Annotated in this window: 101 protein-coding genes and 1 tRNA gene (1 of these 102 only partly in view); 38 read left to right on the plus strand and 64 right to left on the minus strand. The window is 71.9% G+C overall.

Annotation, left to right across the window (positions count from 1 at the left end; all coding sequences use genetic code 11):
• Positions 1 to 57: 57 nt before the first annotated feature.
• From rpsD to ABD220_RS06975, 4 genes are all read right to left on the minus strand, one after another.
• Positions 58 to 690, minus strand: coding sequence for a 30S ribosomal protein S4 (gene rpsD, locus ABD220_RS06960; RefSeq protein WP_344121044.1), 633 nt, complete (start codon positions 688 to 690; stop codon positions 58 to 60).
• 334 nt (positions 691 to 1024) lie between these two features.
• A complete protein-coding gene (glpK, locus tag ABD220_RS06965) occupies positions 1025 to 2548 on the minus strand; it encodes a glycerol kinase GlpK (RefSeq protein ID WP_344121046.1) in 1524 nt (507 codons plus the stop codon).
• 59 nt (positions 2549 to 2607) lie between these two features.
• The gene (locus tag ABD220_RS06970; RefSeq protein ID WP_344121048.1) at positions 2608 to 3390 is read right to left on the minus strand and encodes an MIP/aquaporin family protein; all 783 of its coding nucleotides are present in this window, start codon (positions 3388 to 3390) and stop codon (positions 2608 to 2610) included.
• Positions 3391 to 3548: 158 nt separating this feature from the next.
• Positions 3549 to 5297, minus strand: coding sequence for a glycerol-3-phosphate dehydrogenase/oxidase (locus tag ABD220_RS06975; RefSeq protein WP_344121049.1), 1749 nt, complete (start codon positions 5295 to 5297; stop codon positions 3549 to 3551).
• 119 nt (positions 5298 to 5416) lie between these two features.
• On the opposite strand from ABD220_RS06975, the gene ABD220_RS06980 reads away from it, so the two are divergent.
• On the plus strand, positions 5417 to 6373 hold the full coding sequence (locus ABD220_RS06980) for a sugar-binding transcriptional regulator (RefSeq protein ID WP_344121051.1): 957 nt from the start codon (positions 5417 to 5419) through the stop codon (positions 6371 to 6373).
• Between the two features lie 9 nt (positions 6374 to 6382).
• Here the strand turns inward: ABD220_RS06980 and ABD220_RS06985 are convergent, their stop codons facing one another.
• Complete coding sequence (locus tag ABD220_RS06985) at positions 6383 to 7864, minus strand: replication-associated recombination protein A (protein ID WP_425552522.1); 1482 nt, start codon at positions 7862 to 7864, stop codon at positions 6383 to 6385.
• 183 nt (positions 7865 to 8047) lie between these two features.
• Here ABD220_RS06985 and ABD220_RS06990 point away from each other — a divergent pair, with 183 nt between their 5' ends.
• Positions 8048 to 9352 (plus strand): cation:proton antiporter, encoded by a 1305-nt coding sequence (locus ABD220_RS06990; RefSeq protein WP_344121052.1) that lies wholly within the window; start codon positions 8048 to 8050, stop codon positions 9350 to 9352.
• 23 nt (positions 9353 to 9375) lie between these two features.
• Here the strand turns inward: ABD220_RS06990 and dtd are convergent, their stop codons facing one another.
• Positions 9376 to 9828, minus strand: coding sequence for a D-aminoacyl-tRNA deacylase (dtd, locus tag ABD220_RS06995; RefSeq protein WP_344121053.1), 453 nt, complete (start codon positions 9826 to 9828; stop codon positions 9376 to 9378).
• 56 nt (positions 9829 to 9884) lie between these two features.
• Between dtd and ABD220_RS07000 the strand changes: the two genes are divergently transcribed.
• Complete coding sequence (locus ABD220_RS07000; RefSeq protein WP_344121055.1) at positions 9885 to 10484, plus strand: hypothetical protein; 600 nt, start codon at positions 9885 to 9887, stop codon at positions 10482 to 10484.
• A 126-nt stretch (positions 10485 to 10610) separates the two neighbouring features.
• Here ABD220_RS07000 and ABD220_RS07005 read toward each other — a convergent pair whose 3' ends face one another.
• Positions 10611 to 11237: a maleylpyruvate isomerase N-terminal domain-containing protein gene (locus tag ABD220_RS07005; RefSeq protein WP_344121057.1), complete on the minus strand. Its 627-nt coding sequence runs from the start codon at positions 11235 to 11237 to the stop codon at positions 10611 to 10613.
• A 342-nt stretch (positions 11238 to 11579) separates the two neighbouring features.
• Between ABD220_RS07005 and ABD220_RS07010 the strand changes: the two genes are divergently transcribed.
• The 3 genes from ABD220_RS07010 to ABD220_RS07020 are packed head-to-tail and all read left to right on the plus strand — an operon-like array spanning position 11580 to position 14538.
• Positions 11580 to 12008 (plus strand): hypothetical protein, encoded by a 429-nt coding sequence (locus ABD220_RS07010; RefSeq protein ID WP_344121059.1) that lies wholly within the window; start codon positions 11580 to 11582, stop codon positions 12006 to 12008.
• A complete protein-coding gene (locus tag ABD220_RS07015; RefSeq protein WP_344121061.1) occupies positions 12008 to 13246 on the plus strand; it encodes a glutathionylspermidine synthase family protein in 1239 nt (412 codons plus the stop codon). The genes ABD220_RS07010 and ABD220_RS07015 overlap by 1 nt, the downstream gene beginning before the upstream one ends.
• A complete protein-coding gene (locus ABD220_RS07020; protein ID WP_344121063.1) occupies positions 13243 to 14538 on the plus strand; it encodes an APC family permease in 1296 nt (431 codons plus the stop codon). The genes ABD220_RS07015 and ABD220_RS07020 overlap by 4 nt, the downstream gene beginning before the upstream one ends.
• Positions 14539 to 14806: 268 nt before the next feature.
• On the opposite strand, the gene aspS is transcribed toward ABD220_RS07020, so the two are convergent.
• On the minus strand, positions 14807 to 16627 hold the full coding sequence (aspS, locus tag ABD220_RS07025; RefSeq protein WP_344121065.1) for an aspartate--tRNA ligase: 1821 nt from the start codon (positions 16625 to 16627) through the stop codon (positions 14807 to 14809).
• 145 nt (positions 16628 to 16772) lie between these two features.
• On the opposite strand from aspS, the gene ABD220_RS07030 reads away from it, so the two are divergent.
• Complete coding sequence (locus ABD220_RS07030; RefSeq protein ID WP_344121067.1) at positions 16773 to 18086, plus strand: APC family permease; 1314 nt, start codon at positions 16773 to 16775, stop codon at positions 18084 to 18086.
• 384 nt (positions 18087 to 18470) lie between these two features.
• Here the strand turns inward: ABD220_RS07030 and hisS are convergent, their stop codons facing one another.
• Entirely contained in the window at positions 18471 to 19829 is a 1359-nt protein-coding gene (gene hisS / locus ABD220_RS07035) for a histidine--tRNA ligase (protein WP_344121068.1), read from the minus strand.
• Between the two features lie 314 nt (positions 19830 to 20143).
• On the opposite strand from hisS, the gene ABD220_RS07040 reads away from it, so the two are divergent.
• Together ABD220_RS07040 and ABD220_RS07045 are read left to right on the plus strand one after the other, a co-directional pair.
• Positions 20144 to 21625, plus strand: coding sequence for a DUF349 domain-containing protein (locus ABD220_RS07040; RefSeq protein ID WP_425552523.1), 1482 nt, complete (start codon positions 20144 to 20146; stop codon positions 21623 to 21625).
• Positions 21626 to 21715: 90 nt separating this feature from the next.
• The gene (locus ABD220_RS07045) at positions 21716 to 22312 is read left to right on the plus strand and encodes a type IV toxin-antitoxin system AbiEi family antitoxin (protein WP_344121070.1); all 597 of its coding nucleotides are present in this window, start codon (positions 21716 to 21718) and stop codon (positions 22310 to 22312) included.
• Positions 22313 to 22515: 203 nt separating this feature from the next.
• Here ABD220_RS07045 and ABD220_RS07050 read toward each other — a convergent pair whose 3' ends face one another.
• From ABD220_RS07050 to ABD220_RS07105, 12 genes are all read right to left on the minus strand, one after another.
• Positions 22516 to 24912, minus strand: coding sequence for a RelA/SpoT family protein (locus tag ABD220_RS07050; protein ID WP_425552524.1), 2397 nt, complete (start codon positions 24910 to 24912; stop codon positions 22516 to 22518).
• Between the two features lie 140 nt (positions 24913 to 25052).
• Positions 25053 to 26072: a protein translocase subunit SecF gene (gene secF / locus ABD220_RS07055; protein ID WP_344121071.1), complete on the minus strand. Its 1020-nt coding sequence runs from the start codon at positions 26070 to 26072 to the stop codon at positions 25053 to 25055.
• Positions 26072 to 27916, minus strand: a complete 1845-nt coding sequence (gene secD, locus ABD220_RS07060; protein WP_344121073.1) for a protein translocase subunit SecD — start codon at positions 27914 to 27916, stop codon at positions 26072 to 26074. Before secD ends, secF begins: the two co-directional genes overlap by 1 nt.
• An 89-nt stretch (positions 27917 to 28005) precedes the next feature.
• Entirely contained in the window at positions 28006 to 28464 is a 459-nt protein-coding gene (locus ABD220_RS07065; protein WP_344121075.1) for a preprotein translocase subunit YajC, read from the minus strand.
• Between the two features lie 104 nt (positions 28465 to 28568).
• Positions 28569 to 29693, minus strand: a complete 1125-nt coding sequence (gene ruvB / locus ABD220_RS07070; protein ID WP_344121077.1) for a Holliday junction branch migration DNA helicase RuvB — start codon at positions 29691 to 29693, stop codon at positions 28569 to 28571.
• A gap of 2 nt (positions 29694 to 29695) precedes the next feature.
• Positions 29696 to 30337 carry a Holliday junction branch migration protein RuvA gene (gene ruvA / locus ABD220_RS07075; protein WP_344121079.1) on the minus strand — a complete coding sequence of 214 codons (642 nt, stop codon included), beginning with the start codon at positions 30335 to 30337 and terminating at the stop codon, positions 29696 to 29698.
• 99 nt (positions 30338 to 30436) lie between these two features.
• Entirely contained in the window at positions 30437 to 31033 is a 597-nt protein-coding gene (gene ruvC / locus ABD220_RS07080) for a crossover junction endodeoxyribonuclease RuvC (protein ID WP_344121081.1), read from the minus strand.
• Between the two features lie 26 nt (positions 31034 to 31059).
• Complete coding sequence (locus tag ABD220_RS07085; protein ID WP_344121083.1) at positions 31060 to 31821, minus strand: YebC/PmpR family DNA-binding transcriptional regulator; 762 nt, start codon at positions 31819 to 31821, stop codon at positions 31060 to 31062.
• Between the two features lie 141 nt (positions 31822 to 31962).
• The gene (locus tag ABD220_RS07090; protein ID WP_344121085.1) at positions 31963 to 32685 is read right to left on the minus strand and encodes a type 1 glutamine amidotransferase; all 723 of its coding nucleotides are present in this window, start codon (positions 32683 to 32685) and stop codon (positions 31963 to 31965) included.
• An 11-nt stretch (positions 32686 to 32696) separates the two neighbouring features.
• The gene (locus tag ABD220_RS07095; protein WP_344121087.1) at positions 32697 to 34004 is read right to left on the minus strand and encodes a MurT ligase domain-containing protein; all 1308 of its coding nucleotides are present in this window, start codon (positions 34002 to 34004) and stop codon (positions 32697 to 32699) included.
• Positions 34005 to 34064: 60 nt separating this feature from the next.
• On the minus strand, positions 34065 to 34952 hold the full coding sequence (locus ABD220_RS07100) for an SDR family oxidoreductase (protein WP_344121089.1): 888 nt from the start codon (positions 34950 to 34952) through the stop codon (positions 34065 to 34067).
• A gap of 59 nt (positions 34953 to 35011) precedes the next feature.
• Entirely contained in the window at positions 35012 to 35797 is a 786-nt protein-coding gene (locus ABD220_RS07105; RefSeq protein ID WP_344121091.1) for a hypothetical protein, read from the minus strand.
• An 80-nt stretch (positions 35798 to 35877) separates the two neighbouring features.
• Here ABD220_RS07105 and ABD220_RS07110 point away from each other — a divergent pair, with 80 nt between their 5' ends.
• Both ABD220_RS07110 and ABD220_RS07115 read left to right on the plus strand, forming a co-directional pair.
• Entirely contained in the window at positions 35878 to 36306 is a 429-nt protein-coding gene (locus tag ABD220_RS07110; protein ID WP_344121092.1) for a bleomycin resistance protein, read from the plus strand.
• Positions 36307 to 36392: 86 nt separating this feature from the next.
• Positions 36393 to 37121: a hypothetical protein gene (locus tag ABD220_RS07115; protein WP_344121094.1), complete on the plus strand. Its 729-nt coding sequence runs from the start codon at positions 36393 to 36395 to the stop codon at positions 37119 to 37121.
• 211 nt (positions 37122 to 37332) lie between these two features.
• Here the strand turns inward: ABD220_RS07115 and ABD220_RS07120 are convergent, their stop codons facing one another.
• A complete protein-coding gene (locus ABD220_RS07120) occupies positions 37333 to 37875 on the minus strand; it encodes a dihydrofolate reductase family protein (RefSeq protein ID WP_344121096.1) in 543 nt (180 codons plus the stop codon).
• A gap of 227 nt (positions 37876 to 38102) precedes the next feature.
• Here ABD220_RS07120 and ABD220_RS07125 point away from each other — a divergent pair, with 227 nt between their 5' ends.
• From ABD220_RS07125 to ABD220_RS07145, 5 genes are all read left to right on the plus strand, one after another.
• On the plus strand, positions 38103 to 38873 hold the full coding sequence (locus ABD220_RS07125) for a VldE C-terminal domain-containing protein (RefSeq protein ID WP_344121098.1): 771 nt from the start codon (positions 38103 to 38105) through the stop codon (positions 38871 to 38873).
• 176 nt (positions 38874 to 39049) lie between these two features.
• Complete coding sequence (locus tag ABD220_RS07130) at positions 39050 to 39175, plus strand: hypothetical protein (protein WP_344121100.1); 126 nt, start codon at positions 39050 to 39052, stop codon at positions 39173 to 39175.
• 26 nt (positions 39176 to 39201) lie between these two features.
• The gene (locus ABD220_RS07135; protein WP_344121102.1) at positions 39202 to 40326 is read left to right on the plus strand and encodes an MFS transporter; all 1125 of its coding nucleotides are present in this window, start codon (positions 39202 to 39204) and stop codon (positions 40324 to 40326) included.
• Between the two features lie 650 nt (positions 40327 to 40976).
• Positions 40977 to 41837, plus strand: coding sequence for a hypothetical protein (locus ABD220_RS07140; RefSeq protein WP_344121104.1), 861 nt, complete (start codon positions 40977 to 40979; stop codon positions 41835 to 41837).
• 344 nt (positions 41838 to 42181) lie between these two features.
• Complete coding sequence (locus ABD220_RS07145; protein ID WP_344121105.1) at positions 42182 to 44269, plus strand: M3 family metallopeptidase; 2088 nt, start codon at positions 42182 to 42184, stop codon at positions 44267 to 44269.
• Positions 44270 to 44381: 112 nt separating this feature from the next.
• Here the strand turns inward: ABD220_RS07145 and ABD220_RS07150 are convergent, their stop codons facing one another.
• Both ABD220_RS07150 and thrS read right to left on the minus strand, forming a co-directional pair.
• Positions 44382 to 44960: an HIT family protein gene (locus ABD220_RS07150; RefSeq protein ID WP_344121107.1), complete on the minus strand. Its 579-nt coding sequence runs from the start codon at positions 44958 to 44960 to the stop codon at positions 44382 to 44384.
• Positions 44957 to 47074, minus strand: coding sequence for a threonine--tRNA ligase (thrS, locus tag ABD220_RS07155; RefSeq protein WP_344121110.1), 2118 nt, complete (start codon positions 47072 to 47074; stop codon positions 44957 to 44959). The genes ABD220_RS07150 and thrS overlap by 4 nt, the downstream gene beginning before the upstream one ends.
• A gap of 154 nt (positions 47075 to 47228) precedes the next feature.
• Here thrS and ABD220_RS07160 point away from each other — a divergent pair, with 154 nt between their 5' ends.
• Positions 47229 to 48479, plus strand: coding sequence for an MFS transporter (locus tag ABD220_RS07160; protein WP_344121112.1), 1251 nt, complete (start codon positions 47229 to 47231; stop codon positions 48477 to 48479).
• A gap of 72 nt (positions 48480 to 48551) precedes the next feature.
• Here the strand turns inward: ABD220_RS07160 and ABD220_RS07165 are convergent, their stop codons facing one another.
• The 3 genes from ABD220_RS07165 to ABD220_RS07175 form a co-directional block, all read right to left on the minus strand.
• The gene (locus tag ABD220_RS07165; protein WP_344121113.1) at positions 48552 to 49616 is read right to left on the minus strand and encodes a DUF2382 domain-containing protein; all 1065 of its coding nucleotides are present in this window, start codon (positions 49614 to 49616) and stop codon (positions 48552 to 48554) included.
• Positions 49617 to 49801: 185 nt separating this feature from the next.
• Positions 49802 to 53188 carry a DNA polymerase III subunit alpha gene (locus tag ABD220_RS07170; RefSeq protein ID WP_344121115.1) on the minus strand — a complete coding sequence of 1129 codons (3387 nt, stop codon included), beginning with the start codon at positions 53186 to 53188 and terminating at the stop codon, positions 49802 to 49804.
• 106 nt (positions 53189 to 53294) lie between these two features.
• Positions 53295 to 54923 (minus strand): SLC13 family permease, encoded by a 1629-nt coding sequence (locus tag ABD220_RS07175; RefSeq protein WP_344121117.1) that lies wholly within the window; start codon positions 54921 to 54923, stop codon positions 53295 to 53297.
• 199 nt (positions 54924 to 55122) lie between these two features.
• Between ABD220_RS07175 and ABD220_RS07180 the strand changes: the two genes are divergently transcribed.
• Complete coding sequence (locus ABD220_RS07180; protein WP_344121119.1) at positions 55123 to 56037, plus strand: LysR family transcriptional regulator; 915 nt, start codon at positions 55123 to 55125, stop codon at positions 56035 to 56037.
• A 129-nt stretch (positions 56038 to 56166) separates the two neighbouring features.
• Complete coding sequence (locus ABD220_RS07185) at positions 56167 to 57264, plus strand: tartrate dehydrogenase (protein ID WP_344121121.1); 1098 nt, start codon at positions 56167 to 56169, stop codon at positions 57262 to 57264.
• A 26-nt stretch (positions 57265 to 57290) separates the two neighbouring features.
• Here the strand turns inward: ABD220_RS07185 and ABD220_RS07190 are convergent, their stop codons facing one another.
• The gene (locus tag ABD220_RS07190; RefSeq protein ID WP_344121123.1) at positions 57291 to 57866 is read right to left on the minus strand and encodes a hypothetical protein; all 576 of its coding nucleotides are present in this window, start codon (positions 57864 to 57866) and stop codon (positions 57291 to 57293) included.
• A gap of 266 nt (positions 57867 to 58132) precedes the next feature.
• Here ABD220_RS07190 and ABD220_RS07195 point away from each other — a divergent pair, with 266 nt between their 5' ends.
• Positions 58133 to 58705 carry an MOSC domain-containing protein gene (locus ABD220_RS07195; RefSeq protein WP_344121125.1) on the plus strand — a complete coding sequence of 191 codons (573 nt, stop codon included), beginning with the start codon at positions 58133 to 58135 and terminating at the stop codon, positions 58703 to 58705.
• A gap of 231 nt (positions 58706 to 58936) precedes the next feature.
• On the opposite strand, the gene ABD220_RS07200 is transcribed toward ABD220_RS07195, so the two are convergent.
• From ABD220_RS07200 to ABD220_RS07210, 3 genes are all read right to left on the minus strand, one after another.
• A complete protein-coding gene (locus tag ABD220_RS07200; RefSeq protein ID WP_344121127.1) occupies positions 58937 to 59905 on the minus strand; it encodes a TIGR03885 family FMN-dependent LLM class oxidoreductase in 969 nt (322 codons plus the stop codon).
• Between the two features lie 186 nt (positions 59906 to 60091).
• The gene (locus tag ABD220_RS07205; RefSeq protein WP_344121129.1) at positions 60092 to 60928 is read right to left on the minus strand and encodes a fumarylacetoacetate hydrolase family protein; all 837 of its coding nucleotides are present in this window, start codon (positions 60926 to 60928) and stop codon (positions 60092 to 60094) included.
• A 62-nt stretch (positions 60929 to 60990) separates the two neighbouring features.
• Positions 60991 to 61314 (minus strand): DUF6504 family protein, encoded by a 324-nt coding sequence (locus ABD220_RS07210; RefSeq protein WP_344121131.1) that lies wholly within the window; start codon positions 61312 to 61314, stop codon positions 60991 to 60993.
• Between the two features lie 300 nt (positions 61315 to 61614).
• Between ABD220_RS07210 and ABD220_RS07215 the strand changes: the two genes are divergently transcribed.
• Complete coding sequence (locus ABD220_RS07215; RefSeq protein WP_344121133.1) at positions 61615 to 62118, plus strand: GNAT family N-acetyltransferase; 504 nt, start codon at positions 61615 to 61617, stop codon at positions 62116 to 62118.
• A gap of 131 nt (positions 62119 to 62249) precedes the next feature.
• On the opposite strand, the gene ABD220_RS07220 is transcribed toward ABD220_RS07215, so the two are convergent.
• The 9 genes from ABD220_RS07220 to ABD220_RS07260 all read right to left on the minus strand — a co-directional run bounded on the left by ABD220_RS07220 (position 62250) and on the right by ABD220_RS07260 (position 69236).
• A complete protein-coding gene (locus tag ABD220_RS07220; protein WP_344121292.1) occupies positions 62250 to 62669 on the minus strand; it encodes a pyridoxamine 5'-phosphate oxidase family protein in 420 nt (139 codons plus the stop codon).
• On the minus strand, positions 62666 to 63505 hold the full coding sequence (locus tag ABD220_RS07225; RefSeq protein ID WP_344121135.1) for an SOS response-associated peptidase: 840 nt from the start codon (positions 63503 to 63505) through the stop codon (positions 62666 to 62668). Before ABD220_RS07225 ends, ABD220_RS07220 begins: the two co-directional genes overlap by 4 nt.
• 38 nt (positions 63506 to 63543) lie before the next feature.
• Entirely contained in the window at positions 63544 to 64260 is a 717-nt protein-coding gene (locus tag ABD220_RS07230; protein WP_344121136.1) for a lipoate--protein ligase family protein, read from the minus strand.
• Between the two features lie 44 nt (positions 64261 to 64304).
• Positions 64305 to 64874 carry a nucleosidase gene (locus ABD220_RS07235; RefSeq protein ID WP_344121137.1) on the minus strand — a complete coding sequence of 190 codons (570 nt, stop codon included), beginning with the start codon at positions 64872 to 64874 and terminating at the stop codon, positions 64305 to 64307.
• Between the two features lie 37 nt (positions 64875 to 64911).
• Positions 64912 to 65919, minus strand: a complete 1008-nt coding sequence (locus ABD220_RS07240) for an MsnO8 family LLM class oxidoreductase (protein ID WP_344121139.1) — start codon at positions 65917 to 65919, stop codon at positions 64912 to 64914.
• 198 nt (positions 65920 to 66117) lie between these two features.
• A complete protein-coding gene (locus ABD220_RS07245) occupies positions 66118 to 66969 on the minus strand; it encodes a Rieske (2Fe-2S) protein (protein ID WP_344121140.1) in 852 nt (283 codons plus the stop codon).
• 96 nt (positions 66970 to 67065) lie between these two features.
• The gene (sufU, locus tag ABD220_RS07250; protein WP_344121142.1) at positions 67066 to 67530 is read right to left on the minus strand and encodes a Fe-S cluster assembly sulfur transfer protein SufU; all 465 of its coding nucleotides are present in this window, start codon (positions 67528 to 67530) and stop codon (positions 67066 to 67068) included.
• Between the two features lie 128 nt (positions 67531 to 67658).
• Positions 67659 to 68927: an aminotransferase class V-fold PLP-dependent enzyme gene (locus ABD220_RS07255; RefSeq protein WP_425552525.1), complete on the minus strand. Its 1269-nt coding sequence runs from the start codon at positions 68925 to 68927 to the stop codon at positions 67659 to 67661.
• An 81-nt stretch (positions 68928 to 69008) separates the two neighbouring features.
• Entirely contained in the window at positions 69009 to 69236 is a 228-nt protein-coding gene (locus ABD220_RS07260; protein WP_344121146.1) for a hypothetical protein, read from the minus strand.
• Between the two features lie 309 nt (positions 69237 to 69545).
• On the opposite strand from ABD220_RS07260, the gene ABD220_RS07265 reads away from it, so the two are divergent.
• Both ABD220_RS07265 and ABD220_RS07270 read left to right on the plus strand, forming a co-directional pair.
• Positions 69546 to 69998 carry an ArsI/CadI family heavy metal resistance metalloenzyme gene (locus ABD220_RS07265; RefSeq protein WP_344121148.1) on the plus strand — a complete coding sequence of 151 codons (453 nt, stop codon included), beginning with the start codon at positions 69546 to 69548 and terminating at the stop codon, positions 69996 to 69998.
• Between the two features lie 265 nt (positions 69999 to 70263).
• The gene (locus tag ABD220_RS07270; RefSeq protein WP_344121149.1) at positions 70264 to 71502 is read left to right on the plus strand and encodes an FG-GAP repeat domain-containing protein; all 1239 of its coding nucleotides are present in this window, start codon (positions 70264 to 70266) and stop codon (positions 71500 to 71502) included.
• Positions 71503 to 71575: 73 nt separating this feature from the next.
• Here ABD220_RS07270 and ABD220_RS07275 read toward each other — a convergent pair whose 3' ends face one another.
• Positions 71576 to 72022, minus strand: a complete 447-nt coding sequence (locus tag ABD220_RS07275) for a hypothetical protein (protein WP_344121151.1) — start codon at positions 72020 to 72022, stop codon at positions 71576 to 71578.
• A gap of 360 nt (positions 72023 to 72382) precedes the next feature.
• Between ABD220_RS07275 and ABD220_RS07280 the strand changes: the two genes are divergently transcribed.
• A complete protein-coding gene (locus tag ABD220_RS07280) occupies positions 72383 to 73498 on the plus strand; it encodes an excalibur calcium-binding domain-containing protein (RefSeq protein WP_344121153.1) in 1116 nt (371 codons plus the stop codon).
• A gap of 26 nt (positions 73499 to 73524) precedes the next feature.
• On the plus strand, positions 73525 to 73779 hold the full coding sequence (locus ABD220_RS07285) for a TM2 domain-containing protein (protein ID WP_344121155.1): 255 nt from the start codon (positions 73525 to 73527) through the stop codon (positions 73777 to 73779).
• A 16-nt stretch (positions 73780 to 73795) separates the two neighbouring features.
• Here ABD220_RS07285 and ABD220_RS07290 read toward each other — a convergent pair whose 3' ends face one another.
• On the minus strand, positions 73796 to 74008 hold the full coding sequence (locus ABD220_RS07290; protein ID WP_344121157.1) for a hypothetical protein: 213 nt from the start codon (positions 74006 to 74008) through the stop codon (positions 73796 to 73798).
• A 249-nt stretch (positions 74009 to 74257) separates the two neighbouring features.
• Here ABD220_RS07290 and ABD220_RS07295 point away from each other — a divergent pair, with 249 nt between their 5' ends.
• The 3 genes from ABD220_RS07295 (at position 74258) to ABD220_RS07305 (ending at position 76987) form a co-directional block, all read left to right on the plus strand.
• On the plus strand, positions 74258 to 74986 hold the full coding sequence (locus tag ABD220_RS07295) for a hypothetical protein (RefSeq protein WP_344121159.1): 729 nt from the start codon (positions 74258 to 74260) through the stop codon (positions 74984 to 74986).
• Between the two features lie 73 nt (positions 74987 to 75059).
• Positions 75060 to 76004, plus strand: coding sequence for a helix-turn-helix domain-containing protein (locus tag ABD220_RS07300; protein WP_344121161.1), 945 nt, complete (start codon positions 75060 to 75062; stop codon positions 76002 to 76004).
• Positions 76005 to 76036: 32 nt separating this feature from the next.
• On the plus strand, positions 76037 to 76987 hold the full coding sequence (locus tag ABD220_RS07305) for a helix-turn-helix transcriptional regulator (protein WP_344121163.1): 951 nt from the start codon (positions 76037 to 76039) through the stop codon (positions 76985 to 76987).
• Positions 76988 to 77027: 40 nt separating this feature from the next.
• Here the strand turns inward: ABD220_RS07305 and ABD220_RS07310 are convergent, their stop codons facing one another.
• From ABD220_RS07310 to ABD220_RS07325, 4 genes are all read right to left on the minus strand, one after another.
• Entirely contained in the window at positions 77028 to 77525 is a 498-nt protein-coding gene (locus tag ABD220_RS07310) for a hypothetical protein (protein ID WP_344121165.1), read from the minus strand.
• 145 nt (positions 77526 to 77670) lie between these two features.
• A complete protein-coding gene (locus ABD220_RS07315; protein WP_344121167.1) occupies positions 77671 to 79134 on the minus strand; it encodes a protein adenylyltransferase SelO in 1464 nt (487 codons plus the stop codon).
• A gap of 49 nt (positions 79135 to 79183) precedes the next feature.
• The gene (locus tag ABD220_RS07320) at positions 79184 to 79777 is read right to left on the minus strand and encodes a class I SAM-dependent methyltransferase (RefSeq protein ID WP_344121169.1); all 594 of its coding nucleotides are present in this window, start codon (positions 79775 to 79777) and stop codon (positions 79184 to 79186) included.
• A gap of 123 nt (positions 79778 to 79900) precedes the next feature.
• The gene (locus tag ABD220_RS07325; protein ID WP_344121171.1) at positions 79901 to 80542 is read right to left on the minus strand and encodes a cation efflux transmembrane domain-containing protein; all 642 of its coding nucleotides are present in this window, start codon (positions 80540 to 80542) and stop codon (positions 79901 to 79903) included.
• A 283-nt stretch (positions 80543 to 80825) separates the two neighbouring features.
• Here ABD220_RS07325 and ABD220_RS07330 point away from each other — a divergent pair, with 283 nt between their 5' ends.
• Positions 80826 to 82328, plus strand: a complete 1503-nt coding sequence (locus tag ABD220_RS07330) for an FAD-dependent monooxygenase (protein ID WP_344121172.1) — start codon at positions 80826 to 80828, stop codon at positions 82326 to 82328.
• Here ABD220_RS07330 and katG read toward each other — a convergent pair.
• The gene (gene katG, locus ABD220_RS07335) at positions 82297 to 84504 is read right to left on the minus strand and encodes a catalase/peroxidase HPI (protein WP_344121174.1); all 2208 of its coding nucleotides are present in this window, start codon (positions 84502 to 84504) and stop codon (positions 82297 to 82299) included. The genes ABD220_RS07330 and katG overlap by 32 nt on opposite strands.
• Before the next feature lie 476 nt (positions 84505 to 84980).
• Positions 84981 to 86495 (minus strand): MFS transporter, encoded by a 1515-nt coding sequence (locus ABD220_RS07340; RefSeq protein ID WP_344121176.1) that lies wholly within the window; start codon positions 86493 to 86495, stop codon positions 84981 to 84983.
• A 235-nt stretch (positions 86496 to 86730) separates the two neighbouring features.
• On the opposite strand from ABD220_RS07340, the gene ABD220_RS07345 reads away from it, so the two are divergent.
• Together ABD220_RS07345 and ABD220_RS07350 are read left to right on the plus strand one after the other, a co-directional pair.
• Complete coding sequence (locus ABD220_RS07345; protein WP_344121178.1) at positions 86731 to 88824, plus strand: HNH endonuclease signature motif containing protein; 2094 nt, start codon at positions 86731 to 86733, stop codon at positions 88822 to 88824.
• Complete coding sequence (locus ABD220_RS07350; protein WP_344121180.1) at positions 88787 to 89407, plus strand: dihydrofolate reductase family protein; 621 nt, start codon at positions 88787 to 88789, stop codon at positions 89405 to 89407. The genes ABD220_RS07345 and ABD220_RS07350 overlap by 38 nt, the downstream gene beginning before the upstream one ends.
• Positions 89408 to 90089: 682 nt before the next feature.
• Here the strand turns inward: ABD220_RS07350 and ABD220_RS07355 are convergent.
• Complete coding sequence (locus ABD220_RS07355) at positions 90090 to 91139, minus strand: homocysteine S-methyltransferase family protein (RefSeq protein ID WP_344121182.1); 1050 nt, start codon at positions 91137 to 91139, stop codon at positions 90090 to 90092.
• A gap of 386 nt (positions 91140 to 91525) precedes the next feature.
• On the opposite strand from ABD220_RS07355, the gene ABD220_RS07360 reads away from it, so the two are divergent.
• From ABD220_RS07360 to ABD220_RS07370, 3 genes are all read left to right on the plus strand, one after another.
• The gene (locus tag ABD220_RS07360) at positions 91526 to 92320 is read left to right on the plus strand and encodes a type I restriction-modification enzyme R subunit C-terminal domain-containing protein (RefSeq protein WP_344121294.1); all 795 of its coding nucleotides are present in this window, start codon (positions 91526 to 91528) and stop codon (positions 92318 to 92320) included.
• Between the two features lie 385 nt (positions 92321 to 92705).
• Complete coding sequence (locus tag ABD220_RS07365; protein WP_344121184.1) at positions 92706 to 93224, plus strand: hypothetical protein; 519 nt, start codon at positions 92706 to 92708, stop codon at positions 93222 to 93224.
• Positions 93225 to 93603: 379 nt separating this feature from the next.
• Positions 93604 to 94329: a YwaF family protein gene (locus ABD220_RS07370; RefSeq protein WP_344121186.1), complete on the plus strand. Its 726-nt coding sequence runs from the start codon at positions 93604 to 93606 to the stop codon at positions 94327 to 94329.
• Between the two features lie 861 nt (positions 94330 to 95190).
• Here the strand turns inward: ABD220_RS07370 and ABD220_RS07375 are convergent.
• On the minus strand, positions 95191 to 95952 hold the full coding sequence (locus tag ABD220_RS07375; protein WP_344121188.1) for a ThuA domain-containing protein: 762 nt from the start codon (positions 95950 to 95952) through the stop codon (positions 95191 to 95193).
• Between the two features lie 773 nt (positions 95953 to 96725).
• The gene (locus tag ABD220_RS07380; RefSeq protein ID WP_344121190.1) at positions 96726 to 98048 is read right to left on the minus strand and encodes an NYN domain-containing protein; all 1323 of its coding nucleotides are present in this window, start codon (positions 98046 to 98048) and stop codon (positions 96726 to 96728) included.
• A 92-nt stretch (positions 98049 to 98140) separates the two neighbouring features.
• Between ABD220_RS07380 and ABD220_RS07385 the strand changes: the two genes are divergently transcribed.
• The 4 genes from ABD220_RS07385 to ABD220_RS07400 all read left to right on the plus strand — a co-directional run bounded on the left by ABD220_RS07385 (position 98141) and on the right by ABD220_RS07400 (position 101231).
• Complete coding sequence (locus ABD220_RS07385; protein ID WP_344121192.1) at positions 98141 to 98596, plus strand: vWA domain-containing protein; 456 nt, start codon at positions 98141 to 98143, stop codon at positions 98594 to 98596.
• A 377-nt stretch (positions 98597 to 98973) separates the two neighbouring features.
• On the plus strand, positions 98974 to 99642 hold the full coding sequence (locus ABD220_RS07390) for a hypothetical protein (RefSeq protein ID WP_344121194.1): 669 nt from the start codon (positions 98974 to 98976) through the stop codon (positions 99640 to 99642).
• Between the two features lie 424 nt (positions 99643 to 100066).
• Positions 100067 to 100378, plus strand: coding sequence for a 4a-hydroxytetrahydrobiopterin dehydratase (locus ABD220_RS07395; RefSeq protein ID WP_344121196.1), 312 nt, complete (start codon positions 100067 to 100069; stop codon positions 100376 to 100378).
• Between the two features lie 79 nt (positions 100379 to 100457).
• Positions 100458 to 101231, plus strand: a complete 774-nt coding sequence (locus ABD220_RS07400; protein WP_344121197.1) for a hypothetical protein — start codon at positions 100458 to 100460, stop codon at positions 101229 to 101231.
• Positions 101232 to 101610: 379 nt separating this feature from the next.
• Here the strand turns inward: ABD220_RS07400 and nrdF are convergent, their stop codons facing one another.
• The 13 genes from nrdF to ABD220_RS07465 all read right to left on the minus strand — a co-directional run.
• Positions 101611 to 102609, minus strand: a complete 999-nt coding sequence (nrdF, locus tag ABD220_RS07405; protein WP_344121198.1) for a class 1b ribonucleoside-diphosphate reductase subunit beta — start codon at positions 102607 to 102609, stop codon at positions 101611 to 101613.
• A gap of 92 nt (positions 102610 to 102701) precedes the next feature.
• On the minus strand, positions 102702 to 104861 hold the full coding sequence (gene nrdE / locus ABD220_RS07410; RefSeq protein WP_344121200.1) for a class 1b ribonucleoside-diphosphate reductase subunit alpha: 2160 nt from the start codon (positions 104859 to 104861) through the stop codon (positions 102702 to 102704).
• On the minus strand, positions 104858 to 105352 hold the full coding sequence (gene nrdI / locus ABD220_RS07415) for a class Ib ribonucleoside-diphosphate reductase assembly flavoprotein NrdI (RefSeq protein ID WP_344121202.1): 495 nt from the start codon (positions 105350 to 105352) through the stop codon (positions 104858 to 104860). The genes nrdE and nrdI overlap by 4 nt, the downstream gene beginning before the upstream one ends.
• 74 nt (positions 105353 to 105426) lie before the next feature.
• Positions 105427 to 105663: a glutaredoxin-like protein NrdH gene (gene nrdH / locus ABD220_RS07420; protein ID WP_017834611.1), complete on the minus strand. Its 237-nt coding sequence runs from the start codon at positions 105661 to 105663 to the stop codon at positions 105427 to 105429.
• A 297-nt stretch (positions 105664 to 105960) separates the two neighbouring features.
• Entirely contained in the window at positions 105961 to 107442 is a 1482-nt protein-coding gene (locus tag ABD220_RS07425; protein WP_344121208.1) for an aldehyde dehydrogenase family protein, read from the minus strand.
• A 259-nt stretch (positions 107443 to 107701) separates the two neighbouring features.
• Positions 107702 to 108772 carry an App1 family protein phosphatidate phosphatase gene (locus tag ABD220_RS07430; RefSeq protein ID WP_344121209.1) on the minus strand — a complete coding sequence of 357 codons (1071 nt, stop codon included), beginning with the start codon at positions 108770 to 108772 and terminating at the stop codon, positions 107702 to 107704.
• A gap of 229 nt (positions 108773 to 109001) precedes the next feature.
• Positions 109002 to 110219 carry a formaldehyde dehydrogenase, glutathione-independent gene (gene fdhA / locus ABD220_RS07435; RefSeq protein WP_344121211.1) on the minus strand — a complete coding sequence of 406 codons (1218 nt, stop codon included), beginning with the start codon at positions 110217 to 110219 and terminating at the stop codon, positions 109002 to 109004.
• Between the two features lie 246 nt (positions 110220 to 110465).
• Positions 110466 to 110541, minus strand: a tRNA-Ala gene (locus tag ABD220_RS07440).
• A gap of 110 nt (positions 110542 to 110651) precedes the next feature.
• On the minus strand, positions 110652 to 111062 hold the full coding sequence (gene rsfS / locus ABD220_RS07445; protein ID WP_344121213.1) for a ribosome silencing factor: 411 nt from the start codon (positions 111060 to 111062) through the stop codon (positions 110652 to 110654).
• Between the two features lie 115 nt (positions 111063 to 111177).
• Positions 111178 to 112008, minus strand: coding sequence for a hypothetical protein (locus ABD220_RS07450; protein ID WP_344121215.1), 831 nt, complete (start codon positions 112006 to 112008; stop codon positions 111178 to 111180).
• Positions 112008 to 112634 (minus strand): nicotinate-nucleotide adenylyltransferase, encoded by a 627-nt coding sequence (nadD, locus tag ABD220_RS07455; RefSeq protein WP_425552530.1) that lies wholly within the window; start codon positions 112632 to 112634, stop codon positions 112008 to 112010. The genes ABD220_RS07450 and nadD overlap by 1 nt, the downstream gene beginning before the upstream one ends.
• A gap of 121 nt (positions 112635 to 112755) precedes the next feature.
• Positions 112756 to 113004: a hypothetical protein gene (locus ABD220_RS07460; RefSeq protein ID WP_344121217.1), complete on the minus strand. Its 249-nt coding sequence runs from the start codon at positions 113002 to 113004 to the stop codon at positions 112756 to 112758.
• A 123-nt stretch (positions 113005 to 113127) separates the two neighbouring features.
• On the minus strand, positions 113128 to 113620 hold the final stretch of the coding sequence (locus ABD220_RS07465) for a glutamate-5-semialdehyde dehydrogenase (RefSeq protein ID WP_425552526.1). 866 nt of this gene lie beyond the right edge of the window; 493 of the gene's 1359 nt are visible here — the last part of the coding sequence; its start codon lies beyond the right edge, outside the window; its stop codon occupies positions 113128 to 113130.

The raw sequence follows: 113620 nt of genomic DNA on the forward strand, positions 1-113620 counted from the left end.
CCTCTCCGCAGTAAAGGCCCTGCCCCCGGGGTGTCCCGGCGGCAGGAGCCCGCAGGATCAGGCCATGCGGGCGTAGTACTCCACCACGAGCTGCTCCTCGCAGGTCACGGGGACCTCGGCGCGCTTGGGCTTGCGCACCAGCTTGGCCTGCAGCTTCTCGATCTGCACGTCGAGGTAGCCGGGGGTGTCCGGCAGCACGGCCTGGTGCGCGCCGGCGGCGGCGACCTGGAAGGGCACCATCTTCTCCGACTTGGCGTGCACGTGGATCAGCTGGCCCTCCTTGACCTGGTAGGAGGGGCGGTCCACCCGCTGGCCGTCCACCAGGATGTGGCGGTGCACGACCATCTGGCGGGCCTGGGCCATGGTCCGGGCGAAGCCGGAGCGCAGGACCAGGGCGTCCAGGCGGGACTCCAGCAGGGCGACCAGGTTCTCACCGGTCTGGCCCTCCTGGCGCTTGGCCTCGACGTAGGCGATGTGCATCTGCTTCTCGCGGATGTTGTACTGCGCCCGGAGACGCTGCTTCTCGCGCAGACGGACGGCGTAGTCCGAGTCGGCCTTCCGGCGGGCACGGCCGTGCTCACCGGGGCCGTAGGGACGGCGCTCGAAGTACTTCTCGGCCTTCGGGGTCAGGGCGATCCCGAGGGCGCGGGACTTGCGCACCTGGCGGCGCGCACGCGTGTTGTTAGCCACGTTTACCTTTCACAATGCGGTGCTCTCCCCCGGCCGGCGTCCGGTTCGGGCGGAGCGTGTTCTGTTCGGTCCGGCCTCCGTGGACGGGATCGGTCCCGCCGGAGAGGTGAGGATCAGCCGCAATCCTCCTGTCCTGCAAGCGCCGTGGCCGCGCGCCGTGCACCGTGGTTGAGGCGGTGCGCCGGGCGTGCGGGAGCACGGGCCTTGCCGGCCGACGTTCCACTATAGCGTGTGCGGGGCCGTTGCGCGCCCCGCCCCCGCACGGGCCCCCCGCACGCCGGAGCGCCGCCCGTGTACCACGGGCGGCGCTCCGGTCCGGCGGAGCGGGCCGGTGTCAGTCGACGTCCTCGTCGACCCAGCCGAAGGACTTGGTCACGGCCTTCTGCCAGTTGCGGTAGAGCCTGCCGCGCCGGTCCTCGTCCATCGCCGGCTCCCACCGGGTGTCCTCGGCCCAGTTCGCGGTCACCTCGTCGGTGCCGGACCAGAAGCCCACCGCGATGCCGGCCGCGTAGGCCGCGCCGAGGGCCGTGGTCTCGGTGACCGCCGGGCGCACGACCGGCACGCCGAGCTGATCGGCCTGGAACTGCATCAGGAGCTCGTTGGCGGTCATGCCGCCGTCCACCTTGAGCTCCGTGATGTCCACCCCGGCGTCGGCGTTCATCGCCTCGACCACCTCGCGGGACTGGTAGGCCGTCGCCTCCAGGGCCGCCCGGGCGATGTGGCCCTTGTTGACGTAGCGGGTCAGGCCCACGAGGGCGCCGCGGGCGTCCGGGCGCCAGTACGGGGCGAACAGGCCGCTGAAGGCCGGCACGAAGTAAGCCCCGCCGTTGTCCTCCACCGAGGCGGCCAGCGGCTCGACCTCCGGGGCGGAGGCGATGATCCCGAGATTGTCCCGCAGCCACTGCACCAGGGACCCGGTCACGGCGATGGAGCCCTCCAGGGCGTAGACGGCGTCCTGGTCGCCGATCTTGTAGCACACGGTGCTCAGCAGACCGTTCTCCGAGTGCACCACCTCGGTCCCGACGTTCATCAGCACGAAGCTGCCGGTGCCGTAGGTGTTCTTGCCCATGCCCTTCTCGAAGCACGCCTGCCCGAACATCGCGGCCTGCTGGTCGCCCAGGATGCCCGCGATCGGCACGTCCTTGAGGAAGCCGCGGGTGCGGCCCTTGCCGTAGACCTCGGAGGAGGAGCGGATCTCCGGGAGCATCGACAGGGGGATGCGCATGTCGGCGCAGATCTCCGGGTTCCAGTCCAGTGTCTCGAGGTTCATCAGCATCGTGCGGGAGGCATTGGTGACGTCGGTGACGTGCACGCCCCCGTCCACGCCGCCGGTCATGTTCCACACCAGCCAGGAGTCGGTGTTGCCCATGAGCAGGTCCCCGCGCTCGGCCCGTTCCCGGGCGCCGTCGACGTTGTCCAGGATCCACGTGACCTTCGGGCCCGAGAAGTAGCTGGCCAGGGGAAGGCCCACCCGGTCCTTGTACCGGTCCGGGCCGGCGTCCCCGCCGAGCTCCTCCACGATCTTCTGCGTCCGGGTGTCCTGCCAGACGATGGCGTTGTAGACGGGCTCTCCGGTGGTGCGGTCCCAGACCACGGTGGTCTCGCGCTGGTTGGTGATGCCCACGGCGGCCAGGTCCCGGGCGCCGATCTCGGCGGAGGCCTCGGCGTCCGCGACGACCTTGCGGACGTTGCGCCAGATCTCCATCGCATCGTGCTCCACCCAGCCGGCGCGCGGGAAGATCTGCTCGTGCTCGAGCTGGCCGGTGCTGACGATCGAGCCCCCGTGGTCGAAGATGATCGCCCGGGTGCTGGTGGTGCCCTGGTCGATGGCCATGACGTACTTCTGGTCCGTGCTCATGGGTGGTACCTCATTTCGTGGTGGTGTCGTGTGGGTCGGACGGTTGTGGTCGGCCGGGCTCAGGCCGGCGTGTTGGCGTACAGCTGGTAGAAGCCGCCGGCGAGCACGGCGCCGATGATCGGGCCCACGACCGGGACCCAGGCGTAGGCCCAGTCGCTGGAGCCCTTCCCGCGGATGGGCAGGACGGCGTGGGCGATGCGCGGACCGAGGTCACGGGCGGGGTTGATGGCGTAGCCCGTGGGCCCGCCGAGGCTCGCGCCGATGCCGACCACGAGCAGCGCCACGGCCAGCGGCCCGATCTCCGAGGGCGTGTTGCCGAAGAGCAGGATCACGATCACGAGGACGAACGTGCCGATCACCTCGGTGAGCACGTTCCAGCCGTAGGAGCGCACGGCGGGGCCGGTGGAGAAAACGGCGAGCTTGACCTCCGCGTCGATGTCCTCGTCGAAGTGCTTCTTGTAGGCGAGGAAGGCCAGGACGGCGCCCAGGAACGCGCCGGTCAGCTCACCGGCGAAGTAGACGAGCGTGCTGACGAGGCCGACGGCCACGCCGGGGGCGTACTCCCCGGCGCCGCTGGCCCACAGGCCCACGGTCACGGCGGGGTTGATGTGCGCCCCGGACTGCCAGGCGACGTAGACACCGGCGAACACCGCCAGGCCCCACCCGAAGTTGATCATCAGGAACCCGCCGCCGAGGCCCTTCGTCCTGGGCAGCACGGCGTTGGCGACCACGCCGGCGCCGAGCAGGATCAGCATCGCGGTGCCCGCGACCTCGGACCAGAAGACGGTGGACAGGGAGATGGGCACGGCAGGCGCTACGGCCTGGACCACAACGTTCGACATCGACAGCACTGCGACTCCTCGGGTGGTGCGGACTGGACGGACCGGCCGCCCGTCGGGGACGGCCGGGGGGGCTTGGTGAAACGGGGAACAGCGCGGCGGCGGCCGGCGGACGCCCGGCCGGCGAACGCTCGGCCGGCGAACGCTCGGCCGGCGAACGCTCAGGCGCCGGAGGGGCGCACGAGCTCCAGGACGTCGGGGGCGGCGGCCCGTGCGGCGGCCGCCGCGGTGTCGTCGGGAGCCCCGGCGGCCGCGTCCTCCGCGGCGCAGCGCAGCCGGTAGGCCTCGACCTCGGCCCCGCGCCGCCGCCCGTCCCAGCCGAGGGCCTCGGCGGCGAGGTCCGCGACCTCCTCGACCGCGTCGAGGCCGTGGCGGGGCTGCTCCCACGTGAGCCGGGTACGCGTGTCGAAGAGGTCCTCGAGGTGCAGCGCGCCCTCGTGCGTGCAGGCGTGCACGATCTCCGCCCGCAGGTAGGCCGGGGCGCCCTCGAGGGGACGGCCGAGGTCGGGACGGTCCTCGACGAGCTCGGTGATCTCGGTGATCGCCGAGCCGTAGCGGCCGAGCAGGTGCTGCACCCGTTCCTCGTCCCAGTCGTGCCGGGCGCCCAGGGTGCCGGCCTGGCGGCTCAGCGCGAGGTAGCCCTCGGCACCCAGCAGCGGCGTGCGGTCGGTCACCGACGGCACGGCCTCGGCCCGTTCCTCGCCGAGGGCGAGGTCCACGGCGTCCTCCGCCATCACCCGGTAGGTGGTGAGCTTGCCGCCGGCGATCGTGATGAGACCGGGGGCGACCTCGGTCACGGTGTGCTCGCGGGAGATCTTCGTGGACTGCGCCTCCTCGTCGCCCTTCTTCGTGCCGGGCTGCAGCAGCGGTCGCAGCCCGGCGTAGGTGCCGATGACGTCCTCGCGGGTGAGCGGCCGGTCGAGGACCACGTTGGCGTGGTCGATGACGTAGTCGATGTCCTCCGCGGTGGCCACCGGGTTCACGAGGTCCTGGTGGTAGGGGGTGTCGGTGGTGCCGATGAGCCAGTACCGCGCCCACGGGATGATGAACAGCACGGACTTCTCGGTCTGCAGGATGAGCCCCTTCTCGCCGCGGATCCGCTCGCGGGGCACGATGATGTGGATGCCCTTGGAGGCGAGCACCTTCAGCCCGCCCTCGGCGTGGGCGAGGTCCTGGGTCTGCTCGGTCCACACCCCGGTGGCGGCGATCACCGTCTTGGCCCGCACCGTGTGTTCCCGGCCCGTCTCGAGGTCGCGGACGGTGGCCCCCACGACGCGGCCGCTGTCGTCCTTCGGGAAGGCGACCGCCTGCGTGCGGTTGGCGGCGAGCGCGCCGTAGCGCACGGCGGTGCGCACGATCGTCAGGACGAGGCGGGCGTCGTCGACCTGACCGTCCCAGTACTGGACGGCGCCGACCATGGACCCGGGCTTCACGTCGGGGAAGACCCGCTGCACGCCCTTGAGGCCGTAGTGGCGCTGGTAGGGCAGGGTCGCGACCTTGGCCCCGAGGTGGGCCAGGGCGTCGTAGAGGCCGATCCCGGCGGTGACGTAGGGGCGTTCCCAGAGGCGGTGGGTCAGCGGGTAGAGGAACGGCACGGGCTTGACGAGGTGCGGGGCGAGGAAGTCGAGGAGCAGCTCGCGCTCCCGCAGGGCCTCGGAGACGAGCTTGAAGTCGAGCTGCTGGAGGTAGCGCAGGCCGCCGTGGACCAGCTTGGAGGACCACTGCGAGGTGCCGCCGGCCCAGTCCTGGGCCTCGACGATGCCGGTGCGCAGACCCCGGGTCACGGCGTCCAGGGCGATGCCGGCGCCGGTGATCCCGCCTCCGACCACGAGGACGTCGAGCTCCGGGCCGTCGGAGAACTCGGCGAGCGCGCGGTCGCGTTCGCTGCTGGAGAGTGTGGGGTGGGCCATGGTGGGGAACTCCTCGAGGCGGTCGGTTGCGGATGGAAAGGTGCTCTGCATCACACTCTGTCGCGGGTTGCACCTATGCTCAAACCAAATGAACGGACGTGCAGGAGAGGGAGGGCCGCATGCACGGTGATGCCGAGCTCCACCACGCGGCGGAGCTGTACTACGTGCAGGGCATGACGATGGAGGCGGTGGCGGACCGGTTCGGCGTCTCCCGGCCCACGGTCTCGCGGATGCTGCAGGCCGCCCGGGAGCGGGGCATCGTGCGGATCAGCCTCGCCGCTCCCCCGGACGCGGGACACGACCTGTCCCACCGGCTGCGGGAGGCCTTCGGCGTCACGGTGCACGTGGCGGGCACGCCGCGCACGGCCACGGAGCCGCAGCGGCTGGAGTCGGTGGCCCGGGCCGCGGCGGGGATGCTCGGCGACTGGTTCGGGGACGGGATGACCCTGGCGGTCGCCTGGGGAATCACGACCTCGGCGATCGGGAACCATCTGCAGCCGAAGACCACGCGGGACGCGGTCGTGGTGCAGATGAACGGCGCGGTCAGTGCCCGCTCCACGGGCGCGGCGCAGTCCTCGGCACTGCTCGGGCAGATGTCGGCGGCCTTCGGGGCCGCCCTGCTGCCCTTCCCCGCCCCGGCGTTCTTCGACCAGGAGGAGACGCGGCGGCTGATGTGGCAGGAGTCCTCGGTGCGCCGGGTGCTGGCGGTGCGCAACGCGGCGGACCTGGCGGTGTTCAGCGTGGGGGCCTTCCGCGGGCCGATGATCTCCCAGGTGTACAGCAGCGGCTACCTCCCGGAGGACGCACTGCGGGAGCTGTCCGCGCACCGCGTGGTCGGCGACGTCTGCACGGTCTTCCTGCGGGAGGACGGCACCTACGCCGACATCGACTACAACCGGCGGGCGAGCGGGCCGACGCCCATGGAGCTGCGGCGGATTCCCCGCCGGCTGTGCGTGGTGGCGGGGGACCACAAGGTGCCGGGCGTGGTGGGCGCGCTGCGGGCGGGCGTGGTCACGGACCTGCTCATCGACGAGCGCACGGCCGCGTCGGTGGTGCGCCACCTGTTCGGCCGCTGAGCACGGGGGTCACCGGCCCCGGACGATGCCCCGCAGGATCTCGAGGCGGTGGGCGATCTCGCGCTCGCGGCCGTGCTCGGTGGGCCGGTAGTAGTCGGTGCCGACGAGCTCGTCGGGCGGGTACTGCTGGGCGGCCACGCCGTTGGGCTGGTCGTGGGAGTAGACGTAGCCGCGGCCGTGGCCGAGCTGGCCCGCGCCGGGGTAGTGGGCGTCGCGCAGGTGGAGCGGGACGGGTCCGGCCCGGCCGGCGCGGACGTCGGCGATCGCCTCGTTGATCGCGGTGTAGGCGGCGTTGGACTTCGGTGCGGTCGCCAGGTGGGCCACGGCCTGGGCCAGCGGGATCCGCCCCTCGGGCATGCCGATGAGCTGGACGGCGTCGGCGGCGGCGACCGCGGTCTGCAGGGCGGTCGGGTCGGCGGTGCCGATGTCCTCGGAGGCGGAGATGATGAGCCGGCGGGCGATGAACCGCGGGTCCTCCCCGGCCTCGATCATCCGGGCCAGGTAGTGCATCGCGGCGTCGACGTCCGAGCCGCGGATCGACTTGATGAATGCGCTGACCACGTCGTAGTGCTGGTCGCCGTTCTTGTCGTAGCGCACCGCCGCCCGGTCGAGGGCCTCCTCGGCGTGCTCCCGGGTGATCACCGGGACGGCCGGTGCGCGGACCCCGTCGTCCTGGTTCTCGTCCTGGTCCTCGTCCTGGTCCTCGCCGTGGCCGCCGGGCTCCGGCTGCTCCGAGAACGCGACCCCGGCGGCGGCCTCGAGGGAGGTCAGGGCCTTGCGCGCGTCTCCGCCGCACAGGTCCAGGAGGTGCTCGCGGGCCTCCGCGGAGAGCTCCACCTCCCCGCCCAGGCCACGGGGGTCGACGACGGCGCGGTCCAGCAGCGCCGCGATGTCGGCGCGCTCCAGCGGCTGCAGGGTGAGCAGCAGCGAGCGCGAGAGCAGGGGGGAGATCACGGAGAAGGACGGGTTCTCCGTCGTGGCCGCCACCAGCACCACCCACTGGTTCTCCACCCCCGGCAGCAGCGCGTCCTGCTGGGCCTTGGTGAAGCGGTGGATCTCGTCGAGGAACAGCACCGTGGTGCGCCCGTGCAGGTCCCGGTCCGTGAGCGCCTCGTCCATCACCTTCCGCACGTCCTTGACGCCTGCGGTGATGGCGGAGAGCTCCACGAACTTCCGGGACACTCCCCGGGCGATCACGTGGGCCAGGGTGGTCTTGCCCGTGCCCGGAGGCCCCCACAGGATGATCGACGACGGTCCCGCCGGTCCGCGGTCCTCCCCTGCCAGCACCTGCAGCGGGGAACCGGGCTTGAGCAGGTGCTGCTGGCCCACGATCTCGTCGAGGCGGCGGGGGCGCATCCGCACCGCCAGCGGCGCCCGGGAGCGGGTCCGCCGCGACCGGGCGGCGGGGCGGGCGGCACCGTCCCGCTCGTCCCCGGGAGCGCGGGATCCGGGATCGGAGGCGTCGAGGTCGTCGAAGAGGGAGCCGGTCACCCCCTCAGGCTAGCGGCTGGGTCCCCCGCAGCCTGTCCCAGGAGGCGTCGATGGGCGTATGATCAGCGTGCTGATCACGTCGGCGCCACCGGCGGGCGCCCCCGCGCGGCGACGGCCACGGCCGCCACGGCGCGGGAACCACGGCGCGGGATCCCGCCCGGCCGTTCCAGGAACGAGGTACTGGTGTTCGAGGCCCCCAGTGTGCTCTTCACCGCCGCAGGGCTGGCCGTGTTCGCGGCCGCCCTGCTGCCCCGCCTGCTCGTGCGGGCCCCCGTCTCGATGCCCATGGTGTTCCTGGGCGCCGGGGCGGTGGCCTTCTCACTGGCCGACACCCTGCCCGATCCGGACCCGGTGGCCCACAGCGGCGTCACCGTGCACCTGAGCGAGATCTGCGTGATCGTCTCGCTGATGGGCGCCGGGCTGGCGCTGGACCGCCCGCTGGGACTCCGGCGGTGGGCCACGACCTGGCGGCTGCTGGGGATCGCCATGCCCCTGAGCCTGCTCGGAGCCGCTCTGCTGGGGTGGTCGGTGCTGGGGCTGAGCGCGGCCGGCGCCGTGCTCGTGGCCGCGGCGCTGGCCCCCACCGACCCGGTCCTGGCCTCCGAGGTCCAGGTCGGCGAGCCCTCGGAGTCCCAGGAGGACCTCGACGGCGAGGACGAGGTGCGCTTCGGGCTCACCTCCGAGGCGGGGCTCAACGACGGCCTCGCCTTCCCCTTCGTCTACCTGGCGATCGCCCTGAGCGTCGTGGGCACCGCTCCGGGCGCGTGGCTGCCGCACTTCGTCTCCGTGGACGTGGCCTGGCGGATCGCCGTCGGCTGCCTGTTCGGCGTCCTGGTGGGGCTGCTCCTGCGACGGCTCTTCTTCCGCTCCCGGCTCGGCACCGTCCGCGGGGCTGCGCAGACCGAGGGGTTCGTGGCCCTGGCGGCCACGTTCCTCACCTACGGTGTGGCCGAGATGGTCGAGGGCTACGGCTTTGTGGCCGTGTTCGTGTGCGCGGTGACCATCCGGGCGGGCGAACGGGTGCACGGCGCGCACCGCGTGCTGCACAGCTACATCGAGCAGCTCGAGCGGCTGCTCACCGTGGTGGTGCTCGTGCTCCTGGGCGGCGCGGTGGCACGGGGGCTGCTCGCCGGGCTCACCTGGCGCGAGGTCCTCGTCGCGGCGGCCTTCCTGCTGCTGGTGCGCCCCCTCGCCGGGTGGATCAGCCTGCTCGGCGGCCGGACGGGCCCGTGGGAGCGCAGCGTGCTCGCCTTCTTCGGCGTGCGCGGCATCGGCTCGGTCTACTACCTCGCCTACGCCCTGTCCGAGGGCGAGTTCGCCGCGGAGGACCAGGCCCTGTGGCGCATCGTGGGGCTGGTGATCGTCGCCTCGGTCGTGCTGCACGGGGTCACCGCGGGGCCCGTCATCGCGGCCCTCGACCGCGCCCGGCGGCGCCGGGCGCGGAAGGAGACGGGCACGGAGGCGGCCGCCCCCCGCACGGCGATCTGACCGGCCCGCACCCGGGCCCGGGCTCAGGCCCGGCGGGGCCGTTCCAGCTCGGCGCTGTCCAGGACCAGGGTGAACGGGCCGTCGTTGACGAGCTCCACCTGCATCGCCGCCCCGAAGCGGCCGGTCTGCACCCGCGCGCCGAGATCCCGCAGCGCCTGGACGTAGGCCTCGAACACCGGCTCCGAGACGGGGCCCGGAGCGGCGGCCGACCACGAGGGGCGCCGGCCCCGGCGGGCGTCGCCGTAGAGCGTGAACTGGCTGACGGCGAGCACCGGGGCCCCGAGGTCGGCGCAGGAGCGGTCGCCCGCCAGCAGCCGCAGCGTCCAGGTCTTCTCGGCGAGCTTCGCGGCCGTTCCGGCGTCGTCGTCGTGGGTCACGCCCACCAGGGCCACGAGGCCCGGCTCCTCGATCGACCCCACGACGTCTCCCCCGACGGTCACGGCGGCCCGGGCCGCCCTCTGCAGAACGATGCGCATGCCCCCCAGTCCACCACAGTCCGGGACGGGTCCGGACCCCCCGGTAGCCTCGTGCCATGGCCACCGCGCGCAGCACGTCCCCAGGCAGCACCCTGGTGGCCGAGGTGTTCGCCCCCGCCCCGCTGGTGCTGTCCCTGCTGGTGCTCGCCGGCTGGTCGGGGGCCGGGTGGCCCGGGGCCCTCTGGGGCCTGGGGACCGCCGTGGTCGTGGCGTCGCTGCCCATGCTCGTGCTGCGGGCGCTCGCCCGCCGCGGGCGGGTGGACGGGCACTTCGTCCGGGTCCGGGCCCAGCGGCTGGCGGTCTACGCCGCCACCGGGGTGCTCACGGGCCTCGTGGTGGCCGCCGAGCTGGCGCTGGGCGCCCCGGCGGTCGTGCCGGTGACCACCGCCTTCGTGCTGCTGGGCCTGCTGGTGCTGCTGGTCGTGACCCTGTGGTGGAAGATCTCCGCCCACGTGGCGATGGCGTCGTGCTGGGCCGTGGGGCTCGGTGTCCTCCTCGTCCCCTGGGCAGCGGCGGCTGCCGCGGCGGTGCCGGTCGCGGTCGCCGTCTCGCGGGTGCGCACCGGCGACCACACCCCGGCGCAGACGGTCGTCGGGTCGCTCGTGGGAGTGCTCATCGGGCTGGGCTACGGGGCCGCCGTCGGCACGGTGCTCTGAGCCGGGGCCCGGTTCCGCAGGCTCCGGCAGGTCAGGGACCGGAAGCCCGCGGGGATCCGGTCCGCGGGCCCCGGTGCTCCCGGATCTCCGGATCCCCGTCCCCCGGACCCCGGGGGACGGGCCGGCTCAGTCCAGGACGGAGAAGCCCGGCGGCAGCGGTCGCCGGCCCGTGAGCGACAGCAGGACCCCGGGCAGGTGCCCGCCGCGGGCGGCGATCTCCAGCACCGTCTGCCCGGCGTCGGCCAGGACGTGCTCCGGAGGTCTCCGGTCGAGTCCGCAGGCCTGGGCGACGTCCAGGCCGTGGACGGCCAGCTCGAAGGTGCGGGTGGGGACGTAGGCGCGCAGCCGGGTGCCGCCCACCACGGTGCGGATCAGGGGGTCCTCGCCGAGCGGCACCCGGGCCAGGGCGTCCCGGGCCCGGCCCAGCGACGCCCGGACGGTGACGGCCGGGTGCCGGCCGAGCTCGCGGCCGGCGGCCACGCCCCGGGCCGCGACCTCCGCGGGGTCCGTGGCCGCGGCGGAGAGCGCGTAGTACTGGGCCACGTCGGTGCAGGTCTCGTCCTCGGCGGGGACGGTGAGATAGGTCCCGAGCGTGACGAGCGCGCGGTGGGCGTGGCCCACCAGCGCCCGCACGTCCCAGGTGCCCAGCCCCGGACGCGTCCAGTGGTGCGGGCGGAGCTCCTCGACGAGGTCGGCGAACCAGGCCCCGGCGTCGAGCAGGGCGGTGCGGGCGGCGGCGGGATCACGGCTCATGGTCTCCCCTGGGTGCTGCGGGCGGGGACGGGTCCGACCGGTCGGGCGGGACACGGCCCCGGAGGTGACCGAAGCATACTGCGGGGCGCCGGCGGCGCGGCCGATGTTGCTCCCGGTTGCGCCCGCACATCCCCCGGTCGGCGTGGGACGGGCCGACGGACCGGGACACGGGCCGGGCCCGGGGGACCCCGTGGCGGCCCGGACGCCGTACGCTCGGAGGAGACGGCACGGGCTCGCCGCCGCGTCCGCGCCGACTCGTCCCGCCCCGTTGCGTGCGGCTCTGTCCCGGGCAGCCTCTGTCCCGCGCAGGCCCCGTCCCGCTCCCGTCCCGGAAGGCCCAGCATGCCGCCCCGCCCCTCCTCACGGACCATGGCCGCCGCCTCGATCGGCGCCCTGACGATCGCCCTGACCGGTTGCGGCCAGGACGCCCAGGACGTGCAGGAGGTGGACTCCGACTACGCCCAGATCTGCGTCCAGGACCCGGACGGGGAGGGCGGCGCCGAGCCCGTGCGGGTCGACGACGACGAGTGCGACGACGACCGCGGGCCGCGGGTGGGCGGCTTCTTCCCCATGTGGGTGCTCATGAGCTCCGCCCGCGCCGCGGCCGTCCCCGCCGTGGGCTCGCCCGTGCGGGCCTCGGCGGGCTGGACCACCGGCCGCCCGCCGGCCTCGGCCACCGTGGCCCGCGGTCTGCCCCGGGACGGGACCGCCGTGGGCAAGAGCGGCGTCTCCCGCGGCTTCGGCGGGTCGAAGAGCGGCTGGGGCTCCTGATGCGGCGGATCGACGGCCTGGCGCCGCGCCCCGGCTGGGAGCGCACCATCCGCGACGAGGGGCTCACCTATGCCCTCACCGAGCGGCCCGACGGCAGGCGCTTCTCGTACTGGAACGAGACCGCCGCCTACGTCTTCTCACCCGACGAGGTGGACGAGCTGGAGTCCGTCACGGACGAGCTGCACCGGATGTGCGCCGAGGCCGCCCGGTACCTGGCCACCGGCGCGCTGGGCACCCTGGGGCTGTCGGAGGCGGCCTTCGAGCTGGCCCAGCACTCCCTGCGGCTGCGCGAGCCCTCGATCTACGGCCGCTTCGACCTCGCCTGGGACGGGACGGGCCCGCCGAAGATGCTCGAGCTCAACGGTGACACCCCCACCGGCCTGGTCGAGGGGGCGATCTGCCAGTGGAGCCGCATGGAGGCGCTGTTCCCGGGCCTGGGCGAGGACCACCCGGAGTTCGACCAGCTCAACGGCCTGTGGCCCATGCTCGTGGAGCGGTGGCGGCAGCGGCTGCCGTACTCGGCCACGAAGACCCTGCACGTGGCGTACACCCGCGAGGAGGAGTCCGGGGAGGACGCGGCCAACGCCGCCGTGCTGGCGAACACCGCGGTCGAGGCGGGCTACCGGGCCGTCCTGCTGCCCGTCGAGGACGTCCGCTTCGACACCCGGTCCCGCGGCTGGGTGCACGCGACCGGGGACGTGGACGAGCCCGTGGTGGTGGGCCCGATCGAGGAGGTCTTCGCCCTGCACCCGTGGGAGCACATGGTCGGCGACGGACCCGGCGCGTTCGTGCTCGACGACCCCACCCTGATGCACCACTGGTACGAGCCGGCGTGGAAGATGTTCCAGTCGAACAAGCTGCTGCTCGTGGCCCTGTGGCGGTGCTTCCCCGGGCACGAGAACCTGCTGGCCGCCCACCCGGACGGGCCCGGTGAGCTGCGGGAGTGGGTGCGCAAGCCGGTGTTCGGCCGCGAGGGCGACGGCATCGAGATGCACGCCCGTGACGTGCGGATCCGCTCCGAGCACCCCCATGACTCCCCGCTGGACGTGTGGCAGGCCTACACGCCCATCCGGAACTTCCCCGGCTCCGACGGGGCCCCCAACCACCCGGTCATCGGCTCCTGGGTGGTGGGCGAGGCCGGCGCGGCCGGCATCGGCATCCGCGAGTCCGACGGCCCGCTGACCGACTACTACTGCCGGTTCGTGCCCAACGTCATCGACAAGAAGGGTCTGCTGTGACCGCCCACCTGCTCCCCCGGTCGATCTCCACCACCACCTCGGCGGTCATCGGGTCCACCTCGATCGCCCCGTTGTACTCGGCGGTGGTCACCGTGGGGCTGATCCACGCCCTGGTCGGTGCCTGGACCCCAGTGGTGCTGGTCGGCGCCGTGCTCCCCATGGTGGTCGTCTCGATCTGCTTCGCCCGCCTGGACGCGCTCTACGAGGACCAGGGCACCGTCTACCGGTGGGCCCGTGAGGCCTACGGGGCGTTCACCGGGTTCCTGGGCGGCTGGGGGCTGTGGCTCTCGGCGACGCTCGTGCTCGCGTCCCTGGCGTGGGTCACGGCCGACTCCGCCCTGTTCGCCCTCGGGATCGGCGCGGGGCCCTGGGCCACCACCGCCGTGGCCGCCCTGCTCATGGCGGCCTTCGCGGCGGTGTCCTCGACCGGCATCAGGATCTCGGCCGCCGTGCAGTGGGTCCTGGCCGTCCTGCAGCTCATCGGGGTGGGCGTACTGGTGTGGGCAGTGCGCACCGCACCGGCCCTCCCGCCCGGCACAGGTCCCGAGGACGGGGAGTGGACCGGCTTCTACGGCGCCGCGGAGCTCGCCACCGGCACCGGCGTCTCGGCGGGGGACGTGGCAGCGGCCCTGCTGCTGGCCCTGTTCCTGTACTGGGGATGGGACTCCACGTTCTCGCTCACCGAGGAGTCCACCACCCAGCGGGCCCCGCGGGTCTCGGCGTGGATCGCGCTGGGCGTGGTCGCGGCCGCCTACGCCGCCATCGGCTGGGCCTACGCCCCGGGGTCCTCGGTGGCCTCCCCGCTGCTGGCCGCGCTCGTGGCGATCTCCGCGGGGGCGTCCATCGGCACCACCATGATCCCCACCTCCCGCGGCCTGATGTCCATGGCCCGCGGCGGGCACCTGCCGCGCCGCTTCCTGTCCCTGTCCTTCGCCACGTGGTCCACCGCCGCCGTCGCCGCTGCCTGGATGGCGTTCTCCGGTCCGCTGTTCGACGACTCGATCGGGATCATCTCGGTGCTCGTCGCCCTGTACTACGGCCTGGCCTGCGCGGCGGTCGCGAAGCTCGGACGGACGGCCGGGGCACGGGCCCTCGGCGCGGTGGGCGCCGCGCTCATGGCGGTCGCCCTCGTGCTGACGGGCGCGGAGTACACGCTGACCGCCTCGTGGGTGTGGGTGGGCCTGGGGCTGGCGCTGCTCGTGGTCCCGCTGTGGTTCCTGCTGGGCCGCGGCCGCGAGCCGCTGCCGGGCGCCCACGAGCGCACCCCGCACCTGGAGAGCCTGCTCGACTGATCCGCTCCGGTCGCACCCGACCGGCCGCACCGCCCCGGCGCGCCTGCGCGGCTGCGCCTGCCCGGGCGGAGCTCGTCCGGCGGGGCCTGCCCGCCTCGATCAGCCCAGTGGGACCTGCCCATCGGCCCGGCCGGATCGGCCCCACCGGCCCGGCCCACCCGGCCCTACCAGCTCGGCCTGCCGGACGGCGCCGGTACGCGCAGGGGCCGGTCCCCGTCGTCGTCGTGCACGACAGGGACCGGCCCCTGCGGGGAGAAGCGCTGACGGATCAGGCGTCGACCGGCTTCTTCGCCCGGTCCCCGGACGGCGCCTGGGACGCGGCGCCGGCCTTGGCCTCGGGCTTGGCGTCCACCCCGGCCTCCTTGCGCTGCTGCGGGGTGATCGGCGCCGGGGCGGCGGTCAGCGGGTCGAAGCCGTTGCCGGTCTTCGGGAACGCGATGACCTCGCGGATGGAGTCCGTGCCCGCCAGGAGGGCGACCACGCGGTCCCAGCCGAAGGCGATGCCGCCGTGCGGGGGCGCGCCGTACTTGAAGCCCTCGAGCAGGAAGCCGAACTTCTCGTCGGCCTCCTCCCGGCCGATGCCCATGACCTCGAAGACGCGGCGCTGCACGTCCTGCTGGTGGATGCGGATGGAGCCGCCGCCGATCTCGTTGCCGTTGCACACGATGTCGTAGGCGTAGGCCAGCGCGTGCTCGGGGTCCTGGTCGAAGCTGTCCAGGAACTCGGGCTTGGGCGCGGTGAACGCGTGGTGCACGGCGGTCCACTGGCCGGCGCCCACGGCGACGTCCCCGGACTCGACGGCCTCGGCCGCGGACTCGAACAGGGGCGCGTCCACGATCCACACGAACGCCCAGGCGTCCTCGTCGATCAGCCCGGTGCGGTGGCCGATCTCCACGCGGGCGGCGCCCAGCAGGGCGCGGGAGGACTTCTTCTCGCCGGCGGCGAAGAAGATGCAGTCCCCGGGCTGCGCGCCGGTCGCGGCGGCGAGGCCCTCGCGCTCGGCCTCGGTGATGTTCTTGGCCACCGGCCCGCTCAGGGTGCCGTCCTCGCCGACGAGCACGTAGGCCAGGCCCTTGGCCCCGCGCTGCTTGGCCCACTCCTGCCAGGCGTCCAGGGTGCGGCGCGGCTGGGACGCCCCACCCGGCATGACCACGGCGCCCACGTAGGGGGCCTTGAACACGCGGAAGGTGGTGTCCTGAAAGTACTCGGTCAGCTCGGTGAGCTCCAGGCCGAAGCGCAGGTCCGGCTTGTCGGAGCCGTACTTGGCCATCGCCTCGGCGTAGGTCATCCGGCGGATGGGGGTGGGGATCTCCACGTCGATGAGCTGCCACAGGGCGGCCACGATGCGCTCGCCGAGGGCGATGACGTCGTCCTGCTCGACGAAGGAGGCCTCGATGTCGAGCTGGGTGAACTCTGGCTGCCGGTCGGCGCGGAAGTCCTCGTCCCGGTAGCAGCGTGCGATCTGGTAGTACTTCTCGATCCCGCCGACCTGCAGCAGCTGCTTGAACAGCTGCGGGGACTGGGGCAGGGCGTACCAGGAGCCCGGGGCCAGGCGGGCCGGGACCAGGAAGTCGCGGGCGCCCTCGGGGGTGGAGCGGGTCAGCGTGGGGGTCTCGACCTCGGTGAACCCGTCCTCGTGGAGCATCTCGCGGGCCACCCGGTTGGCGTCCGAGCGCAGCCGCATGATCCGGGCCGGCTCGGGCCGGCGCAGGTCCAGATAGCGGTGCCGCAGCCGGGCGTCCTCCCCGACCTCCACGTGCTCGTCGATCTGGAAGGGCAGCGCGGCGGCGGTGTTGAGCACGGTCACGGTCTCGGCCATGACCTCGACCTCGCCGGTGGCCAGAGCCGGGTTCTCGTTGCCCTCGGGGCGGCGCTCCACGGTGCCGGTGATCTGCAGGACGAATTCGTTGCGCAGGTGGTGGAAGTCCGCCTCGTCGCGCACCACGATCTGGGCGACCCCGGAGGCGTCGCGCAGGTCCAGGAAGGCCACCCCTCCGTGGTCGCGGCGCCGGCCAACCCAGCCGGCCAGCGTGACGGTCTCTCCGATGTGCTCGGCGCGCAGGGCGCCGAGGTTGTGGGTGCGCAGCACTGAAAAACCCTTCGTTGTTCGGGAGGTGCGGACGGGGCCGCGCTCATCGCGCGTTGGCCCGGTGTTTCCCCGGTGCCCCTACTCTCGTTCCGAAAGACGAGTTTACAGCCCGGCACTCCGGGACCAGGACGACGACAGGACGACCATGAGCACCTCCCCCGGCCACCCGGCCCTGGCCCGCCGCCTGGGCGCGCTCGACGCGACCGTCATCGGGGTGGGCTCGATGGTCGGGGCCGGGGTGTTCGTGGCCTTCGCCCCCGCCGCCGCGTTCGCCGGGCCGTGGCTGCCCGCGGCCCTGCTGCTGGCCGCGGTGGTCGCGTGGTGCAACGCCACCTCCACCGCCCAGCTGGCCGCCGTCCACCCCGCCTCCGGCGGCACGTACCTCTATGCGAACCGGCAGCTGGGCCCGTGGCCGGGGTTCGTGGCCGGCTGGGGCTTCGTGACCGGCAAGACCGCGTCCGCGGCGGCGATGGCACTGACCTTCGGCCTCTACGCCGCGGAGCTCGCGGGGACCGACGACGCCGGGGCGCGGCTGCTCGCCGTGGCCGCCGTCCTCGGTCTCACCGCGGTGAACCTCGGGGGGGTCACGCGCACCGCCCGGCTGACGAAGCTGCTGGTGGCCCCGGTGGTGGTGGTCCTGCTGGCGGTGGCCGTCCTGCTGCTCTCGGGTACGGGTCCCGCCGCGGGCGGGTCCGGTCCGGGAGATGACCCCGGGACCGGAGCCGCCGCGTGGGACGGGTCCGGGTGGGGTGTACTCCCCGCGGCGGGCATCCTCTTCTTCGCCTTCGCCGGCTACGCCCGGGTGGCCACGCTGGGCGAGGAGGTCCGGGACCCGGCCCGCACCATCCCCCGGGCCGTGCTGGGGGCGCTGGCGTTCACGCTGCTGCTCTACGGACTGCTCGGTCTCGGGCTGCTGCGCTTCCTCGGCGTCGACCGGCTGGCGGCGTCGACCGCCCCGCTGCTGACCGCGGTGCGGGAGTCCGGCTGGGCGGCCGGGCCGGCGGCCGCGGGCGCCGTCGTCGTCACCGCGGCCGCCGCCCTGGCCACGCTGGGGGCGCTGCTGGCCCTCGTCGCCGGGATCTCGCGCACGGCCCTGGCCATGGCCCGCGAGCGCGACCTCCCCGGCCCGCTGGGCGCGGTGTCGCAGCGGCACCGGGTGCCGTGGGCGGCGGAGCTGGCCGTGGCCGGGATCGTGGTGGTGCTCGTGCTGGCCGGCGACGTGCGCACGGTCATCGGGTTCTCGAGCTTCGGGGTGCTCGTCTACTACGCGCTGGCCAACCTCTCGGCGCTCACGCTCGAGCAGCGCCCGGGATGGGCGCCGCGGGCGGTCAACGCGCTCGGGCTGGCCGGCTGCCTGGTGCTGGCCGTCACGCTCCCGTGGCAGTCGGTGCTCACCATGCTCGGGGTCTTCGCCGTGGGCCTGGCCGGACGAGCCCTGGCACTGGCGCGGCGGCGCTGAGTCCCCGCACGGGGTCCCGTCACCACGGGCCGAGTCCCGCCCTCCGGCCACTGCCCGCGCCGAGCCCCCACATGCTTGACGCCACCGGGGCCCAGTCCCCACCCTCCGGCCACTGCCCGCGCCGAGCCCCCACATGCTTGACGCCACCGGCGCCCACAGTCCCCACCCCCCGGTCACCATCTCGCGCCCAGTCCCCAACCTCTCGACGCCATCGGCGCCGAGTCCCCACTTCAGCCGCAATTCCCCAGAAAAAACCTGGGGAAACGGAACGGAACTGGGGGCTCGGAGCGGGACCGGGGACTCGGCGGAACGGGCGGGCAGAGGGTGCGGACGCGGCGCAGCCGGCGGGGCGGCGGAGCGGGAGGGCGGGCGGTCAGCACCGGGTCAGGACCCCGCGGCGCGCACGACCGGGCGCAGGTCCGCGGCCGGCGGGGCCCAGGAGGCCGGGTCGGCGGAGACCTGCTCGCCCGAGCGGATGTCCTTGACCTCGTGGGCGAGCATGCCGTCCTCGCCGCGGACCGTGAACCACACGTAGGGGATGTCTCGGCGCTCGGCGTAGCGGATCTGCTTGCCGAACTTGGCCGCGCTCGCGGAGACCTCGCACGCGATGCCGCGCTCGCGCAGCTGCTGGGCCACGTCCTGGGCCGGGGACCAGGACTCCTCGTCCGCCAGCGAGACCAGCACGGCGGTGGGGACCTTGCGGGAGGGCGCGGCCATCCCCTGGGACAGGATGCGGGAAACGAGCCGGGTGACGCCCACGGACAGGCCCACGCCAGGGTAGGTCTTCTTGCCGGTGGACGCGAGGGACTCGTACCGGCCGCCGGAGCACACGGAGCCCAGCTGCTCGTGGCCCACGAGCACGGTCTCGTAGACGGTGCCGGTGTAGTAGTCGAGCCCGCGGGCGATCGAGAGGTCGGCGACCACCGTGCCGGGGGCGCGGCGGGAGGCCTCCCCCACCACCTCGGCGAGCTCGCGCAGCCCCTCCTCGAGCAGCTGGGTGTTGACCCCGAGCGCACGGACCTGGTCCACGAAGGAGGTGTCCTCGGTGCGGATCGCCGCCAGCTGCAGCGCGGCCTGCGCCTGCTCGGGGGTGGCACCGACCTCGTCGCACAGGGCCTGGGCGACCCGCTCGGGGCCGATCTTCTCGAGCTTGTCGATGTTGCGCAGCACCCCTGCGGTGTCCTGCAGGCCGATGCCCTGGTAGAACCCCTCGGCCAGCTTGCGGTTGTTGACGCGCAGCACGAACGGCGGGATGGGCAGCCTCGACAGCGCGTCGATCATCACGAGCGCGAGCTCGACGTCGTAGCGGAACGGCAGCGTGCCGTCGCCCACCACGTCGATGTCCGCCTGGGTGAACTCGCGGGCCCGTCCCTCCTGGGGGCGCTCGCCGCGCCACACCTTCTGGATCTGGTAGCGGCGGAACGGGAAGGCGAGGTGCCCGCCGTTCTCCACCACGTACCGGGCGAAGGGCACGGTGAGATCGAAGTGCAGCGCGAGCTGGTCGTCACCGCGCTCGGCGGGGGCGGCGTCCTCGTCCTCCTGCAAGCGGGAGACGACGTAGACCTCCTTGTCGATCTCGCCCTTGCGCAGCAGCTGCCCGACCGTCTCGACGGCGCGGGTCTCGATCGAGGAGAACCCGTGCAGCTCGAAGCTCTCCCGCAGGACGTCGAGGACGTGCAGCTCGACCAGACGCTCCTCCGGAAGCCATTCGGGGAAACCGGACAGGGAGGTCTTGCGGGCCATGGGGACGTGCTCCTCGGGTGGGCGGCGGCGGGACGGGTGGACAGCCGGCCCGGACGGGCCCGACGGTTCCGCACTCATCCTAGGGACCCCCCGGGGCCCGGCCCAAAGCCCCGGCCGGACCCGGCCCCGCGCCGTGGCCTCCGGCCCCGGGCCGACGGCGGCGCGCGGGGCTGCACCTGGGGCGGCCCCGGTGGGCACCCGACAGCCGGAGGTGGTCGCCTCGGTAGTATGGGTCTGACGACAGTCCGAAGCCGGACGACGACGCCGGGCACGCTCCCGGGGCCGCCGCCGGCGAGAGCGAAAGAGTTTCAGCGGTGACAGAACGTCTCGAATCCGACGACCGGCCCACGCCCCGCCCCGCCCCCGCCCCGGGACCCGTGCCGAAGCCGGGGGCCCCCCGGCCCGGCGCCCCCGCGGCACCGGCGCAGGCCTCCCCCGGCCCGGCCCCCACGCCCGCGGAGGTCCCGCCGGCCGCGGCCCCGGCGTCGGCCCCGGCCTCGGCGGCGACCTCGTCGGCGGCGCCGGCACTCGCCTCACCCGAGTCCGTCGCCCGTGCCCGGGCCTTCGGCCGGGTCACGGAGGACGGCCACGTCTACGTGGTCGTCGACGGCGAGGAGGTCCTCTGCGGGCAGTTCCCGGACGCCACCGAGGACGAGGCGCTGGGCTACTTCGCCCGGAAGTTCGACGACGTCGAGGCGCAGGTCGCGCTGCTCGAGCAGCGGGTGGCCGCGGGCGCGCCCTCGGCCGACATGCAGAGCACGGTGGAGCACCTCGCCGAGCAGGTCGGTCAGCGCACGATGCTCGGGGACGTCAAGGCCCTCGAGTCCCGCCTGGAGGCCCTGCGCCCGGCGATCCGGGAGCTGGAGGCCGCCGAGCGGGCCGCCCACGAGGCGCAGCGCGCCCAGAACGTCGCGGCGCGGGAGGCGATCGTCGCGGAGGCGGAGCAGATCGCCGCCCAGGACCCGCAGCGCACGCAGTGGAAGCAGTCGTCGGCGCGGATGGCCGAGCTCTTCGACCAGTGGAAGACCCACCAGAAGTCGGGCATCCGCCTGGGCCGGGCCGCGGAGGACGCCCTGTGGAAGCGGTTCCGCACCGCGCGCACCACGTTCGACCGGAACCGCCGTGCGTTCTTCTCGCAGCTGGACGCCGACAACGCCGAGGCCAAGAAGGCCAAGGAGGCCCTCATCGCCGAGGCCGAGGCCCTGTCCAGCTCCACCGACTGGGGTGCCACGGCCGCGGAGTACCGCCGTCTGATGGACCGGTGGAAGGAGTCCAAGCGCGCGTCCAAGAAGGACGACGACGCCCTCTGGGCGCGGTTCCGCGCCGCCCAGGACACCTTCTTCGCGGCGCGCAAGGCCGACAACGACCGGATCGACGAGGAGTTCGAGGGCAACCTCGCCGTGAAGGAGCAGTTGCTCGCCGAGGCGAAGGCGCTGCTGCCGGTCACGGACCTCAAGGCCGCCAGGCGGGCCCTGGGCGACATCCTGGACCGGTGGGAGCAGGCGGGGAAGGTCCCGCGGGCCCACATGCGCCGGGTCGAGGCCGAGCTGCGCGCCGTGGAGGACGCCGTGCGCCAGGTCGAGGACGAGAAGTGGCAGCGCTCCAACCCGGAGACCAAGGCGCGGTCCAACTCGATGCTCACCCAGCTCGAGTCGAAGATCGAGGACCAGGAGGATGCGCTGGCCCGGGCGCAGGCCACGGGGGACACCAAGCGCGCGGCCAAGCTGGAGGGCGAGCTCGCCACGAGCCGCGAGTGGCTCGAGACGCTGCGCCGTTCGGCGGCGGACCTGCGCTGACCGAGGACGCGCCGGAGGGCCCCGGGGCGCGCTGTCCACAGCGCGCCCCGGGGCCTTTCCCGTGCCGCGGCGGTGGGCGAGAGTGGGCCCATGGACGCCCCGCCCTGGCACCCCGACACCCTGTTCCTGCCCGCGCGGCCCTTCTCGCGCGCCGAGCTCTCGGCCCTCGTCACGGACGGGGTGCTCGTGCCCGTGGTGCTGGAGGCGCACGTGCTGCGCGGCCGCCCGGTGACCCGGGCGGTGAAGGTCGCGGCGCTGGAGGCGCAGCTGCCCCCGCACCTGCTCCGGCGCGGGGTGCTCGGGCGGCTGTCCGCCGCGTGGTTCTACGACTGCGCCGGGCGCCCCAGCGTCCTGCCGGTGCTGCTGGACAAGCTGCGCCGCACCACCATGTCCCCGGTCCCCGAGGGGCTGGCGCTGCACCAGGTCACACTGGGGGACTACGACGTCCACGACGCCGGGCCCGTGCACGTCACCACGCCGCTGCGCACCGCGGTGGACCTGGCCCTGCACGTGCCGGGGCGGGAGGGGGCCGCTGCCCTGGAGAAGCTCATGCACGCCCCGCACCTGCACTGCCCACCCCCGCTGGTGCAGGCCGCCCTCGATAGCTTCGAGCGGATGCCCGGCCGGCAGGCGGCGCTGCTCCGGGTCCGCCGCGCCGCTCGGGCCGTCGGCCGCCCGCTCCGTTGACGAGGGCGGCCCAGAGGACCGGGCATGGACCGGACTGTCCGTGGTCCGGTCCGCGGGAGGACGGTACGGGCACGATGCGGGGACGGCGCGGCACGGGCACCGGTGGGCTCAGCGGCGGTTCCGCGCTCAGCCCGGTCACCCCGGCGACCGATGGGCTCAGCGGCGGTTCCGCGCTCAGCCCGGCCGCCCGGCGGCCGGCGGGCTCAGCGGCCGGTCGGCTCCGAGATGGGCCGGTTGCCCGAGGTGCGGTAGACGTCGTACACCCCGTCGATGCGGCGGACCTGGTTGAGCACGTGGTCCAGGTAGCGCGGGTCCCCCATCTCGAACGCGAAGCGGGAGATCGCCAGCCGCGCCTTCGAGGTGTGCACCGAGGCGGAGAGGATGTTGACGTGGTTCTCGGAGAGCACCCGGGTGACGTCCGAGAGCAGGGACTTGCGGTCGAGGGCCTCCACCTGGATCTCGACCAGGAACACGCTGGACTGCGTGGGCGCCCACTCGACCTCCACCACCCGCTCGGTGGACGTCAGGGCGAGCATGTTGGCGCAGTCCTTCCGGTGCACGGAGATGCCGGCACCACGGGTCACGAAGCCCGTGATCTGGTCCGGCGGCACCGGGGTGCAGCAGCGGGCGAGCTTGACGTAGACGTCCGAGGCGCCCTGGACCGTCACCCCGGAGTCGGACACCCGCGGACGCACCGGCTGGGTGGCGATGGTCGTCTCTGCGAAGTCCTCCTCGGCGCCGTCGGCCCCGCCGAGGTCGCCCACGATCTTCGCGACCACGTCGTGGGCGCTGACCACGTCGGAGCCGATCGCCTCGTAGAGGGAGCTGATGTCGGTGCGGTGGAAGTCCTGGGCCACCGCGAGCAGGGACTCCTGGGTCAGCGTGCGCTGCAGGGGCAGGTGGTGCTTGCGCAGGGCACGGGTGAGCGCGTCCTTGCCCTTCTCGATGGCCTCCTCGCGGCGCTCCTTGGAGAACCACTGGCGGATCTTGTTGCGGGCCCGCGGGGACTGCACGAACTTCAGCCAGTCCTGCGAGGGCCCGGCGTGCTCGGACTTGGAGGTCAGCACCTCCACCCAGTCCCCGTGCTGGAGCTCCGAGGACAGGGGCACGAGCTTGCCGTTGACCCGGGCTCCGATGGTCTTGTGCCCCACCTCGGTGTGCACGGCGTAGGCGAAGTCCACGGGCGTGGAGCCGGCGGGCAGGGCCATGACCTCGCCCTTGGGGGTGAACACGTACACCTCGGACGTGTTGATCTGGTAGCGCAGGGAGTCGAGGAACTCGGAGGAGTCCTGGGTCTCCTCCTGCCAGGACACGAGCGAGCTGAGCCAGGCGAGGTCGCCCTCCATGGCCTTCGGGGTCGCGGAGTTGGCCTGGTTGGCCTGGTCCTTGTACTTCCAGTGCGCGGCCACGCCGTACTCGGCGCGGCGGTGCATCTCGTGGGTGCGGATCTGGATCTCCACGGGCCGGCCGTCCGGGCCGATCACCGTGGTGTGCAAGGACTGGTACATGTTGAACTTGGGCATGGCGATGTAGTCCTTGAACCGCCCCGGCAGCGGCCGCCACCGCGCGTGCAGGGCGCCCAGCGCCGCGTAGCACTCGCGCACCGTGTTCACCAGGACCCGCACCGCCTGCAGGTCCTGGATCTCGTCGAAGTCCTTCCCGCGCACGATCATCTTCTGGTAGATCGAGTAGTAGTGCTTGGGCCGGCCGGTGATGGTCGCCTCGATGCCGGCCTCGGACAGGTCCAGGGCGATCCGCTCCCGGATCTTGGCGAGCGAGCGTTCGCGCTGGGGCTGGCGCTCCCCCACCATCCGCACGATCTCCTCGTAGACCTTGGGATAGAGCGCCGCGAAGGCGAGGTCCTCGAGCTCCCACTTGATCGTGTTCATGCCGAGCCGGTGGGCCAGCGGGGCGAAGATCTCGAGCGTCTCGCGGGCCTTCTTCGAGGAGGAGGTCTGGGAGACGAACCGCCAGGTGCGGGCGTTGTGCAGGCGGTCGGCGAGCTTGATGACGAGCACCCGGATGTCCTTGGCCATCGCCACGATCATCTTGCGGACGGTCTCGGCCTGCGCGGCGTCCCCGTACTGCACCTTGTCCAGCTTCGTCACGCCGTCCACGAGCGAGGCGACCTCTTCGCCGAACTCGGCGCGGAGCTGGTCGAGGGTGTAGTCGGTGTCCTCCACGGTGTCGTGGAGGAGTGCGGCCACCAGGGTGGCGCCCGTCATGCCGAGCTCGGCGAGGATCGTGGTCACGGCCACGGGGTGGGTGATGTAGGGGTCGCCGCTCTTGCGCTTCTGCCCCTCGTGGCACTTCTCCGCGACCTTGAAGGCGCGCTGCAGGACCTCGAGGTCCTCCTCGGGGTGGGTGGCGCGCACGGTGTGCAGCAGGGGCTCCAGGATCGGCGAGTGGTCCATCGGCCGGCCGGAGAGATAGGACAGGCTCGACCGGGTGCGGTCGCTGCGGCCCGGGAACACGGCCCGGCGGAGCAGCGGCCGGGACGCGGGCACCACGTAGTGCGTGCCGGCCATGTCCGAGCGGCGCGGCGGGGTCGGTGCGGCGCCCTGGTCCGTGGGGACGGCCCCGTCGTCGGACGAGCTCATGACCGAATCTTCCTTCCCATGCTATGCACGCGGGGCGGCGGCCGTGCGGCCGCCGCCCCGGTCGTCGAGTCCGGATCGGGTTCGACAGGTGCTGCTGTGGCGGGCCGCTCCTGCACGGCCCGTCCTACGGTGGCTACAGTCTAGTGCGCCACGGGCTCCGCGGCGGCACGCTCCGCCGACGCCGTCGCACGCGCCTCCTGCTCCTGGACGGCGGGCTCCCCGCGGCGCAGCAGCGCGTAGAGCGGCGCGGCCACGAACAGGGTGGCCGCGGTGCCCACGATGATGCCGACGAACAGGGACAGGGAGAGGTCCTTGAGGGTGCCCGCACCCAGGACGAGCCAGCCGATGAACAGGATCGAGCCGACCGGCAGGATGCCGACCACGGAGGTGTTGATCGAGCGCACCAAGGTCTGGTTGACGGCGAGGTTCACCTGGTCGGAGAACGTCCGTCCGGACCGCTCCGGCGGGGCCGTGCCGTCGAGCAGGCCCTCGGTGTTCTCCCGGACCTTGTCGAAGACCACCACGGAGTCGTAGAGCGAGTAGCTGAGCACCGTGAGGAAGCCGATCACCGCGGACGGGGTGACCTCGAAGCCCACGAGCGAGTAGATCCCGGCGGTGATCGCCACCGAGGCGAGCATGCCGGCGACCGCCGAGACCGACATCTTCCAGGTGCGGAAGTACAGGGCCATCAGGGCGGTGGCCAGGACCACGAAGATCACCAGGCCGCGCAGGGCCTGGCTGGTCACGCCGGCCCCCCACGTGGGACCCACGAAGTTGGAGGTGACCTCCTCCTCGCTCACACCGTAGGCGTCGACCAGGGCGTCCTTGACCGCGAGCGTCTGGTCGTCGCCGAGCTGCTCGGTGCGCACCCGGACGGTCTCCGGGGCGATGTTCGTGACCTCGACCTCCGCGGCGTCCGAGGAGCCGGCGACGGCGCCCCGGCCGGTGTCGATGTCCGGGTCGGCCACCGAGGAGACCGTGAACTCGGACCCGCCGGTGAAGTCGATGCCGAGGTTGAACCCGCCCTTGACGACGGGCACGAGCAGGGAGAGCAGCACGAGGACCCCCACGATCGCGAGCCATCGCTTGGCCCGGGCCACGAAGGGGTAGGAGGTCCGCCCGCTGTGCAGGGCGTTGCCGAAATCTGCGAACCGGGACATCAGGCGTTCTCCTCGGGGGTGCGGGCGGCGGACGACGACGCGCCGACCGGCGCTCCGTCCGGTGCCGCCGCGGACGGGGGGTCCTGCGGCACGGCCCGTTCCGCGCGCCGGCGCCGCTCGGCGATGGTCAGGCCGTCGTGCTCCGCGGCGCGGGGTTCGCGCAGCCGCCCGGCGCCCCGGTACAGGGGCACCGCGTCGAGGGCCTCGGGGCTGAGCCCGGAGTGCTTCCCGCCGCCGCCGAAGTAGCGGGTGCGGGCGAGCATGACCATCACCGGGTGCGTGAAGAGGAACACCACGAGGAGGTCGGCGATCGCGGTGAGCCCGAGGGTGAAGGCGAAGCCGCGCACGTTGCCGACGGCCACGAAGTACAGGACCGCGGCGGCCAGCAGGTTCACGGCCTTGGACGCGAGCACGGTCTGGCGGGCGCGCTGCCACCCGTGGTCGACCGCCGCGGGGATGGAGCGGCCGCTGCGGATCTCGTCGCGGATGCGCTCGAAGTAGACGATGAACGAGTCGGCGGTCTGGCCGATCGCCACGATCAGGCCCGCCACGCCGGCCAGGGACAGCCGGTAGTTCGCGGACCAGCCCAGCAGGGTGATCGCCAGCCAGGTGAGCACGCCCGCGACCACGAGCGAGCTGATGGTCACGAGGCCGAGCCACCGGTACTGGAAGAGCGAGTACACGCACACGAGCACGAGGCCGATGATCCCGGCGATGATGCCCATCCGCAGCTGGTCGGCGCCGAGGGTCGCGGAGATCTGCTGCTCCGACTGAATCTCGAAGCTCATCGGCAGCGCACCGTACTTGAGCTGCTCGGCCAGGAACTTGGCCTGCTCCTCGGTGAACCGGCCCGTGATCTGGGCCTGGCCGTCGGTGATCACGGCGTTCATCTGCGGGGCGGAGACCACCTGGCCGTCGAGCAGGATCGCGAACTGGCTGCGGGGGTCGCCGGGCGTGGCGTTGCCGATGCCGTAGAGCCGCTCGGAGAGCTGCCGGAAGGTGTCCGTGGCCTCGGGGCCGAACTGCAGGTTCACGGCGAACTGGTTCAGGGACACGCCCTGGGAGTTCTGGGCCGTGCCGTAGGAGGCGTCGTCGATCTCGGTGCCCTGGATCTCGACCGGTCCGAGCAGGTACTTGGTGGCGGTCTCGGGCTCGCAGGCGACGACGGGTGCGCCGGGGTCCTGGGCCTCCCGCTCCTCGGGGGACTGCGGCACGGTGCAGTCGGTCTCCTCGAACTCCCGGAACAGCTCGGGGGTGATCCAGTTGGGGTCGGAGGCGTCGGTGGGCTCGGCGGTGGGCTCGGGCACCTCGTCGTCGGCGACGCGCTGGTCCTCCGGCACCGGCTCCGCCGCGGCGGTGGTGAGCACGGGCCGGAAGTTCATCTGCGCCGAGGTCTGGATGAGCTCGCGGGTCTGGGCGGAGGGCACGCCGGGCATGGAGACCACGATGTTGCTGCCGGACTGGGTGGCGATCTCCGCCTCCGCCACGCCGGAGCCGTCGACGCGCTGGCGGATGATCTCCACGGCCTGGTCCAGCTGCTCGGCGGTGATCTCCTGGCCGGCGTCCTCGCCCTGCAGGGACGGGGAGAGGATCATCTGCGTCCCGCCCTCGAGGTCGAGGGCCAGCTTGGGTCCCCATCCGGTGCGGTCGGTGCCCGTGCCCCAGGCCAGCAGCCCGGCCAGCAGGGCGAGCAGCACGACCAGCCCGATCAGGGACCGCCGGGCGGTCGAGAGGGCCGCCCGCACCCCCGAGCGCGCCGGCGCGGTGGAGCCGTCGCGCCCGGACGGCCCGTCCGGTGCCGCGGGTCCCGGGTCACCGGGGGTCTTGCGTGTGGTCAGTGCCATGGTCTTCCTTCGGAACGACGGCCCGGTGGGGCCGGGCCTGTGCATGGGAACGGGCCGACCATCGGTCGGCCCGTCGTCCCGTGGGGGGGTCAGTCGTTGCGCTGCCCGGGCTCGCGCCGGGTGTCGTCGTCCACGGGCTCGACCGGGGTCGAGCCCGCGCCGGGTGCGTCGGGTTCGACCACGGACGGCTCGGCCTGGGTCTCGGGGGCCGCGGCGGGGGCCGCCTCGTCCTCGACGACCGTGGTGACGGTCTGCAGGTGCACGGTCACGGCGGTGCCGGGGGCGATCTCCAGGACGACCTTGTTGGCGTCCCGGTCGATCGAGCGCACCGTTCCGTAGAGGCCGTAGTTCGTCATGACCTCGGTGCCGGGGCCCATGGCCGCCTGCTTCTCCTTGACCTGGGCCAAGGCCTTCTTCTGCCGGCGCATGGGCAGCCAGAGCAGGAGCACCATGGCCACGAGCATCAGGGGCAGCAACCAGGCGGTGCCGCCTCCCGTGGGCTGGGCGGCCTGGGCGGGGAGGGACTGGGCGAGGAGGAGCGGGCTCACGGACTTCCGTTCGATCGGTGGCGGTGTCCTCACCATGGTAGGGGATCCGGCCCGGAGCGTCCTGGACCGCACCCGGAGAGCCGGTCCGCAGGTTGCGGCCGCGCTCAGTCCTCGAACAGCGGCGGGGCGTCCTCGTCGGCGGCCGGAGCCCCGGCCGTCCCGCCGAAGGCGGCCCGCAGCCCGGGGTCCTGGAACGCGGCGTGCTCGGGCGGGCGCAGGCCCAGGTGGTCCCAGGCCGCCGCCATCGCGATCCGGCCCCGGGGCGTCCGGCCGAGCAGGCCCTCGCGGACCAGGTAGGGCTCGGCCACGGTCTCGACCGTCTCGGTCTCCTCCCCCACCGCGATCGCGAGGGTGGACAGGCCCACCGGGCCGCCGCCGAACTTCGTCACGAGCGCCTCGAGCACCGAGCGGTCCAGCCGGTCTAGGCCGCGGGCGTCCACCTCGTACATGTCGAGGGCCGCGGAGGAGGTGCGGGCGTCGATCCGATCGATGCCGTGCACCAGCGCCCAGTCCCGCACCCGGCGCAGCAGCCGGTTGGCGATGCGCGGGGTGCCGCGGGACCGGGAGGCGACCTCGGTGAAGCCCTCGGCGGTCATCGCGAGGTCCATGAGCCCGGCGGAGCGGCGCAGCACGAGCTCGAGCTCCTCCACGGAGTAGAACTCGAGGTGGCCGGTGAAGCCGAACCGGTCGCGCAGCGGGCCGGGCAGCAGGCCTGCGCGCGTGGTGGCGCCCACCAGGGTGAAGGGCGGCAGGTCCAGCGGGATGGACGTGGCCCCGGCGCCCTTGCCGACCACGATGTCCACCCGGAAGTCCTCCATCGCCATGTAGAGCATCTCCTCGGCGGGCCGGGACATCCGGTGGATCTCGTCGAGGAACAGCACCTCCCCCTCGGTCAGGGAGGACAGGATCGCGGCGAGGTCGCCGGCGTGCTGGATGGCCGGACCGGAGGAGATCCGCAGGGGCGCGCCCATCTCCTCGGCGATGATCATGGCCAGGGTCGTCTTGCCCAGGCCGGGCGGCCCCGAGAGCAGGACGTGGTCGGCGGAACGGCCCCGCAGCCGGGAGGCCTCCAGCACCAGAGAGAGCTGCTGGCGCACCCGCTTCTGCCCCACGAACTCGTCCAGGTTCGCGGGCCGCAGCGCCGACTCGAGCTGCTTCTCGTCCGGCTCGTCCTCGGCCGAGACCAGCCGGTCCCGTGAGTTCACGGCGGCGCCGTCCTCGCGGGCCATGCTCAGGCTCCCCGCCCGGCGGTGGCGCGGGGCCCGGACTTGGCCGCGCCGAGCCACCCGAGCACGGTCCGCAGGATCGTGGGGACGTCCCCGGAGGCGGCGAGCTCCTCGCGGCCGTCGAGGGCGTCGGCGATGCCGCGGGCGGCGTCCTTCTCGTTCCAGCCCAGGCCCACGAGGGCCTCGAGCACCTGCGCCCGCCACGGCTCCATCGGGGCGGCGGCGGGCTGGGCGGGACGGTCCGGGACGATGAGCTTGTCGGCCAGCTCCAGCACGATCCGGCGGGCGCCCTTGGGGCCGATGCCGGGGACGGTGGTGAAGGCCTTGGCGTCCCCCTGCGCGATGGCGCGGTGGACGTCGTCGGGACCGAGCACGGACAGCACCGCCAGGGCGGTGCGGGGGCCCACGCCGCTGACGCCGAGCATGATCTCGAAGACCTCGCGCTCGGCGGGGCTGCGGAAGCCGAAGAGCAGCGGAGCCTCGTCCTTGCGCGCCACGTACGCCGTGTCGAGCCGGACCTCTCCCCCGATCCGCAGCCGGGCCAGGGTCTCCGGCGTCGCCTGGACCTGGACGCCGAAGCCGCCCACGGCCACGACGGCGGTGGTGAGGCCGACGTGCTCGACCTGTCCCGTGATGGACGCGATCACCGCGCGACTCCTTCCCGTGCCCCGGCGGGGGCCGAGCACGGTTGCTCGAACAGATCTACGAATATGGGCTCGCGGGCCACTCTAGCAGTGGGCACCGACTCAGCGCCGCCCACCCCGCCTGGCCCGGTGCTCCGCCTCCGCCCAGGCCCGCTGGGCGGCGGTCATGCCCGTGCGGGCGGCCGCCAGCGGGCGGGCACCCTGGTGCGTCTCGGTCCGGGCCGTCGCGTCCATGCCCGTGCCGCCGCCGCGCCAGCCGTGGCAGATGGCGATGGCCAGGGCGTCGGCGGCGTCGGCGGGCCGGGGCGCCTCGTCGAGCCGGAGGATGCGCACGACCATGCGGGCCACCGACGCCTTGTCGGCCCGCCCCTCCCCCGTCACCGCGGCCTTCACCTCGGAGGGGGTGTGCCAGGCCACCGGCACCCCGTGGTGGGCCGCCGAGGCGATCACCGCGCCGGAGGCGTGGGCCGTGCCGATGACCGTGTTCACGTTGGTCTGGGCGAATACGCGCTCCAGGGCGAGGGCGTCGGGGCGGTACCGCTCGATCCACCGCTCGGTGGCCTCCCAGATCCGCAGCACGCGCGCGTCGAGCGGGTCGGCGGCATCCGTGCCGGCCACCCCGACGTCCACGAAGGACGCGGTGCGGTTGCCGGCCATGTCGATCAGCCCGAACCCGCACCGCGTCAGTCCGGGATCCACCCCGAGGATCCGCTGCGTGACCGTGGTCAGTCCTCGGAGTCGAGCTGGGCCATGACCTCGGCGGGGATGTCCGCGTTGGCGTACACGTTCTGCACGTCGTCGAGCTCCTCGACGGCGTCGACCAGCCGCAGGAACTTCCGCGCGCCCTCGGCGTCCAGCTCCACGAGCATGCTCGGGCGGAACTGCGGGTCGTCGTTGTTGTACTCGAGCCCGGCCTCGTCGAGGGCCGCGCGGATCGCGGGCAGGTCGGTGGCCTCGGAGACGACCTCGAAGACGTCCTCCTGTTCCACGACCTCGTCGGCGCCGGCGTCCAGGACGGCCATGAGCACGTCGTCCTCGGTCAGCCCGTCGGTGCGGGTGACCTCCACGACGCCCTTGCGCTCGAAGAGGAACGCCACGGAGCCGGAGTCGGCCATCGTGCCGCCGTTGCGGGTCACGGCCACGCGCACCTCGGAGGCCGCGCGGTTCTTGTTGTCGGTGAGGCACTCGATGTACAGCGCCGTGCCCTGGGGGCCGCGGGCCTCGTAGAGGATCTCGGTGTAGTCGACGACCTCACCGGTCAGGCCCGCTCCGCGCTTGATCGCGCGGTCGATGTTCGCGACCGGCACCGAGTTCTTCTTGGCCTTGGACACGGCCAGGTCCAGCGCCGGGTTGCCGGCGGTGTCGGGCCCGCCCATCCGCGCGGCCACCTCGATGCCCTTGATGTACTTGGCGAAGGCCTTCGCGCGCTTGGCGTCGATGGCCGCCTTCTTGTGCTTGGTCGTGGCCCATTTGGAGTGCCCTGACATGCGTCCCTCCTCGGGAAGTCGTTCACGGTCGGCCGGGACGCGTCGGTCGTCGTCCCGGCACGGCCCGCCCCGGCGGTGGCCGGGACGGGCCGGAGAAGTCCTGGTCCATTCTACCGGGTGCGCCCGTCCCCGGCCGGGGGTCTAGCGGGGCCGGGCCTGCGCGACCTCCCGGGCCCGCTCGGCCAGGGTGTCGTCCAGCGGTGCGGCGTCGAAGGCCCCGAGCCGGCGTTCCACGGCGGCCCGGATGAGGTGGTCGGCCACGGCGGGGTTCTTGGGCAGCATCGAACCGTGCAGGTAGGAGCCCACCACGTGGTGCACGCGCGCGCCCTCGGTGCCGTCCTCCCCGTTGTTGCCCGCGCCCTTGAGCACCGTCCCCAGCGGCGTCTGACCGGGGCCGAGACGAGTGACCCCGGAGTGGTTCTCGTAGCCGACGACGGTCCCGAACTCCGGGGACTCCAGCACGATGTTGCCGATCAGGCGCGTCGGTCCGCCCACCGTGGTCAGGTCGAGGATGCCGATGCCGGGCAGGGTCTCGCCGGCACCGGTGCGGAACTCGTGGCCGAAGAGCTGGTAGAGCCCGCAGATCGCGAGCATCGGCACGCCGTCCGCGGCCATCGCCCGCAGCTCCGGGGCGATCCGCTGCAGGTCCTCCTGGACCCGGAACTGCCCGGAGTCCTGGCCGCCGCCGCCCACCAGCAGGTCGGCGTCCGGCGGGAACGGGTCCCCGGGATTGTGGTCGCTCAGCCGCACGGCGTAGCCGTACTTCTCGAGCCGGCGCTTGAGGGTGAGGGTGTTGCCCCAGTCCCCGTAGATGTTCATGTCCCGCGGGTAGAGCTGGACGAGGTGGACGGTGCGGTCGGTCATCGGGGCTCCGCTCAGATCTCGGCGACCTCGGCCACGCGGGACAGCTCCCGGCGCAGCTCGAGCATGGACGTGTAGGTGCAGAAGACGCGCATGGGCCGATCCCCGGCCCCTGCGACGAAGCGGTGCAGGGCGTCGCCGAGATCCGGGACCACCTCGCGCACCGCCACCTCGTCGTAGTCCAGGCGCAGGGCCATGTCCCACGCCCGGGTGCCGGCCACCACGTCCACGCCGCCCGAGCGCAGGGAGTGGAAGTCCACGTCCCACAGCCACGAGACGTCGCGGCCGTCGGCGTACTCGTCGTTGATGGCGACCATCGTGGCGTAGTCGCCCGGCCGGGCCGAGGCCAGCGAGAGCCGGAACCCGGCGGGGTTCTTCACGAGCAGCAGCTGCAGCGGGTGGCCGCCCACGGTGATGGTCTCGCCGCGCCCGAAGGCGGGGGTCACGCGGGAGAGCTCGTCCACCAGCGCGGCGCGGTCCGCGTCGGGGCCGGCCACGGCGAGCGCCACGGCCAGGGCGGCCGCCGCGTTGTACATGTTGTAGACGCCGTAGAGCTCCACGGTGGTCTCGACGGGCTCCCCGCCCACCGTCAGGCGGACCCGGTTCGCCTCGAAGGACGTCAGCTCCACGTCGGCGGCCGGGCGGGGCGCCAGCTCCGCCTCGTGGTCGGCCTCGGCGTCGGGCCCGCCGGCCGAGCGCATGTCGTCGTCGGAGGGGAACATGGGCCGCAGCGGCGCGGACAGCCCGAACCAGCGGGTCTGCGTGCCCTCGGGCACGTGCTCCGCGAGGGAGACGATCCTGGGGTCCTCGCGGTTGAGCACCACGGTGCCCGTGGTGGCCGCGGCGATCTGGGCGAGCATCCGCCGGGTCGTGTCGATCTCGCCGAAGCGGTCGAGCTGGTCGCGCATGACGTTGAGCAGCAGCGCGTGGCGGGGCTTGACCTGCTTGACGAAGTGCACGGCGTGCGCCTCGTCGAGCTCGAGCACGGCGACGTCCGCGTCGAGGCGGCCGGTGAGGCTCATCTCCCCGAGCAGGGCGGCGGCCACGCCGCGCACGAAGTTGGAGCCCGTGCGGTTGGTGAAGACCTTGTACCCCTGCGAGCGCAGCAGCTGGACGGCCATCTTGGTGGTGGTGGTCTTCCCGTTGGTGCCGCTGATGAGCACCACGCCGTGCGGCAGCTTCGCGAGCTCCTCGGCCACGAACCCGGGGTGCAGCCGCTCCATCACGAGGCCGGGGAAGGCGGAGCCTCCGCCGCGCAGGGTGGTCAGGTACCGGATGCCTTGGCCGAGCAGGCGCACATGGGGTCTGGACATGCGCTCCATCCTATGGTCTGTGACCTGACGGAGCCGGGCACCCGGGCGGGCGGACGGCCGGCGGTGTGCTCAGGCCAGGCCCAGGCCTCCGTCGGTGGTGAGCACCTGGCCGACGACCCACACGCCCTGGTCGGTGGCCAGCCAGCCGATCAGCCGCGCCGGGTCCGCAGGGCGTCCCCAGCGGCCGAACGGGGTGGTCTGCCGCCATGCCTCGAGCTCCGCCAGGGACCGGTCGGTGGTGCCCGGGTCGAGGTAGCCGGTGTCGACCGGTCCGGGGTTGATCGTGTTCAGAACGATGCCGAGCTCGAGCAGCTCCGCGGCCACCGTGGGAGTCACCCCGGCCAGGGCGGCCTTGCTCGTGGCGTAGGCGACCTCACCGCGCATCGGCCCCTCCCCCTGGCCCGAGGTCATCCAGAACACCCGGCCCGCCGTCCGCTCGTCGACCGGCCCGGTCCGCCCGATCCAGTCCCCGGGCCGGGCGGGCACGGTCCGCTCCGTCGTCGCGGCGTGCCGGTGGGCGAAGTGCCGGGTGAGCAGCAGGGTGGAGCGGGTGTTGGTGGCCCAGAACGCGTCCAGGGTCTCGGCGGTCAGGTCCAGGACGGACCCGTCGCCCCCGCTGCGGGCGTGGTTGCAGACCAGGATGTCCAGCTGCCCGGTCAGGGCCCAGGCCCGGTCCACGAGGTCCTCGACGGCGGCCGCGTCCCGCAGGTCCGCGGAGACGTCGCCGGTGACCGCCCCGTCCCGCAGCGCGGCCCGGACCCCGGCGCGAACCGCGTCCAGGTCGTCGCCGCCCCACGGCTGGTCCGCGTCGTGGGGGCTGTAGTGGTGGAGGAACACGCTTGCGCCCAGGGCGGCGAGCTCGAGCGCCACCGCGTACCCGATGCCGCAGCGGCGGGAGACCCCGGTGACGAGGGCAGTCCGGCCCTGCAGGGGGTGCCCGGCGGAGGAATGGGACACGGTGGTGCTCCTGACGTGCTGGATCGGCGGAAGGCCGCTGGGCCGGTGGGGGCGGACCGTCACCGGGGCGGGTCGAGGGGTGGGCTGAGCGGTGGGTCGAGGGGTTCGTCGACGGCGTGGAGCTCGGTGGTGAGACTGCTCCCGTCGATGCCGTCCAGCGGGGTGATGTCCACGACGATGCCCGTCTGCACGTCGAGGTGCACGCGGTACACCGTCGGGAGGTCGCCGCCGGCGAGGGTCGGGTCCTCGGGGCCGTACTCGCGGAGCCGGCTGGCGCGACTGTCCAGGAGCGGGCAGCACCCGCACCGCGGGGTGTAGCCGTTCGCCCACTCCTCGCCGACACCGGCCAGCGGCCGGCAGCTGGCCGACCAGGTCGGGCGGCCCCGCAGCGTCGTGGCCATGACGTCGCTGACGTCCACTCCCTGGCCCAGCTCGGCCGGGTCGAGCATGGCCGTCCACCGGTAGTCCTGCCACATCGGATCACCGTGGTGGTCGTGCCAGTCCTCCGGGCGCCGGCCGACCAGACCGTCCGGGCGCAGCACCACCTCCGGCTCCGGGGACGACGGTGGCCGTCCGCCGCGCACTGCGTCCTCGTGGAGCACCAGCTCCACGGCCTCGCCGCAGGACGGCCCTCCGGCGACCTCGGTCTCCCCGGCGGAGCGGACGACGAGACGGCCGCGGCGCCGGTCGAGCCAGGCCTCGACCGGCGCACCGCTCGCGGTGCTCCCGCCGTCCCGCTGCCGCCGATGCGTGAGGTGCACGGTGCTGAACCGCCACGGCGAGCTGCGCGCCAGCGCGCGGAAATCCTCGGCCGTGGGGTTCTCTGGCAGGGCGTGGCCGGTCATGGGACCGAGTAGAGCACATTCCGGGGCCGGCCCAGCACGGTGTCGTGCGCCCGGGGGTGCTGCCTCGGTACTGTCGGACCATGACCGGGCACGAGCTGTTCCCCCTCATCGACTGTGCGGATCTGCTGGACGCCCGCGCCCTCTCCGAGCGCGTCTCCCACGCCGTGCGGGTCTGCCGGTTCCCCGAGGAGGAAGAACCGGTCGGCCTCGTGCTGGGCGTGGGAGACGGTCGGCTCCGCCCGGGCGTCGGCGCCTCGGCGGCGCTGCACGGCAACGCACCGCTGCCCGAGGGCGCACCGCTGCCCGCCACCGGTCACGCGGTGGGCCCGTGCGTCGGCGTCGAGGACCTTCCCGCCGTCGTCGAAGCGGCCAGCCGGCCCGGCTCGGCGGTGCCGGTCCGTGCCCGGGCCATGCCGTGGCGCGAGACCGTGGCCTGCGCGCGCGACCCCGAGGGCGCCATGCTGCTGGTCGCCCGGTCCGGCCGGGCGTGCGAGGGCCCGGCGTCGTGATCACCGGCCGGGACCCCGGGGCCGAGGGCCGTCCGTCGCCGCCGAGGACCGCTGAAGAGGCTCTCGAGGAGCCGGAGGAGGAGTCGATGCCGGTGGATGCCGAGGTCGGCGCGGTCCCCACGGAGAGGTCGGTTCCTCCCCCGCCCGCCCGCGGCAGGACTTCTCCGGCGGAGCCGGCCGCAGGGAGGACCGCCCGGGCCGACGCCCAGCGGCGTGAGGTCCGGGCCGCCCTGGCCCGGCGGACCGCTCCACTGTGGCCGGCTCACGCGCCGGTGCGGCCGCCGGCGGCCGGGGCGACCCGCCAGGACTGGCAGCAGGTCCATCGCCGGGCCGGGCTGGAGATCCAGCACCACGCACTGGTGCTGCGCCGGATCACCACCGCCTACGTCGTCGCCGTCGCCGAGCCGCACTTCGAGGCCGGCTGGAGCGTCGCCGACGTCCTGCATGCCCTGGACTGGACGCCGCAGGGCGTTCGCTACACCCACGACTCGGTGACCGGGATCGAGAACCCCGGGGCCTGGTTCGCCGCACGCCTCCGGGCCTGGACCCACCAGGACGGCGCCCCGATGCGCTCGCGCGGCCAGCGCGCCGCTGCCGAGGCCGAGCAGCGCCGGACCGAGGCCGTCGCGGCCGCCCAGCGCCACACCGCCCGCCGGGTCCAGCAGCAGGTCCCCGGGGCGGAGAGCGGGGCGGCAGGTGCGGACGTCGGGTCGCAGGGCGCGACGGAGCAGGAGCGACAGCCGTTCCGGGTGCGCTGGGCCGCCCAGATCGCCGCCGGCCGCGCGGAGGCGAGCCGGGACCCGGGAAACCAGTGAGCCGGGGCGCGAGAAGACCTCGACACCGGAGGCGCCTGCGCGGCTTCCCGGGTACGGACCGACCGCAGGACCGGTGTGCAGCCGGCCCTCCGGTCGGGGCGGGTTGCCCGGCTCATGTGGCTCCCAGCGAGAGCACGGCGAGGATGACCGCCGACCACGGCGGCTGCGGCCGCCCGCAGGACCCACAGGAAGATGCGGAGCCGCATCACGGCTACCGGCTCGGCTCGTAGCGCAGCGCCACTGCTCCCGAGCTCAGCTCCAGCCGGCTCACGAGCTTCACGTCGACATGCTCGGAGAGTCCCGCGAACAAGGTCGGCCCGTGGCCCGCGAGCCTGGGGTGCACCACGAACTCGTACTCGTCGATCAGTCCCAGCTCCGCCAGTGCGAGCGGGAGCTGCACCCCTCCGACGAGCAGACCCCTGTCCGACTCGCGCTTGAGGTGCTGAACGGCCTGGCCCAGGTCCCCGCGGACGAGTTCCGCGTTCCAGTCGACGTGCTCGAGGGTGCTCGACACGACGTGCTTCCGTGCCGAGTCGATCGCCCGGGCGAAGGGATCCAGCCCATCGGGTCCCGCTCCCGCCGGCGGACGCCACGCCGACTCCATCAGCTCGTAGGTCACCCGGCCGAGGAGAAGGGCGTCGACCTGGCTGAGGGTCTCGGCCGCGTGCCGATGCAGCTCCTCGTCCGCGGGGATCGCACGATGATCGCAGCACCCGTCCAGGGTGACGTTGATGGAGTACCGCAGGGGTCCCATGCCGCAAGAGTACCGCCGATGAGCTGCCCTGCCGCTCCGTGGAGGTTCTCGTCAGGTCCGCCTGCTGTGCTGTTGCGGGAACCCGCACGCAGCGACACAGGAAGGTGCGCCATCGGAAACCGGATCGCCGCGATCGACGCCGGAGTCGTCGGACCAGCCCTGACCCGTGAGCCGGCCGGCACCGGCACCCCCGAGGTCCCCGCGCCCGGCGCACGTCCGTCCTCGTGATGACCGTCGACGACACGCACGAGGGCCGGCGCCGCCCTCGGCGGCCGCTCCTGAGCCTTCTCCTGCTGCTCGGGATGCTCGCCGGAGGACTGGCGCTCCTCGGGCCCGGCCTGCTCAGCGGCCTGCGCGAGGGAGACGGCCGGCTGCGATGGGGCCCGGAGTGCACGGTCGAGACGTCGGAGGGAGAGGTCGCGCTCGACCGGGAGGAGGCGAAGCTGGCCACGACGGCGGTGGCGCTCTCGGCCCGCGGGGCGGAGGCCCCGGACACCTCGGGCATCGACGACGCGGTGCTGCAGCGCCTGGCCGACGGGCCACCCGGGGACGCCGGTGCCGGCCTGGCCTGCAGGGGCTCGGCCGCCGGCGACCTGCAGGAACAGCAGCTGACCGCCACCGGTCTGACACCTCGCGCCGAACGGCTGCGCGAGGCGATGACCGAGGTGTTCGGCGAGCAGAGCCTGGGCGGGTTCGCCCCCGGTGGTGTCGACCACGGGCACGGAGCGGAGTCCACGCACTACGACGGCCGTGCCATCGACGTCTTCTTCCGCCCGGTGACCGAGGAGAACCGGCGCCAGGGGTGGTTGCTGGCCCACTGGCTGGTCGCTCACGCCGGGGACCTGGACGTCCAGTACGTCATCTTCGACGACCAGGTCTGGAGCGCGCACAGCGCACGGGGGCAGTGGCAGGACTACGACGCGCCGGAGCCCGGCAACGAGATCCTGCGTCACCTCGATCACGTGCACGTGGACGTGCTCCGCGGTGGATCCCGCTGAGCAGCAGGCCGCGGCCTCGATCAGCGGGAGCCCCGGTCCCACGACGCCGGACAGAGGGGCCGCCGAGGCGTCAGCGATCCCGTTCCGTTCACCGGGACGCCGGCCGTCTCGGCGAGCGCAACCGACAGTGGTCACGCACCAGGTCGAGGGGACGCCGGGCATAGGCTGGCGTCATCATGTCGATCATCGAGGTCCGCGACGAGCGGCCGCCCGCCGTGGTGCGAGACCGCCGGGGCGGCGCAGCCGCCGCTGCCGTGCGCCACGAGGGCGGCGTCGTGGTCACGGGCCTCGGCCGGTGGTGAACGGCTCGGTCCGGCGGGTGCCGGGGATGCCGCTGCTGCTGGCCATGACCGTCCTGGGCTTCTCGGGGTATGCCGCGCTGCTGGCGGTCGCGCCGCTGTGGGCGGTGCACGGCGGCGCGGACGCCGTCGGCGCGGGGCTGGTCAACGGCGTGCTCATGCTCTTCACCGTGCTCACGCAACTGTTCGTCCCCAGTGCGCTGCGCCGTTTCGGCTGGGGCCCGGTTCTCGTCGCGGGCATGCTCCTGCTGGGACTGCCCGCGCTGGCGCTCGGTGTCAGTGATGCCCTCGGGCCGACCTTGGCGCTCTCCGCGGTGCGCGGGCTCGGCTTCGGGGTGCTGACCGTGACCGGCAGCGCCCTGGTGGCGGAGCTGGTGGAGCCGCAGCGCCGGGGGAAGGCGATCGGGGCCTACGGCCTGGCGATCGCGGGACCGCAGATCGTGTTCCTGTCGGCGGGGCCCTGGATCGCCGAGCAGCTCGGTTTCCGGGTCGTGTTCGCCGTGGCAGCGCTGCCCGCCCTCGCCGCCGTGCCCGCGATCGGCCTGGCCCGGATGCTGGACCACGTCCCGGAGGACGTGCATGAGCGGGCACCCTATGCGCGCCTCCTCCCTCCGATGGCGCTGCTCATCGGTGCCACCCTGGCCGGTGGTGCACTGATCACCTTCATGGCCCAGATGAGCAGCGATGCCGTGCTGACCGCCCTCGCGCTGCTGCTGATGAGCGTCGCCGCCGCGCTCGCCCGGTGGCGGATCGGCGCCTGGGCAGACCGGCACGGACCGCACCGGTTCCTCGCGCCCCTGGTGCTGCTGACCACGGCAGGGATGATCGTCATCGCCTGGGCAGTGCGCGACCCCCAGGCGACCGTGGCCCCGGCCCTGATGGTCGGCGCCACGATGGTGGGCCTCAGCTACGGCGCCCTGCAGAACCTCACCCTGGTCGTGACCTTCCAGACGGTCAGCCGGCAGCACTACGGTCCCGCCAGCGCCATGTGGAACATCGGCTTCGACGCCGGGACCGGTGTCGGAGCGGTCGTGGTGGGGATGGTCGCCGCAGGAACCTCGTTCAGCACCGCGCTGCTGGTGGCCGGAGCCATCTCGCTGCTGACCCTGCCGCTCGCACTGGGGCGGCGCCTCCCCGGAGCACGGGTGAGCTGACGCCACAGGCACTGCTGCCGAGGGCACGTCGTCCCGATCGCACCTCCGAGCCGGTGGGTCATCCGCAGGCTCGGCGGATCCGAGCGGTCCGGCGCGGCGCCACCGCCGGCTTGTTGCCCCCCGGCCGGCCGACGTCGGCTCAGCGGACCCCCGGCACAGGCGTTCGCTCGGGGCACCCCGGCCACCATGCGGCACCTCGAGCAGTCGTGCACGGCGGCGTCGGTGCTCCGTGTCGGCTGCCGTCCCTGCCCCTCCGGTCGACGGCATCGCTGCCCGTGCGCCGTCGCTGAGCGATCCGTCCCGTGCAGCGCCTCACCCTGCTGGTCGACCGCCCGGAGGAGTGCTCGATCGCCATCCGTGCCCCTGCGCGAGGAGCCGCAGAGGTGTGGGGGCAGCGCCGGCGGGCGACACGCCGACACACCCTCTGTTAACGATCGCCAATACCGGTTACCGAGTCGTACGATGAGCTCACAGCAGGCCCCCAGCCGTAGCACTGGCTCCCTCAAGCCCGTGTTCGTCCGTTCGGCGGAGGGCCGGCGGTCCCTCCCTGCTCTCCCCGCCTCACCGCGTCACGGGGCAGATCCGGGCCCGCGCGCTGGTGGCCCCGGGATCGTCCCCGGGTCATCCCGGGAGAGCAGGAGAGACAGGGCATGACCACGATGAACACGACCGTCAAGGGATGGATGGCCGCAGGGTCCTCGGCCACGCTGCTGGTGGGCGGGCTGGTGCTGGGCGCCCCGGCGGCCGTGGCCGCCCCCGGGGACGCAGCCTGCCTGCAGGCCTCGGGCCAGTTCACCGCGGCTCTGGCCGCGGCCGGGATCACCCCCGCCTCGGTCACCCAGCTGGAACAGGCCGTGGAGGCCGTGGTCGTGGCCGAGGAGCAGTACTTCGTGCTGGCCGATGCCGCCGCCGGAGAGCTGGAGGTGCAGCTGGAGGCCGCCTGGGCCGAGCTGGACGCCGCCGAGGCCGCCGGGGACCCGGAGGCGATCGCCGCCGCCGAGACCCGGATCGCCGAGCTGGAGACCGCGATCGAGCTCGCCCTGGGCACCCCGGAGATCCTCACCGCCGGACAAGCCCTCGACGCCGCGATCGAGGCCCTGGACGCCCAGCTGAACATGCTGACCGTGGACGAGGCGACCGCCGAGCAGATCCTGGTCCTGTTCAAGCAGTTCCTCGCCGCCTGTGACGGGGCCGGGACCGGCACCCCGGTCACCACCCCGGTGGTGGCCCCGGCCCCTGCCGCACCGCTCGCTCCCGCCCCCGTGGTCACCGCCCCCACACCGGCCCCAGCACCGGTCGCAGCGCCGGCGCCGGTTGCTCCCGTGGTGACCGCACCGGAGCAGGCTGCGCCGGTGGGCATGAATCCGGGGATGAACATGCAGACCGCCGCGACCGGCGAGCAGGGCCGGCACCCTGGCGCCGCCCTGGTGGCGGGCCTGCTGGCCGCCGGGATCGCCGTGCCGGCCGCCGTGGCCGCACGGATGCACCGGCTCCAGCGCCAGCGTCCCTGACCGGACCCCTCGTCCTGGGGCCGCCCGCACCGGCGGCCCCGGGACAGGACCCCCGGCGACACCGGCGCCCGGGTGCGGAACACCCTCCGTGCCCCTCGTCCACGGCAGCGGCGGCCACGGACTCCGGCAGCGACGATGGGCGCCTGCCGGGCCCGGGGACGCCCTGGTGGTCATCGACGGCGGACCCGCACGGCGGTTGACGGGGACGGACTCCGTGGCAGGCCTGCCACGTGGTCGCCGAGGCCGCGTCGCCCCGTCGACGGGCGCGGCGTGCGCACTCCACGGTCACGCCGGGAGGCTAGTCTGGAGCACGCCCGTCCGCCCACCACGACAGAAGCCGGCCCTTGGACAACCCACTCCTGCGCCCCAGCGAGTTCCCCTACGAACTGCCCGACTTCGGGCGGATCAAGGAGGAGCACTTCCTGCCGGCGTTCGAGGCGGCAATGGCCCAGGACCTCGAGTGCGTGCGGGCGATCCTGGCCGACCCGGCCCCGCCCACCTTCGCCAACACCATCGAGGCCCTCGAGCGCGGAGGCCTGGCCCTGGACCGCGTCGAGTCCGTCTTCTTCACGCTGACCGCCGCCCACAACACGGAGGGCATCCAGCGGATCTACCAGGAGCTCGCCCCGCGGCTGTCGGAGCACAAGGCCGACTTCACGCTCAACAAGGACCTCTACGCCCGGGTGCGCCGGGTGGACCGCACCGACCTGGAACCGTGGCAGCTGCACGTGCTGGACGAGTACGTCTCCTGGTTCGCGAACTCGGGGGTGGAGCTGGCCCTGGACGACCAGCAACGGCTCCGGGAGATCAACGACGAGCTCTCGGAGCTGAGCATCCGCTACGGCAATGACCTGATCCAGGAGGTCAACGCCTCGGCCGTGGTCGTCGACGACCCGGCGGAGCTGGACGGGCTGTCCCCCGCGGACGTCGAGGCCGCCGCCTCCGCGGCCGCCGAGAACGGCCTGCCGGGCCGGTACCTCCTCACGCCGTGCCTGTTCACCGTCCAGCCGGTGCTGTCGGTGCTCACGGACCGGGCACTGCGCCGGCGGATCCACCTGGCCGCCGTCAACCGTGGCACCGGTGCGCACGGCGGCGAGGGCTCGCAGAGCCGCCGGGACCTGCTGCCCGTGGCCGCCCGGATCGCCCGGCTGCGTGCGGAGCAGGCCGGACTGCTCGGCTACCGCAGCCACGGCGACCACGTGATGGCGGGGGCCACGGCGCCGTCCCGGGAGGCGGTGCACGAGATGCTGGAGCGGATCACCGGCCCCGCCGTGCGCAACGCCCTCGAGGAGCGGGCGGAGCTGGAGGAACTGGCCGGCCACCCCCTCGAGGCGTGGGACTGGCCGTTCTGGGCCGAGCGGCTGCGCCGGGAGCGCTACGCCGTGGACGCCTCCGCGCTGCGGGAGTACTTCGAGCTGGACTCCGTGCTGGAGCACGGCATCTTCCGCACCGCCCGGGAGCTCTACGGGCTGGTCTTCACCGAGCGCCCCGACCTGCACGGCTACCTGCCGCAGGTGCGGGTGTGGGAGGTCAGCGACGAGGAGGGCCGCGGTGTGGGGCTGTTCCTCGGCGACTGGTTCACGCGGCCCACCAAGCAGGGCGGCGCCTGGATGGGCTCGCTGGTGCACCAGAACCGGCTGACCGGGCAGCGCCCCGTCGTCGTCAACAACGCGAACTTCACCCGGCCGCCCGCGGGCGGACCCAAGCTGCTGACCCTGGACGAGGTGGTCACGGTCTTCCACGAGTTCGGCCACGCCCTGCACGGGCTGCTCTCCGACGTGCACCTACCCTCGTTCTCCGGCACCAAGGTGCCGCGGGACTTCGTGGAGTACCCCTCCCAGGTGCACGAGACGTGGGTGCTGCACCCGGAGGTGCTGCGGCACTACGCCCGGCACCACCGCACGGGCGAGCCCGTCCCCGAGGAGACCCTGGCGGGCCTGCGGGCAGCCTCCGCGCACGGACAGGGCTTCCGCACCGTCGAGTACCTCGCCTCGACCTACCTGGATCTCGCCTGGCACGGGATCGAGGACCCGGCCGAGCTGCCGGACCCGCGGGCCGTCGAGCAGGAGGCCCTCGCCCGCGCCGGGGTGGACGTGGCCGGCATCGCCCCGCGCTACCGGAGCGGGTACTTCAAGCACATCTTCGCCGGCGGCTACTCCGCCGGCTACTACTCCTACATCTGGTCCGAGATCCTGGACGCGGACACGGCGCAGTGGTTCACGGCCCGCGGCGGACCGACCCGGGAGAACGGGCGGCGCTTCGCCGAGGAGGTGCTCTCCCGGGGCAACGAGACCGCCCCGATGGAGGCCTTCGAGGCCTTGCTGGGACGCCGTCCGCACCTCGGCGCGCTGCTGGAGCGGCGCGGGCTCCGGCCGCGGGAGGAGTTCGTCCACCGGCAGCGCGGGGCGCCCGCCCGGGACGACCGCGGCTGAGCGCCACAGCGCCGGTGCAGGACCCGCTCCCCGGCGTCCGGACGAGGGACCAGGCCGAAGGGCCGGGCCGGGAGTCCCAGGAGATCAGGCCGGAGAGACCAGGCCGGAGAGCTCAGGCCGCAGGCCAGGCGTCGGCGATGTCCTGGCGGGTGTCCCCGAGGGTCTGCATGATCGCCTTGGTCCCGGCGAGGACCGGCATGAAGTTGGCGTCCCCGTTCCAGCGGGGCACCACGTGCTGGTGCAGGTGCCCCGAGAGGGAGCCGCCGGCCGCGGCCCCCAGGTTGATGCCCACGTTGAAGGCGTGCGGGGAGGCCACGCTGCGGATCGTCGCGACCGCCGTGCGGGTCAGGTCCGTCAGCTCCCGCAGCTCGGCCGGCTCGAGCTCCGTCAGATCGGCCACGTGCCGGTACGGGCAGACCATGAGGTGGCCGGGATTGTAGGGGAACAGGTTGAGGATCACGAAGCAGTGCTCGCCGCGGTGGACGATCAGCGACTCCTCGTCCGCACGGTCCGGGCCGTGGCAGAACGGGCACCCGGGGTCCTCGCGCACGGACGGGTCCTCCCCCCGCACGTAGGCGAGCCGGTGCGGGGTCCAGAGACGCTGGAAGCTGTCGGGCACCCCGGGGATCTCGAACTCGTCCTGGCGGATCCAGTGGTGCGGGGGCCCGGCGTCGGGTGCCGTACCGGTCACTGCCCCACCCCTGCCGTCTCCGCGGCGGCGCGGGGGTCCTCCGCGGCGGCGGCCGTCGGCTCCTCGTTGATCCGGCGCTGGACGTGCGCCACGATCCGCTCGACGGCCTCACCGACCGGGACGCCGTTGTCCTGCGAGCCGTCGCGGAAGCGGAAGGACACGGCGTTCGCCTCGGCGTCCTCCCCGCCCGCGATGAGCACGAACGGGACCTTCTCCTTGGAGGCGGTGCGGATCTTCTTCGGGAACCGGTCCGAGCCCGCGTCCAGCTCCACGCGCACGCCGCGGGCCCGCAGCGTGTCCACCACGTCCTGCAGGTAGTCGTTGAACGCCTCGGCCACCGGGATCGCCACGACCTGCACGGGGGCCAGCCACGCCGGGAACGCCCCGGCGTAGTGCTCCACGAGCACCCCCATGAACCGCTCCACGGACCCGAACAGGGCACGGTGGATCATCACGGGCCGCTGCCGGGTGCCGTCGGCGGCCTGGTACTCGAGGTCGAAGCGCTCCGGCAGGTTGAAGTCCAGCTGGATGGTGGACATCTGCCAGGTCCGCCCGATCGCGTCCTTGGCCTGCACCGAGATCTTCGGGCCGTAGAACGCGGCGCCGCCGGCGTCCGGGACCAGGTCCAGTCCGGACTCGGCCGCGACCTCGGCGAGGGTGTCCGTGGCCTCCTCCCAGAGCTCGTCCGAGCCCACGAACTTCTCGGGGTCCTTGGTGGAGAGTTCCAGGTAGAAGTCGTCCAGCCCGTAGTCCTTGAGCAGCTCCAGCACGAAGCTGAGCGTGGTGGTCAGCTCCGCCTTCATCTGCTCCCGGGTGCAGTAGATGTGCGCGTCGTCCTGGGTCATGCCCCGCACCCGGGTCAGACCGTGCACCACCCCGGACTTCTCGTACCGGTAGACCTGCCCGAACTCGAACAGCCGCAGCGGCAGCTCGCGGTAGGAGCGTCCCCGGGAGCGGAAGATCAGGTTGTGCATCGGGCAGTTCATGGGCTTCAGGTAGTAGTCCTGGCCCTGCTTGGTCAGCTCCCCGGTCTGCGGGTCCCGCTCCTCGTCCACGTGCATGGCCGGGAACATGCCCTCGCGGTACCAGTCGAGGTGGCCGGAGACCTCGTAGAGGTGACCCTTGGTGATGTGCGGGGTGTAGACGAACTCGTAGCCGGCCTCGGTGTGCCGCTCCCGGGAGTAGTCCTCCATGGTCTTGCGGATGATCCCGCCCCTCGGGTGGAACACCGGCAGGCCGGAGCCGAGCTCGTCGGGGAAGGAGAACAGGTCCATCTCCGAGCCCAGCCGGCGGTGGTCGCGCCGCTCCGCCTCGGCGAGGCGGGTCTTGTACGCGGTGAGGTCCTCCTTGGACGGCCACGCGGTGCCGTAGATGCGCTGGAGCTGCTTGTTCTTCTCGGAGCCGCGCCAGTAGGCGGCGGCCGAGCGCAGGAGGGCGTAGCCGTTGCCGATCAGCTTGGTGTCCGGCAGGTGCGGGCCGCGGCACAGGTCCTTCCAGACCGTCTCCCCGGTCTTGCGGTCCACGTTGTCGTAGATCGTCAGCTCGCCGGCCGCGACCTCCACGGAGGCGCCCTCCGCGGCGGTCTCCACGTCCGCCCCGGAGCCGGGGCCCTGGGACAGGCCGATGAGCTCGAGCTTGTACGGTTCGTCCGCCATCTCGGCCCGGGCCTCCTCCTCGCTCACCGCACGCCGGCGGAAGGACTGGGTGGAGTTCACGATCCGCTGCATCCGCTTCTCGATGGCCTTGAGGTCCTCGGGGGTGAAGGGATGCTCGACGTCGAAGTCGAAGTAGAAGCCGTCGGTGATGTAGGGGCCGATGCCGAGCTTCGCGTCCTCGTGCAGCTGCTGCACGGCCTGGGCCATGACGTGGGCGGCGGAGTGGCGCAGCACCTCGAGGCCCTCGGGCTCGGAGACCAGCACCCGCTCCACGGCGTCCCCGTCGGCCAGCTCGGTGGCGAGGTCCTTGAGCACGCCGTTGACCCGGGCCACCACCACGGCGCGGTCCTCGCGGTACAGGTCCGCGGCGGACGTCCCGGTCCCCACCGTGCGCTGCTCGCCGTCGACGGTGATCGTGAGGGGGGCGGACTCGGACTGGTGCTCGGGCACGGTGGTCATGGGGAAGGTGCTCCTCGGGTCGGCAACGGCACGCACCGGTACGGGGGGCGCGTGGCAGCGGCACCGTCGGGCGGCGCGCACTGCATCGATGGTACCTGTCGGCCGGTGCGGGCGAGGGCGGTGGGATGATGACCGGCGGAGGTGAGGCCACCCGATGCCCGCAGACGTCCCCGGACCGCCCGACCCGCCGGCACCGGGAGGGGAGGTGCCCTCCTCGTCCCCGCCGCCCCCGCACCGGCTGTGGACCACCGGCTTCGTGCTGATGTGGGCGGGCCAGTTCCTCATCTCGATGAACTTCTACCTGCTGATGACCGTCATGGCGCTCTACGCCATGGAGCGCTTCGGCACGGACGAGGCGCTGGCCGGGGTGGCCACGAGCGCTTTCATCGTCGGGGCGGTCCTGGCGCGGCTGCTCACCGGCAAGTACATGGAGCTGCTCGGGCGCCGGCGCGTGCTGCACGCCGCGCTCGTCCTGCTGGCGCTGTGCGCCGCCGCCTATCTGCTCGACACCGGCTTCCGGGGCCTGCTGGTGGTGCGGGTGCTCAACGGCGTGGGCTTCGGCATGGCCACCACCGTGCTGCCCGCCGCCGTGCAGGCCCTCATCCCGGCACACCGGCGGGGCGAGGGCACCGGTTACTTCATGCTCTCCACCACCTTGGCCGCGGCACTGGGCCCCCTGGCGGGGCTGAGCCTGTCCACGGCGGTGGGCTACGGCCCGCTCTTCGTGGTGTGCACGGCGATCGCGCTGCTGGGTCTCGCCGTGGGAGCCGTCACCCGGCTCCCCGAGCTCAGCCTCTCGCCCGAGCAGCGGGCGGGACTGCGGTCCTTCTCCGTGGGGCAGTTCGTGGAGGTGCGGGCCCTGCCCGTGTCCGCGCTCATGCTCTTCGTGGGCGTGGGCTACTCGGCGGTCCTGTCCTTCCTCAACCCGTTCGCCGTGCAGGCGGGCCTCGTGGGTCCTGCGGGCGCGTACTTCGTGGCCTACGCCGTCACCGTCCTGGTGAGCCGGCCGTTCGCGGGCCGGCTGCAGGACCGGCGCGGCGACAACGCGGTGCTGCACCCGGCGCTGCTGCTGTTCGTGGTGGCGCTGCTGCTGCTCGCGGCGGCGGACTCGCCGTTCCTCGTGCTCGCCTCGGGCACGGTGCTGGGGGTGGGCTACGGTGCGGTGCTCTCGGCGGCCCAGGCCGCCGCGGTCCGCTCGGCCCCGCTCACCCGCGTGGGCCTGTCCACGTCGACCTATTTCCTGTGCATGGACCTCGGGGTGGCACTGGGCCCGGTGCTCATGGGGACCCTGGTCCCCGCGCTGGGCTACCGGGGCATGTACGTGGCGGCCGCGGCGGTGGTGGCGCTGGGCCTGGTCTACTACGCGGCCGTGCCCGGCGCGCGCTCCCGGCGGGGACGGGCGTGAACCGCGCCCGGGACGACGACGGGGCCCCCGTCACCGAGCGGTGACGGGGGCCCCGGAACGGATCGGGTGCGATCAGATGCGGTCGCGGCGATCGTCGTCGGTCAGGCCGCGGTCGCGGTCGGTGAGGCCGGTGCCGCGATCAGCGTCGGTCTCGACCTCGACCTGCTCCTTGCGGACATCGGCGTCGACGCGCTCGGTGTCGCGGACGGTGTCCTTCTCGAGGCCGACCTTCTCGACGCCCACGGTCTCCTTGGCGACGACAGGGCGCTCCTCGTGGAGGGTCACCTCGACGTCCTCCTCGCCGATGGTGCCGGAGGTGGCCTCGGTGCCGCTCAGCGGGGTGCGCTCGACGCGGACCTCTTCGCGCTCGACGGGCACGTCCACGGTCTGGTTCTCGGTGACCACGTACTTGCGCAGACGGGCACGGCCGGTCTCGCGCTGCTCCTTGCCGACGTGCAGCTGCTCCTCGTGGCGGACCACGCCGTTGTCGGCACGGTCGGTGAGGTCGCGGTCCCGGACGTCGCGGTCGACGTCGGCGATCCCCGCGGTGCTGTTGCGGTCGGCGTATCCGTCGTTCTCGGGGTAGCCCGCGGTGCCGGTCGCCGGGACGGCGTCGCGGTCGGTCCGCCCCCCACCGGCGAGGCCCTCCTCGCCCGAGGTCAGCGAGGTGTCACGGTCGGTCATCACGTGCCCCTCGGTGCCCCCGCCCACGCCGCCGGGAACGGCGTTGCGGTCGGTGCCGAGCGTGTCGTCGGCGTCACGGCCGGTGGTGCCGGTGCCGATGTAGTCGCTCTGGGAGTCGCGCTCACCGGTACCGGAGGTGCCGGAGTAGTTCATCTTGTAGTAGCGGTAGATCTCCTCCTCCTCGGCCGGGGAGAGGTGCTGGTCCGCGTCCACGTTCGGGGCGTCCTTGACGACGTCCTTGGTGTAGGGAAGGACGAAGCGGTCGCCGTCCTGCTGGGCGCCGTCGACCGGGACGAAGCTCTCCTTGGTGCCGAACAGACCGGTGTTGACGGTCACGAAGGTGACCTCTTCGGTGTTGTCGTCCAGGAAGACCTGCTCGACCTTGCCGATCTTGTCGCCGTCCGATCCGTAGGCGGTGGCCGAGAGCAGGGCGTTGACGTCGTACGTAGCCATGAGAACTCCTTCTCTATTCTGCGAGGCAACGGGCTCCCCTGGACGGGGGGCTCGCCGCGGACGATCTCCGCCCGGGGAGGCGGGGTGCAGCTCGTCCGCTGTTATTAGTAACCATACTGGCAATCAGTTCGCTGGCCAATGGATTCACCCAGAGTGAAACCCCTGGACCTGCGCGGTGGCCCGGCTCACCCGGCCGCGATCCCCCGGCGGCTCGGCGGGGCCGCGGCGCGCACGGCCGCCGGGGTGTCCGGGTCGGCGAGGTCCCACGCCTGCTCCGCGCTGAGGCTGATCCCCCGAGGCCCGGTGCGCCGTGTCCGCCCCCGCACCAGCAGCATCCGCGTGCCGAACAGGTGCTGCCCCGAGCGGGCCTGGGCGTCGGAGAAGAAGGCGCAGTCCACCGTGCCCGTGCCGTCGTCGAGGCTGACGAAGACCACCCGCCGGCCGCTGCGCAGGGGAGGGGTCATGGTCGAGACCCGCACCCCCGCCACGAGCACCTCGGACCGGTTCCGCAGCTCCAGCAGCCGCTCCGCAGGTGTGGCCCCGAGCTCGCGGAGCAGGGGCGCCCAGCTCTCCAGCAGGTGCGCCGAGACGTCCACCGCGAGCAGGTCCAGCTCGGTGCGGACCTTCTCCCCCAGGGTGGGCTCGGGGCGCTCCGCGGGCAGGGCGCGCAGCTCGAGGTCCCCGAGCGGAAGGGCCAGCTGCCCCTCGATCTCCCCGGCCGGGCGTGCGGGCCGGGTGCTGTCCGCCCGGGCCCGCAGGGCGTGCACCAGGTCGGCGCGGGAGGCGGCGCCGCCGGAGCGGCGCAGCAGGCCGTCGAAGGCCCCGACGGCGGCGAGGCGCTCGAGGGTGCGCCGGGCGGGACGGGCCCGCTGCCGCAGGTCGGCGAGCGAGGCGTAGGGCTGCCCGGCCACGATCCGGCGGACCTCGGCCCGGGAGACCCCGTGGATCCCGGTGAGGGCCAGGCGCACGCCCAGGCGGGCGGGGTCGTCGTCGAGCCGTTCCACGCGGTAGTGCTCGTCGGAGCGGTTGACGTCCACGGGCAGGACGGGGATGCCCATCCGCCGGGCCTCCCCCACGAGCAGGCGCTTGGGGTACATCCCGGGGTCGTGCTCCCACAGCCCCGCGAGGAACGCCTCCGGGTGGTGGGCCTTCAGCCACGCGGACTGGTAGGTGGGCACCGCGAAGGCCGCGCCGTGGGCCTTGCAGAAGCCGAACGAGCCGAACGCCGCCAGGATCTCCCAGACCCGGTCCACGACGTCCAGGGGGTAGTCCCGCACGCGGGCCCGCTCGCGGAAGAACTCCTCGACCTCGAGCTGGCGCTCGGAGCCCAGCCGGCGGCGCAGCTCGTCGGCCCGGGCGAGACCGCACCCGGTGAAGGTGTCGAGAATGCGCAGGACCTGCTCGTGGAAGACGGTCACGCCGTGGGTCTCGGCGAGGATCGGGTCGAGGGCCGGGTGGATCGAGGCGGGCGCGGACCAGCCGTGGCGGTGCTCCAGGTAGGGGCGGACCATGTCCGAGTGCATGGGCCCGGGGCGGAACAGGGAGATGTCCACGATGAGGTCCCGGACGCTCGTGGGCGCCATCTTGCCGATGAGCTCGCGCTGGCCCGGGGACTCGATCTGGAAGCAGCCCAGGGTGTGGGTCGAGCGGATGAGCTCGAACGTCCTCTCGTCGTCCACGGGGATCGCCTCGAGGTCGAGGCGGGGCCGGTCCGGGTGGATGCGGGCCACCTCGCCGACGGCGTGGGCCAGCGCCGACTGCATCCGCACGCCGAGGATGTCGAGCTTGAGCATGCCCATCGGGTCCATGTCGTGCTTGTCGAACTGGCTCATGGGCATCCCCGTCCCGCCGGGCTGCACCGGGGTGCGGTCCAGGAGGCTCAGGTCCCCCAGGATCACCCCGCACGGGTGCATGGAGATGTGCCGGGGCAGCCGGTCCAGGCGCTCGGTGAGGTCCACGAGGAGGTCGAGCTGCTTCTCCTGGGCCACCTGCTCGGCGAAGTCCCGCAGCTCCGGCTGGCGGGCGATGGTCTCGCGCAGCGCCGAGGCCGGCAGGTGCCACAGCTGCTTGGCGGCACCGTCCACGGTCTCGGGGTCGATGCCGAGCGCCAGCCCGGCGTCCCGGACGGCGCCGCGGGCCCGGTAGGCGTTCTGCATGCTCATGAGGCTCACCCGCTCGGGGCCGAAGCGCTCGAAGATCCGCCGGTAGACGCGGTGGCGCTCGGCCGACTCGACGTCGATGTCGATGTCCGGGAGGGTCGAGCGGTCGCTGGAGAGGAAGCGTTCGAAGAGCAGCTCGTGCTCGAGCGGGTCCACCTGGGAGACGTCGAGCAGATAGTTGACGAGCGAGGACACCCCGGAGCCGCGCGCGGCGTGGCGGACCCCCAGCTCCCCGATCATCGCGGAGACCTCGGCCACCGTGAGGAAGTAGGAGGCGAAGCCGAGGTCCTCGATCACCCCCAGCTCCTGCTCCAGCCGGTCCCGCACGGCCCGCGTCGCGCGGCGGCCCGGGTAGCGGCGCCCCAGCCCCGCCTCGCACCGGGCCCGCAGCTCGGCGGGCGGCGGCCGGTCCAGGCCCAGCACGGAGGCCTCGGGCGCCACCGGCCGCCCCCAGCCGCAGTCGGCGACCGGGTCCAGCCGGCACCGATCCGCCACCTGCTGGGTGCCCGCCAGCAGGGCCGCGGCACCGGTGGCGCCGAGGTCCGCGGCCCGGGCGATCTCGGCGGCGAGCGCGCGCATCCGGCGGGCGGACTTGAGCCAGCCCTGGCCGTTGGGCTGCAGCGGCTCCGGCGCCGCCCGCCGGGACGTCCCGGCCCGTCCGGCACCTCCTCCCCTGCCGCCGGGCGGATGACCGACGTGCGCCCGGAGGGACTCGAGCGGGGTGAGGGCACGGGCGGCGTCGAGGACGTCGGCGGTGGCGGCCTCGGCGGGGGTGGCGTAGCGCACCGCGTTGGTCAGCACGGGGGTCAGCCCCGCCTCGAGGGCGGCGCGCAGCATCCGGGCCGCGTGGGACGTGCTGCACGACGTGCCGGGGGCCGCCAGGTGCGAGACCACCTCGACGGCGAGCGCCGGCCCGGGGAGCAGGGCCCGCCACCGGGCCAGGGCGGCGCGCCCGGTGCGGTAGCGGCGGGCGGCGAGCTCCTGCCCGACGTCCGAGGCGGGTCCGAGCAGCACGGTGAGGACCGGCTCCCCGTGCCGGGGCGAGTGCGCGGAGGCCGCGATCATGGCTGCGGTCGCTCCGGGCGGGCCCTGCGTGGCGTGGGCGGCGGAGACGAGCCGGCACAGGGCGGCGTAGCCCGCGCCGGCGGTGCCGCCGGCCGCCAGGACCACCACACGGCCCAGGGCGCGCTCGCGGTCGGGGTCCAGCAGGGCGAGGTCGACCCCCAGGACCGGGTCGATGCCGTGCTCCCGGCACGCCCCCAGGTGCTTGATCGCACCGTAGAGCCCGTCCCGGTCGGTGCAGGCGAGCACGTCCGCGCCGTCCGCCGCGGCGGCCGCCGCCAGGACGGCGGGCCGGCTGACCCCGAAGTGGGCGCTGAAGGCGGTGGCGACGTGCAGGTGCGGAAAGCTCACCCCCCTATTCGAATGCGTGTTCGAATATTAAGTCAATTGCAAACCGCCGGGGCGCGGCACCTTCGGAGTGCTGCGACGGGGTGCGACGACGGGCGGTTGGCAGGTGTCATCCGCTGAGGCCCACGACGGCGATCATGATCGGGACGATGCTGACGATGAGGAGCACCCCGAGGATGTCGAAGACGATACCGGTGCGGATCATGCGGGTGATGGGCACCGCGCCGGTGCCGTAGACGATGGCGTTCTGCGGGGTCGACACCGGCAGCATGAACCCGAACGAGGCGGCGAAGGTCGCGGCCATCGCGGGCACGAACGGGTCCACGCCCATGGCTTGGCACAGCGGGATGACGATCGGGACGATCACCGCGGCCGAGGCCGTGTTCGAGGTGGTCTCGGAGATCAGCACGGCCAACACGGCCGAGAAGACGGTGATGGTCACGACGTTGGTGATGTTGAGGTTCTCCGAGGCTCCGGTGCCGATGGTCTCGGCCAGTCCGGTCTCGGCCAGCAGGGAGCCGAAGATGATGCCGGTGCCGAAGAGGATGATCGTGCCCCAGTCGATCTTCGCGGCGTCGGTCCAGGTCAGGCTCGCCTCGCGCTTCTTCCAGTTGGTGGGCAGGATGAACAGCAGGGAGGCCCCGAGCACGGCCACGATGCCCTCGTCGAGGCGGTCGTCGAGGAAGATGTAGGCGGCTGACTCCGTGCCGCCGAACAGGCTCGCGAAGGCGGGAAGCAGCCACAGGATGACCGTGACGCCGAAGGCGATCAGGGTGTTCTTCTCCGCCCGGCCCATCCTCCCCTGGGCCTCGCGGTGCTCCCGGATGTAGTCCTCCACGCCCTCGATCCGGCGGATCTCGGGCTTGTTGAGCAGGAACATGACCACGGCGAGCACCACGAACATGGCCAGGCACACCGGGAAGGCGATGACCATCCACTGGGCGAAGGAGATCCGGGTGCCGGTGGCCTCCTCGATCAGGCCGCGGCCGATGAGATTCGGGGGCGAGCCGACCGGGGTGAGCAGTCCGCCTACGGACGCGCCGTAGGCGAGCATCAGCAGCAGCGCCGCACCGACGCGCAGCCGCAGCGGGTCGAAGTCGGCCTTGACCACCCCGCGGTCCTGCATCATCTCGGCGATCACCGCCAGGATGCCCAGAGCGGTGGGCATCAGCATCGCCACGGTGGCGGTGTTGGAGACGAAGGCCGAAAGGATGCAGGTGATCACGCCGAAGGCGATGATCACCCGGTAGGTCGACCTGCCCACACCGGGCAGGGAGAGCACGGCCAGGGCCAGGCGCTGGGCGATGCCGTGCTTGAGCATCGCCTGGGCCAGGATGAACGCCCCGATGAAGGTGAAGATCGTGGTGGATCCGAACGGGGCCAGCACGTCCCCGGCCGGTGCGACCCCGAGGATGACCACGGCAGCCACGCCGATGAGGCCGCCGATCGGGATGGGCACGGGCTCGCAGATCCACAGAACGATCACCCCCAGCAGCACCGCGGCCAGCAGGTGCTGGGTTCGGTCCAGGTTCAGTGGCAGCAGCGCGAAGACGATGGCCACCGCCGGGGCCAGGAACAGTCCGGTGGTCTGGCGGGCGCGCTCGAACTTCTCCTCCTTCGGTGACAGCGTCTGCTCGCTGAGGCTGCGGAAGGTCTTGCCGCCCAGCAGGGCGGCACGGACGTCGGTGGGCCGGGGAGCACTCGGGGGACCGCTCGGGGCTGGTTGCTGGGTCTGCACGGTCGTGGTCCTTCCTCGACGGGAGGACACCACTGTGCGCTGGTGATTTGGGTCACGTCCAAGGTTTGTTGTCTACTGCACCGATAGGAGGAAACAATGAGTCGCGGAAGGCCCGGCGGCCCTGTTCCGCCAGAGGCGGCAGGGGTCCTCCAGGTGTGTGGCGGGGCGGGCGGGCCCGGCCTCGAGCAGGGAGACGGGCATGGACATCCGGCAGCTGACGTATTTCCTGGCCGTGGTGGACCACGGCGGGTTCACCCGGGCCGCGGAGCAGCTGATCATCGCCCAGCCCTCGTTGTCGCAGGCGATCAAGGGCCTGGAGCGGGAGCTGGGGGTGCCGCTGTTCCACCGGATCGGGCGGCGGGTGGTGCTCAGCGAGGCCGGCCGGGAGCTGGTGGGCCCGGCCCGGGTGGTGGTCCGGGACCTGGAGGCCGCCCGGGCCGCCGTCGACGACCTGCGCGGGGTGCGCACCGGGCGCCTGGAGGTGATCACCATGCCGTCCCCCGGCGTCGAACCGCTCACCGGCATGATCGCCGCCTACACCGGCGCCCACCCGGCCGTGACGGTCGGCGTGGACGCGGCCTTCACTCCCGAGGAGGTCGCCCACGCCGTGCGCACCGGGCGCGCCGAGATCGGGATCCTGGGCTCGGACCGCCCGTTCCGCTCGGCCGAGGTCGACGTGTTGCACCTGGAGCAGCAGCCCCTGGAGCTGATCGTGAACCCGCGGGCGGACACCTTCGGCGACGGCGAGGCCATCGGGCGGGAGGACCTGGCCGGGCACCGGGTGGTGGTCTCCCCGCGGGGGTCGCTGATGCGGTGGCTGGTCGACGACGCCCTGGCCGGCGGAGTGCAGGTGCAGATCACCGCCGAGGTCGCCCACCGCACCTCGGTGCTGCCCCTGGTGCTGGCCGGGGTCGGCCACGCCGTGCTGCCCTCCTCCTGGACTCCGCTGGCACGCGCGGCCGGGCTGCGCGTGCTGCGGCTCGAACCGGTCACCGTGCTGCACGTGGCCGTGCTCAGCCGTCCGGGACACCTGACCCCGGCCGCCCGGGCGTTCCTGGAGGTCGCGGCCCGGCACATCGAGGACCGGCCCCGGGCGACCCAGGAGGTGCCATAGGGAATTCCTATCTACGGGATGGGAATGAGGTCTTGGACCTTGCCGAGGCCCGGGCGGTCTACTGGAACCCGGCACCGCGATGCAATGCGGACAGAGCAGCCGAGAACACCCGAGAAGGAGAGCACCCCCATGGCCGAGCAGCAGGTCTTCAGCATCGCCTCGATCCCCGCCGACGGCGTCGGGAAGGAGGTCGTCGCCGCCGGGCGCACGGTCCTGGACGCGATGGCCGAGCAGTCCGGCGGGGCGTTCTCCTTCGAGTGGACCGAGTTCCCCTGGGGCTCGGAGTACTACGCCGAGCACGGGGTGATGATGGACCCGCACGCGCTGGAGACCCTCGAGGCCTTCGACGCGATCTACTTCGGGGCCGTGGGTTGGGAGAACGTCCCCGACCACGTGAGCCTGTGGGGGCTGCGGCTGAACATCACCCAGAACTTCGACCAGTGGGCCAACGTCCGCCCGGTGCGGTTCCTCCCGGGCGTGGTCTCGCCCCTGCGCAAGGCCGAGAACGCCGAGCTGGACTGGGTCGTGGTGCGGGAGAACAGCGAGGGCGAGTACGCCGGGCTCGGGGGGCGCAACCTCTCCGGGCGGGGCCCGGGCAACGAGGTCGCCGTCCAGTCCTCGCTGTTCACCGAGAGGGGCTGCGAGCGGATCATCCGCTTCGCCTTCGACCTGGCCCGGACCCGCACGGTGCAGAAGGTCTCCAGTGTCACCAAGTCCAACGCCCAGCAGTACGGCATGGTGCTGTGGGACGAGGTCTTCGCCCGGGTCGTCAGGGACTACCCCGACGTGCAGACAGAGTCGGTGCTGGTGGACGCGATGAGCGCCAAGTTCGTCCTGCACCCCGAGGAGCTCTCGGTGGTGGTGGCCTCCAACCTCAACGCCGACATCCTCTCCGACCTCGGCTCCGCCCTGGCCGGCAGCCTCGGCCTGGCCGCCAGCGCGAACCTGAACCCCGAGCGGCGGTTCCCCTCGATGTTCGAACCCGTCCACGGCACCGCTCCCGACATCGCCGGGCAGGGCATCGCCAACCCCGTCGGCGCCATCGCCAGCGCGGCCCTGATGCTCGACCACTTCGGCCTGCACGAGGAGGCACGCCGCCTGGAGGCCGCGATCGAGGCCACCACCGCCGCAGGGCACCTCACCCGCGACATCGGCGGCACCGCCGACACCGACGAGGTCACCGAGGCGATCGTCGAGGCCCTCGCCACTTCACCGGCCTCCGCCTGAGGCCCCGCCCGTCCCGGGCGTGAGGCTCACCGGCACGTGGCGCAGACCGCTCGTTCGATCAGGGAGCCGCTGCGGCGGTCGATCTCGTCCTCCACGAGCCTGCTGGGAGCATCGGGGTACCACCCGAGGTCGTCCCGCACGTCGGCGGAGACCTCGGACCCTCCGCTGCGGGGGACGACCCGGAAGGTGGCCAGCAGGGGCAGGGCACGCCAGCCGAACTCGGAGGCCGTCCCGCGGCGGCGGAAGGTGACGTCCGAGCCGACCGACACCTCCACGCAGCGCTCCTCGGAGCGGACCGCCGGGGCGAGGTCCTCGAAGGCCGTGCGGATCCGTTCGAGGGCCTCCTCCGGAGGCAGCGGGCACGTCCACGCACGGGTCATGGTGATGCGCGGCCGGTTCGGGGCCCGCCGCGCCAGCCAGGGGACGACGAACCGCTGTCCGAGCACCAGGGCGACGACGACGAGCGCCGCCGCTCCGAGCGCGAGCTGAGCCACGGAGACCACACCCCGGAGGAGGAGCTGGACCACGACGAGGACGACGACCGCCGACCCCGCCGGTCCGGCCAGCCGGTCCCATCCCCCGGTGGCGCGCCTGACAGACACCCGGTCTCCCCTCCTGGTCCCGGGCCACGGTGCACCGCGGCCATCCTCCGTGGCTGTCATTCTTGCCCTCGGGCGCCCCGGACACCAGATGTGCCTCCGCAAAGGGGACAAGCCCTGGCCGTGCGCCCTCCGTGCGGGGAAGGACAGGAGAGGAGAGCCAGCGGCCGGACCTGTCCCCCGCCCTGTCTATGCTGAGGCCTGGCGGCAGCGCGGCAGCAGCACGGCGGCGCCGGAGCGGCGGCCGCGACGACGGAGAGGTGTGGGGCATGACGGCGACCTATCGGTACGACGTGGAGATCCTGCACCTGCTCGTGTCCCCCGGGCACGCCTACTTCGGCCGCGCCCGGGACGGGACCGCGGACGTCCCCACCACCGATGCCGAACGGGCCGAGCTGGTGGCCGGCAAGGGCGTGGTGGGCGACCGGTTCTTCGGCAAGGCCGCGCACATGGACGCCGCCGTCACCCTGCTCGCCGTCGAGGCGCTCGAGGCCATGGCCGCGGACCTGGGCACGGCTCCCTTCGACCCGCTCCTGGCCCGGCGCAACGTGGTCCTCCGGGGCGCCCACCTGGCCCCGCTGCTGGGCGAGGAGTTCGCGCTGGAGTCCCGGGGCGCTCTCGTGCGGCTGCGGGGCGGGCGGCCGGCCCACCCCTGCGCCTGGATGGACCGGGTCCTGGTGCCGGGTGCGCACGCCGCGATGCGGGGGCGAGGAGGCCTGCGCTGCCGGCCGCTGTCCAGCGGCGACCTGCACCGCGGGCCGGCCGTGCTGCACAGCCCGGTCCCGCTCGAGCCGGAGCAGGCCGGCGCGGCCGTGCTGCGCCGCCCGTCCCGGCTGCCGTAGCCCGCTCCGGTCGCCGCCGGGGATCACCGCCTGCTCCGTGACGCCGCCGGATCAGGTGGCCGAGGTCGTGGTGGTCGTGGCCGTCGTGGTGGTCGTGGTGGTCGTGGCCGCCCTGCCGGCAACCGGGGTTGCCGCCGCCACGGCCCTGCGGATGCCCCGCAGCAGCGTCGCCGGCCCTGACCCACGCGTCGCCCCGGGGCCGCCCCTGCTGCCGGTCCCGGCAGTCCCGGGTCAGGCCTGCGCCAGCTGGGGCAGCACCGTCTCCCCGAAGGCGTCGAGGAAGCGGGCCTGATCCTGCCCCACGTGGTGCAGGTAGATCTCGTCGAAACCTAGCTCGGCGTACTCGTGCAGCCACTGGGCGTGCCGGCCGAGGTCGGCGGAGACGTTGACCGCTCCCGCGATCTGCTCGTCCCCCACGTCCTCCTGGACCGCCTTGCGCAGATAGTCCTGGGGGGAGGCGAGCTCGGCCATGGTCACGGGGTCGAAGACGTTGGTGCGCCACTGGTCGAAGGCGAGCGCGCGGGCCTGCTCCGGGGAGGGCGCCCAGCTCAGGTGCACCTGCAGCGCGGCCCGGCCGGTGCCGCCGGCCTCGCGCCAGGTCCCGAGCATCCGGCGCAGGTCCTCCAGGGGCTGCTGGACGGTGATGAACCCGTCGGCCACGGGAGCGAAGCGGCGGACCGTCGTCGGGGTGAGCGCTGCCACGAGCAGGGCGGGCGGGGTCTCCGGCGGGTCCCAGACCCGCGCGCGGTCGGCGTGGAACGGCTCGCGGCAGGACACCTCCTCGCCCGCGTGCAGCCGGCGGACCGCGTCGAAGCTGCCCTCGAGGAACCGCTGCCGCTGCTCCTTGGCCGGCCAGTCCGGGGCGACGGGCCGCTCGTTGAGCTTCTGCCCGCTGCCCAGGGCGGTCCAGATCCGGCCGGGGAACATGCGGGCGAGGGTGGCCGTGGCCTGGGCGGTGACCACGGGGTGGTAGCGCCGGCCGGGGGCGTGCACGAACCCGAACGGCAGGTCCGTGGTGGCCAGGGCGGCGCCCAGCCAGGACAGGGCGAACCCGGAGTGGCCCTGGTGCGGTGACCACGGCTCGAGGTGATCCGAGCACATGGCGGCCCCGAAGCCGGCCTGCTGGGCGTGCCCGACGTCGCGCAGCAGCTGCTCGGGAGGGATCTGCTCGTGGGAGGCGTGGAAGCCGATCGTCGCCATGGGGTCCTCCGGTCGAAGGCGGGAACAGGACGGTGGATGTCCGGACGGTGGATGTCCGGACGGTGGATGTCCGGACGGTGGATGTCCGGACGGTGGATGTCCGGACGGTGGATGTCCGGACGGTGGATGTCCGGACGGTGGATGTCCGGACGGTGGAACAGGCGGGGCCGGGTGCGGCGGACCGGGTCAGCCGGCCGCCGGGAGGTCCTCGGCCGGGGTGCAGACGTTGCGCAGCTCACCGATGCCCTCGATCTCGGTGACGACCTCCTGACCGTCGCGCAGCCAGATCCGGCGGGGCTTCTTGGCCAGGCCCACGCCGGCGGGAGTGCCGCAGGCCACGAGGTCCCCGGGCTCGAGGGTCAGGAACCGGCTGAGGTACTCGACGAGCTCCACGGCGGAGAAGATCATCCGGTCGGTGCCGGAGTCCTGGTGCCGCACGCCGTCCACGGTGCAGCGGATCGCCAGCCCCGTCTCGGGGTCGATCTCGTCGGAGGTCACCACCACGGGACCCACCGGGGTGGTGCGGTCGAAGTTCTTGCCCTGGAACCACTCGGAGGTCCGGCCCTGCCAGTCCCGCACCGAGATGTCGTTCATGATGGTGTACCCGGCGATCGCGGCCCGTGCCTGGTCGAGCGTGGCGTGGCGCAGGGGCGAGCCGATCACCACGGTGAGCTCGGCCTCCCAGTCGATCTTCTCGGACTCCTCCGGCATGGCGATGGGGTCGGTGGGGCCGATGAGCGCGGTGGCGTACTTCGCGAAGATCGTGGGATGCTCCGGGATCTGCTGGCCGACCTCCTCCGCGTGGTCGTAGAAGTTCAGCCCGGCGCACAGGATCTTGCCCGGGCGCAGGACGGGGGTCGCCAGGTCCTGCGGGGCCGGCGCGGGGCCCGGCTCCCCCGGCAGCCGCAGGTCGCCCCCGGCGAGGAGCGCCCCGACGTCGGGAACGGGGAGGTAGACGGTCCGCCCGTCCTCCTGCCGGAAGGCCTGGGTGGTGCCGTCGCGTCGCACGGTGCCGAGTCTCACGGGTGCTCCCTCACGTTCTGCGGTGCGGTCTCCGCCTCCGATCCTATGCACCTGCGGCGGGGCTATGCACAGCGCACCACCCGGATCCCCGAGGCGCTCGTGGCCGCGAGCAGCCGCCAGCGCCCGGTGTCGAGGGTGTGGACGAGCTCGAGGGTCAGCAGCTCGGAGCGGGGGTTCAGCTGGACCTGGACCCGCCACATCTGCTGGTCCACCGCCCCGATCCCGCGATCCTTGGGCAGCCGCGCGTCCTCGGACCACCAGGCGCGGCGCTCGTACCAGCGCACGGGGCCCTCTGCCACCAGATAGTTCCGCTCGCGCCAGCGCACGCTCACCGGCACTCCGTCCGTGCCGCAGTCCACGTCGACGCTCTCCGTCAGGAAACCCACGACGGCTCCTCTCCCTCTCGGCCGGCGCCCGTCCCGCGGTGCGCCCTGTCCCCTGGAAGCTAGAACCTCTGTACGACACGCTAAACCCGGAAGAGATGGAATGGGAACACCTGTTCCCTGGAAACACCGCTCCGCCCAGTGCGTTCACTTTTGCGATCAGGAGCGGAGAAGCATGGACAAGCCCAGCGAAATGGATACGCTGAGAGCACGGAGGGCCTGCCCTGCGCGGCCCGCCCGGACGTCCCCTGTCCCTCGTCCGCCCCGCCGGAGCAGCCGGCGTCGACCTCACGGAGGCCTCCCATGACCGGAACCATCACGCTGATCGCCCACACCGCGGCGAACACCAAAGCTCCCGCGGTGACCCTGCGTCCGGCCGGTCCGGAGGACGCCGAGAGCCTCGCCCAGCTCTACTACTCCTCCTACGAGCAGGGCGGGGTCTCCAGCCTGGAGGAGGCCCGCCAGGTGATCCGGGGCGTCTTCGACGGGGAGTACGGGCCCTTCCTCCCGGACGCCTCGCCGGTGGTGGTCGACGACGACGGGACCGTGGTGGCCGCTGCGCTCGTGCTGTCCCGGCGGACCGGCGAGGACCTCCCCGACGTCCCCTACATCTTCGAGCTGTTCACGGCGGCCTCCCGCCGCCGCCAGGGCCTGGCCGAGCAGCTCGTGCGCTGCGCCATGGGCACCCTGTACGACAACGGCTACGACCAGGTCTGCCTGCGGATCGACGAGGACAACGCCGCGGCGCTCGCGCTCTACCTGACGCTCGACTTCAACCGCTGGGTCCCCGAGACGGACTACGTCTGAACCCGTCGGACGCTCCGGACCGGGGGACGCCGGAACGAACACCACGAACACGGCCCCGACAAGGCCACAGGAGAGGCCCGGGACCCACGCCGCGGGTCCCGGGCCTCTCCGGTGGCGTCCCAGCGGCCGGATCAGGGCACGAACTCCTCCCGGACAGGCGGATCGACGGAGATGTCGACGAACCGCGCCCAGCGGGGGCGCACCGCCACGAGCCGGGTGCTGGCCTTGCCCGTGGCACCCGGGTGCCGGGACTCCAGCACCTCGCCGGCGTCCCGCGCGTCGGGCCCCTCGAGCACCGTGGCCTCGCCCTCGAGCTGGAACTCCTGGCCCGTCCCGGAGACCACCACGAGGGAGACCCGGGGGTCCGCGCGGAGGTTGGCGTACTTGCGGCTGCGCTCGTTCGTGCCGAAGACCAGCCGCCCGTCCCCGTGGGCCGCGAGGTTGATCCACGCGGACTCGGGGCAGCCGTCGCCGCTGTTGGTCGCCACGACCCCGCCGCCGTGGGCGCGGACGAAGTCGGCGATCCGGCCGGCGGGCTCGCGGGCGCTCAGAACAGGCTCCGCTGCGGCTCCACGAGCTCCGGGGAGTTGTTGCGCACGTTGCCGACCGCCGGGTCCACCGGGTCGAGCACCCATCGGGCGGCCGTCCGGTGCGCCTCGGCCCGGACCAGGTCCACGAGCTGCGGGGCGTCGTCCTCGCCCGGCCGAAGCCAGTCCCCCACGTGCTCGGGCGCCAGCGGGATCGGCATCCGGTCGTGCAGGTCGTGCAGCTGCGTGAGCACGGGGTGCTCGTCCGAGGGCTCCGGTGAGTCGGTGGTGAGGATGGAGCAGGACAGCAACCAGGTGCTCCCGCCGCCGTCCCGACCGGGCTGCAGGGCCGCGGAGTGCAGCTCTGTGTCCTCGGGCACCCGCCACCACTCGTAGATCCCGGCGAACCAGATGGTCTCCGCCGGGTCGGCCGGGTGGACGTAGTAGGGCTGCTTGCGCCCGCCTTTCCCTGCGCCGGGCTCCTTCTTCCACTCGTAGTAGCCGTTGGCCGGGACCGCGCACCGGCGGGCGCGGACCGCCTTGCGGAAGGACGGCTTCTCGAGGACGGTCTCCGACCGGGCGTTGAACATCTTCGACCCGACCGCCGGGTCCTTGGCCCAGCCCGGGACCAGTCCCCAGCGGGCCACGTGCAGCTCGCGGACCAGTTCCCCGTCGCCGTCCCGGCCGTCCCCGCCCGTCAGGCGCTCGAGGACGATCGGCACGTCGGTGGTGGGCGCGGTGTTCCAGTTGGCCCTCAGCCGATCGGCGTCGGCGGTGTCGCCGAGGCTCTCGTCCGGGACGGCACCGGTCTCGGCCACGAGGTCACCCACGGCCCGGGCGATGACATAGCGTCCGCACATTTGCTGCCTCCTCGGTCTGCCCGGCTCGCGGCCGGGGCTCAGTCGGTGAGCGGCCCGTACCCCAGGTACTGGGAGTACATGCCGTACACCTTGCGGATCCCGCGCTCGACGTCGGCCACGGTGGTGCCCGGGCGCAGGTCGTCCACGGCCCCCGCGGTGACGGGGTCCCAGTCCAGGTCGAGGGCGGCGTAGACGTCGGTGAGCACCGAGCGGATGGGCTCGGACTGCTCGATCACCAGTACGGTGCTGAAGTACCAGGCGCCCGCGACCACCCGCTGGGCGGTCCCTGCCAGCTTCACCATCCGGCCCGCGTCCGGCGACGACGCCGGGTGCGTCCCGTGCACGCTGTGCTCGCCGGCGCAGTACTCGCCCGGGATCTCGCCGACGTCGGCCTCGACCTCGAGCTCCTCCAGGGCGGCCACGATCATGTCGCCGAAGAGCCGGTAGCGGTCCTGGATGCCCGAGGTGGGGTCCTCGGCGGCCTCGAGGTGGTCGATGATCAGGCACCCGCCGTGGTAGGCCGCGGCACGGCCGCCCACCTTGCGGACCAGGGGCTCGAACCCGCTCTCGCGGGCGGCCCGGGCGGCGTCGGCGAAGCCGGGGCGCAGCTCGTCCCGGCGCCCGAAGGCCACTGTGGGGGACGGCTCGTAGAGGCGCAGGACGGGCCCGCTGCGGCGCACGTCGGCGAGGAGGGTCATGGCGCTCTCGTAGTCCTGCTGGGCGCCCAGGGACTCGCGCTGGCGGAGAAGTTTCATGCTGGCCCCAGTCTAGTGGCGGATCCGGGCGGCCCTGCGGCGGGTCACGGCCGGGCGATCCCGCTGCCGCGGAACCACCGCCCCAGGGCCAGGGCGCTGAGCTCCACCTTCTCGGCCCACGCGACCGCCTCCTCGTCGGCGGCGTCGGAGACGTGCTTGACCATCCGCAGCGGCACGCCCAGGTGCCGGCAGGCCACCGCGACGGCCCAGCCCTCCATGTCCACGAGGTCCGCCCGGGCGGCGAGGGCGTCCCGGGCGGCTCCGCCGGCCACGAAGGAGTCGCCGGTGGCGAGCACGGGCCCGTCGCCGCCGAGCTCGATGACATTGTCCACCGGGATCCCGGCAGCGCGCAGCAGGTCCTCGTCCACGTCCCGGTTGATGATCCGGGAGGGCTGGAGCACCCCGGTCAGCCCGTCCTTCAGTGCGCCGGCGCTGCCGATGTTGAGCACCGTCAGCTCCGCCCGGCGCGCGGGGTCCGGGCAGCGGGTCAGCACCGCCTCGGTGGTGCGCACCGCCGCGGCCGACATCCCGACGCCGGTCAGGACCAGGTCGATGTCCTCCGGGAGGTACTTGGTCTCCAGCGGGTGGGCGGCGAGAACGAGTAGCTGTGGCACCCCGTCACTCTATCCGTCCGCTCCGGCAGCCGGGCGCTCAGCGCGGGCGGGCGGAGAAGAGCGCGGCGAGCCGCCGATCGGACTCCGCCTGGGCATCGAGGTCGTGCGCTCCGCCCGTCACGAGCAGCTCGTCCGCCCCCGTCCGCGCGAGCAGCCGCTCCAGCTGGTCCCGGACATCCGGGGCGGCGCCGTGGACGGAGGCGGTCAGGCCCTCCTGCACGAGGGCCCGCTCGCGGGCCGTGAGCCCGTCCGGCTCCGCGGGCCGCGCGGGTGCCAGGGGCGGGAACTCGCCCCGGGTGCGGGACACGGCCAGGGCGCGGGCCTCGGGCAGCAGCAGATCGCGGGCAGCCGCTCGGGTCCGCGCCACCGCGACGTTCACCGAGACCACCGCCCAGGGGTTCGGCCACCACGACGACGGGCGGAACTGCGCGCGGTACCGCTCGAGCACCGCAGCGCCACCGCCGGGGCCCTCGCGGAAGAGCGCCGGGCCGCCGAGCACCACGGCGAGTCCCGCCCGGGCGGCGGTCTCCACCCCTGTGCCGGTCGCCAGGACGAAGACCGGGGTCGCGGCGTGGTTGCGGGGCCGGGCGGTCACGGGGGCCGTGCCGGAGAGGTGGGCGAGCAGCTCCGCGAGGTCGTCCCCGAAACGGTCCGCGGCCTCCTTGCCGGTGCGCAGCGCGTCCCTGACCGCGGCGGTGAAGCCGAGGGAGCGGCCCACGCCGAGGTCGATCCGGCCGGGGTGCAGGGCTTCGAGGGTGGCGGCCTGCTCGGCGACCACGAGGGGCTGGTGGTTGGGGAGCATGATCCCGCCGGAGCCGATCCTCAGGCGACGGGTCCGGGCGGCCAGGGCGGCCATCAGCACCGCCGGTGCGGACCCGGCGATGCCCGGGACCGCGTGGTGCTCGGCAACCCAGAACCGGTGATAGCCCAGCTCCTCCGCGCGCTCGGCCCGTTCCAGGACGTGGGCGAGGTCCTCGGCCTCCGTGGAGCCGTCCCGGGTGCTGGCGCGGTCGAGGAGGGAGAACGGAACGTCGCTGAGGGCCATGGTGCGCACAACCCGGGCGGCAACGGAAGCATTCCGGGCCCTGCCGCCCCGAGCGGCCGGGCCCGAGTCCGGGGCGGCCGGTGCCGAGGGCCGAGGTGGCTGGGCGCGGAACCCCGGGATGACGTGGCCGCAGCGAGAGGGCCGGGGCCGGGGCTCGGGTGGCCGGAGCGCGGGAGCCAGGGCCGGGGCCCGGGGTGGCTAGGGCCGGCGCCGGACCTGGATCCGCCCGTCCTCGACGCGGGTCTCGTAGCCGGGCTGCGAGGCGGTCGCCGGCCCCCGGACGACGGCGCCGTCCGCGAGCCGGAAGGTGCTGCCGTGCCAGGGGCAGGTGACGCAGCCGCCGGCGATCGTGCCCTCCTCGAGCGGGCCGCCCATGTGGTTGCAGACGCTGTCGAGGGCCTCGATCCGGTTGCCGTCGCGGACGAGCAGCACCGAGACGCCGCCGGCCGGCACCCGCCGGTGCCCGCCGGCGGGGAGCTCGGCGTCGGCCAGGACGTCGGTCCACCGCCGTGGGCCCCGCCGCCAGGCAGTGCGGTTGACGTTGACGCCCCGCACGAAGACGAGGTGGCCGCCCAGATAGCCCCCGCCCATGACGCAGCCGTAGCCGGCCAGCGCGAGTGCCCGGCCGGCTCCGTGCCGGTCCCGGAGCCGGGCGGCGAGCGAGGCCGTGTAGAACATCAGGGCCACGCTGTTGGCGGTGGCGTGCAGCAGGCCGATGCGCCGGTCGGCGCCCTGGGTGTCGGACCAGTCGTTGAGCCCGGCCGCGGCCGTGGGGACGGCGGCGGCCAGCCCCGCGGCCACCAGCACGTCCGCGGCGCGGGCCGTGCTGGGGCCACCGGCCAGGTCCAGCATCGCGGCCATGCTCCAGGCACCGATCGGGACGTCGGTGAGGAGGGGGTGCAACGGGTGCCCGATCACGGTGCCGCTCAGGACGTTGCGCACCGGCGCCGGCCGCACCGTCCGGCCCACGGCGCGCGCCAGGGGCTCGGCCACCCGGTCCAGTGCCGTCCACTTCTCCGCGCGGGCCACCAGGCCCTCGAGCTGTTTCATGACCGCCTCCTCAGCGCCGGGGCGGTCAGTGTCCCACCCGGTCCCGGACGGGACAAGGACGACCCGGTGTGTGAAGCCGGCGGCCCCGGGCGCTGCTCAGCCGGCGCGGTCGAGGGCCTCTTCGGCGGCGACCCAGCCGAGCATCGCGCACTTGACGCGGGCCACGAACCGGGAGACCCCGGCGAAGGCGGCGGCGTCGCCGAGGAGCTCCTCGTCGGGGACCACGGTGCCCCGGGAGCGCAGGAGGTCCCGGAACGCCCCGATCAGCTCGAGCAGCTCGGCCCGGGTCATCCCGGGGGCGGTCTCGGCCAGCACGGAGGCCGCGGCCATGGAGATCGAGCAGCCCTCGCCCTCCCAGCTGAGCCGCTCCACCACCGGCTCCGCCCCCTCGGGACAGGTCGCGAGCTCGACGCGCACGGTGATCTCGTCGCCGCACGTGGGGTTGTACTGGTGCGACTGCCCGCTCCCGTGCCCGGGCCCCGGAACGGTCAGGCCCTCGCCGGTCCGCCGCTTGGCGTGGTCGAGGATGACCTCCTGGTACATCCCGTCCAGCGCGCTCATGGGTTCCTCCTCTGTGGTTTCAACGGGTGGTGCGGACCCCGGGTGCCTTCGGGCTCCACCGGTCTCAGGGACATCAGCTGCTCCGGTGGCCGCAGCGGACCTGTCGGCTCGGGGCGGTGCGCACGGGCTCAGCCGGTCACGCGGAAGTAGGTGCGCACCCCGGCGAGCTCGGTCAGGAACCGGTCGACGTCGGCGGTGGTGTTGTAGAGGTAGGCGCTGGCCCGGGTGGTGGCGGTCAGCCCCAGCGCCCGGTGCAGCGGCTGGGCGCAGTGGTGACCCACCCGCACGGCCACCCCGGCCACGTCCAGGACCTGGCCGACGTCGTGGGCGTGCACGCCGGCCACGTCCACGGCCGCCAGCCCCACCCGCTGCGCGCCGGGGGGCGGGCCGATCAACCGGATCCCCTCCAGCTGTGCGAGCCCGGCCGCCAGCCGCTGCCCCAGGGCGTGCTCGTGGGCGGCGACCCGCTCCATCCCGATGCCCTGCAGGTAGCGCACCGCCTCGGCCAGGGCCACGGCCTGACTGATGCGCTGGGTGCCGGCCTCGAACCGGGTGGGGGCCGGCAGGTACCGGGCGGACTCCATCGTGACTTTGGTGATCATGGACCCGCCGGTGAGGAACGGCGGCATCGCGTCCAGCATCTCGGCGCGCCCCCACAGCGCGCCGATGCCGGTGGGCCCGAGCATCTTGTGCCCGGAGAACACCGCGAAGTCCACCCCCAGGGCCGGGAAGTCCACCGGCAGGTGCGGCACCGACTGGCAGGCGTCCAGCACGGTCAAGGCGCCCACCTCCCGGGCCAGGCCCACCAGGTCCGCGACGTCGGTGATCGCGCCGGTGACGTTGGAGACGTGGGAGAAGGCCACCACCCGGGTGCGCTGCCCGATCACCTGCCGGGCGGCCTCGTGGTCGAGCAGCCCGGCGTCGTCGACGGGGATCCAGCGCAGGGCCGCCCCGGTGCGGGCGGCCAGCTCCTGCCAGGGGATGAGGTTGGCGTGGTGCTCGGCCTCGGTGGTGACGATCTCGTCACCCGGGCCCAGCCGGAACCGGGCGGCCGCGTCGTCCCCGCGCCCGGCGGTGGCGTTGGAGAAGGAGTAGGTGATCAGGTTGATCGCCTCGGTGGCGTTGGAGGTCCACACCAGCTCGGCCTCGGTGGCCCCCAGGAAGCCGGCCACGACCCGGCGGGCCTGCTCGTAGGCGTCGGTGGCCTCCACGGCCAGGGAATGCGCTCCGCGGTGGACCGCGGCGTTGCGGTGCAGGTAGAACTCCCGCTCGGCGTCCAGCACGGCCAGGGGCTTCTGCGAGGTGGCCCCCGAGTCGAGATAGACCGCCGGGCTGTTCGTCAGCAGCGGGAAGTCCTCCCGCAGCGCACGCACCTCGGAATCGGTCAGGGGCAGCACGTGGTTTCCTTCCATGCTCCGACACTGTACGGCCCGGACCCGGGAGGGACCCGAGGGACGCCTCCCGGCGTCACGGACGGACTAGCGGTGCCGGGGACGCAGGTAGGTGTTGCCGTTGGCGTCCTTCTCGACCACGAACTCCTCCTGCAGGTCCTCGTACCACTGCTGCGTCTGCTCGCTGGGCTGGTCCTGGCCCCTGAGGTCACGGGGGCTGCGGACGGCGGGCCCGTAGAACCGCATGGCGAAGTCGTCGAAGCGCCGGAACAGGCTGTGCCTGGGCTCGTCGTCGGGGTGCTGGTGCTTGCGCATGGTGTGTCCTCACGGGTCGCGGTCCGGGCCGTCCTTACCATGATCCCCCCGTGGGCAACGGAAGCTGAAACCGGAACGGTCCGCGACGGGCCCGGCCGGCGGGTGCGCAAGTCGCCCGGACCGTGGTGCGCCGTCGCCGCACCGCTCGCTGCCCTGCTCGCCGCCGCGCGACCCGACCACGACGGGAGCGTGCACGGACGCCAGGAGGTCATGACAAATATATTGACGGACATCGATGTCAGTGGCACCCTTTCGTATAGACGGACATCGATGCCAAGGAGTGTCCGTCGCACCCGAGAGGAACACGTCATGTCCAGAGTCCAGCTCGCGCTGCGCGTGGGCGATCTCGAGCGCTCCATCGAGTTCTACTCCACACTGTTCAACACGGCCCCGACCAAGCGGCGCCCGGGCTACGCCAACTTCGCCGTCGCGGAGCCGCCGCTGAAACTCGTGCTGCTGGAGGGCGAGCCCGGTGACGACAACCGCATGGACCACCTCGGCGTGGAGGTGGAGAGCACCGAGGTCGTCGAGGCGGCCGCGCAGCGCCTGGCCGACGCCGGCCTCGCCACCCGCCCGGAGGAGCAGACCACCTGCTGCTACGCCGTCCAGGACAAGGTCTGGGTGACCGGACCGGGTCGGGAGCCGTGGGAGGTCTACACCGTCACCGCCGACGCCCGTCCCGACCTCGAGGGCAGGACCGGCCGGGAGCTCTCCGCGGTCGGCGGCGACGGCTCGTGCTGCACCCCCGGTCCCGGGTCCTGATCCACGGCAGGCCGGGGAAACCGGTCGTCCGACGACGTCACGAAAGGGAACGCCCCTGGTGACCGCGCGATTGCAGGAGTAAACTGGTGTCCTCAGCAGTTGCGCCTCGGCACCGGGACGTCGTCGTCCCCGGTGCCATCGGTCCCCCGGAGGCGCATCGTGCCCCGGGGGACATCTCCCGGTCGGCCGGGGGCCGACCGACGCCTCCGGCACGGGCCGCCTGCGCCCGTGCCGACGATCCACCTCATGACCTCGGGGACCCACCATGAAACACCCACTCCTCTCACGCGTGCTCACCGGCGCGTCCGCCACCGTGCTCGCGACCGCCGGGCTCGCCGTGGGCGCACCGGCCCACGCCGCGACGGCGCAGCCCATGTTCTCCTACGCCCAGGGCTGGCGCGTGGACCAGCACGTGCGCGAGCTCGCGGACGTCAACGGCGACGGCCGCGCCGACGTGGTCGGCTTCGGCAACGCCGGCGTGCAGGTCGCCTTCGGCCAGGCCAACGGCACCTTCGGCACGCCGCGGATGAGCGTGCGCGACTTCGGCGCAGCCCAGGGCTGGTCCAAGGCACGGCACGTGCGCACGCTCGCGGACGTCGACGGCGACCGCCGCGACGACATCGTGGGCTTCGGCGACGCCGGCGTGTACGTGGCCTACTCCCAGGGCGACGGCAGCTTCACCGCCCCTCAGCTCAAGGTCCGCGACTTCGGCTGGAACCAGGGCTGGCGCGTCGACAGGCACCCGCGCGAGCTCGCCGACCTCAACGGCAACCTGACCGCCGACATCGTGGGCTTCGGGCACTCGGGCGTCACCGTCTCCCACGGCCTGTCCAACCGGACGTTCACCGGGACCGGCAAGCGCATCGACAGCTTCGGCTGGGACCGCGGCTGGCGGGTCGACAAGAACCCGCGCCTGCTCGCCGACGTCGACGGCAACAGCACCGCCGACATCGTGGGCTTCGGCGACGCGGGCACGTACGTCTCCTACTTCTCGGCGCTCGGGGACACCTTCACCCAGCCCGAACTGGAGATCCGCAACTTCGGCTACGCCCAGGGCTGGCGCGTGGGCCAGCACCCGCGGATGCTGGCCGACGTCAACGTCAACCCCGCCGGCAGCGCCGCGGCGGACATCATCGGCTTCGGCCACTCCGGGGTCTCCGTCGCCCACTCGCTGAACGGAGGCAACTACACCGGCGTGGCGGTGCGGGTGAACAACTTCGGCCAGGCCCAGGGATGGCGGGGCGACCGGCACCTGCGGACCCACGCGGACATCAACGTCGACGGCATCCAGGACCTGGTGGGCTTCGGCAACGCCGGGGTGTACGTCGCCCACGGCCGGGCGGACAGCACCTTCGGCCCGGTGTACCTGAAGGTCGCCGCCTTTGGCTACGACCACGGATGGACGGAGGACCGGTATCCGCGCCTGCTCGGTGACGTCAACGGCGACGGCCGTGACGACGTCGTCGGCTTCGGGCACTCGGCCACGTACGTGCAGCTGTCGTGAGCGCGCCGGCCGCGGTCCGCCGCGGCCGGGCCACGGCGCCGCTCCCGCCCGCGCGGACGGGAGCGGCGCCGTGCTATGTCACGGGCTTGGGCTCCGCACCGCGCTCGTGCACGTAGGCGGCCATGGTGATCACGCTGACGAGCTGCACGGCGACCACCACGAAGGTCCAGCCGCCCTCCGCCACGACGTAGACCGCGGCGGAGACGGCCAGGGCAGGCGGCAGGACGCGCGAGGCGGCGAGCGCGCGACCGCGCTCGCCGCCGGCGACCGGGGCGCCCTGGTCGGTGTCGGGCTCGGCGGCCGTTTCCGGGGGCTCGGGCTCGGCAGCGGGTTCGGCCCGTCGGCGCCGCGCGGAGTGGACCGTGCTGACCAGGACGGCCACGTAGAGCGCCGCGACGAGCCCGGTGACGAACAGCATGACGGAGCCGTCGTCGTCGCCGACGCGCAGCCCCACGACGAGACCGAGGGCCACCGGCAGGAGCCAGAGCCCCAGGAGCAGCCTGTCGCGCACGGTCAGCACGCGGCCCTCCCCCCGTTCGACGTTGCCCGTGACCGCATCCTCGCACCCGGTGAGCCCGCGTGTCTGACCCCTCATCCGGGGATGGCGCCGGCGGGGACGTCCGGGCACGGGCAGCGGGCGGTGGACCGGTGGCCGGGCGCGCAGGACGGTCCCCGCGACCGGCAGGGCTCCTCCTGCACGGGGTCGGCGTCCCCGGCCGATGCGTCGCACGTCGACGTCACACTCGCGCCGCAGGCCGTCATCTGCGGCGCGCCGTGCGGTGCCGGACGGGCACCGCACGTAGAAAGGAGAGTGCCTCGCGCGCTCCCCCGACGCGCCACTCGACCGGGCGCGCTTCCCCTCAGTCCCCCCAGGAGCACCATGAGCAACACCCCCTCCTCCCCTGCCCCGGGAACGGACCTGGCGTCCCGCCACGGTTTCACCGTGGGCAAGTGGATCGTGGCCGTGCCGCTGCACCTCACCCTCGCGTTCGGGCTGGTCGCCGGCTGCGCGTCCAGCACCGCGTCCACCGACCCGGTCGCCGACCCAGGCCCCGTCCCGGGAACGGTGACGACGGTGCCCGCCACCGCGTCCCCGAGCGCCACGCCCAGCAGCACCGCCTCACCCACGGCGTCGAGGACGCCGGGGTCGGTCACCACGGTCGCCCCGGCTCCGGAGCCGACGCCCTCCCCGGAACCGTCGGAGACCCCCGTCCGCGCCGTCAGCCCGCCGTCGGGAGCGTTCCTCGCCCTGGAGGACCTGCCGGTCGCCGCCGCCGGGACGATGTCCGACTACGACCGGGACGCTCTGTTCGGCGGCTGGATCGACGCCGACGGCGACTGCGAGGACACCCGCAACGAGGTCCTGGCCCGGGACCTCACCGACATCACCTCCGCCGACGGGTGCAAGGTGGACACCGGCACCCTCGCCGACCCCTACACCGGGAGGACCATCGACTTCGTCCGCGGAGTCGCGACGTCCAACGACGTCCAGGTCGACCACGTGGTCTCGCTCGGCAACGCCTGGGTCACCGGGGCGCGCCGGCTCTCCCAGGCCGATCGCACGGCTCTGGCCAACGACCCGCTGAACCTGCTCGCGGTCGACGGCCCCACCAACGGGTCGAAGTCCGACAAGGACGCCTCCCAGTGGCTGCCCCCGAACCGGGCCTTCGCCTGCGAGATGGTGGCTGTCCAGATCGCGGTGAAGTCCCGCTACTCCCTGTGGGTCACCGCCCCGGAGAAGACGGCCATGGCCGAGGTGCTCTCCGACTGCCCCGACCAGCAGCTGCCCGGCGGCACCCCGTTCGGCGACATCCCCGGGGGCACCGGAGCCGCCCCGGCCCCCGCCGAGGCCCCCGCCCCGGCCCCCGCTCCCGCGGACGTCCACTACGCCAACTGCACGGCCGCCCGGGAGGCCGGCGCCGCCCCGCTGCTGCGCGGGGAGCCCGGGTACCGGGACGCCATGGACCGTGACGGCGACGGTGTCGCGTGCGAATAGGACGTCGGGAGGACGAGGACCGGACGATGGACGCCACCCGCCACGCCTCCGGTGCCGGCCCGGGACGGGACCCCCGACCGCAGCGGTCCCCGAAGAACCCGGCGACGGCCTGGCTGCTCTGGATGTTCCTGGGGGTCTTCGGCGCGCACCGCTACTACCTCGGCGACTGGAGGATGGCGGTGCCCATGACCCTCACGCTGGGGCTGCTCGGCGTCTGGTCCCTCGCCGACGGCATCGTCCTGGGCCGCCGGCTGCACCGGATCGACACCGGCCGGCACTGAGGTCGCCCCGTCGCGCTCAGGCCTGCCACGCGGGCCGACCGCCGGCACGGCGGGCGAGCTCCGCCGCGCGGCGGTGCGGCAGCGCGTCCCACAGGGAACCCGCGGCCATGCCCACGAACCACAGGCAGGGGAACCACCACCGCCCGCCGCCCAGGTGCAGGTAGCAGGACGCGACGAGGACGAGGGTCAGCGCGATGTTGAGGAACATCAGCGTCATCTGGTGCGGCACAGCGGCCCCCTTCACTGTTCGACGGCATGCCCTCCGCATCGTGGCACGGCGCACCTCTTCCCGTCTGACCCCTCTTGGGTGGGCAACCCCCGGCTTCGGTGGGCAACTCCCCGGCTTCGGTGGGCAGCCTCCCGGCCTCGGTGGTCAACTCTCCGGCACGGGCGGGCAACTCTCCGGCGGGCAACCCGGGTTCACCGCGCGGGCCGCCTACAGTGGGAATCCCGCCCCCCAGCGAAGCAGAGGCACCCCATGAGCACGAAGGCCGTCGTCACCAGTCTGTTCCTCGCGTCCGGTCTCGCCCTGACCGGCTGCGCCGGCGACCCCCCGGCCCGGGAGGACACCCCCGCCGCCCAGACCTCGCCCTCCCCCACGGGCACGACCCCGGGAACGACGCCGGAGCCGACCCCCGAGCCGACACAGGAACCTGCCGAGGAGCCGGCCGGCGAGCCCGCCGGCGAGGCTGACGAGGACTCCCCGTCGCAGCCCGAGGCCGCACCCGGGGAACCCGTTCCCGCCGATGCGTGGTCCGCGTTCACCGCGACGCCCGAGGGACAGCCGTACGCCGGGACCGTGTCCGGGATCGAGCAGCAGGAGGCCCAGGGCGGCGGTGTCGTGCACCGGCTCACAGCGGACACGAACGACCGTGCCGTGGCCGTCGAGCTCTGTCGGGCCTACCAGTCCTCGATGAGCACCGGCCAGGACCGGATCGACGTCGTCGACACCGTCGGCCAGCTCCTGGCCTTCGCCGCGGGCGGCCCCGGCAGCTGCCAGGTCCAGGTGAACACGGACGTGGGGGCGGTCCCCTTCCCGGAGAAGTTCAGCTACGAGGAAGCCCTGGCCGCGTGGCGGAGCGGGGTGCCCTACTACGACGCCTTCTGCATCAACTACGACCCGGTGACGGAGGCGGGCCTCGCACAGTGCACGGGCATCGAGAACGGGACCGTGGACAGCGTGACCGGGGAGTACATCGGCGGATGACCAGCGCGCACGGGTCGCCGGGGTGTCGACGGCGCCCCGTGCGCGGCGTACCCTGCACGGTATGGGGGACACCGTGCAACGGGCGGTCTTCAGGACCCGTGACCCGGCCCGGGCCCTGACCAAGCTGGACGAGGTCTACGCCCTGCGGGACGTGCAGTGGATCACGGGCGGGGACCTCTCCATGTCCCTCTCCTCGACCGCCGCAGGGCCGGTGCACTACGGGCGTCTGCGGCTGGGCGGCTCCTCCGTCCTGGGCACCACCGAGTGCGCCGGGGTGCTGCGGATCGCGCATGTGCTGGACGGCGTGCTGAGCAGCACCAGCGGCCCCGACCGCTTCCCCCGCCGGGGCCCGTTCCTGTTCCCCCAGCCCCCGTGCGCCAGCTACTGGGCCGACCTCGATCTCCTCAGCGTCTCCGTGGACGGGGCCGCGGTGGTGGAGCTGGCCAGGCAGCTGCTGGGGGCGGACTCCTTCCGTCTGCAGTTCACCGGTACCCGTCCCGTGAGCCCGGTCATGGCCCGGTACTGGTCGAACACCGTGGGCCACCTCCAGCGTGATCTGCTGCCCAACACCCAGGTGATGAGCAGTCCCCTCGTCCGGGGCGAGATGACCCGATCCCTGATCATCGCGCTGCTGCACACCTTCCCGAACACCTTCCTCCAGGGTCCCCCGGTGCCCGATGTTCCCGCCCCCCGCCCGGCGGCGCTGCGCCGGGCCGTCTCCTTCATCGACGCCAACCTGAGCGAGGACATCGGGCTGCCGGAGATCGCCGCAGCCGCGGGGCTGAGTCCCCGCGGGGTGCAGGCGGTGTTCCGGCGCGAGATGGACACCACGCCGATCGCCTACCTGCGCTCGGCCCGGCTCGAGGCCGTCCACCGCGATCTGCTGGCAGCCGACCCCACCACCGGGACGACGGTGGAGGCCGTCGCCGCACGGTGGGGCTTTGCCCACCGCGGACGGTTCGCCGCCGCCTACCGGGCCGGCTTCGGGCAGGCCCCGTCCACCACCCTGCACACATGACAACGTCCTGCCGGAGCCCGGGGAGGAACGACATGACGGACCCGCTGCCCATCCGCCTGCGCGTGGCGACGACCGATCCCGAGGTCGCCAACGACAGACTCCGACAGACCTACGCGGGGGCAGAGATCCGCACGACCCGCGACGACCCCGCGTTCGCCTACCGCCAGGACGTGGACGGGGACGACGAGCTGACCCTGGGGCGATTCCACTTCGGGGGCCGTGGACGGGTGAACCTCGTCCTGGAGGACACGCTCACGGTGGTCCGGCGCCGCACCGGCATCCACCGCTGGGAGGTCGACGGCCGTCGCGGCACCGGCCTGATGGTCTTCCAGCCGCACGAGGGCTACCGGGCCGAGCTGGAGTTGCTGGAGGTCGACGCGCTGAACCTGCACCTGTCCGCCCTGCGGAACACCGCCCGCACCGTCCACGGCGATCAGCGGCTCGAGGTCGCCTTCGACCATCCCCGGCCCGTGTCGCCCGCGCACGCGAAGTACTGGGCGGACACCTACGAGTTCGTCCACGGGTCCCTCACCGACCCCGCAGTCGCCGCCGTTCCCCTGCTGCGGGCGGACCTGCTGCGCCGGATCTCGGTGGCCACGCTCGAGACGTTCAGCCTCTCCGGGGACCCGATGACCCGGCGGAGCTCGGTCGCCGCCCGGCAGACCGCCCACCGGCGGGCCGTGGAGTTCATGCACGCGTCCCTGTCGCTGCCGATCACGATCGAGGACGTCGCCCGCCACGTGGGCCTGAGCACGGTCGAGCTCACCCGGGTGTTCCAGTCCCGGACGGGAATGACCCCTGCGGAGCACCTGCGCGGTCTGCGGCTGGCGGCCGCCCACCGGGACCTGGTGCGTGGTGCCCCGGCCGATGGTGTGACCGTGCGGGCGATCGCCCTGCGCTGGGGCTTCCCGCACGCCGGGGACTTCGCCCGCCGCCACCGGCACGTCTACGGTGAGAACCCGGCGCGCACCCTGCACGGATAGGCCGGGGGCGTGTCCGGCGGCGCCCGGGACGGCCGGCTGCTCAAGCGGCGGGAGCCGGTGGAGGACCGCGCCGGGCATCCATCACCTGCGCGTGGGCCATCTCCATCCGGCCGTAGACCACCAGTGTCGTGCCGAGGACCGGTCCGAGCACCAGCGCCGGGGCCGGTCCGAGGAGAACCAGCCACGCCAAGGTGCCGGCCCAGGCGACGATCCCGCCGGCCCACCCCAGGAAGAGCCCGGCCTGGGCCTGGGTCCCGTAGTCGTAGGGCGCCGGCAGCGGCACCGGGTCGCCGTGCGCCTCCAGCCGGGCGTGCTTGACCCGGGTGCGCTGGACCGCGATGAAGCACCCGCCCAGGGCCAGCAGCCCGAGCACGGCGTTGGAGAACCCGTAGCCGCCGACGGACACCAGCCAGTCCAGGGCGCCGCGGGCGATCTCGTCCCCGACGACGCTCCACAGCAGCCAGGCGCCGATCCACCACCACCACGTCCGGTCCTGCCGCGTCGCACCGGGTTGCGCTCGTCCGCCCTCCGTGCCCACGAGCACCCCCTCGGCCGCTGTCCGTGGGCCCAGCGTAGCGAGAGCGATCGGCTCGCGTCTGTCCGCGAACCTGGCGGTCGCGGGCCGGCGCCTCAGACCCCGCAGCAGGTCCCGTCGACGCCGACCGCCTCCGCGGGCCGGTGCCTCAGGTCCCGCAGTAGGTCGTGTAGGCGCCGAAGTCGTCCGGCGGGCCGGCGGCGTAGCGCTCCAGGCCGGGGCGCTCATCGTAGGGGGCGGTCACTGCTTCCAGGAGTCGTCCCAGCGGGTCGAGGTCGCCGCCGACAGCGGAGGCGAGGGCCTCCTCGACGAGATGGTTGCGGGGGATGTGGACAGGATTGACGCGGTCCATCACCTCCGGATCCGGGCCCACAGCACGCCAGCGCTCGGCCCAGGCGTCGAACGCCGGCAGGTCGAGGACCAGGTCCCGCGCGGCGTGCGCGCCGGTGCGGGCGGTCCCGCCCAGGGCCCGGAAGAACGTGGTCCAGTCGACGTGGTTCTGCTGGAGCAGCACGAGCAGGTCGTCGACCAGGGCCGAGGCGACGCCGTCGTCGAGGTCCCCGGGCAGGCCGAGCTTCGACCGCATCCCCGCGGACCAGGCCTCGCTGTACTGCGGCGGGAACGCCTCGAGCGCTGTTTCTGCCAGCGACACCGCCCGGTCCTGGTCCTCGTGCAGCAGCGGCAGCAGGGCCTCGGCGAACCGGGCAAGGTTCCACTGCGCGGCGACCGGCTGGTTCCGGTAGGCGTAGCGCCCACCGTGGTCGATCGAGCTGAAGACCGCGGCAGGGTCGAAGGCGTCCAGGAACGCGCACGGCCCGTAGTCGATCGTCTCGCCCGAGATGGTCATGTTGTCGGTGTTCATCACCCCGTGCACGAAGCCCAGGAGCATCCACTGCGCCACGAGCGAGGCCTGCGCTGCGACGACCGCTTCGAACAGCGCGAGATACGGGTGCTCGGCACCGGCGGCGTCGGGGTAGTGGCGGCTGACGGCGTGGTCGGCGAGCCGGCGCAGGAGGTCCGGGTCGCCCGTCGCGCGCGCGTACTGGAAGCTGCCGACGCGCAGGTGGCTGCTCGCCACCCGGGCCAGCACGGCCCCCGGCAGCAGGGTCTCGCGGCGGACCTGCCGCCCCGTGGCCACCACGGCGAGGGACCGGGTCGTGGGGACGCCCAGGGCGTGCATCGCCTCGCTCAGGATGTACTCGCGCAGCATGGGGCCGACCGCCGCGAGACCGTCACCGCCACGCGCGAAAGGCGTCCGCCCGGAGCCCTTGAGGTGCAGATCCCGTCGGCGGCCCCCGGCGTCCACGACCTCGCCCAGCAGCAGGGCGCGCCCGTCGCCCAGGCGCGGGGAGAACGAGCCGAACTGGTGCCCTGAGTAGGCCTGCGCCACCGGAGTCGCCCCGGGGGGCACGAGGTTGCCTACCAGCAGGCGAGCGCCCTCCGCGCTCCGGAGCCAGTCGGGGTCCAGCCCCAGCTCGGCGGCGAGGGCGTCGTTGACGACCAGCAGTCGGGGGTCGGGGACGTCCTCGGCCCGCCAGGGCACGGACAGCTCCCCCAGCTCCTGGGCGAAGCGGCTCTCGAGGACAAAGGTGGACGGGGGTGTGATGCTCACACCGCCCACGGTACCCGGAATGTCCCGTGCCGCCGAGGGTTCGGCGGGATCAGTGGTGCTCGGCGGCCCGCAGCACGGCCACCAGGAAGTCGCTGTCCTCCCGGAAGGGGCGCAGGTCCCAGGTGGACAGCAGCAGGTCGGGCACGAGCCCGGCCTGCTCGGCGTCCTGCAGGAACTCCGGGAACGGGTAGCCGCGGCCGGCGCCGAAGCCCACGGCCGCCCGCCCGTCGGCGGTCAGGTGGCGGCGGAAGCGGCGCAGCACCTCGATGCGCGTGCTGGGGGCCAGGAAGGCCATCACGTTGCCGGCGCAGACCACGGCGTCGAAGGGCTCCGCGACGCCCCGGGCGGGCAGGTCCAGCTCCGCCAGGTCCCCCACGAACCACCGGGGACCGGGGTGGTCCTCCTGCGCGGCGGCGACCAGGGTGGGGTCGACGTCGACCCCGACCACGGTGTGCCCGCTACGGTGCAGGTGGCCGCCCAGCCGGCCGGGCCCGCAGCCGGCATCGAGGATCCGTGACCGGGGCGGGACCATGGCCTCGACCAGCCGTGCCTCCCCCACGATGTCCTCACCGGCGGCCGCCAGGGCCCGGAACCGCTCGACGTACCCCGACGAGTGCCCGGGATCCGCCCGCACCTTCTGCATCCACACGCTCTGTTCGACCACCCCGTCAGGATACCGCCTACCGGCTGACGCCCGGGCGGTCGCCGGAGGAGTGGGGGCGCGTCATGGCGCCGGCCGGTCGCTGCGCGGCGGGTGGGGTGCTGGTCAGTCGTCGTCCTCGACGAGCTCGCCCTCCCACGCCTCCCGGCCTTCATGGATCGCGAAGGCAGCGATGACGAACCCGGCGACCGGATCCACCCAGGCCGCTCCGGTGAGAGCGTGGACGACCAGCCCCAGCAGCGTGGAGACGGAGAGCAGGACGCAGATCCTGGTCTCCGCGGCGTCGGCCAGGATGAGGTTGTCACCGAGCTCGGCGCCGACCTTCTTCTTGGCCGCGGCCAGGACCGGCATGACGATCAGGGACAGCACCAGGACGACGACGCTCACCGGCGACCGCTCGTGCGTCTCGGCCTCGAGCAGCGAGCGGACGCCCTCGTAGGTGACATAGGCGGCGAGGAGGAAGAAGGTCACGGCCACCAGGCGCAGGGCCATCTTCTCCTTGTGCTCGTCCGTCCCGCCGTGGCGCAGGCGTGCGGACAGGCGCAGCGCGACCAGGACCCCGGCGATGGACTCGATGCCGGAGTCGATGCCGAACCCGACCACCGAGACGAGGCCGGCGGCCAGTCCGGCGGTGATCGCGACCGCGCCCTCGACGACGTTGTAGCCGACGGTGAACTGGGCCAGTCGCAGGCCCTTGCGCGTCAGGCGTTCGGTCTCCCTGGGCGTCAGGGTCCCCGGAGTGCTCACCGGCCCGCCTCGGCGGGGATGCCATAGCTGGGAGGGCAGGAGGCGGGGCGGATGTGGAATCGGGATCCTGTGGCCGGCGGCACGGTCCCGGCCGAGGCCGGCGCCGCCATCCGATCCAGCCGCGACAAGGCGCCGGAGGTCTGCTGCCCCTCCGCGTGGTCGTCATGTCCTGCCTGCATTTCCAACCTATAGCGCACCGGGGGACTTGTGGCAAGACTCCCTGCGCGCCGCAGAATGCTCGGACCGGGGTTGGGACCGGGACCTGCGGACGGAGGGACAGCAGATGAACGAGCATGCGGTGGTGGTGGTCGGTGGCGGGCCGACAGGACTGATGCTGGCCGGAGAGCTGGGGCTCGCGGGGGTCGACGTCGTCGTCCTCGAGCGGCGGGCCGGCCAGGAACTCGTCGGGTCGCGCGCCGGTGGGCTGCACTCGCGGACCATCGAGGTCCTCGACCAGCGCGGCATCGCCGACCGGTTCCTCGCGCAGGGAACGACCGCCCAGGTCGCCGGGTTCGCCGGTGTCCCTCTGGACATCAGCGATTTCCCCACCCGCCATCCCTACGGTCTCGCGCTGTGGCAGAACCACATCGAGCGGCTCCTGGCCGACCGGGTCCGCGAGCTGGGGGTGCCGGTCCGCTACAAGCACGACGTGACGGGTCTGGCGCAGAACAGTACCGGCGTCGACGTCGAGCTGTCCGACGGCCGGCGGCTGCGGGCGCAGTACCTCGTGGGGTGCGACGGGGGACGAAGCCGGATCCGCAAGGCGGCAGGCATCGAGTTCCCCGGGTGGGACCCGACGACGAGCAGTCTGCTCGCCGAGGTGGAGCTGACCGAGGAGCCGGAGTGGGGCCTCCACCAGGACGCGGTCGGCAAGCACGCCTTCCGCCGGCCCGAGAACGGAGGACCGGTGGGGGTCATGGTGACCGAGCGCCGCCTCAGGACCGGCCGCGAGCCCACCCTGCGCGATCTCCGCGAGGCGCTCCTCGACGTGTACGGGACGGACTACGGGCTCCACAGCCCCACCTGGATCACACGGTTCACGGACATGACCCGGCAGGCGGCGTCCTACCGGGCCGGACGGGTCCTGCTGGCCGGCGACGCTGCGCACGTGCACGCCCCGGACGGCGGCCAAGGTCTCAACACCGGTGTGCAGGACGCGGTGAACCTGGGGTGGAAGCTGGCCCAGGTCGTCGAGGGGACCTCGGCGGAGAGCCTCCTGGACAGCTACCACGCCGAGCGTCATCCGGTGGCCGCCCGCGTGCTGCGCCGCACGATGGCCCAGGTCGCCCTGCGGCGCCCCGACGACCGTGTCCGGGCCGTGGGCGAGACGGTCGCCGAGCTCCTGAGCATGGCCGAGCCACGCCGGCGGTACGCCGGGATGATGTCCGGCCTGGACATCCACTACGACCTCGGAGCGGGACACCCGCTGCTCGGGCGGCGCATGCCCGATCTCGACCTCCGCACGGCCGACGGCCCGGCGCGGGTCCACGCCCTCCTGCACGGCGCACGGCCGGTGCTGCTCGACCTCGGCACACCCGGCGGCGTCGACATCGGGCCCTGGGCCGACCGCGTGCGGCTGGTCACCGCTGCGCACCGCGGCAGCTGGGAGCTCCCGGTGCTCGGGACGGTCCCCGCGCCCACCGCTGTGCTGGTCCGGCCGGACGGGCACACGGCCTGGGTGGGCGAACAGAGCACGTCAGGACTCGAACTCGCCCTGACCACGTGGTGCGGTCCGCCCACCGGGGCCCGTCCCGTCAGCGGAGATCGAACCGGTCTAGCTCCATGACCTTGACCCATGCGGCCACGAAGTCGCGCACGAACTTCTCCCCGGCGTCATCGGCTGCGTAGACCTCGGAGATCGCCCGCAGCTGGGAGTGCGAGCCGAAGACGAGGTCGGCCGCGGTGGCCGTCCACCTGAGCTCGCCCGTGGCGAGGTCGCGGATCTCGAAGATGTCCTCCCCGGACCCGGAGGCCCTCCACTCCGTGCCGGCGGCGAGAAGGTTGACGAAGAAGTCGTTGCTCAGCGCTTCCTTCCGGTCGGTGAGGACGCCGTGCTCCGACTGCCCGTGGTTCGCCCCCAGGCTCCGCATGCCCCCGATCAGGACCGTCATCTCCGGTGCGGTGAGGTTGAGCATGTAGGCGCGGTCGAGCAGCAGCGTCTCGGGCGAGAGCCGCACGTCGGACTTCACGAAGTTCCGGAAGCCGTCGGCCTGCGGCTCGAGCACGGCGAAGGATTCGGCGTCGGTCTGCTCCTGCGTGGCGTCCGTGCGCCCCGGCCGGAAGGGGACCTGGATCGGGTGCCCCGCCTTCCGGGCCGCCTCCTCGACGGCCGCGCACCCGCCGAGGACGATGAGGTCTGCAAGCGAGATCCTCGTGCCGTCGGATCGGGAGCTGTTGAAGTCCTGCTGGACCTGCTCGAGGACGCTCAGCACCTCGGACAGCTGCTCCGGCTCGTTCACCTCCCAGTGGCGTTGCGGCTCGAGGCGGATGCGGGCGCCGTTGGCCCCGCCCCGGTTGTCGGTGCCCCGGAAGCTGGCCGCGGAGGCCCACGCGGTGGAGACCAGTTGCGCCACGGTCGGTCCCGAGCCGAGAAGGGTCTCCTTCAGGGCGGCGACGTCGTCCTCGCCGACCAGGTCGTGGTCGACCGCCGGGACCGGGTCCTGCCACAGCTGCGGCTCCGGGACCCACGGCCCCAGGAAACGCGTGACCGGGCCCATGTCGCGGTGCAGGAGTTTGTACCACGCCTTGGCGAACGCCTCGGCGAACTCGTCCGGGTGCTCGTGGAACCGTCGCGAGATCTTCTCGTACTCCGGGTCGACCCGGAGCGCGAGGTCGGTCGTCAGCATCGTCGGCCGGTGCTTCTTCTCCGGGTCGAAGGCGTCCGGCACGGTCTCGGCCGCTTCCTTGGCGATCCACTGGTGGGCCCCGGCAGGACTTTCGATCAGCTCCCACTCGTGACCGAACAAGTTGCCGAAGAAGCCGTTGCCCCACCGCGTCGGGGTGCTGGTCCAGGTCACCTCCAGACCGCTGGTGATCGCGTCCGGCCCCTTGCCCGTCCCGTAGGTGCTTCTCCAGCCCAGGCCCTGCGCCGTGACGGGGCAGGCCTCGGGCTCGGGACCCACGTGGTCGGCGGGCCCGGCCCCGTGGGTCTTGCCGAAGGTGTGCCCGCCGGCGATCAGCGCGACCGTCTCCTCGTCGTTCATCGCCATGCGACGGAACGTCTCGCGGATGTCCCGGGCGGACGCGAGCGGGTCGGGATTGCCGTTCGGGCCCTCGGGGTTGACATAGATCAGGCCCATCTGCACCGCGGCCAGCTCGCCGGAGAGCTCGCGGTCGCCGGCGTAGCGCTCGTCACCGAGCCAGGTGTCCTCCGGGCCCCAGAACATCTCCTCGGGTTCCCAGACGTCCTCGCGCCCGAAGCCGAAGCCGAAGGTCCTGAAGCCCATCGACTCGAGCGCGACGTTCCCGGCGAGCACCAGCAGATCGGCCCACGAGATCTTCCGGCCGTACTTCTGCTTGACCGGCCACAGCAGACGCCGTGCCTTGTCCAGGTTGGCGTTGTCCGGCCAGCTGTTGAGCGGGGCGAACCGCTGGGCGCCATCCCCGGCACCCCCGCGGCCGTCCGCGATCCGGTAGGTGCCGGCCGAGTGCCAGCTCATCCGGATGAACAGCCCTCCGTAGTGCCCGAAGTCGGCGGGCCACCAGTCCTGCGAGGTGGTCATGAGCTCGACGAGGTCGCGCTTGAGCTCCTCGACGTCGAGCGTCGCGAACTCGCTCGCGTAGTCGAAGTCGGGACCCAGTGGGTCGGTCGTGGCAGAGTGCTTCCGCAGGACGCCCAGATCCAACTGGTTGGGCCACCAGTCCTGGACGGTCCGCGGCCGGCTGGTCTTGGGAGTGGGTGCGTCGATCGCCGGGTTCTCGCTCTCGCTGCCGTGCACGGGAGCATCAGGGGACGGGGACATGGGTCTTCCTTCCAGGGTCGTGGTGACGGTCCGCGGCTGGTCCCGCACAGGGAGCGTCGTCCCCGGTGGGTGCTCCGGGCCCGTTGACGGGCGGCGCGAGCCCGCAGGTTGCACTCGGGCAGGAGCCGGCGACGGCCGGCGACAGGAGGACGTCGTCCACCGCCGGGGGTGGGACGTCGAGGAGAGCACGACGGGCGCCGCGGATGATCGAGGACGGGCCGCCGCGCAGATGCGCGGACACGGCATGCGGGGCCGCCGGCCGAGTCTGGTCGACCCGCTGGGCGGCACTCCGGAAGAGCTGCTGGAGATCCAGCCGTGCGTCCACCTCTCACAGTCTTGTGACTGCTCCGGAGCCCGTCAAGGCTCCACGGGCTCCGGAGACCACCCCGTGCTGGTGCACCTCACGACGGCTCCGCTCAGCATCCCCGCCACGGCGTCCGGGGTCGGCGGGAACGCGATGCCCGTCCGAACGCCCTTCAGGCTCGCCCGGAGGACGAGGGTGCGGTGATGCCGTTCCCCGCGTCCTCCGCCGCCGCCCGCGCGTACGACGCCGAGATCCGGCGGTAGACCGGGGTCAGGAAGGCCAGCAGCGCGGCCGCGATCATGACGACGCCGGCCACCAGGAACACCAGGGCGATGCCGCGCGAAGTGCCTTCGCCCAGCAGCGGGGCCAGCTGGGCGCTGCCCTCCGCCGATCGCGCGTACGGGATGATCCAGAACTGGGCGATCGGTGCGATGAGGAACGCGGTGATCGGCGCCGCCGCGGACTCGAAGGCCATGGCGAAGCCGAAGACCCGGCCCTGCCGCTCGAGCGGCACGACCCGCTGGATGACCGTCTGTTCGGCCGCCTCCACGAAGGGGACGAGCACCAGGTAGAGCCAGATGCCGAGGGCGTACAGCCAGGCCCACTCCCGCACGGTGAACACCGCGCCGAGCACGCCCATGGCGGTCACGGCGAGCAGCATGGTGCGCAGGGGATTGGCGCCGAGTCCGAACTTGCCGATCAGCGCCCCGCCCACGATGAACCCGGTGGCGCCCAGCGCGAAGACCGTTCCCCAGATCTCCACGGGGAACATCTCCAGGCCGTAGGGATCCATCAGTGCCATGTAGACGCCGCCGATGAAGTTGTTGAACGTCGAGAACAGGATCAGCGCGAACAGCCCGGACACGGCCAGAACGGCGGCGAAGGCCCCCCGCAGGTCGAAGCTGCCGTGGGCGTCCGTGGCCGCGGCGCGCACCTCCTCGGGCATGCGCAGCGTCAACAGGTGCACGAAGGCCACGGCCGTGAGCGCCACGGCCACCACGACCGTCCAGCCCATGCCCAGCAGGCCGATCGACAGCCCGGAGAGCACCGAGGTGATGATGAACATCAGGCCCTGCACCATGCCCACCAGTCCGTTGGCGTTGGCACGCCGGTCCGGCTCGATGAGGATCGTGACCGTGGTGGACAGGGCGATGTTGCGCATGTTCTCCACCATGGCCCCGATCAGGACGACCAGGGCGAAGACCCAGATCCAGGGTTGGGTCAGGTCCGCCATCGAGGCCGCCGGGGCGAGGAGGAACAGCACTCCGGCCAAGACGAACATCACCAGGGTGAAGGCTGCGGCGAAGCGCATCACAGCGAGCTTGCGGTAGCGGTCCACGAAGGTGCCGAAGCTGATGCTGGAGAGCGCGATCAGCAGCATGTAGGCGCCGCCGACCACACCGGTGGCGATCACGTTGCGCGTCTCCAGGTACACCCAGAACGTCAGGGCGAACCACAGGTAGCTGGTCGTGATGTTGGCGAGCGCGGTGTTCACCAGGATCCCTGCGAAGGTGCGGGATCGCTGCGCCGGACTGCGCACGGTGGTGTCGACGGCACCGGGATCGATCAGCCCCGGCGCCTCGTCGTCGTCGATGGGAGCGGACGTGACGGCCGTGTCCGCGGGAAGTGCCGCACGGCCGACGGAAGCGGCGGCGGCCCGGGTCGGGCCCGGTTCCATCTCGTTCATGCGGCCCAGCGTAGTGACGGGCGCGGACACGGTAGCGGCCCCGAGCAGGCAGCGGAGCTCTCCCGTGATCGGACCGGGCACCTGCACACCGGGGCGCTGAGGAGCAGGGCCCCGGCGTCGCGGGCCGGCCGGTACGCGGCCCGCTCGTCCGGGTGGTGTCCGCACCCGTTCCTGCTCCCCTGAGCAGGTCTGAGGTGCCGGTTAGCAGGTCGGAGGTGCCGGAGAGAATGGGACCATGACGGCGACGGCGCAGTGGTGGACCGGAACCCCGGTGGCCGGTGAGGGGCTTGCGGCGGGACCTGTGCTGCCGGAGACGGCTGTGCCCGGAGCGCAGGGCGAGTCGGTACGGGCCGCCGCCGCCGGGCTCGTGGACGCCGCCGCCGCGGAGGCGCGGGCCGTGGGCGCACAGATGCGGTGCATCCACCGGCTGTGGCTGGCGGCACAGGCGGCCCGCACGGCCGCCCGATTCGAGGCGATGGCGCAGGCCGAGGCCGAGATGGCCGCCAGCGGGTTCGTCCGTCCGGACCCGCTGAGCCCGTTGGCCGAGGCGGAGCACCAGCTGGTCGTGGACGTGGCGGCCGAGGTGGGGCCGGCGCTGCGGCTTCCACCGGGCACGGCGCGGAGACGGGTGGAGGACGCCGTTCTGCTGGCCGAGATGCTGCCGGAGGTCCTGGCCGCGCTGGAGGACGGCCGGATCGGTGCGGCCCAGGCCACGGTGATGGTGGAGCAGTGGCGTGAACTCGTCGAGCACGCACCGTCCTGGACCTCCTGGCAGTGCGTCCCGCCGCCCGTCGAGGCAGTCTGCCGGCTGATCACCGAGTTCCTGGAACGAGCGCCGCACGCCACGGCCGCCCAGCTGCGGGCCACGGCCCGCGCCCGGCGGGCCGTGCTCGTGGCAGACACCGAGGAGCGCAGCCGGCGCACCGCCCGGAAGAACCATGCGGTGTGGGTGGAGCCGGCCGCCGACGGGATGGCCCATCTGCACGCGCTGCTGGACGCGCACGTGGCCGTCGCCGTGCACAGCAGGTTGGAGGACCTGGGCGCGCTGCTGGGCGAGGACGTGCCCGTACCCGGCCGCCCCGGGCTGCTCCGGGTACCGCACTCGGAGGGTCCGGAGGGCGCGGGGAACGCCGAGCCGCGCTCGGCCGGAGAGCTGCGTGCCGATGTGCTGGCAGACCTGCTGCTGGACGGTGTCCTGCCGGACGAGCCGGGCTTCCCGCGCGGGGTCCGGGCACGGGTGAGCGTGATGGTGCCGGTCACGCTGCTGACCGGAGGAGGTGCCGGGGTGGACGCGTGCGGCGTCCCGACGCTGTCCGGATTCGGGCCGATCAGTTCGGAGGTGGCCCGCCAGCTGGCCGCCGGCGCCGGGGTCTGGCACCGGGTGCTGACCCACCCCGTGACGGGGGTGGTCCTCGACCACGACCGCACCGTCTACGCCGTGCCCCGGGACCTGCGTCGCCTGGTCGAGCTGCGCGACGGTACCTGCCGCTTCCCGGGATGCCGTCGCCGGGCGGAGAGATGCGATCTTGACCACACGGTGGCGTGGGCCGACGGCGGACCGACGGCCGAGCGGAACCTGGCCGCACTGTGTCGGCAGCATCACCGGATCAAGCACCGCGACGGGCACCTCGGCCGCTGGTCGGTGCGGCGGATCGTCGCCGACCCTGACGACGCGACGATCGGAAGCCTGTCCGAGCCCGTCGCGGTGCTCGAGTGGACCTCACCGGGTGGGCTCGTGCACCGGCCCGTGCCCGAGCACGCTGGTGGCCGGTGCACCGTCGTTGACCGCCGGGGCACGCCGATCTCCGCGCGAAGGTCCGGCGGCCCTCCCCCCCGGGAGTTCGGCCGACGACTCCCCGCCCGACGATCCCCCGCCCTTCTGAGGTCGGAGAAGCCGCGTTCCGTGCTGCCGGAGCATCAGGTGCCTCGCCCCCACGGGTGCGCGGTCGCCGCCGCCGGGGTCGGCCGTGCGGCACGCGCGGGAAGGGCGACCTGGACGTCCCCCGCTCACCGAATTCCGTCGACGGTCCGGGTCCTCCCCGGGCTCTTCCCCGACGAGCACCGGAAAAGGATGCCCGCCCCCCCGGTCCGCCGGCGGTGCAGGGAACAGCTCGGCGACCGACCGGGATGGACACCTCCATCGGCAACGGGGTCGCGCCGGGGCGCACGGAGCGTCGTACCTCGTCGGCCTGCACGTGCCGTCATCCCCTTCCGGGGGATTGACCCCCGAATCCGGGCGCGAAAGGATGGGGCACCGCGGATGTCACAGGAGCACGCCGGAGGAGCACACCATGGGAATCGTCCAGGTCGATCTCTTCCTCACCCTTGACGGCGTCTACCAGGCTCCCGGCGGGCCCGACGAGGACCGTGCGGGGGGCTTCGAGTTCGGCGGCTGGCAGGGGGCGTACTTCGACGCCGAATCGGGCGAGTCGATCGGCGGCGGTCTCCAGCGTCTCGATGCGCTGCTGCTCGGCCGCAGGACGTACGACATCTTCGCCGGCTACTGGCCGGACCGCGGCGGCGCCGACCCGATCGCCGTGAAGCTCAACGCGGTCCCGAAGTTCGTGGCGTCGCGCACGCTGACCGACCCGTCGTGGGAGGGGACCACGGTACTGACGGATGTCGCGACCGAGGTGCGAGCGCTCAAGGACCGGTTCGACGAGGTCCACGTCATCGGCAGCGGAGACCTCGTGAGGTCCCTGCTGGAGGAGGACCTCGTCGATCGGTTGAACCTCTTCCTCTATCCGCTGATCCTGGGCTCGGGCAAGCGGGTCTTCGGGGACGGCACCGTCCCGGCTGCCTTCAACTTGGTGCAACCGCCGAGGGCGTTCCCGAAGGGGGCGATCTCGCTCGTCTACGAGCGGGCCGGCGCCCCGGTCACCGGCATCGACATCTCGCGGCCGGCGCAGTAGGCGAACCCGTGCCGCACCGACCTCCGTCCGGAGGGACCCACGGTCGGACCGCGATCCCGAGCTCTCGGGGACGACGGCGGCCAGGCCCACCTCGGGAAGGGTGCGTTCCCAGTCCAGTTGTCAGGAAGTGCGCTGAGGCAGGGCGCACGATTCCGGACGTCCCGCAATCGCTGGGAAGGGCAGATTCTTCGTTCTGGTTGCCGGCGTCCACCCACAGGCCTGACCGTTTCTGACGTCCCCGGCCACTTCTGCTTCCATAGCGCTCCTGTGACTGGATGGGGGGCTGCTTGTACCTTCCAGGAGCCCCTCCGCTGGAGCGCCACCATGTCCTCTGGAGCGCGACCATGGAACGAGCGCAACCCGTTCTTGACCTACTGTTCAACCCCGTCGTCGCTGTTGCTCGGCGCCGGTCCTGCGAGAAGCCCCTGGCCACGGAGCGGCTGACTCCGGCTCGGGTGCGGCGCGGGTTTCGACAGCTGCATGCGGAGACCGGTCAGCCGGCCAGCGCCCGGGGCCCTCCCGTCCGGGACCAGGGCGTCCACCCGGAGTGAAGGACGAGCACCGAGACGCCCACGACGACGTCGGAAAAGTCCCAGAAGGGACGGCGCCGGCGCAGGCGCCGAGGTGCGGGTGCCGCGGATCGGGAATCGCACCTCGGCGCCGGCCTGCGGCCCACCCCTTGTCAGGCGCGGTTGCCCAGCTCGACGATGTGCGCGGGGAGACGCTCATTGCTGCCGTACATGAAGTGGTTCTCCATCCGCTCGGAGAACCGGCTTGCTTCGGTCACACGCCCCACGGCTTCGGCAACCTCACGAACGTGCATCGGAGAGGCCCCGCAGCACACGCCCAGGTAGCGGACACCGAGCTCGAGAGCCTCTTCCGCGAAACTCCTGATCTCGTACCGGTTGGTGGCGAGCGGATCCAACGCCGTCGGGAACGCCCGGTTGTGCGGAGAGGCCACCCGTGCCCGCGGGTCGCTGAGGTTGAAGAAAGTCGGCTCGCTGTCCGTCGTCCGATACGGCACCGGAAGCGCGGCGACGTGGCACGAGACCGCCGCACGGATCTGCCTCACCCACGGCATCATGGTCTCCGGACCCCGGAAGCAGTTCATGCCCACGACATCGGCTCCGGCCTGCTCGAGCCGCTGCGCGGTCTCCACCACCCCGATACCGTCCGCCATCTCCTCGAAGGCCATCGGAGCAAGGGTGATGACGACGGGCAGCCCCGACTTCTGTGCCACGTCGAGGGCCGCGAGCGCTTCGCCGGCGTAGTAGAAGGTCTCCCCGACGATGAGGTCGGCTCCCTCGTCGACCGCCCACCCCACCATCTCCTCGAACATCCCCCGCACCGTGGCCTGGCTCTCCGGGTCGGACGGATCCCAAATGTTGGTGTTCGAGATGTTTCCCGCCATCAAGTCGCCGGGACGGGCGTCGGCAACCTCTCGGGCGATCTGCAGGGCGGACCGATTGAGCGGTTCGAGCAGATCCTCCTTGCCGATGACCCGCATCTTCTCACGGTGTCCGTTGTAGGTGAACGCCTCGACGATGTCCGATCCGGCGCGCTGGAAGTCCACATGCAGCGCGCGCAGAGCTTCCGGATGCTCCAGCGCGACCTCGGGAACGAACTCGCCTGCGCTGAGGTATCCCCTCCGCTCCAGTTCGAACAGGAAGCCCTCGGCGCAGATGACAGGACCTGCTGCCAGACGGTCGGTCAGGGTGGGTACAGCGGCCATGCGGCCTCCTCGGATCTCGACTCAAGTGGGACTGGACGCTCCCGTACCGGCCTCGCCCGGCCCCGGAGTCGTGCAGTTAAGAGGCGAACATACGCACCTGCCCGGGCTGTGGGCTCCCCACTGTCTTCCGCCGTCACATTTCGCCACGGGCCGTCATTTCGCAGGCCCCGGAAAGGTCCCAGCCTGTGGCTGTGGGCGTGCCACGCCGGTATCCCGTGATTGCTTCGTGGTGTCTTCCACTCCGGTGAACGATGGAGGCTACCGCGCGGACAGGTGACGTCGAACGGTGACGGAGCCGGACCGGCGCGGCTCGGGGCGCGGCCGGAGCAAAAGGTTGCGGCGCTTCAGGACCAAGCGGACATCCGAGGATCGCCGCGCGGTTGCACGTGATCGACGCCGTAGTGGAGACGGGATCCCATGATGGGGCGCGGACTGCCGTGGACCCGCTCTGGCTCGAAACGGTCAGGCGCAAGCTTCGGGACCTGCTGCTGTTGCTCGAGAAGCGAAAGTGCGATCCCGTGGACACGAATTTCGAAGACGTGCGCGGCGAACTCGCCGAGATCGATCTCAAGGGCGTGAACCAGACGACCTCCGATGTGTCCTACTACCGAGAGCGAGTGGCGCTCCATCTGCGGGGACACCTCGACCACATCGCCATGCAAAGGCTGCGCCACGGACGGGCGCTCACGACGCTCGACCTCGCTGCATCCGAGAAGATGCTCAGGGAAAGCGATGCGGGGTCCCGGGAGGACCTGGAACGCGCCAGCGCGGGCGATGTCACCGGCTACATCCGATCGCTGGGGGGTCTGGGCCCGCAAGCTGCACCGGAGGCGTTCACCGAGCTCATCTCCGGGAGCACATTGAACACGCGCCGGCTGAAGTTGCTGAACATGCTCATCTGCCAGCTCACCCCGGGCGGCCGTACGGGCACTGGGGCGCTCCACCAGCCTCCCTACACGGAACTCGCACCCCACGGTCCCGAGGACCTTTTCTCCGAGGACACGGTCAAACAAATTCTTGCCGTCCTCGATCGATCCGGGGGGCGCAGATCTCCCTGCATCAGGGGCGCTACGGGGGAAACCGCGTCACTCGCACAATCAGTCACCCGACAGTCGGACACGACTACAAAGGCGAGCCTCTGCCAGAAAATCTTGGTCCTGCGTCGCACTTCATCTCTTTAGATCCACTGGGATCCCTGCGGAGCTTTCTGAGTTGATCCTCATCCGAGTCATTGCACAGATCACGGGGAGGCCGCTCGATCAGGGCGTTCTCGGGAAGGACTTCAATCCCTCACGGCCCTGCGGGCTTCCTCTCACTGCGTGGGAACTCCACTCATCACCAACAAAAATGGCTCGCCCGGTCCAGTAAGACCGAGCGAGCCTCGGACACCAGAAGGCGAGTTCTACATGTCCACTACAAACACTACCCCACCGCTGTCCACCCGGACATGCCATGGCACCAGCTCAAGGAGCGAGCCGCCACCTGGTGAACCCGCGCCGCCGGCGTCACACTCGCGCCGCACGCAAGGGGCTCGCAATCGTGGGCCGTCTCGGCCCTCGTGGAGCCGTGCATTTCCCCACTGCTGCAACGATCTTCGAGAAGAAGAATCCCAGACGCATCGGCTATAATTCCGCCGTCCGCACCCACAAAGAAGGGTCTGGGATGGACGAGCTGAACGCCCCGCGGTACCGGGTGCCGTTATGGCTACGGGGCGTAGAAGGCAGGATTGCGACCTTCGAGGTGCCACCGGAGTTCGCAGAGCACATTGCCTCGGCTACGCCGGCGAAGAACGCATGGACCCGGGATTTCAACACCGGTCTCGTCGGCGGGGTCCGCATCGACCGATCCACAGCGCCGCCGACGGTTATCAGCTACCTCACCCGGCCCCTGAAACAAATAGACGTTGCCGGCGAAGGATGGGTGGCGCTGCTTCGGCGCGACACACGACCCCGGCCCAAGCGGCCCTACCAGTTGATCTCCGTCACCCGCAGCATCGGTCAGGGCAAGGTCAAGAGCTCGGACAGCAAACCGGCTCCGGTTCCGGTGCATGTTGCCCCGCCCATGGCCCTGGACGACCGGCTCTGAGGTTCTAGCGACATGGGGGCACGACCCGGTGGTGTGGAGCGGCAACAGGTCCTTCCAGGGGCTGTCGACGACGTCGTACCAGTGAAGTACCACCACGCGAACGGACAACGACAGATCAGTTCGTGAGACCTGGTCCTGGGTGGGGCTGACCGTCGCATGCGAGTTGACGAACCACGTTCCGGTGAGGCGTCCCTCGTATCGTGGTAGTAGACCAAGTGGGAGGCCGCCCGACCGCGCCGCCGCAGGCCGGCGTCACCTCTCCACTTTCGTGACCCATCGCCTCGAGCGCGCGCCCCCGCCCATCCTTGGGCAAGCCCGCTCGCGCTCCTGACGCTCGGCCGTGGGAGTCTATAATCCCGGCAGGTGGAGGGAGACGGCGATGCCCAGCGAGGAGGTCTTCGTACCCTACGGCCCCACTCATTGGGCTGCTCTCGGCGTCTGTGTCCTCGGTGCTGTGGTCGTGGTGATCCTGGGCCGCCGTCTACGGGGTTCCGAGGCCGAGGTGATCTTCTCTCGGGCTTTCGCCTCGGTGCTGGTCACGTATACGGTGGCGATGCTCGTCTACCGGTGGCTGCCGGGCAATTTTGACGTCCACATCTCTCTGCCGGTCCACCTCTCGGACCTTGCGTGGATGGTCGCTGTCATCGCCCTGTGGACACGGGTCCGCTGGGCGATGGCGCTCACCTACTACTGGGGACTGACCCTCAATCCGCAGGCCATCCTCACCCCGGCACTCGACTCGCCGGACTTCCCCCACATCGACTTCATCGACCTCTGGGTCCAGCACATCCTTGTGCTCTGGGCAGCTCTGTACCTGATGTGGGGACGCGGCGGCCGCGTTGACTGGCGCAGCTACCGCCTGGCCCTGGTCGTGACTGTCACGTGGGCGGTAGCAGTTTTCGGCCTCAACAGCTGGCTGGGGACCAATTACGGCTTCCTCAACGGCAAGCCGAACAACCCCTCGATCCTCGACCTGTTCGGGCCCTGGCCGTGGTACTTGCTGGTGGAGTTCCTCATCGTCACTGGGGCCTGGGCGCTCATCACCTGGCCGTGGACGAACCGGCGGCCGAGCACAGCCGAGACCCGAGTTGATGCCACAGGCTGAGGCTGCGCGACAACAGGGCATCGGATCCGGAACCGCCGGGGCAGCGGCGAGCGGACTGCCCCTCGGGGTCGGTCCGGTGCAACGGCAAGCAGCTTCTCACCTGTGGCGAGGGGCGCAAGCTGCTCGCCACAGGTGGAGTCACGCCGGAGATCGTCCCAGTGCCCTGCGCGTCACTCCCACCACGGGGCACGCAATGGTTCAGTTCCTGCTCAACGGCTCTTCTGCGCAACTACACGCTCCCGGGGAACAGGTCACCGAACCACCGGGATCGGACAGGGCTGAGCAGGTCAGGTGATTCGCGGTGTCACTACCGCTGAGCAATTCTCAGGTCAGGCGTCTGATCTGCTCACATAGGGCCCACTTTGCCCAGATGAGTCGGGATCCAACATCTGGAGGAGCGGCTCGGTCCCGGAGATGCCGACGAAATGACCTTGAGCGCGGACGGGCGGAACAAACCGCAGAGAACGGTACGGCACGGTCCGCGGAAGGCTTTACTCCGGGAGCCGTGCCATATGCACAATGCTGATACACGCTACTCGGCAGTCACTGACAGATCAGTCGACCACTGACAAATCCAATGACGCATTGGCATCTGTCTTGAAAAACCGGCAATCAACTTGATGTGAGATTCCATTCGGCCCGACCGCCGATTCGAGGCCGACCTCCAGGCCCCCGAGCCCGCGGAAGCGCTGGAATCATGAACCGCGACGCCATGAGAAAAAGGACGGGATCCGTCCGGGCACTGCTTCCCGCCGGCAGGACGGCGACGTACGGCTCACTGGCGTGTTCTTGTGTCCGAGCGCTGGCCTCGTGGCCACGGGCGAGGACACACTGGCCAGCGCTGGAACTGCGCCGTTCGTGCTACTTTGCCGATTGATCGGTAGTGAACCAGTCCCGGGGAGATTTCTTCACCTCAGGCAGGGAACGGGGCGCCTCAGGTTGGGCAACCCAGTCGACTCCGTTGGCCAGGACTCTCTGTACCTGCGGCTGGTGATACACAGGATATTCTTGATCACCTGGACTGAAGTAGAAAATCCTGCCCTTACCCCGCGAAAAGGTTACTCCCGACCGAAATACTTCGCCGCCCTCGAAGGAACTGATGAAAATGAGGTCATCGGGCTCCGGGATGTCAAACAGCTCCCCATACATCTCCTGTTGCGGAATGATGATGGGGCTCTCCACGCCAGCCGCCACGGGATGGGATGGCTTCACCGTCCACACGAGTTCCCGTTCGCCGTCGTTACGCCAGTTGAGCGAGCAGCTCGTGCCCAGGAGCTTGGTGAAAATTTTGGCGCGGTGCCCCGAGTGGAGAACGACAAGCCCCATGCCGGAAAGGACATGCCGGTGAACGCGTCGGACAACTTCGTCGCTGACATCTTCATGTGCCTTGTGTCCCCACCACAGAAGCACATCAGTCGTGGCGAGCCGCTCCTCGCTGAGGCCATGTTCCTCCTCGGCGAGGGTCGCCGTCGTGACCTCCGATGCCGGAAAGAAACTCTTGAGCGAGTTCGCGAGGGCACCGTGAATGCCATCGGGATACATCTCTGCCATGGTCGTCGGCTGGTTCTGCGCTTCGTGGACCCCCTCGTTCCATACGAGAATGCCCAGTTTCTTATCGAACATCGTTAGGTCCTCACTTCGGTCGGCTCAAAGGCAATTTTGTAGCAGGCGTCGATCACCCGGGCCCGCCCCAGGGCAAGGGATCCGTCATGGTCCCTCCACACCGACTCCATGCCGAGGACAGCCTTGATGTGGTCGACGGCCACCGCTCGATGCGTCAGCCCGTGCCTCGCTACATGGGTGAAATCTACGTCCTTTGAAGTGATCCCTGTCAGGCGGACGCCTCTTGCTGTGTCATGAGCTGCTGCTCGTAGTCGGTGAAGCTGAGGTTACCCAGCCAGGATTGGCGGCGGCGAGGGTTGTAGGAGCCTTCGAGGTAGGAGGGGACTGCCGCACGGATGGGTGACGTTGTCACCCATCCGTGCGGCAGTCCCCATTCACTTTAAAGAACTGCACGGCAAGGCCCCGGAGAGTCCTTCTCCGGGGCCTTGCCGTGTGCATGGCGTTGACATGCACTACTGGTCAGTCACTGACAGATTGGTCGATCACTGACAACCCGATTGAGATCTCACACTCGCTGGCGCGTTGTGGCCAACTAGCCCGGCACCTCACACCGGTGTGAGGTGCCGGGCTAGCTGGCCGATGTGGCCATCCTGAAGCCCGAGGATCTAGGCATTTTCCTCGCATCGAGCATATGCTCGCCAGCCCGACTTAGTTAGCCAATTCCGACCTCCTCGACGCCGTGCAGTTCCCCCGGTGCGGTGTCCCACGCCCCGCCAGCGCCCCCGTTGCGCGCAACCCTCAATGACGCCGAAGTTCGAGATGCGCCTTGATCATTACCGTATCTCGTGGGTGCGCTTGGACCGCGACGTGTCGACCGCCAGCCAGTCGGCCAGGCGTTGTTGCTCGTCATCGGAAGGAGAAAATCCCGCCAGGACCGCCTGTTCGAGCACGCTGCTGAACACAGCGCGTCCGATGACGGGGGCATCAAGGGTCTGGTCCGCGCTGAGATCGGCGCCCCCGGTGCGGGCACCTCGAATAGCGTAGAGAAGTGCTCTCCGGGAGACCTCGACGCCCAATTCTCTGGCGCGATCCCTCGACCACTTTGAAGCCTCCGTCAAATTGAAGTCGAACTCACGGGCATACTCCGCAAGCACCTGGAACATGACGGGCCAGTGATCCTGCGGCAACCGGGGCATCTTCGCGACTTCGCAGAAGCGAGTGATTCCCGGCGGGAGCGGCGCCGACACTTCCAGTGGATCGCTCAGACCTGGCTGAACGGGTCCCGGCACCGGGTGCCTGGTCGAGTCCCAGAAGTGGTGCTGTGAGAAGTTAATATTCGGCAAGCCGATCCGTTCGACGGCCTTCCGGAACGTTCCACCTCCGAACCACCGGGTGCGAGTGACGACTTCTCCTAGGTCTGCGTGGATCCTGCTGGCGAGGCGGGCGCAATTGACGGGCACCTCGGAGGACTCGTAATCACTGCGCAACACCTCGCAGTACTCTTGCCATGCTTCCTCGTCGTTCGGTCGGTCCCCGACGGCGGTGTTCTCCGCGGCATCGTGTGACTCTGGGATCATCGCGCCTTGCTCAGCGGCGTCGGCTTCGGACTCGTACGCCGGGCTCATGAGGTCGAAAAGGTCCTGCTCATCCAGGTACAGGTCGGCCAGGGCTTCATATGCCACAGCGGTCGAGCCGGTGGCGATGATTGCAGTCCGACGATCATAGGCGCGCAACACCTGCAGCAACGGGGTGAAGTCGGCGTCGCTGGAGGCCAGCACGAACTCGTCGTAGCAGGTCTCATGCTGCAGGGCGGTCATCACGTCGATCACGATGCGGATGTCTGCTCCATTTTTTGCGCCCTTGGTGAGGCTAGGGCAGTCCACGACCTCTACGCCGGCTTGAGTGAAGAATGGCCGAAACTTCGAAAAGTACAGCCGCTCTCCGGGGTTCAGGGGGTGGGCGATGCTGCCAGAGGGGTTCATGTAGCAACGGAGGACCAGCCAGCGTCGGTCATTGACACCGCTGGCGGTGGTCAGCCGATTGATCCATGCGGACGGCCGTTCTGCTAGTTCCAGTGCTGCTTTGGGGTCGCTACTGAGCAATCCACTGAAGAAATTGTCGAAGTCTATGAACATGGCTGACTTGCGGTGGCCCATGGCGTCCTCGCGATTGAGTGGAATGCACTATGTGCATTAGCTAATCACTTCGAATAGCTTTCACACCCTTAGCTCGACCGCGCCGCGCGCAGATGCCCGGACTCAATGCCGGCCGGGCTTCCATCCGTTCGACTGCAGCGTGCCGCCACGCAGATAAGAGCGGACAGGCGATCGCCTATGACCCGTGTCTGTCGGTCTACTACGTCAAGAATCCCGGCGACGCTCCGGAGCGACTTCAGGAGTTCGCGCGCGAGGCAGTACGCGCGATTGAGGAGCGGACCGATCTGGACATCGTGTTTGAGGGCGTGGACGCTGACGCTACGTTCGAGGGTTTCAGGCGATACATGCCGGAGAATTACGGCGAACGGTGGTCGCCGGTGCTGGTGGAGCTTTCGAACCCCGAACGCTTTCCTCTTCTGAAGGGCAGGGACCTTGGTGGGGCGCCATCTCTGAAAGACACCCAGGGCCCGTACTACGTCACCGGTATCGCCACGTTCGACACCCCCAGTCACCTAGCGACGCGTTCGAGCAGAAAAACGGACCGCTGAGTGCAATCGCACCCGCCCCCGCGCCGCCCATCGACTAGGGGCGGCGTTGTGCAGGACCGGGAATCCGCAGATGGACAGCACACCGACTGTGACCTGCCAGCTCAGCGCGGCATAACGATCGAAGGATGATCTGAGCATGGGTCGGCTCTCTCCCGAGGCAGCGGCGCGACACTGTGCCTATGGGGTCGAGCCATAATGCAGCCGACCCCTCGTCGAGTTCCTTGTCGCGGTCCAGCTTCAGACGAGAACCGCTTCCCGAGGGTGACCGGTGAGCCCCAAGGTCGCGTCCTCGCCACGATTCCATCCGCCAGCCACGGCTCTGACAGCCTCCACGGCTCACCGGACCGAGACCGACGGCCCACCAGCAAGGGTCCACCATGAACACCACCTCACGGCGGGCTGCCGTGGCCGTCGCTGTCCTCGTCGCCGCCACCGCACCGACCGCGGCCGGCTCCCCAGCCGTCCCGCCGGCCCATGTGCCCTGGCCACCACCCAGCACGCACGGCCGGTTCCTCCCGTATCCGTACAACGTCAATACGAACGACACCTACCCGGCCTGCGGCTCGTACATCCACGTCAGCCCCGGCGATGTGTTCGACATTCAGTACCGCGCCCTGGTCAACGACATGGGCGAGACCGTGGTCGAGTACCGCGGCGACCTCACCCTCGATGTGAACCGGCTGGCCTCCGAGGGGGCCTTGGTCGAGGAGGCATATCTCGACGAGATCAGCGTGTCCGGGACGTGGTTCGAGATCTACGATCCCGACGGCCAGACAATAACCTACGACCGCCCCGGGCCTGCGATCGTGGCGGCCTCCGGCAGGGTGGAGGCTGAGGCGTTCGCTGAGGCGGGGCTGCCCGAAACCTTCCTCTACCTCTCCGGTGATCTGAAGGAGACGGCCTACTACGACCCCGCGCCCATAGAACTCGGCCAGGAGATTCCGCCGCCGATCACCGCCGAGATCACCGAGAACTCCACCGCCTACGTCTTCGACCTGTGCAAGATGCTTGATGAGGCACCCGAAGACCCGGAACCCGAGCCGTAGCCCGGGGCAGCGACCCCGCTGAACCTCTCCGACACCGTCCTCGCGCCGACCCCCGGCACAGGGGCGGTGTCGCGTTCTGCACGAGGTCCGCACATATGGGGTGTGCAGGGCCGCAGTGACCCCGGACGACCAGAAAGCCCTCGACAGAATATGGGAGCGTTTTTCTCCGGGGCCTTGTCATGTACATATGGCTGTCAAGCGCTACTAGGCTGGCGTGCCGATCGGTGGGAGGTTCTGATAGACCCCGGGAGATCTGACCCACTACGCCGATGCCGACCGCTGGGGCTCGGACGAGTCTTCGTGACAGCGTTATCCCCGCGCGGTACGGACGTTTCACCCGCAGTCGCCGACACCCGCCATCATCCTGGAGGCGTGGTGCCTTTAGGGGTGGCCCGCGGCGGCCCGCCGGGGCCATGATGGCACCATGACTGATGCCCAACGGAAGCTGTCCGCTGCCGAGGTCGCCGAGGCCGGGCTCACCGGCTGGCGCCAGGCCGGCGAGGCCCTCGCCGCCACTTTCAGGACCCGGAAGTTTTCCACCGGGCTGGAGCTCGTGAACCGCATCGGCGCCTCCGCCGAGGAGGCCAACCACCACCCCGACCTCACCCTCACCTACCCCGAGGTCGGCGTCACGCTCTCCAGCCACGATGTCGGCGGGATCACCAGCCGCGACATCGACCTGGCCCGCACCGTCAGCGGCCACGCCGCGGACCTCGGGGTCGCCGCCGCGGAGTGAGTCCGCGCCGTCGGGCAGGGGCGAACGGACCGTCGAGGCGCCGAGCGGATACGCCAAGAGGCGATCAGGGAAGCGCCCCGTGATCGGGCCTCCGTCAGGCTGCGTGGAGGACCGGCGACCCGTCCTCCGGGATGACGATCGCGCTGGCCGGCGCGCCGATGTGTGCCGGACGGCAGAGGAAGGCGGCTTCTCCGAGCTGGTCTACACGCCGGCAGACGGCGAGACGCTCACGTTCGGGGACCTGTTCCGCAAGGACCTGCGGACCTTTACCAACCTCTATGACTTCCTCTCTCAGCTGCTGGACTTCGAGGACACCGACGTCGCCAAACGCGCCATGTTCTACCGGGTGCTGTGGGAGGTCACCAAGCAGGACGAGCGCTCAGAGACCCCGGACCTGTCCACCGTGGACCTCCTCGACGTCGTCAGCCGCCCACGCGGGCCCGCAGCCGACATCGCCCTCGCCTCCGGGGAGGCCCGCGAACTGAACCCTCTCAGCGCCGCCGGCTCCGGGATGCACCGAGACCCGAAGCTCGTGGCCTTGGAGGAGATCGTGAACCGGCTCAACGAGATCTTCGGCCAGGACCTGCCAAAGGACGTGCGGGAAAACTTCGTGACCTCCCCGCTGAACTCCCTGCAGCAGGACGACCGGCTCGTCGCCCAGGCGAAAAACAATTCCGAGGCCCAATTCATGGTCAGCCCCGACCTGAAAAACTCTGTGCTTTCCGCGGCGTTTCGCAACCAGGCCGATCAAGGCCAAATGGTCGACCACCTCTTCAGCGACGAGCGCGTTCAGCTCGAGGTCGTGAAACTGCTGGGCCGAGCACTGTTCCAGAGCGTGCAAGGCGCGGCATGAGGTGGAGATAAGAGTCTCAATCCCAGATCCGCGGATTCGGGAAAGCGCCGCAGACTGCTCGTAATCGAGGCCTAAGAGTAGGAAGGCCCGGTCGCCTTGGCGACCGGGCCTTCAATCGTCAGAAACTCTGACGGATAATACTGTCTGCAGCCATACCTGGAATCGCGTCCGCTGGGCCGCCTCGGGGTGGCCCTGTTGCGACGGGGCCACCCGTTCTTTGTGGTACCCGGGAACCGCCCAAGTCCAGAACGGTCACTCACCGCACTTCCCTGAGTCCTGGGAGACGCCGTGGCCAACTGTGCGACCATCGGCCAAGTCGGTCTGCCGTCCTGGCCAACTATGGCCGCTTTGGCCAACTAACCCGGCACCTCACACCGGGTCAGAAGTCCCAGTCCTCGTCCTCCGTGTTCACGGCCTTGCCGATGACGTAGGAGGAGCCCGAGCCGGAGAAGAAGTCGTGGTTCTCGTCGGCGTTCGGGGACAGCGCGGAGAGGATCGCCGCCGAGACGTCGGTCATCTCCTTCGGGAACAGCGCCTCGAAGCCCAGGTTGTTCAGGGCCTTGTTGGCGTTGTAGTGCAGGAACTTCTTGACGTCCTCGGTCCACCCGACACCGTCGTAGAGGGACTCGGTGTAGCGCACCTCGTTCTCGTAGAGCTCCTCGAGCAGCTCGTAGGTGTAGAGCTTCAGCTCGTCCTGGCGCTCCTGGGACTCCTGGGCCAGGGCGCGCTGGAACTTGTAGCCGATGTAGTAGCCGTGCACGGCCTCGTCACGGATGATGAGGCGGACCAGGTCGGCCGTGTTCGTCAGCTTGGCCCGGGAGGACCAGTACATGGGCAGGTAGAACCCGGAGTAGAAGAGGAAGGACTCGAGCAGGGTCGAGGCCACCTTCTTCTTGAGCGGGTCGTCGCCCTTGTAGTACTTGATGACGATGTCGGCCTTCTTCTGCAGGTACGGGTTCTCCCGGGCCCAGCGGAAGACGTCGTCGATGTCCTTCATGGAGGACAGGGTCGAGAAGATGGAGGAGTAGGACTTCGCGTGCACGGACTCCATGAACGCGATGTTGGTGTACACCGCCTCCTCGTGCAGCGTGACGGCGTCCGGGATCAGGGAGACGGCGCCCACGGTGCCCTGGATCGTGTCCAGCAGCGTCAGGCCGGTGAAGACCCGCATGGTGAGCTCCTGCTCCTCAGCGGTGAGCGTCTTCCAGGAGGGGACGTCGTTGGAGATCGGCACCTTCTCGGGCAGCCAGAAGTTCGCGGTCAGCCGGTCCCAGACCTCGTCGTCCTTCGGGTCCTCGATCCGGTTCCAGTTGATGGCCTGGGCCTGGTGGTGGAGCAGCTGCACCTTGTCGATGCTCTCGCTCTTCTCCAGAGTCATGATCTGTCTCTTCCTTGAACGGGGTGGGCCCCCGCGCGCGTCCTGCGGACGCGCGCGGGGAGTTTCTGCGGTGGTCGCCGGGGCGCCGGCGGTCAGAGCATGCAGGAGACGCAGCCCTCGACCTCGGTGCCCTCGAGCGCCAGCTGACGGATCCGGGAGTAGTACATCGTCTTGATGCCCTTGCGCCACGCGTAGATCTGCGCCCGGTTGATGTCCCGGGTGGTGGCCGTGTCCTTGAAGAACAGGGTCAGGGACAGGCCCTGGTCCACGTGCTGGGTGGCCGCGGCGTAGGTGTCGATGATCTTCTCGTAGCCGATCTCGTACGCGTCCTGGAAGTACTCCAGGTTCTCGTTGTTCATGAAGGGCGCCGGGTAGTACACGCGGCCCAGCTTGCCCTCCTTGCGGATCTCGATCTTCGAGGCGATCGGGTGGATCGAGGACGTCGAGTTGTTGATGTAGGAGATCGACCCGGTCGGCGGCACGGCCTGCAGGTTCTGGTTGTACATCCCGTGCTCCATGACCGAGGCCTTGAGCTGCTCCCAGTCCGCCCGGGTGGGGATGTGCACGCCCGCCTCGGCGAACAGCTGCCGTACCCGCCCGGTGGCCGGGGCCCACTCACGGTCGGTGTACTTGGTGAAGTACTCCCCCGACGCGTACTGGGACCGCTCGAAGCCCGCGAACACCGTCTTGCGCTCCTTCGCGATCTCGTTCGACGCGCGGATCGCGTGGTACGTGACCGTGTAGAAGTAGATGTTCGTGAAGTCGAGGCCTTCCTCGGAGCCGTAGTGGATGTGCTCCTTGGCGAGGTAGCCGTGCAGGTTCATCTGCCCGAGCCCCACGGCGTGGGACATCTGGTTACCGCGCTCGATCGAGGGCACCGAGGTGATGTCGGACATGTCCGAGACCGCCGTGAGGCCTCGGATCGCGGTCTCCACCGACTGCCCGAAGTCCGGGGACTGCATGGTCAGCGCGATGTTGAGGGAGCCGAGGTTGCAGGAGATGTCCTTGCCGACCTCGTCGTAGTTCAGGTCCTCGTGGTACGTGGACGGCTCGGAGACCTGCAGGATCTCCGAGCACAGGTTGGACATGATGATCTTGCCGTCGATCGGGTTGGCCCGGTTCACCGTGTCCTCGAACATGACGTACGGGTAGCCCGACTCGAACTGGACCTCGGCGAGGGTCTGGAAGAACTCGCGGGCGTTGATCTTCTTCTTGGTGATCCGGCCGTCCGCGACCATCTCGTGGTACTTCTCGGACACGTTGACGTCCGAGAACGGCATCCCGTAGACCCGCTCCACGTCGTACGGGGAGAACAGGTACATGTCCTGGTTCTTCTTGGCCAGCTCGAACGTGATGTCCGGGATGACCACGCCCAAGGAGAGGGTCTTGATCCGGATCTTCTCGTCCGCGTTCTCCCGCTTGGTGTCCAGGAAGCTGTAGATGTCCGGGTGGTGGGCGTGCAGGTACACCGCGCCCGCGCCCTGGCGGGCGCCCAGCTGGTTGGCGTAGGAGAACGAGTCCTCCAGCAGCTTCATGATGGGGATGATGCCCGAGGACTGGTTCTCGATCTTCTTGATCGGGGCCCCGGCCTCGCGGACGTTGGTCAGCGCGAACGCCACGCCGCCGCCGCGCTTGGACAGCTGCAGGGCGGAGTTGATCGACCGCCCGATGGACTCCATGTTGTCCTCGATGCGCAGCAGGAAGCAGGAGACGAGCTCCCCGCGCTGCTGCTTGCCCGCGTTGAGGAACGTGGGGGTCGCCGGCTGGAAGCGCCCGGAGATGATCTCGTCGACCAGCTGCGTGGCGAGCAGCTCGTTGCCGTCGGCCAGGTAGAGCGAGACCATGACCACGCGGTCCTCGAAGCGCTCGAGGTAGCGCTGGCCGTCAAAGGTCTTCAGCGTGTAGGACGTGTAGAACTTGAACGCGCCCAGGAAGGTCTCGAAGCGGAACTTCCGGGAGTAGGCCCGCTTGGAGAGCTCCTTGATGAACTCCATGCTGTACTTCGCCAGGACATCCGGCTCGTAGTACTGGTGCGAGACCAGGTAGTCGAGCTTCTCCTCGAGGTCGTGGAAGAAGACCGTGTTGTTGTTCACGTGCTGCAGGAAGTACTGCCGCGCGGCCTGCCGGTCGGCGTCGAACTGGATGTGGCCGTCGGCGTCGTAGAGGTTCAGCAGGGCGTTGAGCTCGTGGTATCCCAGGCCCCGGTACTTCTCCGGGACGCGCGTGTCCTCGTGGCCGGGCTCGACGCTCACGCCCGGAGCTGCGGAAATTGTCGCCAAAACTGTTCCAATCCTTGGTTTACCTGGTGGACATCCTCGGGGGTGCCCATGAGTTCGAACTTGTAGAGGACGGGGACGCCGCATTTGGCCGCGATCTTGTCCGCGGCCAGGCAGAACGCCGGCCCGAAATTGGTGTTGCCCGCGCCGATGACGCCGCGCAGGAACCGCCGGTTGGTCTCCTGATTGAGGAACTTCACGACCTGCGGCGGGACGGCCCCGCTGCCGTTGGGCCGCCCGTACGTCGGGGCGACCAGCACGAAGGGCTCGGTGATCTCGGGGGACTCCTCCCCGGTCAGAAGAGGAAGGCGCAGCACGCGGGCGTCGAGCTTCTCGACGAAGCGGTGCGTGTTGTTGGAGACCGAGGAGAAGTAGACCACCAGTGGGGCGTGGCTGCCGGGTGCCGCGGCGTCGCCGTGGTCCTGCTGAGCGGTCCCGGGACGGGTGCCGGGTTGGTGCGTGCTCATTGCTTCCGCGCTCCGGGATGGGGTCGGTGGTGGATGGACCGGGGCGCCGTGGGGAAGCGGGCGGCGCTCCGGCCTCAGGCCGAGAGGAGGACGGCCAGGGAGGTGATCTTGTCCGGACGGTAACCGGACCAGTGCTCGGTCGCCGTCTCGACGACCGGTACCTGCTGGTAGCCGAGGGCCAGGACGTGGGCCAGGGCGGCCTCGTCCTCGGTGACGTCGACGACGTTGTACTCGATGCCCTTCTTGGTCAGGGCCCGGTAGGTGGCATTGCACTGGACGCAGGCCGGCTTGCTGTACACGGTCACGGACATCGCTGTTTCCCCTTGGTCGGTCGGATGGTTTGCGGGGGAGATCCGGGACTTCCGCAGACGCTGCGGCGGTGAAGGGGTCTCTCCGGGTGGCTGATTTCAATACTACATCTAGTGCCAGGAAGGGGAAGCGACCCCTAGATGCAGTGGTGGAGGTTGTCCACAGCTCCTTTCTCGCTATCCCCAGAACGACCGTTGGCCATCCACAGGGGTCTCCGCGGGGGGTCGCGGATTTCCGCCGCCGGGGCCCCGTTGTGCACAGGCTGTGCGCACAGCAGGGGCCTCGTCCGGTGGACAGGATTAATTTTCGGACACGGCGTGTCGGGTCCGGCGGCGGGGCCGGCGCAGCCCGACCGCCGCGGCGGCGAGCCGCGCCCGCAGGCCCCGGTAGGGCGGGTAGACGACCCGCAGCGTGTCGGGGGCGAGCGGCTTGTCCAGGACCGCGCGCGCGTGGGAGAACGTCGTGAAGGAGAACTTCCCGTGGTAGGCGCCGGTGCCGCTCTCCCCCACCCCGCCGAACGGCAGCTCGGGGCTGGTGAGGTGCAGCAGCGGGGCGTTGAAGGACAGCGCGCCGGAGGACGTGCGCCGGCGGAACAGCTCCTTGACCGAGCGATCCTCGGTGAACACGTAGAGGGCCAGCGGCTTGTCCCGCGCGGTGATCAGCTCGACGGCGTGCTCGGCGGAGGCGACCGGCACCAGGGGCAGGACGGGCCCGAAGAGCTCCTCGGCCATGAGCGGGCCGTCCGGTGCGGAGCGCACCACCGTGGGCGCGAGATAGCGCTCCCCCGGCTCGGCCGTCCCGCCGCAGACGACGTCGTGGGCGGGGACCTGGTCCAGGAGCCCCGTCAGCCGCTCGAGGTGCCGCCCGGAGACGATCCGCCCGTAGGAGTCGCTGTGGTACGGATCCTCGCCGTAGTGCTCCGCCACCGCCCGCACGAGCTCGGGCTCGAGGGCGGCGAGCACCTCGGGGGTGCCGAGCACGTGGTCCGGGGCCACGCAGGTCTGGCCCGCGTTGAGGAACTTCCCCCACACGATCCGCCGGGCGGCGGTCCGCAGGTCGGTCGAGCCGTCGACCCAGACCGGGGACTTCCCGCCCAGTTCGAGGGTCACCGGGGTCAGGTGCCGGGCCGCGGCGGCCATCACGATCCGGGCCACCGTCCCGTTGCCGGTGTAGAAGACGTGGTCGAAGCGGTGCTCGAGCAGCCGTGTGGTCTCCGGCACGCCGCCCTCCACCACGCTCACGCAGTCTCCCAGGTAGCGCTCGAGCAGCTCGGCCAGCACCCCGGAGACGGTCGCGGAGACCTCGGAGGGCTTGACGACGACAGTGTTGCCGGCGGCGAGCGCCCCAGCCAGGGGGCTCAGGACGAGCTGGACGGGGTAGTTCCACGGCGCCATCACGAGCACGGTCCCGAGCGGCTGGTGCTCCACGTGGGAGCGGGCCGGGGCGAGGCTCAGCGGGACGGTGACCCGGGCCGGGGACATCCAGCGGCGGAGTTCCTTGCGGATCCCGGCGATCTCCTCGAGGGTGAAGCCGAGCTCGGTCAGCCACGCCTCCGCCGGAGGCTTGCCGAGATCGGTGGCCAGCGCCTGCTCGAGCACCGTCCGGTTCTCCCGCACGAGGTCCTCGAGCCGGTGCAGCCGGTCCAGCCGGGTCGCGAGGTCGACGTCGGGGACGAAGCCCGCCCGGGCACGGTCGACGGCGGCGTCGACGGCCGGGAAGCCCACCGAGTCGTCCGCCGGTGCGGGAACGAGGTCCGTGGGGGCGCTGCGGGTGCTGGTCATGGCTCCAGGGTAGGCCCCGGCTCGGACGCCGAAGACCGGCGGGGACCTGCGCCCCGCGCCGGGCTCACGTACGACGGCCCGGGCGGTCCCCGCAGCACGGACAGCCGCGGCGGCCCGGACGACGCGGGCAGGAGGACGCGGGCGGAAGGACGCGGGTGGGCACGACACGGACGGCACCACACGGGCAGGAGGCCCGGACGGCACCACACGGACGGGCACCACACGGGCAGCACGACACGAACGGCCGGGCAGCCTTCGGTCAGAGCAGGCCGTGCTCCGCGAGCTGCCGGGAGATCGACGCGCCGTCGTTGCCCTCGATCCACAGCGTGCCGTCGGGGATGGTCACCCGCCGCTCCTCGTTGACCAGCGGGGTGCCGGCCAGCACGGCCTCCGCCGGGGACAGGTTGCGGATCACGATGGCGGCCACGTGCTCGGGATAGCGGTGCACGAAGCCGCTGTAGATCTCGGGGTCGTGCTGGCCGTCGTCGCCGATGAGGATCCACCGCATCTGGGGGAAGTTCCGGGCCAGCCGTTCGAGGTTCTGCACCTTGTGCGCGGCCCCGGCCCGGAACCACCGGTCCGTGGTGGGGCCCCAGTCGGTGAGCAGCAGGGCTCCGGACGGATAGGCGTTGCGCGTGAGGAAGCGGCGCAGGGTGGGTGCCACGTTCCACGCGCCCGTGGAGAGGTAGAGGAACGGCGCCTCGTGGTGGCGGTGCAGCAGCCGGTCCATCATGACCGCCATCCCGGGGGTGGGCGTGCGGGCGTGCTCGTTGAGCACGAACGAGTTCCAGGCCGCCAGCATGGGCCGGGGAAGGGCCGTGACCATGACGGTGTCGTCGACGTCGGAGACCACCCCGATCCGTTGCTCGTCCGCCACGATGAAGACGCGGGACTCGACCGTCTCGGAGCCCTCCGTCTGCATCCGCACGGTGTGCTCGCCCGGGGCCAGGGACACCTGCAGGTCGACGTCGACCACCCCGCCCTTGTCGGCCACCAGGTGGAACTCGAACTCGTCGATCCAGACGTTGACGTGGGCGAAGGCGATGGGCACCGAGGTGAACGAGCGCCAGCCGCGGATCGACTCGGCGCTCTCGTCGGTGGACTCGATGAGCCCCCGGGTCTTCAGCAGGGCCCGGCCCAGGACCCGCACGTGGTGCTCGGAGCCGTACCCCTCGAACGCCACCATCACCGGGATGTCACCGCGGGCCTCGGCGCGCCGCTGCCGGAACCGGTGGAGCCGCTGCTCGAGGCGGTAGCCCACGTTGATGGCTTCCTCGGTGACCTGGTCGACGGTCTGCTTGAGCTCCGAACTGCTGGATTTCTTGGCCATGCGCCCAGTGTTCCACAGCCCACGACCAGGGCGCGGCGGCGCCCGCGGGGCGGGGCGGACCGGCATCCGATCCACCCCGCCCCGCGGGCGCGCTCCGGCCTGCGGGCCGGTTCCCGGCGTCAGCCCTGGATCCAGCCACCGAGGTCGAGCACGTGTTCCGTGACGACCCCGGCGTCAGCTCTGGATCCAACCACCGGGATCGAGCACGTGCTGCGTGACGGCCCCGGCGTCAGTTCTTGATGTAGCCGTTGGGATTGAGCACGTACTTCGTGGCGGCTCCGGCGTCGAACTCGGCGTAGCCCTGCGGCGCCTCCTCCAGCGGGATGGCCTTCGCGTTGACGGCCTTCGCGATCTGGATCTTGTCGTGCAGGATCGCCATCATCAGCTGCCGGTTGTACTTCATCACCGGGCACTGTCCCGTGGTGAAGGACAGCGACTTCGCCCACCCGGTGCCCAGGCTGATCGAGAGCGAGCCCTTCTTCGCGGCGTCGTCCACGGCCCCGGGGTCCCCGGTGACGTACAGGCCCGGGATGCCCAGCGCCCCGCCGGCGGCGGTGATGTCCATCAGGGAGTTCAGCACGGTGGCCGGGGCCTCGTGGGAGGCGTCCTTGCCGTGCCCGCGCGCCTCGAAGCCGACGGCGTCCACGCCGCAGTCGACCTCCGGGACGCCGAGGATCTGCTCGATCTGCTCACCGGGCGAGCCCTTCGAGACGTCCACGGTCTCACAGCCGAAGCTGCGCGCCTGGGCCAGCCGCTGCTCGTTCATGTCCCCCACGATCACCACTGCGGCCCCCAGCAGGTGGGCCGAGGCCGCCGCGGCCAGCCCCACCGGTCCGGCGCCGGCGATGTAGACCGTGGAGCCCACGCCCACTCCGGCCGTGACGACACCGTGGTAGCCGGTGGGGAGGATGTCGGAGAGCATGGTCAGGTCCATGATCTTCTCCAGGGCCTGGTCGCGGTCCGGGAACTTCAGCAGGTTCCAGTCCGCGTAGGGCACCAGCACGTACTCGGCCTGCCCGCCGACCCAGCCGCCCATGTCCACGTAGCCGTAGGCGGAGCCCGGCCGGTCCGGGTTCACGTTGAGGCAGATGCCGGTCTTGCGCTCCTTGCAGTTGCGGCAGCGGCCGCAGGAGATGTTGAAGGGCACGGAGACGATGTCCCCGACCTGGATGAACTCGACGTCCGGACCGCACTCGATCACCTCGCCCGTGATCTCGTGACCGAGGACGAGGTCCGTCGGAGCCGTGGTGCGGCCGCGGACCATGTGCTGGTCCGAGCCGCAGATGTTGGTGGCGACGGTCCGGAGGATGACCCCGTGCGGGACCTTCCGGCCGATGTTGGCCGGGTTGATGCCCGGCGCGTCCTTGAGATCGAACTCCGGGTACTCGGTGTCGATGACCTCGACCTTGCCGGGACCCTTGTAGGCAACCGCTCTGTTCCCTGCCATCATGACCTCTTCCGTGGTGGATGTCCGTCACGGGCGTCCGCAGTGGGTCTCCCACCCCGGACGCCCTCGTCTCCGACGGAACGCGCCGCGCCGTGGCCCTGGGCTCACTGTGATCCAGGACACGGAGAACGGCCGTCGGTGGTGCAGACGCTAACAGGACATGTCAACGAGCGGAAGGGAAGGAAGCTGGGAAAGCGAAAAGCGAAAGAGCCCGCCCCGCGTGTCGCGGAACGGGCTCTTTCGGCCTGGTGGAGCTGAGGGGACTCGAACCCCTGACCCTTTGCATGCCATGCAAATGCGCTACCAGCTGCGCCACAGCCCCAGGTCGTTACCTCGGAGACACTATCACAACCTTGAAGGGCTCCCTCTCAGTCACCCTTTTGCGGTTGATCCAGCACCTCGCTGGGCAACGCACTCATAGTAGACAGCCGATCAGGCTCCAGGCAAATCGTCGGTCGCGGGCGCCGAAGCGGTCCGGTTCACGGCCGGTCCGAGGTCCACCACGGGACTGTCCCGCCACAGCCGCTCGAGGGCGTAGAACGCCCGGTCCTCGTCGTGCTGGACGTGGATCACCACGTCGCCGTAGTCCAGGAGCACCCAGCGCCCCTCGGAGCGGCCCTCGCGGCGGATCGGGCGCAGTTCGAGCTGTTCGACCAGCTTCTCCTCGATCTCGTCGACCACGGCGTTGACGAGCCGCTCGTTGGAGGCGGAGGCGACGAGGAAGGCGTCGGTGATGCCCAGGGCCTCGCTGACGTCGAGGGCCACGATGTCGTGGGCCTGCTTGGCGTCGGCCGCAGTGGCCGCGGTGCGGAGGATGGAGAGGGAGAGATCGTTGACAGTCAAGGAGGATCCTTTCCCGGCGAACCGGAGGTTCCGTCCCGTGGGACGGATGGAGTGGACGAGTGGTGCAGGAACGAGTGGTGCAGGAACGGGTGGTGCAGGACAGCGGGTGGCGGGCTCAGAGCACGAAGAGCACGAGCACGACGGCGAGGGCCACCAGCACCGCCAGGAGCAGGACCCACCAGACGCTGTTCGTCCGGCGCCGGTACTCCCTCGGCTCGAGCAGCTCGAGCCCTTCTGCGGTGCTGGCCGGCACGGGCGCGGCCGGCGGCTCGTCCTCGGCCCAGGACGCCGCGCGCTCCGGCGCGGGCTCCTGCGGGGCCGACGGTGGGTCCTGGGGGCTGCCGGACTCCCCGTGGTCGGGAGCCGGGGCGGCTGGCGTGGCGGCGTGGGGTCCGGCGTCTGACGGGGCCACGATCTCGATGTGCGTCAGCGAGGCCAGGTCCTCCGGAGCGAGCCGGTTGCTGAACAGGGCCGGATCGACGTGCACCGGGTCGTGGGGCACATGCCCGTCCGGCCCGTCCGGACCGCCGCCGGGGAATACGACGGTGATCTGCTCGTGCGGCTCCCGGAGCTCCTCCGGCGTCGCCGGAGGAGCCGGCGCCGGTGTCCCGGCCTCCGGAACCACCGGTTCGTGGACGGCCGTGCCCGTGCCGGGGTCGGTCTGCGCGGCGCCGGCCTGGGCGGCGATCTCCAGGAACCGGCGCTGCTTCTCGAGCAGCTCCGGGTCCGCGGAGTTGCCGCCGGCCTCCTCGAGCTCGCGGGAGCGCTCCGCCAGCTCGCGCTGCAGACGGGCCATCCGCCGCGGCCCGAGGGGCTTGACGGGCCGGACCGGCACCGCGTCCTCGCCTAGGTCGATGATGGGGGCGGGGCCGGGGGGCACAGGCGGCGGCGGAGTCACGTCGGCGTCCCGTGCGGCGCCGTCCCGCACCTCGTCCTCGCCGGCCATCAGGGCGCCTTCGCCGAGACGCCTCGGGCACCGACGTGGTCGGGCGTCGTCCCGTCACCGTCCCGGGGGCCGAGGTAGAGACCGTACTTGTTGATGTACTGCACCACGCCGTCGGGCACGAGGTACCAGACGGGCTTGTGCTCGGCCACGCGGGCGCGGCAGTCCGTCGACGAGATCGCCATGGCGGGAACCTCGAGCAGGTTCACGCCGCTGGACCCGACGGGCGCGGCGAGGTCGTGGCCCGGCCGGGTGACGCCGACGAAATGGGCGAGCTGCCAGAGTTCCTCGGCGCCCTTCCAGGTCAGGATCTCCGCCATGACGTCCGCGCCCGTGATGAAGAACAGGTCGGCTTCCGGGCGCTGTCGCTTGAGGTCTCTCAGGGTGTCCACCGTGAACGTGGGGCCGTCGCGCTCGATGTCCACCCTGCTGACCGTGAACCGCGGGTTGGAGGCGGTGGCGATCACCGTCATCAGGTAGCGGTGCTCCGCGGGACTCACCGCCCCTGCGGCCTTCTGCCAGGGGCGCCCCGTGGGGACGAACACGACCTCGTCGAGGTCGAACTCCCCCGCCACCTCAGACGCGGCCACGAGGTGGCCGTGGTGGATCGGGTCGAACGTCCCGCCCATGACGCCGAGCCGGGTCCGGCCCGGCGTCCGGGGTGGGACGGCCGTGCCCGTCAGGGGCAGGTCCCTGGTCCGGGCGGTGGTGTCCTGCGAAGCGGTCGTCACGACGACGGGGTTCCCCGGCTCAGCCGTGGCGCTTGGCGGCGTAATCGTCGAGCATGGCCCGCTCGTCCGCGGGCAGGTCGGCGGGGTCCTCGTGCTCGCCGACCTCCGGGCTGAGCCCGCGGTTGGCGAAGGAGAGCGCCACCACCATGAGGCCGATGAGCACGGCGAAGATGGACGCGCCCCAGACCCACGGGGGAACTCCGGCCTCGGCGGCGGCGTGCCCGCCCTCGGCTGCGGCGAGGACGGTGGTGACGGTCTGCTGGAACATGGGGATCCCTTCTGACGCCGACGTGGCGGCGGGTGGTCGGTGAGCGGCCCGTGCCGCCTCGGCCGGCGGGCCCGGACGGCTCTCATCGTACTGAATCCGCGGCGGGCCCGCCGCGTCCGGGACTCAGGCGCGGACGTGCCCGTCGCCCTGGACGATCCATTTCGTGGTGGTCAGCTCCTCCAGGCCCATGGGCCCGCGCGCGTGCATCTTCTGGGTCGAGATGCCGATCTCGGCGCCGAGGCCCAGCTGGCCGCCGTCGGTGAAGCGGGTGGAGGCGTTGACCATGACCGCGGCGGCGTCGATCTCCGCGACGAACCGTTCCGCGTTCGCGAGGTCGTTGGTCACGATGGCCTCGGTGTGCCGGGTGGACCAACGGTCGATGTGCTGGAGCGCCTCATCCATGGAGTCGACCACCTTCACGGCCAGGTCCATGGACAGGTACTCGGCGCCCCAGTCTTCGTCGGTGGCCCGCAGGTGGTGGCTGCCGGCCGGCAGCATGGCCTCGGCCCGCTGGTCCACGTGCAGCGTGACGCCGGCCCGGTCGAGGGCCGCCAGCAGGGCGGCCCCGTGCGCGAACCCGCTGTGCAGCAGGAGGGTCTCCGCGGTGTTGCAGGTG

The organism is Kocuria aegyptia, from assembly GCF_039530085.1.
GTDB classification, from domain to species: Bacteria; Actinomycetota; Actinomycetes; order Actinomycetales; family Micrococcaceae; genus Kocuria; species Kocuria aegyptia.

What these genes read in the sequence shown, in the direction of transcription:
- ABD220_RS07330 (WP_344121172.1), top strand. Translation starts at nt 80,826, where the DNA reads ATGAACGAGCATGCGGTGGTGGTGGTCGGTGGCGGGCCGACAGGACTG.
- ABD220_RS07160 (WP_344121112.1), top strand. Translation starts at nt 47,229, where the DNA reads ATGCCCGCAGACGTCCCCGGACCGCCCGACCCGCCGGCACCGGGAGGG.
- ABD220_RS07265 (WP_344121148.1), top strand. Translation starts at nt 69,546, where the DNA reads ATGTCCAGAGTCCAGCTCGCGCTGCGCGTGGGCGATCTCGAGCGCTCC.
- ABD220_RS07085 (WP_344121083.1), bottom strand. Translation starts at nt 31,821, where the DNA reads ATGTCAGGGCACTCCAAATGGGCCACGACCAAGCACAAGAAGGCGGCC.
- ABD220_RS07135 (WP_344121102.1), top strand. Translation starts at nt 39,202, where the DNA reads ATGCCGCTGCTGCTGGCCATGACCGTCCTGGGCTTCTCGGGGTATGCC.
- ABD220_RS07245 (WP_344121140.1), bottom strand. Translation starts at nt 66,969, where the DNA reads ATGAAACAGCTCGAGGGCCTGGTGGCCCGCGCGGAGAAGTGGACGGCA.
- ABD220_RS07285 (WP_344121155.1), top strand. Translation starts at nt 73,525, where the DNA reads ATGGACGCCACCCGCCACGCCTCCGGTGCCGGCCCGGGACGGGACCCC.
- secD (WP_344121073.1), bottom strand. Translation starts at nt 27,916, where the DNA reads ATGGCACTGACCACACGCAAGACCCCCGGTGACCCGGGACCCGCGGCA.
- ABD220_RS07000 (WP_344121055.1), top strand. Translation starts at nt 9,885, where the DNA reads ATGGCCACCGCGCGCAGCACGTCCCCAGGCAGCACCCTGGTGGCCGAG.
- ABD220_RS07350 (WP_344121180.1), top strand. Translation starts at nt 88,787, where the DNA reads ATGGGAATCGTCCAGGTCGATCTCTTCCTCACCCTTGACGGCGTCTAC.
- ABD220_RS07390 (WP_344121194.1), top strand. Translation starts at nt 98,974, where the DNA reads ATGAACACCACCTCACGGCGGGCTGCCGTGGCCGTCGCTGTCCTCGTC.
- ABD220_RS07260 (WP_344121146.1), bottom strand. Translation starts at nt 69,236, where the DNA reads ATGCGCAAGCACCAGCACCCCGACGACGAGCCCAGGCACAGCCTGTTC.
- ABD220_RS07200 (WP_344121127.1), bottom strand. Translation starts at nt 59,905, where the DNA reads ATGGCGACGATCGGCTTCCACGCCTCCCACGAGCAGATCCCTCCCGAG.
- ABD220_RS07010 (WP_344121059.1), top strand. Translation starts at nt 11,580, where the DNA reads ATGCCGCCCCGCCCCTCCTCACGGACCATGGCCGCCGCCTCGATCGGC.
- ABD220_RS07185 (WP_344121121.1), top strand. Translation starts at nt 56,167, where the DNA reads ATGGCCGAGCAGCAGGTCTTCAGCATCGCCTCGATCCCCGCCGACGGC.
- ABD220_RS07195 (WP_344121125.1), top strand. Translation starts at nt 58,133, where the DNA reads ATGACGGCGACCTATCGGTACGACGTGGAGATCCTGCACCTGCTCGTG.
- katG (WP_344121174.1), bottom strand. Translation starts at nt 84,504, where the DNA reads ATGTCCCCGTCCCCTGATGCTCCCGTGCACGGCAGCGAGAGCGAGAAC.
- ABD220_RS07345 (WP_344121178.1), top strand. Translation starts at nt 86,731, where the DNA reads ATGACGGCGACGGCGCAGTGGTGGACCGGAACCCCGGTGGCCGGTGAG.
- ABD220_RS07375 (WP_344121188.1), bottom strand. Translation starts at nt 95,952, where the DNA reads ATGTTCGATAAGAAACTGGGCATTCTCGTATGGAACGAGGGGGTCCAC.
- ABD220_RS07320 (WP_344121169.1), bottom strand. Translation starts at nt 79,777, where the DNA reads ATGCAGAAGGTGCGGGCGGATCCCGGGCACTCGTCGGGGTACGTCGAG.
- ABD220_RS06980 (WP_344121051.1), top strand. Translation starts at nt 5,417, where the DNA reads ATGCACGGTGATGCCGAGCTCCACCACGCGGCGGAGCTGTACTACGTG.
- ABD220_RS07380 (WP_344121190.1), bottom strand. Translation starts at nt 98,048, where the DNA reads ATGGGCCACCGCAAGTCAGCCATGTTCATAGACTTCGACAATTTCTTC.
- ABD220_RS07050 (WP_425552524.1), bottom strand. Translation starts at nt 24,912, where the DNA reads ATGAGCTCGTCCGACGACGGGGCCGTCCCCACGGACCAGGGCGCCGCA.
- ABD220_RS06970 (WP_344121048.1), bottom strand. Translation starts at nt 3,390, where the DNA reads ATGTCGAACGTTGTGGTCCAGGCCGTAGCGCCTGCCGTGCCCATCTCC.
- fdhA (WP_344121211.1), bottom strand. Translation starts at nt 110,219, where the DNA reads ATGGCAGGGAACAGAGCGGTTGCCTACAAGGGTCCCGGCAAGGTCGAG.
- ABD220_RS07430 (WP_344121209.1), bottom strand. Translation starts at nt 108,772, where the DNA reads ATGGCCAAGAAATCCAGCAGTTCGGAGCTCAAGCAGACCGTCGACCAG.
- ABD220_RS07460 (WP_344121217.1), bottom strand. Translation starts at nt 113,004, where the DNA reads ATGTTCCAGCAGACCGTCACCACCGTCCTCGCCGCAGCCGAGGGCGGG.
- nrdH (WP_017834611.1), bottom strand. Translation starts at nt 105,663, where the DNA reads ATGTCCGTGACCGTGTACAGCAAGCCGGCCTGCGTCCAGTGCAATGCC.
- ABD220_RS07095 (WP_344121087.1), bottom strand. Translation starts at nt 34,004, where the DNA reads ATGGAGCGCATGTCCAGACCCCATGTGCGCCTGCTCGGCCAAGGCATC.
- ABD220_RS07180 (WP_344121119.1), top strand. Translation starts at nt 55,123, where the DNA reads ATGGACATCCGGCAGCTGACGTATTTCCTGGCCGTGGTGGACCACGGC.
- ABD220_RS07115 (WP_344121094.1), top strand. Translation starts at nt 36,393, where the DNA reads ATGCCGGTGGATGCCGAGGTCGGCGCGGTCCCCACGGAGAGGTCGGTT.
- nrdI (WP_344121202.1), bottom strand. Translation starts at nt 105,352, where the DNA reads ATGAGCACGCACCAACCCGGCACCCGTCCCGGGACCGCTCAGCAGGAC.
- thrS (WP_344121110.1), bottom strand. Translation starts at nt 47,074, where the DNA reads ATGACCACCGTGCCCGAGCACCAGTCCGAGTCCGCCCCCCTCACGATC.
- ABD220_RS07125 (WP_344121098.1), top strand. Translation starts at nt 38,103, where the DNA reads ATGACCGTCGACGACACGCACGAGGGCCGGCGCCGCCCTCGGCGGCCG.
- ABD220_RS07385 (WP_344121192.1), top strand. Translation starts at nt 98,141, where the DNA reads ATGCCCGGACTCAATGCCGGCCGGGCTTCCATCCGTTCGACTGCAGCG.
- ABD220_RS07015 (WP_344121061.1), top strand. Translation starts at nt 12,008, where the DNA reads ATGCGGCGGATCGACGGCCTGGCGCCGCGCCCCGGCTGGGAGCGCACC.
- nrdF (WP_344121198.1), bottom strand. Translation starts at nt 102,609, where the DNA reads ATGACTCTGGAGAAGAGCGAGAGCATCGACAAGGTGCAGCTGCTCCAC.
- ABD220_RS07280 (WP_344121153.1), top strand. Translation starts at nt 72,383, where the DNA reads ATGAGCAACACCCCCTCCTCCCCTGCCCCGGGAACGGACCTGGCGTCC.
- ABD220_RS07140 (WP_344121104.1), top strand. Translation starts at nt 40,977, where the DNA reads ATGACCACGATGAACACGACCGTCAAGGGATGGATGGCCGCAGGGTCC.
- ABD220_RS07425 (WP_344121208.1), bottom strand. Translation starts at nt 107,442, where the DNA reads ATGACCAGCACCCGCAGCGCCCCCACGGACCTCGTTCCCGCACCGGCG.
- ABD220_RS07240 (WP_344121139.1), bottom strand. Translation starts at nt 65,919, where the DNA reads ATGGCCCTCAGCGACGTTCCGTTCTCCCTCCTCGACCGCGCCAGCACC.
- glpK (WP_344121046.1), bottom strand. Translation starts at nt 2,548, where the DNA reads ATGAGCACGGACCAGAAGTACGTCATGGCCATCGACCAGGGCACCACC.
- ABD220_RS07355 (WP_344121182.1), bottom strand. Translation starts at nt 91,139, where the DNA reads ATGGCCGCTGTACCCACCCTGACCGACCGTCTGGCAGCAGGTCCTGTC.
- dtd (WP_344121053.1), bottom strand. Translation starts at nt 9,828, where the DNA reads ATGCGCATCGTTCTGCAGAGGGCGGCCCGGGCCGCCGTGACCGTCGGG.
- ABD220_RS07120 (WP_344121096.1), bottom strand. Translation starts at nt 37,875, where the DNA reads ATGGGACCCCTGCGGTACTCCATCAACGTCACCCTGGACGGGTGCTGC.
- ABD220_RS07270 (WP_344121149.1), top strand. Translation starts at nt 70,264, where the DNA reads ATGAAACACCCACTCCTCTCACGCGTGCTCACCGGCGCGTCCGCCACC.
- secF (WP_344121071.1), bottom strand. Translation starts at nt 26,072, where the DNA reads ATGTCCCGGTTCGCAGATTTCGGCAACGCCCTGCACAGCGGGCGGACC.
- ABD220_RS07395 (WP_344121196.1), top strand. Translation starts at nt 100,067, where the DNA reads ATGACTGATGCCCAACGGAAGCTGTCCGCTGCCGAGGTCGCCGAGGCC.
- ABD220_RS07340 (WP_344121176.1), bottom strand. Translation starts at nt 86,495, where the DNA reads ATGAACGAGATGGAACCGGGCCCGACCCGGGCCGCCGCCGCTTCCGTC.
- ABD220_RS07005 (WP_344121057.1), bottom strand. Translation starts at nt 11,237, where the DNA reads ATGAGCCGTGATCCCGCCGCCGCCCGCACCGCCCTGCTCGACGCCGGG.
- ABD220_RS07165 (WP_344121113.1), bottom strand. Translation starts at nt 49,616, where the DNA reads ATGGCTACGTACGACGTCAACGCCCTGCTCTCGGCCACCGCCTACGGA.
- ABD220_RS07225 (WP_344121135.1), bottom strand. Translation starts at nt 63,505, where the DNA reads ATGTGCGGACGCTATGTCATCGCCCGGGCCGTGGGTGACCTCGTGGCC.
- hisS (WP_344121068.1), bottom strand. Translation starts at nt 19,829, where the DNA reads ATGGCCCGCAAGACCTCCCTGTCCGGTTTCCCCGAATGGCTTCCGGAG.
- nadD (WP_425552530.1), bottom strand. Translation starts at nt 112,634, where the DNA reads ATGGGCGGGACGTTCGACCCGATCCACCACGGCCACCTCGTGGCCGCG.
- ABD220_RS07295 (WP_344121159.1), top strand. Translation starts at nt 74,258, where the DNA reads ATGAGCACGAAGGCCGTCGTCACCAGTCTGTTCCTCGCGTCCGGTCTC.
- ABD220_RS07090 (WP_344121085.1), bottom strand. Translation starts at nt 32,685, where the DNA reads ATGACCGACCGCACCGTCCACCTCGTCCAGCTCTACCCGCGGGACATG.
- ABD220_RS07045 (WP_344121070.1), top strand. Translation starts at nt 21,716, where the DNA reads ATGGACGCCCCGCCCTGGCACCCCGACACCCTGTTCCTGCCCGCGCGG.
- ABD220_RS07130 (WP_344121100.1), top strand. Translation starts at nt 39,050, where the DNA reads ATGTCGATCATCGAGGTCCGCGACGAGCGGCCGCCCGCCGTGGTGCGA.
- ABD220_RS07030 (WP_344121067.1), top strand. Translation starts at nt 16,773, where the DNA reads ATGAGCACCTCCCCCGGCCACCCGGCCCTGGCCCGCCGCCTGGGCGCG.
- ABD220_RS07370 (WP_344121186.1), top strand. Translation starts at nt 93,604, where the DNA reads ATGCCCAGCGAGGAGGTCTTCGTACCCTACGGCCCCACTCATTGGGCT.
- ABD220_RS07230 (WP_344121136.1), bottom strand. Translation starts at nt 64,260, where the DNA reads ATGAAACTTCTCCGCCAGCGCGAGTCCCTGGGCGCCCAGCAGGACTAC.
- ABD220_RS07215 (WP_344121133.1), top strand. Translation starts at nt 61,615, where the DNA reads ATGACCGGAACCATCACGCTGATCGCCCACACCGCGGCGAACACCAAA.
- ABD220_RS07110 (WP_344121092.1), top strand. Translation starts at nt 35,878, where the DNA reads ATGACCGGGCACGAGCTGTTCCCCCTCATCGACTGTGCGGATCTGCTG.
- sufU (WP_344121142.1), bottom strand. Translation starts at nt 67,530, where the DNA reads ATGAGCGCGCTGGACGGGATGTACCAGGAGGTCATCCTCGACCACGCC.
- ABD220_RS07450 (WP_344121215.1), bottom strand. Translation starts at nt 112,008, where the DNA reads ATGGCCGGCGAGGACGAGGTGCGGGACGGCGCCGCACGGGACGCCGAC.
- ABD220_RS07305 (WP_344121163.1), top strand. Translation starts at nt 76,037, where the DNA reads ATGACGGACCCGCTGCCCATCCGCCTGCGCGTGGCGACGACCGATCCC.
- ruvB (WP_344121077.1), bottom strand. Translation starts at nt 29,693, where the DNA reads ATGGCCCGCGAGGACGGCGCCGCCGTGAACTCACGGGACCGGCTGGTC.
- ABD220_RS06975 (WP_344121049.1), bottom strand. Translation starts at nt 5,297, where the DNA reads ATGGCCCACCCCACACTCTCCAGCAGCGAACGCGACCGCGCGCTCGCC.
- ABD220_RS07105 (WP_344121091.1), bottom strand. Translation starts at nt 35,797, where the DNA reads ATGACCGGCCACGCCCTGCCAGAGAACCCCACGGCCGAGGATTTCCGC.